Genomic DNA, 115,343 nt, shown 5'->3' with positions numbered 1-115,343 from the left:
CCGGCGCGGGCTTTCCGCATGGCGAGGGATACGTCCTCGACCAGTTCCTCGAGGTCGATGTCGAGATTGCCGGAGTCCGCGCGTCCTTGTTGCTTGGTAGTGACGGAAGCCGAAAGACCGGTCACTCCGAGACTGGCAGAGATATTGCCGATGCTGGCCATGGCGCCCTGAAGGAAGTTCCAAGCGGGTTTGCCGCGAAGTCTACGGGTGCCCATGTCCAGTTCGCGGGCGAGTTTTGCCCGGGTGGCCGTCTTGCCGGCCTCTCCGGGTTGGGCTTCGATCTGGATGACCAGCCAGTCGTTGCGACGGGCGTGTTCGGCGAAGACGTTGAGCAGTACGGTCTTTCCGACTCCCCGAAGGCCGGAAAGCACCATGCCCCTGTCCCCCACGGTGTTGGACTTTGAGCGGGCGACCAGCAGGTCGAAGGCATTGATTTCACCGTCGCGACCCACAAGCTCGGGCGGCCGGACACCGGAGCCCGGATTGAAGGGATTCATTGCTGGGTCCATGAAACCAAGAATAACCGTCTATAACGACTTATAACAATATCTGTTATAAGTCGTTATCTTTTGTTAGGATTCCTTGGGGTTTAGATGGCCGGGCGAATTGCACTGGCAGTTTTCGACGTAGCGGCAGCTTCCCGCTGGGTGAGCACTGCTCCGGGTTCACATCCGGTGTCTTTGAGCAGATCGGCGACGGCCTCGGCAACCATCTCCCGGCCTCTGAAGCGGCGGACGATCGCGCGGGCCAATTCGGCCGGCAGCCCGGCGATGACGTCCGATTTCGCTGCCCCGGTGCTAAAAGCCTACGGGTACCGTGGCCACACCAGCGTCGTCGAAAAGCATGGGGATCATCGAGCCCGGTCACAGCAAGCGGGAAACTGCCAAGGGAAATCCTTCGGGCCGGTCTGTAAGGAATCGGGTGTATCCGGAAACATGATCAGTATCCGGGGATTTCCGGGGAGATAGTCCGAGTGGGGCGGTCCCATGCTGTTGGAACGCGAGGCGGAGTTTGAGGCCCTGTACAGGGCACACTACCGCCGCGTCTACCACTACATACTGCGTCGAATCGGTGACCCCGAGACGGCCCAGGAACTGACGGACGACGTCTTCTGGATCGCATGGCGGAAGTTCAATGACCAGAACGACGCCGGGCTGCCGTGGCTTTGCGCAGTGGCGCACAATCTCCTGGGCAACGAATTCCGCGGAAGGAAGCGCCGTCGCGAACTGATGGTGAAGTTGAGAGAGTTCGCTCGTATGCGTGCAGCGGGCCAGGAAACGCCAGTGGATGGTTCCCGGCCGGGCGCAGAACCTGCCTCCGACCCTGTGATGGAAACCCTTGGCCGGCTTCCGGAACACCATCGTGAGGTGCTGATTCTTGTGTATTGGGACAACTTCACCACGGCGGAACTGGCACGCTGCCTTGGCTGCACTGAAGGAACGGCCGGAGTCCGTCTCCACAGGGCAAAAAAGGCGTTCGCAGAGGCCGCTGCCCGGACCGCACAGAGCGCAGGGAGCTGACATGGAACCCATCGAAAATCTTCTGAAGCGCGCGAACCCGGTCCCGGACGATACTGAACCGCCCCGGGCTCCAGTCGCAGATTTCAGGAAGCCGCAAGGGGAGCCTGCCATGGAACACCGATTGCGCCGTGACGGGTCGCGGTTTGACCAGCCCCAGCCTCGTCGGCCCTTTAGAAAACTGATGCCCGCCGTGGCCATCGTGGCGGCCACGCTGTTGCTGGTAGCCGCACCGCTGGTCGGTCTGCTGTCCTCGAACCTCACGCCTCCTCAGCCGGTGGCACCGTCGGAGACCGGAACGGCGGCCGCCGAAGACTGGAGGCTAGGGAGTGTCTCTGCGGACGTGCTCAGGAATCGTGAAACCGTTGTGCATGTCCGCATACCGCCGGGATGGCAGTTGGACCAAATGGACAATGACGTCGACAGTACCAATCCTGACTATCCGGCCGTGACCGCATGGCTGAATGCTCCATCCAGCCAGGACGGCTCACCCGGATCCCTCGCTGCTGCGGCGATGGTCTACTACGGACCGTTCGGAAACCGCTACGATCCTGCAGCCTGCGCGGGGACCCAAGAGTCTTACACCGAACTCGACAGTTCACCGGTGGATGTTCCTTATCAGCGGGGCATCGCGGGCACTGTTCCACCTCGGTTCGTGTACAGGGTGGTATCGGGCGCCGGCGGCGAACTCGTCCCGTCGTTCGGCATCACCACAAGGGCGCCCGGGAACGACACCGATCCGTGTAACCAGTACTTCCTGGTCCACGCCGAACGACCAGGCTTCTACTTCATGTTCTCCAGCTACGTCATGTTCTCAGGACAGCACCCCGGCTGGCTCGTGCCTGCCGTAAGTCCGCTCGCCCCAACCTTCTCCTCCAGTGAGGAAGCCGAGGCCTTCATGGAAACAACTGCGTACAAGGACGTCAAACGATTGTTCATCTCGGTGAGCATTACAGCCCCCTAACCCACCTGACGTTTCGCATTTTGGAGGGCACGGCATGGAATCAGCGGACGCCCGCGAACCGGCAACGGCAGATGCCGTCCTGCTGCGGACACTGACAGCGGTGGCACAGCGGACGGGCAATCTGCAGTATGCCCGTACGATCACTCTTGACATCTACCGGCGCGTTCTCTCGGAACAGGAAGGAGCTGGTCCCGAGTTTGGAAGCATGCTGTCCACGGCGCTGAAAGCCGCCACTCACATGTCCGACGACGTCGACCGGGCAGCTGCCGACGATACCTTGTCGGATTCAGGGGTGATTGCATCGTTGCGGCCCGCGGACCGGCAACTCCTGAGGCTGGTTTACTGGGACCACCTCAGCATGGCCGAGCTGGCCGACTACCTGGACTGTTCCATCGCCGAAGCGGGCCGGCGTCTGGACCGCGCTTACCGACGCGCTGAAAAGCGGCTCCGCAGGGCATCGCATCCTCCCAAAGAAGCTCCCGTCTCCACGGCCAGCCGTACGATGACTTGATACGCTCATGAATCCCATCGAACAGCGCATTCAGGGCACTGCTCCGGAAGTGGATCCTGCCGACCTGTCATCATCGCTTGCGGAAATTCAGACCCTGCTGACGTCCTCCGGTGAAGCCGAGCAGCTCACACCTGGCAGCGGAACGACCTACCGTTTAGCGGACGCCAGGCATACCCGTCGGCTCCGGGGCAGTGCGCGCCGGGTGCTGATCCTTGTCTCCTTGGCTGTGGTCCTGCTCAGCGGCATTCTGCAGATGATGCCAGCAGAGATCCAGGACCATGATGAACCCTCAGCGAACGCCGTGTATCCGGATCCTGAGTTTGCAACGAGAACGGTCGTGGTAACCCGCCCATGGGCGACGGGGGAGCAACTGTCTGCCAGTTTCGAGCTTCCGGTGGCATGGCAGGTCCGGCGCCACCTGCCGTCCGAAGAGTTCCCGGGATTGCATGCGACAGTCCGCGACCAGAATGGGCTGCTCGTAGCCATGTTGTACCTTGGTCCCGCACCCACCGGGACACTGGCCGGGATGTGCGGACAGGCCGCCACGGACAGTGCGGAACTGGATCGACAGGAGATTCATACCGGCATTGAGATCCTTGAAGCAGGCCTCACGTCCGTCTACCGGTATTCGCTCGTGGCGGGCCAGGAGACCCGGGGAACATTCGGCCTGTTCTCCCCCACCAGCCATGACTCAGCGTGTTCGGCCGGGCCGGAAGCTGTTCGTCCGGGGCAATTGATCGTCCTGTTCGGAGATGCACTCCAGATTCCCACGCTTGCCGCACCCGAGGTACCCCGGAGTAGTTATGCAAGAACCTTCGCTGACTCCGATCCCCACACTTACCTGGCATCCACGGAGTACGCCCGGATTCGCAAGATGATAACGTCCCTACGCGCAGAGCCCCCTGCCGATACCTCGCATCTCTGGGACGTAGCAACAGGAAAACCGCCCGGACACTGGTAGCCAGGCTAAAGGAAAACCCATGGGATCATACCGAGAACTGTTGGCCGCTCCGAAAAGCTCAAGTACCGGAAACCCACCTCTACTCGTCTCACCCACACGGAGGTAACGGTCGGGCTGGCCGGCTGGGATTGACTGGCAGAGCCCCCGGGCCGGAGTGACCCGGCCCCGGCACGTCTGCCATGGCCGCCTCCCAAACCCGGAACCAGAAACTCCGCGACAGTGACGGGAGTACAGCAGCTGTGGCCGACCGAACGGCCATTGCCCTTTGGTCGGCCACAACCAGAAGGATGAAAGGTATTCTCAAGGCCTGGACCTGAAGGAGCAGCCATGAACATGAATCAGGTACCTTCCGGGACACCCCGACGGTTAACCGCTCAGAGGGCCGCCCGCAGGGTTGGACTAAGCCTTGAAGCGTTCCAAGCAGCAGCTGACGCCCTGAACGATACTCCGGAAGACCTTCGGCTCCCGGGCGCACGCAAACGTGCCTCCTACGATCCGGAACGTCTTAACCGCTGGATTCAGGCTCGGCTATACCCCGGCCCCCGCATCATCCTGGTCACTGCCCAATGGTCCGAGGCAGGATGGCTGCTGTACGCTCCGGACTTCAAGGTGACGTCCAAGGCAGGAAGACTTGTCATGGCCAAACGCCGGATCATCAAGGACCTCGCCGTCAGGGCCGGCACGGAACCCGAGAACATTCACCTGGAAATCCGGTGCGATCCCAACCACCCGGCCCTGCGTGCCTGGTCGGAAGCCACGGAGCTTAAGGAACAAGCCACCCGCCTCCTGGCGGAGGCAACCCGGAAAAGGGAATCCGCGATAGAACTTCTCACCGTTGAAGGAATGACCAAGCCAGAGATTGGCGAGGCTCTTGGCCTCAGCTACCAGCGCATTCATCAACTTCAAACACGTGCACGGAAGCCACCGAGTCCTCAATAGAACCCTCTGAGCAGCACTGGGTTGCGAGGCGGTGATGCTTCAGCCGTTGGTGACGTGTTCTCGACGCCGTCACCGTCGCCTTGCCCGATTGCCTTAAAGGGGCCGCCACGGGAGTTTGTGGGTACCATCCCCCAAAGCCATGTATTTCTCTGGCCGTGTTTCACTCCTGATGCCGGGGAACGGTCCTCCCGCGGTCCTCTCCATCCCTTGGACATTCTTGCCGCTTCTGTTCTCCGAAACGCGTAGAGTGACATGCATGACTGCAGGGGGTGCGGCCATGGAGCCGCTCGTTCACATCAAAGACTTCCGGATGAATTTCGGCGAGACCACCGTCATCAAGGATTTGTCCTTCGACGTCCGGGCCGGGGAAACCTTCGGGTTCCTGGGCAGCAACGGCTCGGGCAAAACCACGACACTTAGAGCGTTGCTGGGCATCTACCAACCCACCTCCGGGACACTCCACATCGACGGGAAACCCTTCGAACCGCGCGACGGTGCACGGCTCGGATACCTGCCCGAAGAACGGGGCCTGTACAAAAAGGAACACGTCCTGGATGTAATGGTCTACTTCGGCCGGCTCAAAGGACTTACCAAGGCCGCGGCACGCGCCTGGTCCATGGACTACCTGGAAAGAGTGCAGCTGGCAGACAAGGCCAACCTGAACCTGGACAAGCTCTCCGGCGGCCAGCAGCAGAAAATCCAGCTGGGCGTGACGATCATGAACAACCCTGAGCTGCTGATTCTGGACGAACCGACCAAGGGCTTTGACCCGGTGAACCGTCGGCTGCTGATGGACATCATCGAAGAACAAAAACTCGCCGGCGCCACCGTCATCATGGTCACCCACCAGATGGAGGAAGTTGAACGGCTTTGCGACCGGGTCATCCTGCTCAAGGACGGCACCTCCAGGGCCTACGGCACCGTCTCGGATGTGCAGGACCAGTTCGGCGGCACCGTGTACCGGGTCACGTACGAGGGCACACTTCCAGCCTCTGACCTATACACTATCGCCTCCCACGGCGCAGGGACCGCTGACCTGGCACCCCAACAGGGCGCGACGGAAACCGCCGTCCTGCGCGAACTCATGGGTGCCGGCGTCGGGGTCCGCAGCTTCACCACCGAGCGCGTCTCGCTGGAGGAAATCTTCATCAGCGTCTACGGCGAACAGAACGAACTGGCGGAGGCATGAGATGACCACAACCACCAAGCCCTCCCCCACTACTGCTCCCTCCCCGGCCAAGCGGTCCCCGCTGAGCCGCCACAACCTGGGCACCGTCGTCGGATTCGAATTCGGCCGCACCGTCAAGAAGCCCCGGTTCTGGATCGCCACCCTTGCCATCCCCGTGGTCATGGCCATCATCTTCGTGCTGATCTTCGCCAGTAACACCTCCACCTCCGCGTCCGCCCAGGCCCAGAAAAACGCATCCCTGAACTTCACCTACACGGACGCCTCCGGCATCATCCCCGAAGCCACGGCCACAGCCATGGGCGGCAAGAAAGCCCCTGACCCGGACACCGCGCAGGCTGACGTGAGGGCCGGCACGTCTGACGCGTACTTCGACTACCCGGCCAACCCTGCCACCGACACCATCCAGGTCTACGGGGCGGACAAGGGCGTGTTCGCGAACAACACCTACGAAGCGGTCGCCAAGCAGCTCCTGGCCGTCGCAGCGCAAACCACCATCAACTCCCCCGAGCTCACGGCCGCCGCCAGCGGTGAAGTGAAGGTCCAGACCCAGACGTTCCGGGATGGGCAGGTTTCCGGCGGGTTCGGCTCCGCCCTGCCACCGTTGATGTTCCTGCTGCTCTTCTATGTGGTGATCCTCCTGCTCTCCAGCCAGATGCTGAACAGCACCCTTGAAGAGAAGGAAAACAGGGTTACCGAAATGATCCTGACCACCCTGAACCCGACGACGTTGATCGTTGGGAAGATCATCTCCCTGTTCCTCATCGGGCTGGTCCAGATTTCAGTGTTCCTGACCCCGGTCATCATCGGCTACGTTTTCTTCCGCGACCGGCTCTCCATGCCCGATTTCGACCTGTCGACCCTGACGTTCGAACCCGGCCCGCTGATCATCGGGGCCCTGCTGCTCCTGTCCGGATTCACGCTGTTCACCGCTGTGCTGGTCGCCATCGGCGCGGTCATGCCCACCGCCAAGGAAGCCGGCGTCATCTTCGGCCCGCTCATGGCCCTGATCTTCGTCCCGTTCTACGCGATCAGCCTGATCCTGTCCGACCCGAGCGCACCGATTGTGCAAGTGTTCACGTACTTCCCGCTTTCGGCCCCGGTCACGGCCATGCTCCGCAACGGCTTCGGAACCCTGGCAACCGGAGAAGCGATAGTCATCATCGCCATGCTCTTCGTTCTGGGGATCCTCATCCTGCGCCTTGCGGTCCACTTGTTCCGGTACGGCTCCATCCAATACTCCAGCAAACTCTCCATCACCGGAACACTCCGACGCCGGCCCCCCGAACTCACCGGCAAGTAGGGATTCCGGCTGGAGCATCGGGAAATGGTGCCAATGCGTTCACGTCTTTACCCGCCCCGCACCCTACAGCGTGTGGCGCGTCAGCACCTCGTCCCCCGGCAGCGGAGGATCCGCCACGCTTCGCCCTTTCAGCGTCCCGTCTGGTCACTCGCCGGGTGCCATTGGAAGTTGGATTCCAGAAGAAGCACCAGGGATCAGGCCAGGTAGCCCGGCCGGTGCAGCCCATGAGACGATCCTGTCCACCGGCTCGCGACCTGCGGCTGCAGGACCAATAGGTTCGTGTGCCGGTGGCCGATCTAAGGGCGGTCCACTCGAACGGATAGTGTCCGGGCGGCTCTACTCGTTTTTCCCTGCTCAGGGTGTGGCAATTTCGTGGTGAATACCTTGTGATTCCCTTGGCATTCCAAAGTTTTCGCTGCAGGGATTGCATAGTTTGCGGGTGCCCCTCATAAGTAGTCATCCAAGTAAGAGACAGGTAGCCATCGGGTGAATGCAAGTAGGTGCAGGTCGGAAGCGTACTGACTTTTCGAGTACTCCCGCGTAGACAGACCTGAAAGAGCCCCCGAAAGAGGGGTACCCGGTACTCGGGTGAGCGGGTCGAGGCCGTCGATAGCTTGAGGGAGCCGGAGATTACGTCCAGTCGAGAGAGAGCACCACCATGCACCTGCTTTCCAGCAGTCCCCCTCACCATCACACGGTATTCACACCGTGCTTCCTCCGGGATTCCCCGTGCTAGCGGCAAGTTTCGCTGGCCCGGTCGTAGCCTCCGTACAGCTTGTACCGGGAGACTTTTCACAGTGGACCAAGTTCATGCCGATCGCCTTGGCGGGGCTCGTGGTGTGGGCTCTTTGGCTCTACCGCGTCGTCCTGTCCAACCGTGCCCGCCCCACCGTCAACGACTTCTCCACCACCACATCGGTCGTGGTGCCCTCCTTCCACGAAGACCCGGACATCCTCCTGCGGTGCTTGGATTCGTGGCTGGACCAGGAACCCACAGAGATCATCATCGTCCTGGACGCCCGCGACACCGAAGCATATGAACGAATCCAGGCCCTCGGTGATCCGACCGTGAAACCGGTGCTGTTCCGCCACGCAGGGAAAAGATCCGCCCTGAGCAGGGGCATCCGCGAAGCAACGGGCGAAGTGCTCGTCCTGGTCGATTCGGACACGGCCTGGGAACCCGGGCTCCTGGCCGCGGTGCAGATGCCGTTCGCCGATCCAACGGTCGGCGGAGTCGGCACCCAACAGAATGTATACCAGCGCACCACCAGCGTCTGGCGCCGCATCGCTGACTGGATGATCAATTTGCGCTACTACAACTATGTCCCGGCCATGGGAGCCGCGGGCGCGGTGGCGTGCTTGTCCGGACGGACCGCCGCGTACCGGCGTTCCGTGGTCCTGCCGCTGCTGCCGAACCTGGAGGATGAGTTCTTCCTGGGCCGGCGCTGCATTGCCGGTGACGACGGCCGGTTGACGTGGCTGGTCCTCGCCGCCGGATTCAAGACGGTCCACCAGTCCAGTGCACGCGCGATGTCCATGTTCCCCAACACCCTCAGCGCCTTCATCAAGCAACGCGTCCGGTGGAGCAGAAATTCGTACCGCTGCTACCTCACGGCCGTGCAGAAGGGCTGGTTGTGGCGGGTCCCGTTCGTTACAAAGGTAACCGTACTGCAGATCCTACTCACACCGGTCACGATGGGAGTCACCATCGGATACCTGATTTTCAGCCGCCTGGAACTGACCGGCATCGGCATCGCCATGACCGTCGGCTGGCTGCTTTTGGGCCGCGGGATCCGGGGCTGGTCCCACCTCTCCCGTCACCCTTGGGAGATCTTCCTCCTGCCGCTGCTGGCACTTATGGTCATCGTTGTGGCCTTACCCATCAAGACCTATGCCTTCTTCACCATGAACAAACAAGGGTGGCTGACCCGGTCCGAGGATGCCACCGGCGGCGCAGGTCAGAACTCGTCCACCCTCACCACTGCGGAGGCACGATGAGGAACCTCACCAAAGCGATGGTCCTCGCCGTAGGATTGGTCATGGTCGGCGCTCCGATGGCCTCCGCTTCGCTACCCGCGGCACCCTCGGCAACCCCGTCAGGTGTTCCTGCGGGCGTGCCGGCAGGCACCGACGGCGACACGGATCTGACACCTCAGGTCACCGATGGCAGCAATTACTCGGGCGACCCGACCAGCGAAGCGGCACTGGTGGTCAGCGAGGACCAGCGGCTGGTCATGGTCAGGACGCAGGCCGCGATTGCGCGATGGACCGGCGCGAGCCTGAACGTTCCTTACAGGGTGGCCTCGGGGACCGGGTACACGCTGGTCCTGACGGCACGGGCCAAGGACTACACCCTTGATGACTTGTTGTCCCTTGCCCCCAAGACTTTCGTGAGGCAACCGGACGGCAGTTACCTCCTGAGCGAAAACATCGTCATCGAATCAGGTGCGACGCTGACCCTGAGCAGGCCCACACCGCTGACGATCAAGATGTTCAGCTCCGCGCAGAAATTCGTGTCCATCGTCAACTACGGCGGCCGCGTGAACGTCGTCGGCAGCCCCACCGCCCCGGTCACGGTCACCAGCTGGGACACGGACCACAGCAGCCCCCGCGGAATCACCGACAACGGGCGCGCCTATATCCGTTCCATCGGTGGCACCGTCGTGATCGATCACGCGTCCTTTGAATCCTTGGGATTCTGGAGCGGCCGGACCGGGGGGCTGTCCATGACAGGCTCCGACCGTCCCATCACCGGTGCCATCACCGGCACTGGGGCCGCGGTCATCAAGCACCACTCAAAGAACAGCAAGCACCCCCAGGTCACGGACGCAGCTCCTGCAGAACCCGTGCCGGGCGCCGTGCTTCCAAGCGACATCGTCCCGTCCTTGGAGGAGAACTCCACCCAGACCGACTTCAGCTACGTCACCGCCTCGGTGACCAATACGCAGATCACGGACAATGTCTACGGACTGTTCCTGGCCAATGCCATCGGCGTGAGCGTCCACAACGTCACCGCCGAGAAGAGCCGGATGGACGGGTTCGTACTGCACCGGAACGTCTCCAACGCCACCATCGTGGACTCCACAGCCAAGCACAGCGCCTTGGACGGTTTCCGGCTTTCACGCTCCATCCGTTCGGTCCGTTTGGACACGGACATCTCTGAATTCAACGGACGCAACGGTATCTACATCGACGGCAGGCCTTTGGCGACCGGTCCCTCCGCGACGGGAACGTCGATCAGTTCGTACGGCAATGACGTCGTGGTCATCAACAGCACGATGACCGGCAACAGCCACTATGGCCTGGAAATCCGCGGTGGGCGCAGCACCACGGTCCGTTCCAACACGATCTCCGACAGTGTGATGGGAATTGTCGCCCAGGATGCTGCCTCCGGGGTGACGGTCGATGACAACCGTCTCGACGGTCTGGCCATGCACGCCATTGCCCTTCGAGATGGCGTCACGGGAGGGAAGGTCACCAACAACACCGTCTCGGACAGCGTCGTGGGAGTCTACCTTCGCGATGCCGCCGCGGACGTTGAAAGCAACAACCTGACCGGCATCAGCAATCACGGGATCTCCGCGCTCGGCGCCGCCACCATCACGGTGCGCTCTAACATCATCTCCGGGAGCGGTCCGAGCGCCGTGGACCTCAAACGCGCCGAGAACGCCACCTCGTCGAACAACACCACCGCCGAATGGACGTTCACGAAATCGTTCTGGCAGATGCTGGCCTCCTTCTTCCAGCCCCTGACAATCCTGTGGACGGTGCTGGCCCTCATTCTGGTCTTCACCGCCCTGCGCGGGCGGCGGCTCAAGCGCACGATCCGGCATCCCTACGCCGATCAGGCACCGATGAGCGCCTTCACCGACCTGGACCCGATGCAGATCCGCCCGGATTCGCTGGGACCGGCCGACACTGTCCCACCGGCCGAACAACCCAGGACCGTGCCCAGGCGCCGGGCAGCACAAGACGCCCACGCCGATGGCGGGTCGTTCCGGCCGGCCGAGCGCGGCCACGTCGAAGCAGGACTAACGTGACCCGCCGTACCGCGGTCCCGTGGATCATCGCCGGTGCCATGACCGTCGTCGCACTCATCGCCATCGTCAGTGCCATCATCCTGGCCATTCCCAAACCACAACCGCTCACTGCCTCCACCTGGGCGGTTACACCAGCACCCGCCGAAACAGCGACACCGGCCGCCGGACCCACCAGCAGCACCTCAGCAACGGATACGGACGAGGACCAGGAACAGGCCGCGGATACGTCCACCGGGCCCAAGCCGAGCGGCTCGGCGACCGGGAAAGTGAACCGCGACGCCCCGATGAGCCAAGCGGCCCTGGCTGCCCGGCCGGGGCAAGGGCCGCTTCCCGCCGCCAAACCCGCGACGTGTCCGGCAGCAACGGTCAGAGTCAGCACGGCAACCCAGCTAAGCGATGCCCTCGCGGAAGCGGCCCCCGGCACCGTCATCCAGCTCGCCGACGGAGTCTACGAGGGACACTTCTCCGCCACGGTTTCCGGGACCGCCTCCCAACGGATCTACCTGTGCGGCGGCCGCAACGCCGTCCTGGACGGCGGAGGAACCAGCAAGGGCTATGTCTTCCACCTCGATGGCGCCAGCCACTGGGTTCTGTCCGGCTTCACCATCCGCAACGGCCAGAAGGGCCTCGTCGCTGACTCCAGCAACGGCTCCGTCATCCAGAACCTTTCCGTAACAGGCACCGGGGATGAGGCCATCCACCTGCGGACGAACTCCAGCAGCAACCTGGTCATCGGCAACGTCATCAGCGATACCGGCCACCGGAATGCCAAGTTCGGCGAAGGAATCTACATCGGCAGCGCCGTGAGCAACTGGTGCACCTACACCAACTGCACGGCGGACGAAAGCAACTACAACGTCATCACCAACAACGACATCTCCGCCACCACCTCCGAAAGCATCGACATCAAGGAAGGCACGATTGGAGGCGTCGTAAAGGGTAACCGCTTCGACGGCAGTTCCATGACGGACGCGACAGCCTGGATCAACGTCAAAGGCAACGCCTGGACCATTGAAGCGAACTACGGCCAGAACTCCCCGGAAAACGGCTACGAAACCCACCAAATCCTTCAAGACTGGGGCGACTACAACCACTTCGCCGGCAACACCGGAACCGTCAACGGATCCGGATACGGCATCGCGAGTTGGCCGCCACTGCACAACACCGTGTCCTGCACCAACGCGCTCACCGGATCCGCCAAGGGCCTGAGCAACATCCCCTGCACCCCCTGAAGCACCCCACGCACCCCACGCACCTCGAGAAAGGCCGACCATGTACCAGCCGACCAGCATCGCATCAGCCCACCCTTCCGTCATTGAAAACCCGAAAATCACCGTTGTCGGCACCGGCTACCTCGGTGCCACGCACGCCGTCTGCATGGCCCTGCTCGGCTACGACGTCATCGCCCTGGACGTCGACCAAGCCAAGATCGACCACCTCGCAGCCGGGAACCTGCCCATCTTCGAGCCAGGACTGGAGGACAAACTCCGCGAAGTCCTCGCCGCCGGGAAGCTCCGCTTCACCACCGACGTCAAACTGGCCGCCGGCCACGGCGACGTGCACTTCATCTGCGTCGGCACACCCCAAGCCAAAGGCTCCGACGCCGCCGACCTCACCTACGTCGACGCGGCCGTCACCGCCCTGGCAAGGGAACTGCACCGTAAGTGCCTCATCGTCGGCAAGTCCACCGTGCCCATCGGAACCGCTGCCCGGCTGACCGCACTCGTCCACGCCACCGCCCCGGCAGGTTCCCTCGTGGAACTGGCCTGGAACCCCGAATTCCTGCGCGAAGGCTTCGCCGTCATGGACACCCTCGAACCGGACCGGTTGGTCTTCGGCACCGCCTCGGCATGGGCAAGGGCGCAGCTGGCCGCCTGCTACACCTCGATCATTGCCGCCGGAACCCCCGTGGTCAGCACGGACCTGGCCACCGCAGAACTGGTCAAAGTTGCCGCGAACTCCTTCCTCGCCACCAAGATCTCCTACATCAACGCCATGGCCGAAGTCTGCGAGGCCACCGGTGCCGACGTCAGCCACCTCGCCGACGCCCTGTCCTACGACAACAGAATCGGCGGGCGGTTCCTCAAACCAGGACTGGGCTTCGGTGGCGGGTGCCTGCCGAAAGACATCCGAGCCTTCGCCCACCGGGCCCAGACGCTCGGAGTCGGCCAGGCCGTGGCATTCCTGCGCCAAGTCGATGGAATCAACAGGCGGCGCCGCCAGCGTACGGTGGACCTGGTAACAGAACTCGCCGGCGGCGACCTTCTTGGCGTGAAAGTCGCCTGCTTGGGGGCGGCCTTCAAACCGAACTCGGACGACATCCGGGACGCGCCCGCCCTGGACGTGGCACGCATGCTGCACGAGGCCGGTGCGCTCGTCACCGTCTACGACCCCGAGGCCATGACCAATGCCCGCCGCAGCTACCCGGACCTGTCCTACGCCGGGTCGCTCGAAGAAGCCGTCACCGGCGCAGGCGTGGTGGCCGTACTCACCGAATGGGATCTCTTCCGGGCAGCGGACCCGTATCACCTGGCTACGCTAGTGGACTCGCGGTGCATCGTCGATGGCCGGCACGCCCTCGACGCTGAGAGGTACCGGGCCGCCGGCTGGGACTACCGTGCCCTTGGCCGCCCCTCCCACACCGGCACGGTCACGTTCCTGGACTTCGAGAATAACGGGCTGCAAGCCCAAAACGCCGGATAACGCACCATCCTGTCTGATCCCCGGCCGCCGCCTCACGTGACGGCCGGGGATCCGCCACACAATCCAAGGGGGAAGCTCAAGAGCTCCGGCAGCGCCCGTTGCCCGAGCTCGTTCGATACAGAAAAAGGACAGATGAGATGAGCGCACCAGGATCAACGGAGATCGGAATCCTCGCCTACCGGGAGGCCATGGTCCTTGACGCAGCCGCCGTGATCAATGCCCTGTGTGGTCTGCTGGGTCAACGCCTGGTGGCCTACATCGGCTCAGTCAAGGAAACACGAGCCGTCAGGCAATGGATCGCCAAGGAACGCGCCCCGTCCCAGCACGTCGTCAAAGTCCTGCGCGACGCCTACCACATCGCCGTCCTGCTGAACGGAACAAATTCCCCCGAAGTGGTTCAGGCCTGGTTCCAAGGCATGAATCCTCTGCTGGATGACCAACCGCCCGCCAAACTGCTGCGTGAAGGCGAAACGGATGAGGCAGCCCACCGCGTCCTCGCTGCCGCCCGGGCCTTCTGCGCAGTGTGAACGAACCATCGCGGAACCTACCGTCAACGGCGGGGACGATGCGCCCGCCCCCCCGAACCTGTGCCGTGCCATCCGACCATCAGGCACGTCACGTCACCGCCCGGAAGGGAACAGGATCACCGGAACACGAAGGCGGCGTGATCATGACTGCCGGCCGGGCCGCGGCATCTGTCGCCGCTCCTTATCATGACGCGGACGTGCCTGCTGACGCGATATCCTCGGAGTCGTAGACCGTGACACCGAAGGGCGGGCGGACCCAAAGGGGGAAGAATGACAGGTGCGCATCACGAACCAGCAGGGAACACCCCCGCGCTGAGCCTGCGACGGGCGGCGCGGCAGGCGGCGTTGAGCATCGATGCGTTCAAACGAGCCGCAGACGCGCTCAACGACACCCCGAACGACCTACGTGCCGGCGGGCCGAGCACCCCTGTTCGCTACGACGCCGCCCGGCTGGCTCACTGGCTGCGCGCCCAAACCAGGCCCAACGACACGACGAGCACATCGTCACCCTCCGCGCCGATCCCTGTTGCTGCGCTGTGGACCAACTCGCAGTGGGAACTGACCGCCGCCGATTACGGTGTGTCCACTACGGGCGAACGACTGATCACCGCCAAACGACGGATAACCCAGCAGCTTGCCGCCGCCAGCGGCAAGAAACCGGCGGACTGTGAAATCGAAATCAGCTACAACATCGCCCATCCAGGCATGAAGGCCTGGCAGGAATCCGTCGATCTCAAGGACCAGGGAACCCGCCTCCTTGAAGCAGCCGCCCGGAAGCGACGCGAAGCCATCAGAACGCTGACCGCGCAGGGCATCACCGGACCGGAGCTGGCGGCGGCGTTCGGCCTCTCCCATCAGCGCGTCCAACAGCTTCAAACGCCAACCAAAGGCACTGCGTTCTCGGCGCTGCTCGACGCAGAGTAAATAGCCGACCCCGGCGCTGCTGCGGGGGCGGCAGCCCCGGCCCGTGCCAGCTCGCCCAGACGCGCCCACATCCCATCAAGCTGCCCTTGCCGGCGGACCGGGGCCGAATCATCCTCATGACCAGGCCATGTGCGGTAATGGGCCATCTTCATGCTGTCCAGGATCCTGTGCAGGCGAATGACCATGGGGCGGCGCGGTAGCTGCCGGACTCGAGCGCCGCGCACGGCCAAACCGCCACGAGACCCGAAGCCCCACTGGCACACAACTCAGCCCAACCGCTCCCAGGCGGGACCCTGGCCAGCCAGCAGATGCGCCTCACGGCATTCATTGCCTTGCGACCACGTTCGCATTCTCGACGTAGATTTATTCGCCGTAAAGACCGCTGATGCCTTGCGCGTATAAATTGCAAATTGCGCAAGGCCGCTGTTTGCGGTAAGTCCTCTTTGATCTTCCGGAACCGAAATCAATAACGAAAGTCAAGCGCCATCTAGAATCTTGATGAATTCTTGAGTCTACGGTCCGATACGGTTTTCTCATTTCCTATCTTTTCCACGATGCGCCACCACCGCCACGAGGAGAACGATCCAGGGCTGCCTTCCGGAACAGGCCACGGGTGGCCAGGAGTGGCACCCGGAACGCCGATAGCCTGCGGCATCCAGTCTCCTGCCACCAGCTACAGGCGCAGCGGTGGAGGCGCAGCGACCTTTGGATATCCACACCGGTCCGACACGTCCCAATTACCGGAGGGAAGGTCCTTGTTGCTTCTCCTCGCGCGCTGAAGTGGGCTTTCATTCAGAAATTTATGCCCGCTCGCCTCCCCTGCGACAGATTCTGACCGTGGGAGCAGCCCTGAAGTACTTGGACTACTCGGAAAACTGCCCTTGACAGCCCGTTACCACGGTGACGCCTGTGACTGGACAGCACTCAGGATGCTGATGATAAAGGTGCGATTAGTTGCCATTCCGGCCATCCTGCAGCCCGAAAGGGATTCTCGAGGGTCGACCTGTCCCGCCGGAGTCCCTCCAGCCCGGGTACTCACGTACACGCCTGAAACGCAACCGGGAACGCCCCGAAAACTGCTAAGACTACTTTTCTTTCCAAGTAGTGTCCGGCCGAGTACTCAGGGAAAACTGAGTACACCACAATTGCGGAGCAGGTACCCGGAGCGAAGGCGCCTGCGGAAAATTGAGTACCGCTACGCTGTTGCACTATTCCCGATTCAAGCAATTCTTGTTTCACGAACTCCACACCCGAAAAAAGCATCACGGGAGATCCGGAATTCGCAGCAGATCAACATGATGTGCTGAACACATACCTCGGTACTGCAAACAAAATTCTGGGAAGGATTTACAATGAACGCTCTTATGGTCAACATGATTGCTTTTGTCGCCGGCGTCAAGGAACGCTTCGCCTCCGAAAAGGGTGCAACCGCCGTCGAATACGGCATCATGGTCGCCCTGATCGCCGTCGTCATCATCGGCGCCGTCGGCATCCTCGGCGGACACCTGAACACCGCCTTCACCGACATCGCCGGCAAGGTCGCCCCCAAGGCAGTACCGGCCGGCTAAAGCAGGCTACCGCCAAACTCACTGCCGGCTGTCCGCCCCAACCTGGACGGCCGGCAGTGACGTTAACACGGAGCGAAACCGGACGTCTGGGCGGACCGGCGGACCTCCACGCTGTTGAGGGGTATCCAAGGTGAGGAAGTAATCATGAAATCGCGATTAATCGGCGGCATCGCCGCGCTCGTCCTGGCTGTTGTTGGGACTGTGCTGCTGGTGAACTATGTCTCCAACGCGGACCGGCGGGCACAGTCGTCCCTGGATCCGGTGGATGTTGTTGTCGTTGACAAGCCCGTTCCGGCCGGGACGAGCGTCCAGGAACTCAGTTCCCTGGTTCAGATCCGATCGGTTCCCAGTGCCGCGAAGGCGGACGGGGCGCTGACGACGCTTGATACCGCAAGCGGCCAGGTCACGTCCGTGGCTTTGGAACCCGGTGAGCAGCTTCTGGGAAGCCGGCTCATTGACCCGACCGAACGGATCATGCCCGGCGCCGTTCCGGTGCCGGAAGGAATGCAGGAAGTTACCATCTTGCTGCCACCGGAGAGCGTGGTCGGCGGCACCGTGCGCGCAGGGGATCTCGTCGGGCTGTTTGTGACGCAAACGGACCCGAACAACGCCCAGATGGCCAGCACCCAACTGGTGTTCGACAAGGTCCTGGTCACGGCAATCCAGCAGGCTCCCACCCCGCCGGACACGACAGTGGAAGGTACCTCCTCGGTGCCCAGCGGCGCATCGTTCGTGACGCTGGCACGCACCTCCACCGACGCCGCCAAAGTCATTCTGAGCGCCCGGGTCGGGAACATCTGGCTGACCAAGCAATCGGCCACGACCCCTGAGAGCCCGAAAACAACGGTCAGCACGGCAGGGATCTTCCAATGAGCCGCTTCCTCGCCCTGACAAGTTCGACCGGGTTCGAACAACGGCTCACCGTGTCCCTGGATTCCCGCCACGAAGTCCAGGTCCTCCACGGGCTGGCCGCCCATGAAACTCCCGCCGACGTTTTGAGTCGGAACGCCGGCGGGCCCACCGACGTCATCGTCTTCGGCCCGGACGTCCCCCTCGAGCGGTGGTTCGCCCTGGCGACCGCGTTCGACGTCGAGTATCCGGACATCGTCGTGGTCCTGGCAGCGCCCTCCACCGCCGAGGTGACTCTTGCAGCGCTCCGCTCCGGCATCCGCGACATCCTCGATCCGGGCCTTGATGACCATCTCCTGTCCGTGGCGTTGGAACGGGCAGCCCACACCGCCCTGAACCGCAAACAGACCGCCTTGACTGATGCCCCGGAAGGGAACCGGAGGGGCCGGATTGTTTCGGTAATGTCGCCCAAGGGCGGGGTCGGGAAGACCACCGTGTCCACGAACCTCGCAATCGGCTTGGCCCGGACAGCTCCGATGGGGGCCGTCATCGTAGACCTGGACCTGCAGTTCGGTGATGTCGCCTCCGGACTGGGGCTCGAACCTGCCCACACGATCACCGATGCGGTGCAGGGATCCGCAGCCACGGACGCGATGGTCCTCAAGGCCTTCCTGGCCCCTCACCCGAGCGGCGCCTACGCCCTGTGCGCACCGCTACGACCGGCCGAGGCTGACCTGATCGACCCGGCCCAGGTCGCAGCGCTGGTAAATCAACTGTCCCTGGAATTTCCCTTCGTGATCCTCGATACCTCACCAGGGTTGGGGGACGTCGTCCTGGCAGTTCTTGAACTGGCGACAGACGCTGTCTGGGTCTGCGGGATGGACATCCCCTCCATCCGCGGCCTCAACCACGGGCTCGAGGTCCTCCGCCAGCTCGATCTGATGCCACCGTCCAGCACCTTGGTGTTGAACTTCGCGGACAAACGCAGCGGCCTGACCGTCAAAGACATCGAGGCCACCGTCGGTTTCCCTGTGGACCTGGTTCTGCCCCATTCCCGCGCCGTCCCGTTCTCCACAAACGCCGGTGTGCCGATGCTCCAAAGCGGCCGCCGGGACCCCGTCAGCAAAGGTCTCGGCTCCCTCGTGGCCAAGATAGCCACCGGTGCGACGGGCGCCGGTGTCAGGAACTCACGGCGAAGGATGGCAGTGTCATGAGCATCATCACCCGGCTGGAAGCCACCCGAGTCCCCGGCGACACACCGGGCGCACCCGCTGGACCGGTAACCGAGACACCCATAGTTCCCCGCAGCGCCGGCAGTGACGCCGATGTGCGCCCAATGGAACAACTGGCACGAGCGTCGGTGAAGATCACTACCGACGCACTGGCCGGGATTAAGAAACGGGCGGCCGAAGAACTGACCAGCCGCCTGGGTGGCCGCATCACCGATTCCGGACTCGATGAGGGCGACGTCCGGCGCATGGTCCGTGAGGCCCTCAGCGAGTTCATCGATGACGAACAGGTGCCACTGACGCCCGACGAACGGCGCCGGCTGATCCGCGAAATCGTCGACGAAGTCCTGGGCCTGGGACCGTTGCAGAAACTGCTCGACGATCCTCTCGTCACCGAAATCATGGTCAACGGCGCCCACAGCATCTACGTCGAACGGGCCGGGCGGCTCCATCCGACCGGCACGACTTTCAGTTCCGACGCGCATCTGCGCCGCGTGATCGAGCGGATCGTCTCCAGGATCGGGCGGCGGATCGATGAATCCTCCCCCTTGGTCGATGCCAGGCTGGAGGACGGCTCGCGCGTCAACGCAGTGATCCCACCCCTGGCCGTGGACGGCCCATCGCTGACCATCCGCAAGTTCTCAGCAGTGCCCCTGACAGTGCAGGACCTGATCAGGTTCGATTCGATCTCCCCGGCCATGGCCCAGGTCCTCGACGCATGTGTCAAAGCGCGGCTGAACATCATCGTCTCCGGAGGCACCGGAACGGGAAAGACCACCCTCTTGAATGTGCTCTCTTCCTTCATTCCGGAAGAAGAACGCATCGTCACCATCGAGGACGCTGTGGAACTGCAGCTCCAACAGGCCCACGTGGTGCGTCTGGAAAGCCGGCAGGCGAACATCGAAGGCCGCGGCGCCATCACCATCCGCGATCTGGTCCGGAACTCCCTGCGCATGCGACCGGATCGGATCGTCGTCGGTGAGGTCCGCAGCGGAGAAGCCCTGGACATGCTCCAGGCCATGAACACCGGCCACGACGGCTCCATCTCCACGGTCCACTCCAACTCCCCCCGCGACGCCATCGCCCGGATGGAAACACTCGTGCTCATGGCCGGCATGGAACTGCCCTTGCGCGCCATCCGTGAGCAGATCGCCTCCGCAGTGCATGTGATCGTGCAGCTGAGCCGGCTCAGGGACGGCACCCGGCGCGTCACCCACATCACCGAAGTCCTGGGCATGGAAGGCGACGTTGTCACCCTGCAAGACGCATTCACCTTCGACTTCGCGGCCGGAGTCAACGCCGAGGGACGGTTCATCGGCAAAACAGTAGCCACCGGTGTTCGCCCGCGCTTCGTCGAAAAGCTCGCAGACATGGGCATCTACCTACCGGCAGAGGCCTTCATGCCGCAACATCAGATGGGCCGGTGAGAACCATGGCCCCGGACCTGACCCTGCTCGGCGGCACAGTTGCCATCCTCGTGGCTTTGTCGCTCCTGTTGTTCGTCACGCTTCGGCCCCGCTACCAGGACATCGCCGTTACCAGGCGCAGGCCAACGACGAACGCTGAGATCGAGGCATCCGTCATCACGAGGATGGCCGACGCCACGGTCGCCACCGTTGAACGAGGCGTCGGCCAGCGCCGCCGCGGCCTGTTCGGCAAAGACGCCCTGCAGGAAGCGGGCCTGGCCATCAAACCATCCGAGTTCCTCGTCCTGATCTTCACCGGCTGCTTCGTCCTGGGCATCTGCGGCTTCCTCGTCGGAGGAATCTTCCTCTGTGTCCTGTTCGCTGCCCTGTCCCCCGTGTTGGCGTGGCTGTTCCTCTCCACCCGGTCCGGAAAACGACGCAGACGATTCAGCGAACAACTCACTGACATGCTCCGGGCCATCTCCGGCAGCCTGCGCTCCGGACACAGCATCACCCAAAGCATGCACAGCGCCAGCCTGGAAATGCCCGCCCCCATGTCGGAAGAACTCGCCCGCATCGTCAACGAGAACCGGGTAGGCCGGCCGGTTTCCGATGCCATGGCCGAGGTCGGCCGACGGATGAAGTGCGAAGACTTCGAATGGTTGAGCCAGGCCATTGAGATCAACCGTGAAGTCGGTGGCGACCTGGCCGGTGTCCTGGACCACGCGGCCGAGACAGTCCGGGAACGTTCGCAGATCAAGGGGCAGGTCCGTGCGCTGGCCGCGGAAGGGAAGTTCTCCGCCTTCATCCTGATCGGGTTGCCGTTCGTCGTTGCCATCTTCATCAACGTCGTGAACCCCGGATACATGGCAACGCTCTTTCAGTCGTTGCTTGGCTGGATCTTCATTATCGTCGGCGTGATCATGATGGCCATCGGCTCCTTCTGGATCAGCCGCATGGTCAAGATCGAATTCTAAGGAGAGGACATCATGCCTGCCCCCGTATGGTTGATGATCGCCGCGGTCGTCCTGCCCGCGTCCTACTTCGCCTGGTCGCTGATATCGGTGGATCGGGCCTCCGGCAGACTGATCCGCACCAGACTCCAAGCCGCCGCCCCACGACAAAGCACCGACACGCCCGCCGGACCGACCCTGGTGACTCGGATTGTCCGCAGGCTGACACCGAACTCCTACATCCTCCGGCTCGACCAGACCCTCGCGAAGGCGGGACGGCCAGCCTCCATGCCGTTGGAACGGTTGCTGACCCTCAAGCCCCTCGCCGCCCTCGGTGGAGGCCTGCTGGCCCTCCTCCTCGGCGGCGGCCGTTCAGCACCCGGGATGTTCCTGACACTGGCCCTGGCGGCAGGCTGCTACTTCCTGCCGGATCTGCTGGTCTACAACAACGGCACCAAACGTCAGGCCCGTATCGAGAACGACCTGCCCAACGTCCTGGACCAACTGCTGATCTCGGTCGAAGCAGGGCTCGGGTTCGAAGCCGCCGTCGCACGGGTCGGTGCCAGCGGCAGCGGACCGCTGGCAGATGAACTCGTCCGCACCCTCCAGGACATCCAAGCGGGACGCTCACGCCGCGAGGCCTACCGGGCCCTCGCCGAACGGTCCACCGTTCCGGACCTTCGCAGTTTCGTCGGCGCCGTGGTTCAGGCGGACATCCAAGGGCTGGCCATCGCCCGGATCCTCAAACCCCAAGCCGAGCAAATGCGCATCAAGAGAAAGCAGCGGGCCGAAGAGAAAGCCATGAAACTTCCCGTCGCGGTGATCTTTCCCCTGCTCCTGTTCATCTTCCCGCCGCTGTTCATCATCATTCTTGGCCCGGCAATACTCAACGCAATCGCCACGTTCGCTGGCCGCTGAAGGTCTGGAGGAAGTCATGTTCACGTCACCGAAACGGTGCCACCACCCGGCCGATGAGCCGCAGCGTGGAGCCTCCGTCGTCGAGTTCGCGATCATCGTACCGTTACTGCTGTCCATGCTGCTGGGCGTCATCGACTTCGGCGTCGCCTACAGCGAAAACATCAGCCTGCAGGCGGCAGCACGCGAAGGCGCCCGCCAGGGTGTCACCAACGGTGACGTCATCGCTTCTGTCACCGGCGCCAAAGGAAACCTCGAGGCAGCAAAGATTCAATCCAAGTTCGTTGTCGACACCGCCGGCGGCGCCCCGGGCAAGCTCGTGGTGTGCCTCCGATACCCGCAGCGCTCCGTGAGCGGCTTCTTCTCCTGGATGCTCAACGGCTACTTCGACACCAAATACGTCATGAAAATGGAGGGCACCGCAACGAAAACCTCCGATGCCAAGAACTGGACCGGTGGCACATGCGCGGCATAACAACAGCCACAGCATCTGCCTGGGCGAGGAAGAGCGCCGAAGCGGAACCCCCTGAACGCGGTGGCTCCATTGTCATCTTCGCCCTGCTGGTCCCGCTCCTGTTCGCGGCGCTGGCCCTGGCCTTGGATTTCGGAAAGCTCGCCTACGAACGACAGGATCTGAGCAACGCCCTGGACGCCGCAGCCCTGGCCGGCGCCGGTTCGCTTCCCAACGATCCCACCACGGCGAAGACCGCGGCCATATCCTACGCAAAAAGCAACGACCCGCAGGCCGACCCGACCATCGCCTTCCGCTGCCTCGTCGCGTCCACCGGGGCATCGAAAACCGTGGCCTCCGGGCAGGTCCCCAACGTCTGCGACCCGGGCGCCACCGCCGGCGCGATATGCAACGAAACCCTGTGCTCCATCCCCTGCGTTCCGGGCGGCACGAAAACCTGCAACACCATCATCGTCACCGCCACCAAAGATGTCCCGTTCGCCTTCGCCCCGGTGATCGGCGTCAACACCGGCAACACCGGAGCGCTGTCCGCGATCGCGTGCAAAGGATCATGCGGAACCCAAATCCCCAACCCCATGGATATCGTCATGGTCGCCGACCGCACGGGCAGTATGAGCGACGCCGACCGGAACCTGATGGTTGCCGGGATCAAGAGCACCCTGCAGACCATGACCAAGGAGCAGCAATACGTTGCCCTGGGCACTATCGGCCGGAGCGCGACCACCCCTGGCAGTTGCATCACCAAGCCATCCACCTCGCAGACGACCGGCCCGTGGCTCCCGGTACCCTTCACCAACAACTACACCAACACCCCGGCCACACCAGGCGGGGTGCCTCCGTTGAACACCAGCAGCCCCCTGGTCAGCGGATTGACCTGCCTGAATTCATCAAGCACTGGAACATACCTCGCGGCCCCGCTGAAATCCGCGGCCCGATACGTCCTCGGCCTGACCCCCAACAATCTGGGGACTCTGCCGGTCCGGTCCACCCCGGCCCGCAAAGCCATCATCCTGGAAACGGACGGCCAACCAAATGAGGAGAACATCTCCGGCTCAACCGATTTGGGCACGGCAACGGATATCGGCAACACAAACGGCACCGTGGCCTGCAACAACCTGATCGACGTTGCAAAAAAGGCCAAGGAGCACGGCCTTCTGATCATCACCGTGTCCTTCGGAGAGGCCAACCTCGCCCGGTGCAACGGAGGAAGCACGTCTTTTGTCCGCGACGTTCTGGCCGCCGCGGCCTCACCAAAAGCACCCGGAGTGCCGAGCACCGCATCGAACGACTGCCAATCCACGGCCTCACGGGCTGCAGAGAACGGCGACGGGGACATGTTCTTCTGCGCAGCGACGGGCGCGGAGATGGGCCCGATTTTCGCTTCCGCCGTCAACGCCATCAGCACCAACTCCCGCCTGATCAGACTCCCCGAATGATCCGCGACCTTTAGCGCGCGGCCTCAAGACCGGTCGTTCGTGGATCCCAGACCATGGCGGCCGATAGGGCCCCCTTCCGGTACCCAGAGCCGGGAGGGGGTCTGCCCCCAAAGAGAGCCAACCTCCCCGGCCTGTAACCTCTCTACAGCGAACGATGACTGTCGTGTTTGAAACGGCCGCGATCGGGTACAAACAGGACGTGGCGTAAGCCTCGAAACAGGGTGTATTCACGAAGGAAGCCCGCTGGAGCCCCACCGGCGGGCTTCCCGGCCGACCGCTCCCCACAGCGTGACCGCCAAGCAAATAGGCCCAGCCGTGCGTTCACGTCCGGGTGCCGGACCCCCACCCTACGGCCTCGTAGCGTTTTGAACGCCCGCCCGCGTTAGTTCCTAGGGCCCACTCTCGGTTTCCTGAACCCTCCACGGATACTCCCTGAGGCTCTCAATACTCTCCAGAGCGGCAGCCATGCGCTCGGCGGGCACGGTAAACGTCACGTCAATGCCGACTTTCGCCCACGTCAAGTGAAGCTGGGCATCCTTGGGCTGGGGTTCGTGGATAAACCAGTAAGTAAGCGACCAGAAACCTCCACGCTCATCGAAGCCGAGCACGGTGGCGTAAGCGTTGATGAATCCAGGCTGCTTTAGAACCAGCCGCGGACCAGACAGCGGAGATTTCTGAAGTGCGGCCCCGATATCCCGCGTCGCCCTCTCGTGCCGATTCCTGTCATGGACTCCCCGCATGCGAATGCTGACGTGCGCCAATACGCCCTTTGGATACACCTCGGCATAATCCAATGAGCACACTGCCCCGTTGATCGGACGATGCTCACCGGACACAAGTCCCGGAAGCCAATCATAGGGTGGCGTGTCGCTCCTCACCGGTGCGCTCAGCCCAACGGTGAATCGTCCGGACCACGACGGTGCATGTCCTCTGCATCCGGGGCGCTTGGATCATCATCTGCGTCGGGCCCCAGAGGCATCTCGGGTCTCAGTAAAGGATCCGCCTCAGGAGCCTGTTGAGGTTCCTCAGCCTGTAGTCGTTCCTCCCCGGATGCTGGGACTTCCTTGCCGTCCGGCGTGCCGCTCATGATGCCACGTTAAACCTGTAGGCATTCTGCTGTCGAGGGGACCGACGCGCCCAAAACTCCAGCGCGCAAGGCTGATACGCCTGACAACAGCACTGCGATGGCCGCCGTATTCCTCCACGTCACCTCGCGTCCACAGCTGTGGCACGAGGGTTCACCTGAGTGCGGGAGTCTTGAGGGTTTCCTGAGGAACTGTTGACCGAACACAGGATGGGTTCTTGATTCTGCCCCGGCAGAGTAGTTCTTGTCAGCCAGAGAGGCCGACATGAAACGGCCGGCCGGTCTCACGGTGGCCACCTGAAAGGAAACCTGATCCCCATGGCCATCAGCCTCAAGACCACCTCCGGCAAGATCCTCGCTTCCGTCGCACTGGTCGGCACCGCAGCCGCCGTCGCCGGCATGGGCACCTACGGCGCGTTCACCTCCTCCACCTCCGCCTCCCAGGCCGTCACCGCAGGCACCGTCACCATCGCCCTGGGCGCTCCCGGCCCCGCCAACACCCTCAACGTCCCCGTCACCGGCCTGCTGCCCGGCGACAAAGTCGAAAAGCTCGTCACCCTGGCCAACACCGGCAACTCCGACCTGAACAACGTCACCCTCACCACCTCCGCCGGCGCCACCGGCTCCCTGCTCACCACCGACGCCGCCAACGGCCTGCAGCTGACCATCGAAAACTGCAGTGTCGCTTGGACCGGTTCCGCAGCTCCTTACAACTGCACCGGAACCAAAACCACCGTCCTGGCCTCCGGACCGGTCATCGCGGCGAACAAGGTCCTGAACAACCTGACCTCCCTGACCTCGGCCAAAACCGACAACCTCAAGGTCACCACCGCGTTGCCGGCGACCGCGAACAACGACTTCCAAGGCGCCGCGTCAACCGTCGCGTTCGCCTTCACCGGCACCCAGCGCACCGAAACCACCAAATAGCCAGCATTGCGCGACGGTCCCCGGACCGCCACCCATGCAAGACCCCGGAGGCCCCGCCCGTGTTGCCCTTACCCGGGCCGGGCCTCCGGCCAGACCCGCCGCCGGGTCTGATCGGATTCTCCACCCCAGCCCGATCAGATCCGGCGGTCCTTTGTATTGAGCAAAGCTTGATGCTTTCCCGCCTCCAGCCTTGAGCCCGGCCGGCCAGACTCTTAACCAGAACGTCAACGAACAACCTCGGAAGGAGCGCCAGGACCATGAGCGCACTGAGCACTATCACCACTCCCGCCCTCCACGGCCGACGTTCCGCCAATGCGAAATCCGCGCAGACCATCAAGACCGCCGCGGTGAAGCAGCCCTCAGCGGCCACTGATACATTTCGTCGTTTCGCAGGGAAGGCCTTCCGGGGTCTCGGCGTCGGAATGCTGATCCTTGCGGCGCTGGCGTTCTTGATGCTGGCCATCGGCCCGCGCGTCCTTGGCTACCAAACCTCAACCATGCTGACCGGCTCCATGGCGCCGCTGATCAACCCAGGCGACGTCGTCGTGACCGTCCCGACTCCGATCACGGACATCAAAGTGGGCGACGTCATCACCTACCACATCCCTGTGGAGGACCACCGGGTGGAAACCCACCGCATCATCGAGATCACCACCACCGCCGACGGCGGCGTCGCCGTACAAACCAAGGGAGATGCGAACAACGGCATCGACCCCTGGATCGCCACCCTCCAAGGCACCACCGTGGACAAGCAGGTCGCCACCATCCCTTACGTCGGCAACGCCATCCGCACCCTCCGCGAACCCATCGTCATGAACACCCTCATGTACGGCGCCCCGGCCATCCTGGTCATCGGAATGCTCGCCTCCATCTGGACCAAAGACCCCAACGAAGCCTCCACCGAGGAAGACGCAGGGGGACAGGCGGCCAGTGGTGTCTAACCATGGCGCGGACCTGGACTCTGGGAGGCTCCGGGCTCTCGCCGAAGAACTCGGAAACCCGGAACCAGCACGGCAGTTCCTCACCAAGTACCTGGCCATGCTCACCGGCCGCACCGACCGGATCGCCCACGCCCTTGAAGACCAGGACACGGACGAGACGGCAACTGCGGTGCTCAGCCTGAAGATCAGCTCAGCATGGTCGGCGCCCTGGAAATAGAGCAGCAGTGCCTTGCGATCGAAACCCTGATCCGTCACCACCGCCACGACGCCGCCGCCCAAACTCTCCCGACACTGCGGCAGGCCGGATCCCGGTGCGTGGCAGCACAGGCCGAACTCCTCGACGCGGCCCATACCGCCCTGAGCCGACGGGCAATTCCTGGTTCTTGAGCGGACCTTGAGTGTTCACCGGGGTCATTCCTGAGACCGCTTGTGCACACTTGGAAGCAGACCATCACGCTACGGAAACGGGACCACGCGCATGCAGGGCAAGGGCATCATCTGGCGAGTACCGGCCATCATCATGGCCGCGGTACTCCTGCTGATGGGCGTCCAGACTTCACCGGCCCACGCGAAGTTCAACGACACCGAGACAGGTTCCATGGCCGTTACAGCGGCCCGGATTCCTGCGCCGGCAGCCAACACGGTTGCCGTGACGAAGTCCTGTGATTCCCTTCTTTGGTGGGGCCAGGCAAAGATCAGCGTTGGCACCTTCACCCCTGTGGGACATGCGAACTACCACGAGTTGAAAGTCATCGACCCCGACGGCGTCGTCCAGTTCACCGGAGACTTGAGCAAAACAGCCGGGAAGTCCTACAACTCGGGCATCCAAAGCGTCAGCAACCTCTCCGGGACGTGGACCTACCAAATCCGCGGCTACTACAAAGTCCCCAACTCCACGAACACTTGGGCCGGCCAACCGCTTACCGGCACCCTGAACTGCTCCTGATCACAGACCCCGACTTGATCCGACAAGATCGCAACGATCGCATCGTTTGCGCTCTCACCGTCTGCACACCCGCAACGCCGCAGGCCAGGAACAACCGCCAGTAGCGCTCCTGAAACCCTGCCAACTTAAGGCAGGTTGAAGATGAGACGCCAGCGGGTATCGCAGGCCGGGACTGTTGGCCGATACCTTCAGGCGGTCGCCGCGGCCAGCACTCCGTCATTTTCCGGCCGGGGTGGGGCATCTAGAATGGGCGCGTTGATATGCGTCCGGTCGTAAACGACAAGTGCGTTGTTCTCGATAATCGGTTCCTTGGATGTCACTAATCCTGTGCGCTTATCGCGGGTCAGGCGCATCACTTTGTTGTGGCGATAGACGTGCCCGTCTACTTCGTGGAAGTACGCGTCTTCTTCACGGATGTGAAACTTCACTTCGGGGGCACGCTCTGCACGGAGTTCACCGCGCAAATGCTCATCTGAGGTTGTGACCAGGAATTGATAGGCCTGGTCGGTGTCGTTCCGGACCCGATAGTCCAGGTAGTTGTAGATGATGGAAGTGCCTGAGCCGAAGGGGATCTGACGGTTGTAGTCAGGAAACAAGTCCAAGTCGCCGTGGTGGTGATGCTCGACAACGGTCAGTTCACTGTGCAGGACCATCCAATGCAACAGGTTAGTGAACTGACACAGCCCTCCCCCGATGCCAGAATCTGCCCGGCCATGATTGATGACCAGCCCCTCCCGGTACCCCTTCGCTTCGGTGCAACTGCCGACGAGCTTCCAGAAGGAGAACGTCTCTCCAGGGCGGATAACCACCGAATTCACCAACGGTGCCGCGATTCCGAGGCTGATCGCCTTGTTCTCCTGCAGGTGCAGGTCAACATTGCCGAGCTTCCGTCGGATCAACGAATTGTGGCGATAAACCACCTCCGGTAACACTTCATCGGGTCGTAGCCGGGCGAAGGCAGTGAAGGAGAAGAGATCCCGGACCTTCCGCGTGATGATCATGCGCTGAACCGAGAGACGGTATGTGAAAGGCGATATTTCGCAGAACAACTTTCGTGGCAATGTTTCCCCAATAACGAGCCCAAAAACGGGCGGCCCGACGCCCACAAATATCGGCATCGGACACATCTTTACAGACGCTGGAGAAAACGGGAAATCCGAGTCTCGAACGTCCTGAAACCCGCCGATTGGAAGCGACGAAAGCCAAGCAGCAGGTGACTTGTCCCTCACGGCCAGTACGTCTAGCCCACTCTGGATTAGCCGCAAGCTTTGCACCAAGGCCTGCGCCAATAGTTACGGAAGGGTGCTTATCGGCGTTGGCAGCCTTGGCTCTGATGCCGCGCCGTCTTCAGGAAGTCAGCAGGTACGAAATACGTGCTTTCAATAGGTTGTGTCATGTAGGTCTCGAAGCCTTCGCCGAATTCGACGACCAAGACGAGCTGATGCCAACTATTCTTCCGTTCATCAGGGATGAAGGTCCGGTGTTCTGGTTCATGGGCCAGGACCGGTTTTACCGGATCTTCATCCTCAAGGCTGTTGCCTGTGCCACAGGTACGTCCGCGCCACGGGTTAGCATCAGGGAAAAGGCCAGAGGGTGGCCTTCCGAGAGCCCGGGAGTAGGTCTGATGGCAGAGGAACGCATCTCGTATGGTTTCCCACTTCCCGAAGGGGAAGTGTGCCCCACAGGATCTTTCAGCCTGTTCTTGGAAACGGGGCTGAGTACATGGTCCGAGGGACTGTTCCGCATCCACGGCTATACCCGGGGTGAGGTCGTTCCTACAGCCGAGCTCGTTGTCGCTCACAAACACCCGGAGGACCGCGACGCTACCCGGCAACTCATCAACACCCTCGCCCGTGATGGCGGGCAAGGCTCGAATTTCCACCGCATTATCGACAGCCAAGGAAAAGAACACCGGGTCCTGACCGTGGCTGAAGCAGACCGGGACGAGGCAGGGAAGGTCATCTCCATTCACGGTCTTACGATCGACCTGACCCGGGCCATCGCGATCGAAAGCGGCCATGCCGCAACCTCTGCCCTGGTCAACGCATACGCGTCCCGCGGTGTCATTGAGCAGGCCAAAGGCATCCTGATGGGGTACTTCAACATCCGCCCTGCCGAAGCCTTCGAACGCATCTCACAGGTCAGCCAAAACACCAACACTAAAGTCACAGTCGTTGCAGCGGGACTGGTCGCGGCAGCCGAGGAAGGCCGCATCCACGCCGTCCTGCGACGCTGGACCCGACCGGCAACAAGCGCCAACGCCGCCGCCCGCCCTCCGCAGTGATGCCGCCCGGCCTCCGGAGCCGATTGCGCCGCCACTGACAGCTCGGGTGAGAACGGCACGTCATATAGTCGTTGCTCCGTAAGTGGCTGCGGCAGTCGCTCAGCCTTCTGTGGCTTAGGAGGCTGCGCCGGCCCGGGGCTCCTGAAGGAGCCATTCCATGGCCTCGGCACGGGAGTTAAAGAACCTGGTGGGGCACGGCATGGTTCGTCGCGCCATGGCGAAGTTGGCGATGACGCGGCTGACCGGGCCGGAACCGATCAGCGCGATCCGTGAAGCGGCGCACTTGGTGCTGAAAACGGACTTGGCCCGACGGGTCACCTCCCTGGTGTGCGTGATGTCGATCAACATCGGGTACTCGCCCCCGCCGGCCACCCTATTGATTGACGCCATCGCATCCTGGACATCAGCCGCTTCCAGAACAGTGCCCGGATTCCACACCAGGTGAAGAACACCCGCATCCCCGAGCTCCAAGGTGCCCTTGCCCCCACCAACCACGACCTGATCCATCGTCCGCCCCCAATGTTTAGTGAGGCCCAGACTAGCCACCGCTGCGCGCAGGCGATAGAACGACATGCCACAGAACGGGAACTTGGCCGCGGCGGAAGAAGCCTGGGACTCGGGGCCTCATCACGGCTCGCGCAGGCGCTCTTCCGTTGCAGGTGTCGGCGTCATGGGCATAGCCGGTCGGCGAGGGCGCGTAACTCCCCCGGCCTGAAGGGCTTGATCAGATGGACGATCGCTCCGGCGGCCATGCCTTCGAGCTCCATATCAACTCCGGCGTGCGCGGTGATCATGATGATCGGGGCGGTGCAGACGATGAGAAGTCCGCGCGCCACATCTCGACCGTCCATGTCAGGCAGGCCCACGTCCAGGGTAATCAGGTCCGGTTGCAGAACAGCAGCGGTCCGTAGTCCTTCGACGCCACTGGCAACAGGCTCCACCTCGAATCCGGCGCCGCTCAGGATCAGCGCAATCAACTCACTGATGTCCTGATCGTCTTCGATAACCAGGGACAACCCCCGCGACGACAAGAGCTCCTCCTCAAGCCCCGAGTACCGTGTACTCAACTCTCACGGACGGCGCCGAGTAGTAGAGTATTCAGGGCCTCTTGAGATACCCAGCCGAACCCGACCATGGGAATCTGGGGGCCCGCACGCTGCAGAACAGGCCACCCAGCCCGCCCATGCTTTATGCGAGACCCCTCCACGATGCCAGCTGCTCCTCAAGATTTCATCAAGGGCCATGTACAAGCGGTCACGACGGCCTTAACAGGCGGTCTGCCTGCCGTAGAAACTAAGCAAACAAGCAGCCTCAACCGCACGGGCCGACTTCCTCGCCGGCTCACCAATGCGTGTCCTGCAACTTCATGAAGGGCCCTTGCCGGCGGTAGGGTCCCTAGTGCCCAGTTAGTCTTGCCAGCATGACGATCGGCACTGTGAGCAGTATGCCCAGCACCCATGCCCCGCGTATTGCCCGGGACTGATTGATGCTTTTTTGAAGGGCCGAGAATCTGTTGCGCACGAGGACCGGGTCCGTAGCTGGTTGTGGTTTGCGGTGCCAGGTGTTTGGCTTTTCGGCGGCTGCGACGAGGAGTTCGACCTGCCTGGGACTGAGGAAGACCGGGCGGGATTTGAGCCAAGGGATCAATTGCTGATCGGTGAGGACTGCTGCGCCGAAGGGTTGATCCCTTGTTGTCAAGGACTTGGGATTCCGGATGACGATGACGGCGGCGACCGGAACCGTCGCGCGTACCTGACGTCCGAGCAGGTTCGCTGCCCGGGTGGCCTCGTACTGGGCGTTGCGGAGGTGGCGTTGTTTCCTGCCTGCCACCATCATCACGTGTCCTGCAACCCAGACACCCTGGCCACTATGGTTTTTGGTGTTGATGGTAAACACACCTGAAGGGCCGATGAGGACATGGTCGATATCGGCGGTTTCGGCGCCGACGGGAACGGCATGCAGCACGGTCCAGTCCGGGCCCAGGGCCGTGAGGAGGTAGCCAATGGCGATCTCGCCCAGAGCGCCTTTGTACCAAGAGTGACTCCCGATTGCCAATGGATCTACCCCGAGGATCCTGTGTACGAAGAGCCGGGGCCGCTGTTGTGCTTGCAGCGCCAACAAATGCTCGATCACACCCTGTCCTGGCATCCGTTGTTTCAGACTCCAACACGCAGTCGACATCGGGTCCGGGTGATCTTGCCCGGTTCCGGGTTCAGCCACAGTCGCCTCCCTGCCTTGAATCCGTTCGCATGCTTGAGCGAAATGATGGCAGAACGGCTGTGCCGAACTAGGCCCAAAGGCTGCCGGTGCTTTGGCCCAGCCGGGAAATTTGCGCAGCAAGCCGCTGCTCAAACCCGGTGCGCCGCTCTAGCCACAAGCTCCAGCAGCCGCACGCCCCTCAGCGATGGTGTAAGAGCTGCTGCGAAATTGTGGCTGGTTAGGACTCGCCGAACAACCCATCCAGATAGATGGGCTTGCCGGGTCAGGGGCTTACTTGCCGAGAAAGTGTCTGGACATTTGCTCCGCTGGACACGTCTGGCTCAAGAGTCCTAGCTTCTTTGGACTCTGAGGGCCCGGGTGGGCTATTCGGGGTTGGTCTCATCGTCCGGTTCGGCCCAGTCGAGGGCCGCAACGAGGTGTCCTTCGGTGGGGAGAGCTTCTTGTTCGGCAGCGGGGAGTTTGTCGTAGGTGTAGGCGGCGACCGCCATCGGCGAGGTCGAGCGGCCGAGGCTGTAGCGGACGCTGCGGTCGTTCTTCGTGCCGCAGATGAGGATGCCGATGGTTTCGTTGTGGTGCTCGCGGCGGAGCATGTCATCGACGAGGGCGACGTAGAAATTAAGTTTGCCGGCGAACTCCGGCTGAAACTTCCCTGTCTTGAGCTCGATGACCACGTATCTGTTCTGGTCCATGTGGAAGAAGAGCATGTCGACGTAGTAATCGTCGCCGTCGACGTCGAAGTGGACTTGCCGCCCGACGAAAGCGAATCCTGGGCCGAGCTCTCGGAGGGTTTCGGTGATTCGACTGGTCAGGGCCAGTTCCAGTTCGCGTTCAGCGACTTCTCCGGACAAGCCCAGGAATTCGAAGTTGTAGGGGTCTTTTGCTATTTGTTGGGCAAGCTCGGAGTCTTGCGCAACAAGCTGTTGCGTGAAGTTGGACGGAGCTGCGCCGGTCCTTTCAAGGGTTCGGTTCATGATCATGTTCAGCATTACGTTTCTGGACCACCCGTATTGGACGGCGGCTGCAGCGTAGGAGGTTCGTTTTTCGTGGGTGTCCAACTTGTCCAGCAGGACGGTTACGTGACCCCACGGCAATTGCGCAACAGCTTGTTGCGCAATTGGACCGTCCTGCCAGGCTCCGGCGAATGTCGTCATGTATTGGATGTTGCGCGGGGAAAGGCCCTTCAGTTCAGGGAACTCGGCACGCAAGTCCGAGGACAGGCGCTTGATCACCCCGCTCCCCCAGCCGTGCTGTTCCTGCTGGAGTCTCACGCCCTGCCCGATAGTCCAATACAGCTCGATCAACTGGGTATTAACAGTCCGTAGAACTTTGATCCGTGCATTCCGGACGGTGCTCTTTAGGCCGTCAAGCAGTTCAGCGTAGCCACTGGGTAGGTCAACAGTGCGTAGATCAGTCACGCCTTCCACCCTAGTTGGTCCATTGTCCAGGATTCCTGACATGGGCGGCCGGTCCGTCGGATTGGTGTCTCTGTCATGGTGCCCAACCTGCCGGGACGGCTTCTGTTGCCAATCGTGGCATGTATGTGTGCTGGCGGTTGAAGAAGTGGTGGCCTTCCCGGCACAGCTCGAACGGGCCGGTGGCAGAAAAGAGCGTCCTGGCGTGGGCATCCCAGTGGTATACGAACCAGCCGGAGAGCGTGTTTTCGTCCTCGGCCCGGACGTACTCCTCGTGCAGAGCCCGGAGCCGGGTGACGGCTTCGGGGTGGTTCCACCACTGTGGGCACCAGTACCGGGTGTTCTCGTCGTCGGTGACGGCTTCGATGTCGTGGATGAAGGCCTCCACCCAATCCACGAAGTTATCGATCAACTCCTGCTCGCTCAGCTCCGGGACTTCGCCAGTTGCTTCGCTCATGCTGCGACCTGCTTATCAGGAACGGGATTAGCGGTCGGCTGCGGTTCGCCGGTGGCCATGGCGGTAGCGGCCTCCATGCCGGCCTCAATGGTTTTGCTCAGTTCCTTGTTCTTGTGCCAAGGAGTGAGTCGCAACAGGGTTGCCGGGGCAGCGCTGCTGCTGAGGATCCCGGAGAATTTTGGCAGGTCGGCGAAGTCCTGCACGCTGACCTTCGGCAGACGCTCCTTCCTGTCGGAGCCTTGCTCCTTGCGCTGGTAGGTGCCGATCGCCTTGGACAGGCCTTCAGTCCAGTCGGTTTCCTCGTTGCTGCCCACGAACCGGGTACCGGACATTTGCCACAGCGTCTGCATGCCTTTGGTGCCCCATTCACCACAGCCTTGGGACCAACCCTGGAGGTAAAGGGTAAAGCAGAGGCCGCGAGAGCCGTAGTGACTGAAATCCTGAGGCAGCGTAGGCCAGGGAACGATGTTGGCCACTTCGTCCAGCTCACCGACCAACGGCACCGCCAAACGTGCTTCGCCCGGGGTTTTCCGGACCGCGGCGTTGCAGATGGCTTTGATCATCGCCGTAAGAACGGCGCCGGCACCGCCGGGGCCTCGTTCGGACAGAAGGATCATGGTCTGCCGACCCTCCATGAACTTTGCCGGATCGAAATTGCGGATGCCCGGCGTGGGAGTGGTCCACGCCAGAATGGCGTCGTGCACCAGGTCGCGGCACATGCGTTGCGTGGTCGCCACCAAGGACCCGCGCGTACGGTCAGGCCACTTGTCGAAGCCCCTCATCTCGGCAGCGGGGCGAGGGTACTGGTCGGCAAGGATGTTGCTGACCTTTTCGAACGATCCTTTGGAGATCCATTCGTGGACATCGCCGAGGGCCTTCCCAATCAGGGCTGCGGCCAGCAGTGTCCACGCCAGGCACGACTCACCCGCTGGCCCGAACTGGGCGTCCTCGGCCGCTTCGCTGTCGGTACGGGGGTTGTTTTTCATCGACGCTGTGATGATCCAGGAAGCCAGGCGCATGGCATCCTCGGTGCCCTTCACTTCCCACAGGGGGCTGAAAATGAAGTCCGGCCTGTCGGACTGCCGGTAAATCTTGCCGGTATCCCACAACCACACCGTTCCCAGATGGTGGCGGGCAGCAATCACCTGGGCTACGCCGTCAACCTTGTTGGACGTCATCAATGCCGCACCCGGAGCTGCCGCTAGACGAGGAACAACAAAACAGGACGTCTTACCGGACCCAGGGCCCATGATGCATACCCCCAAATCCCGCCAGCCCTGATAGAGAACGGCAGGTTTCCCGGCGGCGGTCTGGCCCAGCACTTGTCCAGGAGGCAGACCCACGGCTTTCGGGTGCAGCTGCGCGGCATCCTTCTTCCGCTCTTTCTCCATCAAGGGTGCAAGCTTGGCGCCGGTTGCGAGCCGGCTCCCCAGCTCACGCTGCGCTGCACTGCCCGCACCGCCACGGCCGGCAGCGAGCAATGCAGCGCCAAACATGAGACCCACCGCCAACACAATGGCGATCCACGTCGCGGCCCCCGGCCAGAGAAAGGTGCCCTCCTTGAACCGCGCCACCAGCTCCGTGAAGTTGGTCCACGGCATTCCCGTGGGAGTCAGGAACTCACCGAGGGTAGCCGCGACCCAGGCGATAGCCACCAGGCCGACAATGAGGCCTGCCAGGCCCAGCTTCATCAGGGTGTCTGTTGACGTTTGCTTGCTCATGCCGGGATAACCTCCATGGCTTCATCGGTGATGGATTCTTCGGTGAACGCAATAGTGGAAGTGGACTTCATGGCACCGTCCGTGTCCGTCAGCTCCACCTCCAGAGGGCTGCGGACATGGATGGCCTCGAAAGGATCGTACTGGTCAATTTTGAACAGGCACGTGCCCTTGACCAGCTTCGTGATCACCTCGGCCGTCCCCACGGGGAGGGTGAACATCTCTTCACAAGCCAACGCGTCGGCGCTCTTCTGCTGCTTGTAGAGCAGGACCGTGCCGCATTCCTTGAGCATGGAAATGGCCGGGCTGTCGGCCGGGATGTCGGAGATATGGTGGAACGCGAACTGGCACGACAGGGACAGTGCACGGGAGAGCTTGGTATTGCGCCGGGTCACCGTGGCCACCGACCCCTGAACGGTGTGCCAAGCCTCTTCAATCAGCAGGACCGTGGGGACTGCTGCTTCTTGACGGTAGAGGGTGTTAGCCAACCAGGTGTTGATGATCGTCATGACGATCGGCAACGCCGGACCGTCTTCGGGAAGCAGCGACACATCGAACACCGTCAGGCCGGCGTTGAGCTGGATATCCGCGCTGGTCTCCCCGTCGATCAGACCGGCCAGGTCATCCTCGATCATGCGTTCAAGCTCGAACGCCGGATCCTGACCCCATTCGCGCAGCTCTTCCACGGTCAGGTTCGTAGCCTTCGCCGCGTCTTCGTTGGGCGCGTACAGGGCTTTGAGGACGTGCCCGATGTGCGCGACTTCCCCGGCCTTCTTCGCATCCGTCAAGGCCTGCCGGTGCGCCATCCGGACGGCTTTGCCTTCCTTGGGCGTCATCGGCCGGCGAAGGGCTTCTTCCATGACGGCACGGACCAGCATGGACTGGCCGGCCGGGGTGCGGAACGCTTCGGCGCTGTCGTGGGTTTCCTCGTTCAACCGGGCAGCGATGCGGGGATCCAGGATGTTGATCCGGGATCCGCCGCCACCGATATTGAACCGGACCGGAGCGACGCCGAGCTTCCGGGCAAGGGGTGTGTACTCGCCTCCGCCGACGTCCTTCTGATACTTCTTATCGATCACCACGACACGGCGGCCGAGGATCAGCTGACGCAGCACGCCCCAGGTCTTCATGGCCGAGGACTTCCCCTGCCCGAGGTCACCGATGTAGCAGACATTCGGGGATTCGAGGGTGTCACCGTAAGCGGTGAACGGGTCATGGACGATCATCCACCCCGAACCGGCGTCCACGCCGAACACCAGACCGCGGTGCGACGTCGGCGGGGAAGCAATCGCCATATGGGAGAACTCCATCTGCCGCGTGGACGATGCAATACCCGGAGCAGCCGGGTCATAGAACCCCAGTTTCGACGCGAAAGCCCACTTCCGCTCGTGGTGCCAGCGTGTCTTGGCGTTCGCTTGGGCCTCTTCCAGCTCCCGGTCCCTGGTTTCCTTCTTCTCAGCCTTCTTCACCGCACGCTTGCTCAGCGGTTTGTTCCGCCGGAGACCCTCGGCCGCGGTATCGGCTGCAGCTGCTTCGAGCTCCAGCCTCCCGGCGCGGGCCTGGGCCCTGGTGGTTCGCTTGGATTTGCTGGCCAGAGCCCACGGCAGGCTCAAACGCTTGACGTCGTTCGTGGTGCTCATCGGATTCCCCTCGTGAACGGCATGGTGGCGATCAGGGCAAGGTCGTTGCGGTGGTCCAACCAGTCAATGAACTCGATACCGGCATCGGAGGCAGCTGCCTCAACAATGTCGGTGGTGGCGAGAATCTCGTTCGCGTCCTCCACCGCGAAGGAGATATACAGGCCGTAGGCCGCGCCGTGGTGGCCCGAACCGGGCTTCAGATCCAGGAGCCGCTGGTGGGAGGCCCCCAACAACACTTCTTCGGTGCCATCGGTGACGACACCGGACTTGGCCACCTTATTGCTCGTTGCCCTGTCCATCGCGGCGTCCGAGCGGGCCTTGGACCGGGCACTGCGCGCGTCTTCAAGTTCCATGACCATGGACACCGAATGCACCACAGCGGGCTGGATGCCGCTAATGATCGCTTCCAACGCTTCAACCGGGATCGGTGCAGGACTGAACGCCGAGGCCGGCACGTAGCCGGTGCGGATGTGCCAGTGATCATTGACCACCAGCGAAATGGGAGACGCTGCGCCGTCAAGGTGCTGCCAGCAGTCCATCAGGTCCGCGCCGTCGTAGTCGTCAATGTCGAAGTCCGGGTCCTGTTGGTGACGCAAGAGCGCGGCCATGGCTAGAGGGCCGAGCGGCCGGGAATTGGTGATCGACCCCATCATCGACGCCTGGGCCATGGCGGAGCGGATTTCCTGATAAATCGCCTGACCAATAGCTTCGTCCCCTGCCCCGTACGCTTCCGCGCGACGGTACAGTGCCGGGGAGCCGGGGATCCGGAACGTCTCATAGGTGCGGTGCTGTTCGGACCGCGAACGGGTCGTCTCGCACAACTCGCCGTAGGACTCCAACAGGATCCGCGGAACGTTCTGCGCGACCCGCCGTTTGACCCACAACAGGTGATCGGCCGAATCCATCGGCACCGCCCGGGCCAACGTCTGGACATGGGTGACCAGGGATTGCCGGCGGGCCAACCGGGCAAGGTACTGGCCACGGGCGACATGACCGGATTCCTTCCGGTATTCCTCCCGGATCCCCGAGGACGAACCCATGACTTCCATCGTGGCCGTGTAGTAGGACTTCTTGACCTTGCCCTGATGCCGGAAGATGACCAGCGGCCCTTCCGGGGTATCGATGGAGAAATGGCGGACGGTGCCCACCATAAGAGGGGCGTTGTCCTTGTGCCCGATAGGCACTTCGATCATGCCGTTCTCGTCGGCCCGTTCCCGGTCCTTCTTCCCGGCCTTGATCATCCGCGTCTGCGGGCGGTCCTTCACCGGAACATAGACCAAGGACTTGTTCTTGGCGCGGACCTTCTTGTGCCGAACCTCCACGAAAATGGCACCCAAGGAGCGGTGACCGGAGAACTTGTTGGGCGTGGTCAGGATGACCCCAGCCAGAACCAGCACCGCGGCGATGATCAGGGCAACGAGCTGGCTGCCGCCTGCCAGGACGATCAGCAGTGCGGCACCGACGGAGATCGACAGGCCGATCCACTCCGGTGCTGTCCGGTTTCCCCCGAACAGGCCACGGCTCTGGACCTCACCGCCGACAACAACCATTCTTCCCATGACTACCTACTCCTTGTACTTCTCTTACCGGCCACTGATGTGGTCAGTATCCGGCGCCATCGACCGTGCCGAGCGCTGGCCGCGCATGGAGGCCTGACGTGCGGCTTCCCGGCCCGCCAGCAGGAACGCCGTCGCACCACCGGCTGCGACCTTCACCGATCCCCGGCCCACTGCCCCGGCACCCGTCTTCAGAGCCTGTGCTGCCTTCGCCCCGCCGGTTCCGGCGCGGTCAGCCTTCTGCAGCTCCCCGATCGTGCGGGTTTCCGGCTGTCCCTGTCCTTGTGCCTGGCCGCCTTGGTCGTCCTGGCCTGAGGGTGCACCCTGCTCGTTCGGAACCCTGGAGGCTGCACTCCGGCGGCCTGAGAGTCCCGAACCGTTCGATCCCAACCCTGAACCGCCCTGGCCATCTGATTGCGTAGTCATCGACGAGGGACCGTTCGTGGCGGCCCTACCGCCGTAAGGACTCCCGCTCCGTCCGCCCGTAGCGCCGGACTGTACTTGGGCGGTCCGCTTCTGCCGGATCGATGAAGAGATCGCCGCGCCCGCGCCGGCGACCATGGCCGGTCCGACGACGGACTGGCGGCCCTCACCCATGCTGGTCGAAGAAGCAGAAAGGATGGGGACATACTTGTAGAGCAGCGGCAAGGCGAAAACCAGAACACACATCGCGGCCGCCGCCAGGAACACCGACGTCGCGTTCACCATGCCATCGTCCACACCCTCACCGCTAAACGCCGGACGCGAAGCGATGTAACTGAACACAGCCCCCATGAGCAGAAGCAGCAACGGCTTCGACAAGGAAATCCCGAGCCACAGAGCACTGACTTTGCCCACGCGTTCACGGTACTTCGGGTGAATCATGAACCCGACCATCAGTGCGATGCCCAACCCCAACAGGTACAGGGCCAACGGCTGCAACGCGAGCAACCCGAGCATGGCCCACGCAACAAGGAACAATAAACCGAACAGCAGCACCGCCGCCAAAGGCCCGAACGCGCCACTGGACTCGTAAGATGCGAACCGGGAAATAGCAACGCCAAAATCTGTGACCCTGCTGGAAGTCCAGAACGTGACCCCTTCAGTGACACCGCTCATCCATCCGTTGAACACATAGCCGATAGCCGGTCCGAACAGCACCAAGACCATGGACAACGGCCCATACCAAAGCAAAGACGTCCGCGCAGAGTCCATATCGATCTCTTCGTTCGCAACGTCCTTCCAGAGCTTGAAATACATCAAACCCATGACGATGATCCCGATCCCGGCGAACACAGCCCACGTGGCACGGAAGGCGTCATCAATCTCAAACACGGAGACCTTCAACAGGTTGTTCAACACCTCATTGGTGGACTTCACACCCTCGGCCTTCACGGTGTTTGCAAACTTCTCAAACCCGTCGTTCGCGTTAGCAATGAACGCCACAGTATCCACGGTGCCCAGGACAACCTGACCGCCCGGCATCGTGGAGATGACCGTCCGCATCACCACCCCAGCAATCGGGAGAAACTTCTTAACAGCAGAACCCTGGACGCACCAAGCGGTAGCTGGGGAGGGCGCACCCGCACCTGGCAATGCAGTACAGAAGGGGACGGTGTTCGTACCGTCGTAGTCCAGCGCCTTTTCCGGTGTTGTCAGGAATGACCCAAATGCTTTGGCAGAAACACTCTCGCAATTGACACCCGACATCGCCGTCGAAAAGGCAAAATCACCACATGCGTTCTTGGCCAATTCTTGGTTTAGCCGGTCTCGGATTTTGTCACGCTGGTCTGCTGGGAGCCCGGCCAGACGCTTGAGCTGGTCTGCGTTTAACTTCTCAGACTTGCTTATGTCGTCCGCTGCCTGTGCAGGACCGGCAGTGATCACCCCGAAGCTGAGGAACAACGCCAGAAAGACTGCGACGAGGCGGATCGTCCTATTAGCGCTTAGCGTTTGCATACTCGACCCACCCTTCCCGGCTCTTGTCTTTGAAGAAGGCATCTACCAGGTCGCTCTGGAGCATCGGAGTGGGATCATCAAAGCTTGTACCTACGCTCATTGGTCCGCCGTCCTTAACCCGGCCACCAAAGTCCTGCCCTGCTTGGACGATGGCGAAGTCAGAGATCTTCCAGTCGCCTGCCCAACTCAGTTCGAAGGTGACAGTCTGGAAGAAGGCGCTGGGCGCCTTATTTACCGCTGCCGCAACGCCTCCTGTGAAGACCTGTACGACTGCCTTCTTTTTCTCTTCACAGCTGGCAATCCGGTACAGGCCACCTGCAGCGACGTCGGAGCGGTAGTACCACTGACCATCAAATGCTCCCGGGGGCAGGTCCTTGGCGTTGGCCAGCAGATCCCCGTTGAAGGTGGCTCGCTCCACCCATGGGCCCTGCTCGCCTACCTCCTTCAGGGTCTTTTTCTGTTGTGCCCAGGTGGAAGTGTTTACGTCTTCGATGAGGGGTGTGTAGTTAGCGGCTGCTTGGGCGGCTGAGTCGCAGCTGCCGTCGTAGCCGGCGATGGTTTTGCCGTCACTGGCGGTTTTGGTGCCGCCGTCGCCGATCTTGATCCCGGAGACTGGGAACCCGAACTTCCCGGACGCCTGCAGGGGGCTGGGGTCATCCTGCTTGGCCGCCGGTGTTGGCGGGTTCAGCAGGACGACGGCAACGGCGATGACCAGGATCACCGCCCCCAAGGCTGTGAGGAGTTTCCAGTGCTTCCGCATGGGCTAGGCTCCTGCTGCCGTGGCGAGAGCCAGAATGCCACCGATGATGACACTGGCCCCGGCGGCCATACCGAAGGCCATACCGGTCTTCTTGGCCCCTGCTGCTCCTTCTTCGATGTCATCGGAGTGGCCGCGGTTGCGGGCCACGCCCCACTTCATGAGGTTCCAAATGAAGTAACCAGCCAGGATGAGCAAGGCAAGAGCCCAGAGGGCACCGAGGACCATTTGGACGGCTCCTTCGAACTTCACGCCGAGGACGCTGATGCTGGGTGTCACGCCGTCCAGCGGGTTGTCGATCATGGGCACGGCGGATCGGATGATGATTTCGTTGCTGATGGTGCTGAACATCGTTTTTGATTTCCTTATCGGTTGGTGGTTTTGGTGGCGGTGGCACGGTCAACGGCCAGAAGGCCTTCAGCGATTTCCGCTGCGGCACGTTCGAAGGCGCGACGGGCCGGGTCGCCGACGAGCTGCCAGTCGATGATCGACCCGGTATCCAGCGCCCCGTCATACGGGATGTCGATCATCACCCGCACGGCGGAGGACAGGTTCTCGCGAAGCTCAGCCTGCTCAGCTGCGGAGACCTTCGCCCCGCCGCCCTGGGTGACCAGTACGACAGCATTGGACACCAGGTCTTTGTAGTGCGGGTTGCCGGTGCGCTCGGACATGGACTCAAGCTGTTCGATCATCCGCAAAGCGGAGACGACAGCGTTGCGCTTGAGCGTCGTGGGAATCACCAACTGATCGGTGACCTCGATGGAGGCAAGCCAGTTCGCTGAGCGGGTGTTGTTCCCGGTGTCCACGATGATGGTGTCGTAGAAACGGCTCACCACCGTGTGGATGCGGTTAAACTCGTCGGCACCAATGGACTTCATCCGGTCCGCGTCCTCGTCCGCGACCAAGACGGAGAACTGGTTGTTCCCCTGATGGCGGGTGTAGTAAGACAGCTCGCCCTTACGGGCGGTAACGGTCTCGAAGGACTCCAGAACGTTCAACAGATCCCAGACCGTCCGGGTGGAGTCGTTAGCGTTGGTCCGTACACCGGCGGTGCCCATCATCTCGTTGTTGTCCCACACCAACGTCTGCTGCCCGGAGTGAATCCCAAACGTGGAACCCAGACCGACGCTGCACATCGTCTTACCCACACCTCCCAGGGGCTGAGCGACCATGATCTGCATCGGACGGGAGTAGACCCGCTGGATCGCCGACAGATCCGCCCTGCGTGCCAGCTCCGCTGGGCCCACCTTGGGGCTGATCAGACCGAAGCTGACCGCCCGCAGGAACGCCTGCCAGCCCGTGGCGGGCGGCAGCTGGTCATTCACGTTCTCCTTACGCAGCACAGCGGCGCTGCGGCGGCCACTGACCAGCGGCACCTCGCGGTGATCCACAACCGTCTCGGCCTTCTCTTCGGCCGCGGACGGTTCAGCATCCGGTACGGCGTGGATGATCGTGGACGGATCCGCTGCGATTGATTCGGGTTCAGTGTCGGTCAGGCTAATGGGTGCGCGGCTCTTCCGTTCGCTCCCTTGCCAGTTCGTGCTCATCGGATGGTTCCTCTCGCTCGTTCCAGGTTCTGTCGTTGGGGTCATGAGGTCGGGTCTTGCGGGGATATGGCTGTCACCAGCCAGGACTGCTGCTGACCGGAACGGTGCAGGAGCATCGTCCAGCGGCCCGCATCGGTGGAGAACGATGCCGTCACCGTCAGCGGGTTGCCGGCGTCCCTGCTGATAACGGGCCCGTCCGTGACTTTCCGGATGGGCACCCGCGCCGGGTCGATGTACTTCGCATCCTCGGCGTATTCCGGTGCCAGATGCGGGGCCAGGTCAGCGAACCAGGTTGTCTCCGGAACATCGGGACGGGCGAACAGGCCCATAACCTTGGCAGCGGTGTCCTTGACCGACTTCTCAGCGGCAGCGTCCCACGTCACCTCGGGAACGCCGTAATGCTCATCGGCGCCGTGGTCGTGTCCGTCCTCGGCGTGGCGGCTCTCCTGCCCTGCCTGTCCGGTATTCACCGTAGGGGGCGAACCGGCTGCTGGTTCGGTGCCCGCGTTTCCGGTACAGGCACTCAGCGAGAGCGCAACGGCCAGCGCGGCGGTGAGTGCGAGGTGCTTGCGCATCAGAGAATGCCTTTCTCTCTCAGGATCGGTGCCGGGTCGATGGTGGGATTGATCGGAACCATGGGGTTGGGCAGGGCACCGGCGAAGAACTCCATGTGCAGGTGACGACCGGTGACGTTGCCCGTCGCGCCTTCGGTGCCCAGGGATGTTCCGGCGGCCACGGTGTCGCCTTCCTTGACCTTCACCGAGCCGGCCTCCATGTGGTACATGCCGATAGTGAGCTTCCCGTCCACGGTCTGGCCGGTCACCCCGGTGCCGAACAGGCCATCGAGGTTGCGGACCTTGACGATCTTCATGTCCGTCAGGGCAACGATCGTTCCCGGCCCTCCGGGGTGAACGAAGTCGATACCGTAGTGGAAGTTCGCCAGCACTCCCCCGGCAGTGCCGGGAGGTGCAGGGCGGGGACCGTAGCCGCTGCTGTTGATCGCCCCTTCCATGGGAGCGACCCACTTACCGGCCAATTCCCCGACAACCTGGTTGCCTTCAGCCGGGCAGACACCGGACGGGTCCACGGCGGCGGCGGATTCCCCGCCCAGGGCTTTGAAGACTTCAGTGGCTTGGGCGCGGAACTTCGTGTAGTGGTTCGGGTCCGCGTTCCGCTGCGTCCGGTGGATGGCGACGGTCGGTTCGAGGGTTTCCCAATCCTCCACCTTCTGAAGTGCTTTGAAGAAGTTCGTCGCCGAAATGGTGGGGTCCATCCGGTCCGCATACGATCCCCACGCTCCGTTGGCACGCTGTTGGAACAAACCACGCGAGTCCGGTCCCGCCCCGTCGCCGTAGTCGACGACATGAAGCGTGGACTCGCCGATCGCGGCCTGGATCCCGATCAGCTGCGCGGCGACCGGCAACTTGAGGGACTTGGCCGCGTTCATGATCACCTGGGCGTTCTTCATCTGCTCGGCATCAAACCCTGCCACTCCCCCGGCCGGGGCAGGACCCTCGGATACACCGGCAGGGGCGGCGCACGATGATGCTGCCTGCGCCGGATCGCTGTCGTCCAGGACAACAGTCACCAAGCCAACCGTCAGCAGCGCAACGATCGACCCACTGGTGATGGCTTTCCGGGCGATCATTGCTTTGCCCCAGCACGGTGATTGTGACAGGTAGGCACTGATGCGTTCATCGGCCGTTGCGTGCCGAACCGCAGCATGTTGTTCAAAACCTGTCCCTCCCCCATGGGCTTCTCGGTGGTTTCATGGACCCCAACAGCAAGACCATCGCTAGGAACGCTCCGAGCAATAGGGCTGGAAAAGTGTGGGCGCTAGGACAACCTGTGACCGACTCGCGGGTACGAAAGCATCTTTGACGAAGAAATTCCATCAGCCAGTGACCCACTCTATTGATTACTAATAGAGTGGGTTAACGACCAAGCGGCAGTTCGGCGCAAAGTCCGGCAAGATGGACCCATGCCGCGACTGATCCGCCCCAATCTGCCCTCCACTGTTGAGGCTGCAATAAGTTTCATGGGCAGTCGGGCACAGGCGGACGTTTTGCGTCAGTTGGCCATACTGGGTCCTTCGACAATCGGCCAGTTGCAATATGTGTTGGAGATCAGTCGACCTAGCCTGAACCGACACCTGGAAGCCCTTGCTGCAACGGGATTGATCAAGACTGATCCGCCGCGAGGCATGCGCCAAGGTCGAGATGTCACTTACGAGCTGCAGCCCGCGAGAATTCAAGAACTGTGGCGGGCGTATGTTGATTACATTGAAGGCCGATGACGACGGTATGCGGGCGGCGATCCTAATGGGCATGGCTCAACCCTAACAGGAATGAAACATGTTTCGAACATGAATCAGTCCGCTTCGGTCTCGTTTCTTTCGAACTTTTCTACGTCGTCCAGTAGGGCGTTGATTGCATCGAGCGTCTTGATATCGATATCGCCAAGAGTTCGGGCGGCTATGTTCTTCAGCTTGTTTCGCCGCATCGTCTTAAGAAGCTGTAGCTCTTTCTCGATGCGTTCCGGAAGGTCACCAGTTTCTTCAGTGAGGTAGACAGGGTCAATTTCAAAGAACTTGGCCAGTGCAACCAATGCTTCCACCGGGACCACCTCGGGCGATTCCCCACTTCTGATACGCCACCAGCGGGTCCTGGACAGCTCGTATCCGTGCTGACGGACGCCGATCTGTATATCAGCGAACTCGTAGGATTTGCCGCCCTCCGCCACTACGACGTCCAACAACAAATTAACCTTGCGTGCAAGGGTCTCCGCCCGTGCAAGCCGGTCTCGGGCAGTATCACCGCCAGCCATTATTCAACCCCATCTAAATGTCACCAGCCGTTTTCTCGGCTTTGCCCACAGTTGCGTTTGGCTGGAACAACCTTCCATACCAACGACGAACTGCCAAATCCCACCCTACCGGGTCCGAATTCCACTCCTGAGTGTGGCCCGAGCACTCAAACTCAACGAGTTCCACCTGTGGCGCATGGGTTTCAGCAAATCGGGCTGAGGTCTCGAAGGGTACAGACCAATCATTTCTATTATGAAGAATCAGGATAGGTGTCTTGAGCGGACCGCCTAGCCTGGAGGCGTCTGCTTGCCTGATCTTCAGGGGCGTGCTGATCCCGGCCAGCCGGCTTAGCTCTTTAGATCCCAGCAGCGATACGACTTGCGACCCCAAATTAGGAGGCCAACCCTGGTGCCTTGCGTTAGCTCGGAGGACTGCCTCCCAGCTAAGTACAGGCGAGACCATCACAATGCCGCTGATCATGCTTGCGAGTCTGGAACGCTGAAGGGTGTTCATGGCGATGGTGGCACCGAGTGACCACCCGAATACGATGCATGTGGTCCCTCCTCGATCGGAAACGAACTGCAGCGCATCTTCCAAGTCGCGCCATTCCGACTCTCCGAGGTGGGATCGGCGGTCGGCTGATGCTGGAGCGTCACCATCGTTGCGATACGAAACGATTAGGGAGTTCAGGCCCATGGTCGTTGCACTGGCAACGCCACGCAAGGGCTGACGGCGGTCACTCCCCTGGCCATGCACATGGATCGCCCAGACATCGCTGCCCTTGTCCACAACCCATGCTGGGGCCAGCCCTACCGATGTAGGCAACTGGATTTCACTGAACGGGCGTTCGGGAGTGGCAGCCACTATGCCACTCCACCTGCATCGTGAATCTGTTGATAGCGAGACTGGCCTGCGGATGAGGCTGCGCCTGACAGTATCGTCCGCCTTCGCAATAACGGGTCCGACAGCAGCCGGTTCATCCTCTCCGAAGATGTCGAGTCCGAAAATGCCCGGTAGATCCGTCCTTCTCGTGGCCCGGAGCTCAATGTCATCATCAGTTACCGATAGAGGAACGATGTCGTATCGTTTCCGGGACGCGGGAGACAATGACTGCCTAGCAGCAGCGGCCGTAATAGCTGCTGCTCCACAACTGGCAACTGCCACAAGTGATGCGGCGACGCTAATTACCTTGAGCGCCACGGTCGGGTCTCCAGATGGCCTGTGGCCCGGGCCAGTTTAGACAGTCCGTCATGACCGATTCGTTCGCGAGCTTTAGGATCTCTAACTAGAGAATCCTGAATCTCGACAATCATGCGATGCAACTCGCGGCGGGGTCTGTGATCCCGGTAAGTCACTACTCGTGTATCCAGAGTTATACCTGAGTTTCCGATGACAGCCCTGCTCCATACGGGCTTTAAATCTGACAGCACGGCGTTCGTCCTATTGGAATCAAGGACTGTCAAGACCCTGCGGCTCGCGCGCGGCAGCGCGAGCCCAGTGCAGAGGAGAATGAAGGTCATAGAATTCAGCACAGCGTAGATGCCGCCGAGCGACGTCATGACTTCCTCATTGCCAAGAACATTCAGCAGATCCAGCAGTAGAACGTTGACCACCAACAGGACCGCGGACGCACATCCCAAGCCCACCAAACCGAATGCCAATGTGAAGACGCCTGTACTCCAGGAACTGCGAAACCGCAAGCATGTCCAACCCGCCGTGGCCATAACAGCACCGATGTACGCGTACTGTACCGCCGAATATAGGGCTGCAGCAGGCTGGCCCCCGTATTCTCGCATGAACATCGTAGATGTGTTTGGCGCGTCAATGAACGCAAACAAGGCGGTGGCTGCTGAGGCGGCGATCATGACGCCGGACTTACCCAGGACTCGTGGTGACGCCACCCTTTCTGAAGCGGGGCTGGCTGCTCGGTGGATCGCGCGCGCCAGGAAGTAGACGCCAACCAACAACAGGAGATTGGCTCCCAAATCGACGTAGTTTCGTCCAGCTAACAGTCCATCTACGAACGTATATGCAGCGTTGATGTTCAGGGCCAATGAAATGCAAATAAGCACCGCCGCCCAGAGAATACTTGTGTCCTTTCCTGGGCGTCGGGTTGCTAGGACGATCAAAGTCAAGGCGGCCATCAGCGTTGCCGCAAGGATTTCCACTAGCCGAATACCTCCTCAAATGCACCCGGCTCATCGGGGATCTCCCTGATGGCCTCAGCCATGAGATCTGCAAGGTACTCGGCTGTTGCTTCCTCGACGCTTCCGAACTCCGTCCGCATGAGCGCTCTCCGCACCAGATCCGGGGGAAGATTCTGCAGCCCGTCATGAAGTAGGGCCCCTGCCCCGGGATGCGCGTCGTGCCCAAGGATCATATGCGCAAGCTCGTGGAGGATGAACTGCTGCCGCTGAAGTTCCCAAGGCGTAGGTGGGTGGAACACCCACTCCTGTCGCTTTCCAGGCAACCAAAGGCCACAAATGGAAGTGCCTATGAGGCGGTCTGTTGAACGGATTCGGATTCGGCGGCCACGGATTTCTTCGACGGCCCCGACAAGCAGTTCAAGGGTGATCCTGGTCGGTAACTTCAGCGCCGAGAAAGCTTCGGACGCGTCCCGGAACGCTCGTTCTGATGTGGTTATCGAAAGAGTAGGCAGACCTTGTGCCACCACTAATCTCCCCTTGCTAGCTATTGGGTTCGGCTAAGCTATGCTGAAACATGTTTCAGACATGTTCAGGCGGCGGGTTTCTACCAGCGCCTTGCCAAGCGACTGGGCCCCACCATACCAAGGGGGCCTCATAGAACGCTTGTCACAAGTAGGAAAGGATGGCGTAGCGTGGATTCAATTGACAGCTGCCCCAGGCGCGCGAGCACGGTTGTAATGAGCCTTACCGCTTGCCCAGCCCCGCCTCGCCCAGGCTGGCTAACCATCGAGCGCCTGGGCGCGAATGGACGATGCAGGCGTCTAGCAGACTCAACGACGGAGCCGGCCCTACGCTTCACGAGCGATGGGAGACGACACGCGGGGCCGTTTTCTGTAAACAAATCCCCTGATCAGACTCTGCGCAGTGCTAGGTTCGATTCAGTCGATAGCTGTAAACGGAACCCCGATCGACCGCATGTGGCACCAACAATGAACCAGCTACAACCCCTGGTTGTGCGAGATTCAAAGGACCTGACAATGAGCGCAGTAATCAATCGTGGAGGCGGGCGGCCCAGCAAGGGCCTCCGCAAATACATTGGCTTCCGCACGCCGGCCAAGACCGCGGAGGACGTTCACATGATCGCCGCCGCAAAAGGCATGACTGTCACCGACTATGTTGCCTCTGCAGTCGACCGGTCGTTGCGCGAAGATTTGGCCTTGCTGGATCAGTTCACTCAGCAGGATGAACTCCCGATTCGTATGGCCTCATAGATACAAGGAAGGCCCGCCATTAGCGGGCCTTCGAAGCTGAAGATTCACGATCCGGATAGCTTGCCGGCAGACAGATCGTAAATCGTATGGAAGTCCTTAACAGGCCTTCATTTGTGTTGCAAAACCGATCTGGCAGGATCGGCCCTTTCTCATTCCCTGAACAGGAACAAAATCATCGTACAACAGCACGCTCTCGTGCTGCCAGCAGCCGACGCTGCTGGCGTGTCTCAAGAGCCATCCCAGACTTCCAACGCCGCTCAGGTGTGGGCTGCCCTTACGCCTCTTCTCGCAGGTCAACCCCGGATCCGCCTCTCCCGGGACGGCGGTAAGACCTATCCTCAGAAGCACGAACGCGCCCTGACTGAGACCCTCCCCACTTATCCGGCGGCCGCCCGGATCTTCGGCAAGGATGGCAGCTGCTCGGCCATCTTCCTTGACTTCGACTCCTCGATTGCAGGCGTCGACTGGGTCGAGGCCGATGTGAAGTCCCTACAAACGTGGCTGCACCGCTGTGGGGCTCGGTGGATTGAAGACCACTCGCCCAATGGCGGTCGACATGTCTACATACCACTGGAAAAACGGATTGGCTTTACTGAAGCACGAGATGTTGTCGAGGCATTAGGCACTCGATACCGCACATTGGACAAGACGCCGCACCAGAACATGCGTCATGGTTGCATGCGTACTCCGGGATCTCCGCACAAGCGTGGCGGCTACCAGGAACTCTCCATGAGTCTCAGCATGGCATACGACGTTGTGAGACGCCCAAACAAGGAACAGATATGGGCAACAATTCGCGCAGATCTCAAAGAGGAAATCGCTGGCGTACGAGCGCTGAGACTGGAGCAGCCACTGTCGGCGGACGACGAAGCCTATGAATCACCGCAAGTGGCTGGGCGAATGTCCAGGTCCATGCAGCAGATGGCGCTATCAGGCCTGTACGACGCGAACCGGTACTCCTCCGATTCAGAAGCCCGTCAGGCGATCCTGACGGCGGCGGCCGCCGCTGGTATGAGTCTCGTTGATATAGAACGACGAGTCCTCCAAGGTACTTGGCCTGGACTCGCATCGTTCTATGCCCGCTATGCCTCCCATCACAGGATTCCCTCCTTGAAGCGGGACTGGAAAAACGCGGTCGCTTACCTGCGAAAACGCAGGGCCGTTGAGGCAGGAAATAACAATGCACGCAAATCCCCCACAAGCCAGCCCAATACACAGCCCCCACTTGGAACTGGACTCACGCCTGATGCGAGCAGCGAGCACCGCTACCTGCGGACCTGGCGGAATGCTCTATCTCTGAGAGAGCCTACGTACGCCAGCTCACGCACGGGTCTGGCGCGACGTATGGTACTCAGGGCACTCGGAGCAGCGGCCCACATGACCGCGTCTCGTTTCGTCGAGTTTGGTGATAGGTCAATTGCCGTGGCGACAGGACTTGACCACACAACTGTGGGCTCTCATTTGAGAGCCTTGCGTTCGGAAAAGGATCCTCTGGTGACTCTGGTTGAGCGTGGACGAGGGACTAAAGGGGATCTGTACATGCTCACTGTTCCTGAAGGCCTCCGTGAAGGGGCCGAGGAATTGTTATGGAAAGCAGGCAAGATTCACGCGCTCAGACCCGTTTTCCGGGAACTGGGCTTGCCGGCAGCGTTTGTTTACGAAGCTCTGGAACAAACTCCGGGTTTGACGACCACGGAATTGGTCGTCCGGACAAAGCTGTCCAGGACTGCTGTGAGCGAAAGTCTTGAGATCTTGGCCGCCTGGAACATGGTGTCGAGGAACCGTGGGCGATTTTGGATGGTCGTCAGTTCGACCTCCCTCCAAGAACTTGCAGAATACTTTGGAGTGTTGGAGTCTGTAGTCGGCCAAATACAGAGGTACCGCATTGAACGAACTATCTGGCGTGAATGGCTTTCGAGAAACGTGAACACAGTAGCGGAACTCCTATCCCCCACGGACGACTACCCTTGGGAAGCCTATGAGGGGCCACCAGATGAATGGTCGCTCGCTGACTTGGCGTTTACCCGGGCGAGGTGACCCATGCGCAGGTCTAGCATCTGCGTCCGTGATCGAATTCGTCGGCAGCAATGGGGTCCTTTGGCATAGGCATGTGAGTATGCGGTTTGTTTCAAGAAGATCGCTCGCTCCCCAGTGACGGCTATTCTGGCTGGTTCCAACGCTGATGAGCCGCTTGTCGTGTCATTCCTGTCTCTGCACCTATGGCGGTCCAAGTCAGTCCAGAGCCACGTGCTGCGCTAACTGCCTCGTTTAGACGTACAGCGGCTCGCTCGTAACTGCGTGCGGCCATCTGCAGGAGCCAAGCTTTTACATGCCTCTGCCATTCGTTCAGGATCGTCTCTTCGACTGCTACGGGAGGTGTAGCTGGGGATCCTATTAGTGCTTTTGCTCGGTACCTGGCCATGTCGGTTTTCCCCGGGCCTTGGACGCGCTGCCACTGTCTACCAGTCCAACCGCAGTTGCAGCTACCTTGCCAGCCAGTTGCCTCACTTTCCGGCACGAGTTCATAGCCAGGCAGCCGCGGGTCTCGTTTCCTTCTGCCGGTGATTCCGGCGACGCGGATCACCTCGTTATCTTCATGGTGCGAACCTAGCCGGCCATCGTTCAGAAGGATCCCAAGTCGTCCGAGGTGGAATCCGTCTCCAAGATCCCATTCCATGAAGTGTCCTATCTGTCAGGTCTTCTTGACGTTCCTCCACTTTACGTGAGGCTGCTCGACTGGACTCCCCTGGTTGAGCAGAGCAGCTCTGAGGCATTCCTTGACGATGGCGGAAGTAGAAGTTAAATAATTATGTCATGACAGAAATATTGATTGATTATCGTTATTGGTCCCATATCTGTCTTGGCCCCCCACGGAAGTGATGGTGGGGGCGGCCATGCCTCCCAAAGGCTCAGGAGGCGTTGTGCGCTCCTCCCGGAGCCCCGGATCTACCATAGGACGCGGATCTAGCACGGACGAATAAATAATTATGTCATGACAGAAAGATTGATGGGTGGCTTGAAAGATGGACAGACTGAAAGATAGATGCAAATAATGATTGAAAGATGGCCTGACGTATTGATTGATGGCTAGATTGACTGATAGATTGATGGCTAGATTGAAAGACTGATGTATTGATGGGCATATCCCCATCGGTACCTAGCTAATCCGGAGGATATCGATGAGAGTCACGGCCATAGGCAATCGCAAAGGTGGTGTCGGCAAGACTTCAGTTACGCTTGGCCTGGCTACCGGTTTGCGTCTAATCGGTAAGCGAGTGTTGATAATCGACCTCGACCCACAAGCCAATGTAACGGAAGCGCTTGAAGGGGCCGGAGAGTTCGACGTCTTCGATGTGTTGTATGGGGGAGAAGCCGGAACCCTCGGCCAAGCCATAACTCAGACGACATGGCCGGGGATCGATCTGATCCCCAGTTCTGAGTCTCTTGCGCGACTCGAGTCGGAAGCCCTACTAACACCCGAAATGCGACTCAAGACCGCAGCATGGGGCGCAGATGAGCTTGAGCAATACGACCACATACTCATCGATCTTCCGCCGGCACTGGGACGACTGACACTGAACGGACTGATTTGGGCCGATCGGGTACTTGCGGTTACTGAACCAGCGGCCTTTTCAGTAAAGGGCGTAACGGAGTTCCTCGACACAGTGAAGAAGGTTAGATCGCTTCCGCACCTAAACCCTCAGCTGGAATTTTTGGGCATCATCATCAATAAGACGAGCTCACCTCTCACATCCGAACACTCCTTCCAAATCGGAGAGCTGGAGAGCACGTACGGGCCCGAAGTAAGAGAGCCTCATCTTCCGCTGAGGACAGCAATGCAGGACTCCGTCAGCACACGCTCGCCGCTTACCAAGCTCTCCGGCAGGGGAGCCGCAATCATGACTGAAAAATTCGTTGCGCATGCGCGATACTTAGATGAGGTGAACTAGCAATGGCTTTGGAACGCAAGTCGTCAATACGCAAAGCACCAGCTGCCGATGTCGTGGATGCTTTGACTTCCGCGGAGAAGCGAACGGAGGTACCGAAACACGAGGAGGCTCCTCAGGTCGCCACGGTTCACACGGAGTCTGCGCCACCCGCCGACCTCGAACCCCAGCGTCCTGGGCCGGGAAGGCCGAGAGGAAAGCGCCGGATGGAACCCTTCTCATCCAAGATTGAGATAAGCCTTCGCGACGAGTTGGATGCGTACGCGATGAAATACGGAATCACTATTACGGATCTTCTGGATGAGGCCTTACGGGAGAGGCTCAGGCGCTAATAAATCTATCTGGACATAATTATTCTTTGAGATCTGAACTGAGCTCGCGCCTGCAAACCTGGCGACTGATTTCTGCGGCAGATTATGCCGGGAATCACCGCTTGCGTGAGCTTCGATGCAGAAGACGCGCCATGGGGGAGAGGTCCACGGTAGGCCGCAAGAGGCAGATTGATGCCCAGACGTCGCCACGGACAGGACCTGCCTCTGATCCACGATGCGGCGGACGGGACCGTGCGACACAGATGACTCTAAATGCACCATCCGGTGGTCAGATCTTCGACAACAGTCATGATGCTACGGAAGCCCTTCGCGCATAGGCCGCACGGCAGGGGATACCCGTTGCCTTATGTGCTGGGCAGCGTGTCTCTGAATCCTAATACTTCACGAGACAGCCTTACTCAGCGATTTCGACGTGAGCGTGCGGCCGTCAAAGCTCCACAAACGGCGGGAGCTAACGCGCAGGAGGAGACTCATTTAGTCGCCTCGCCGTGATGGGTCTCAGCAAAGCTGGGGGAGGGCTTTCGAGGCAGAGGGAGTCCGTGTCCTGAGGATGCTCGTAAGAGGATCGGTTTACCGGCACGAGCGAGTGGCCTCAGTGGTTGTCCGTTCCAGCTATGTCGAGGAACGGCCGGCGCTCCAACGTTGTTGCCACCGCTCGACGGTTGACTCTGCTAAGTATGGATCCCGCTGAATCCACTAAGGAAGTTGCCGCCAGCCACGGGGTATCGCACTGTACCGCTGGGGCCCAGCGACGAAGCCTGAAGCAGTCAGTGCCGTAGCTCAGCCTTTGGTGCCGACGGCTAGTGGTCCTCGGGACGGTTCTCACGTCATTGAGTTCGCCCTGATGGCGGCCGCGTATTGGAGCGCCCATTCGCCGTGACCCTCTGCGGTGGGGTGCATTGTTCCGTCGAAGTTCCCCTGAATGTCGCAGCTGCGGCTGGCTCCCCGCCAGAGCGATTGCGTTGCCGCATAGCCACGGCCGCGGAATGCCTGGCTAGGTTCTACATAGATCCAAGTAAACTCGCCTGCCTTGCGCTCTATCAGGTCGTTCAGATCCTGACCGTGGGCGAGGATGGCCTTGTAGTCCGCGCCGGTCACGTCCATGTCGGGTCCGCTGAAGACCCCGTCCGCTTTAAAGCCCAACGTTCCGTTGGCATCCCTGGTATCGAACAACCAGATCGGATAGCCGGTGATATAGACCTTCCCGGTGACCGGAGTGATGAGTTCGTTCACTTTGTCCCTCAGGTCGTCGAATGCTTGTTCGATTGGTCCTCCGCGTGCGATTGCTACCGAAAGGCGATCGCGGATTTTCTGACGCTCTGCAGCATCGTTGCCCCCGATAGGCAGTCTGAGCAGCCCCATTAGGATCAGTTCGCTGAGCGACGGCTTCAAGATGCTGTCCTCGGCAACCATGTTGGCGAGCACGGTTGAGAACCCGGCGTCATTGCCACCGATGTTGATCATCATCACATCTACGGTTCGCCCATTGGCTGTTTGCTTCAGTTCGTCGATTTGCCCGATTCCTTTGAAATCGCTGGCACCTCCCTGCGGCTGGAGCAGCCCGGTCTCGATCTTCGCCCCACTCCTCGCTACCGTCACGAAGGTAATCACGTCCAGCTTATGGATACGTCCGCTGAGAGTCCTCGCGGACCGATTCTCTAGACGCCTTGCGGCCAAGGCGGGCCCGCTGGTGAGGGATCTATGCGCTTCCTTCTCGAGCCATTCCGGTTGGTCACTCATCGATATGGTCACCGGCAGGCCGACCACACCGCCCACCGTGTTGACTATGTTTGCGAAAGTTGCTGCTTGACACAAGGGCCAGCCGCGGAGACTGTGGTCGTCCGAGTCCCCATCGACCATCGGGTTACCTTCGCCGGATGCGCTGGAATCACCCATCGACGCGAAAAACCAAGACCGAAAGGTGATCCGCATGGTGCGCTCAAAGTATCTGTTGTCGTCTGTAACAATACGAAGTTCGATGTCGTATGTGCCCGGCTCGGGGACGTCGATTGTTGCCAACTCCATCGGGCTAATGGGTCTACGTACGATCCTTCGGGAGTTGAACCCACCCCCGATTTGATTTACCGTCCATACGTAAGCGTTGAGCCATTCTGGACTGCGCGCTCCCTCAATTGGTGCGCGGTCATGGTCTCGACGGTCAAGCCAATCGCCGAGTTGCGATCCATTCCTTGGCTGCGGTCGTTGACGTGCAATTGTTCGGTTGGCGAAGGCATTGATCCCGTCCCTCGCACTCAAGAAGAACGTGTACTTCGTTGGGTTAACGAAGTTGTCCTTATATCGATGGGTCCGCTGGTTGTACGCGGCTCTGGTGCCGTTAAAGACGCTTGCTCCGATGTCAAGTGTGAAGTGCGCCAGCTTTTCGAGGCCTGGGTCCAGGACGGACGGCCGCGGCGGCGCCACGACGCCCCCTGGCGCGCCATGGGTACCACCCCTGCCTTGGAGTTGCGGCCGCCGTCGTGGGGTGCTGGCTTGTGCGTTCATCGCGATCTCACCTTGGTTGTCGATGCGGAGGGTAGTGCCAACGCTCCTCCTGGAAGTAGAGGAGTGTCAACAGGATTTCAAGCGTTCCTCGGCTCCATGGTGTGAGTCCGGATGCCTCGAGTGCTGACGTGGGAATCCGCGCTCATTCCCGCCCCAAAGAAGTCCCATCGAGGAATCGACTCCCTTGTCGGTAGACGCGCCTAGGCGTGGTCTGCTTCGTTCCGCCATGAAGGCGGTCCCCAGTAGGGGACCTTGCCATGGACGAAGCGGCGCGCCCGTTGACATGGAGTCATCCCTGCACGTTGACAAATGCGGCTGACGACTCATGTGACCTGCCGCAGCTGCAAAGTCCGCCGCGATTTTGTCCCGCCCGTATAGCATTCGACCATGTGGCTTGGAATTGGCCCGGAATCATGGGCCCAGTTGTGGAGCGGAGCAATAGGCTCCTTCGTAGCCGCTGTGATCGGCGGTCTCGTTGCTCTCATGGTTGTTCACATGGCCAATAGTCATAACCAAAAACTTGCCTCGGATGCTAGGGAATTGGCCGCCCTCGCAGACCTTATAGCTGGGTCAGAGGAGCTAACGTGGCGACAGCGGAGGGTGATTCCCTAATCGCAGACGGTATCTTTTATCGGCTCCGAGGAGCCCTTGCCCGTCTGAGGATAGCCTCCGGGGGGACGAGCCCAATCGCGAACGTCCTGGACACCTGGCCGGTCGTGCTGTCCAGATTAGTCATCCTTACAGACACCGCTCGTGACTCAGGGGCGCCCGAGGCCTTGGAGAGTCACATTTTCGACCTCATGAACCACAATACGAAGGTGATGTCGGCTTTGATCGCAGAGTGGCCGAAAGCTGGGAAGAAACGTCGTCACAAATTGATTGACCTTCTTCACGCCGAAGTCGCTGAACTAGCGACCGCGTTGAGTGATCTAACGGGTGTCGTCGAGGGGACGGACGACCACGGCACCGTGATCTGGGCGAAGGATGGGTCGTAGGCAGAGTTTCCGAATGGAGCCATAGATCGCTCTCACGAAGGCCTGTTCCCAAGCACCCCGGGCGTAGAAGCCCGGCATCGCAATAGGTTTATCAAACCCGCTCCAAGTTATCCCCCTTAACATGACAGTCGTGCCTCGCGTGTTCACACGACTGGAGTGCGTAAGCCGGTCCTCCGTGCCAGCAAAACCTCATTCTGGAACCCCGCTGTCGCGGCCATGACATGCACGTAAGAGCCGCACGATGAAATCCACGATGGCCGGGGAGTTCTTCAACTCGTCCGGCCCGACAGTCTGCCGTCATCTCATCAATGGATCCTTTGACGGGAACCCCAGAGCTGGGTCTGGTTGAGGATTCGGGATGGCGTATTTCCAGCAGGTCGCTTGTCCCAACAATGTGTCTCACTAAGGCATTCTCAACATCACTCGTATTTGGCCTTTAACAAGACGGAGAAGTGATGGCACGCCTTGGATACGCCCGCGTCAGCCTGGCGGACCAAAACACCGATTTGCAGATCCGGGAACTGGAAGCAGCGGGGTGCGACCGAATCTACAAAGACCAGGGGATTAGCGGGACGCGGGTAAGTCGTCCGGAGCTGGACCGGATGCTGGACCGTCTCGGCGCAGGGGATGAAGTCATCGTGTGGAAGCTGGACCGGTTGGGACGCAACACCCGCCACCTGCTCGAGCTCTTGGATGACTTCAAATCCCGAGGCATCAAATTCCGTTCCCTAAGGGATGGAATCGCCACTGACCCGGCCAGCGAGGTCGGGGGAGCGATGGCCCAGGCGATGGTCACCATCATTTCCGCGTTCGCACAGCTTGAACGAGACCAGCTTTCCGAGCGCACCAAGGCCGGCATGACGGCTGCAGCTGCTAACGGACGCAAAGCAGGCCGCCGGGAAATCACGACGGAGCACGAGAAGGTCAAGCGGGTACATGAACTGAAAGCTCGCGGTCTCAAGCCGACGGACATCGGAAAAATCATCGGGGCCAGCCGAGCCACCGTCTATCGATACCTCGGCATGGACTCCTGATCCACAGAGGTAACTGTCCCGGAAGTTGTCTTTGTTACTGCTGTCCACGGCAGAGGATTTGGGACAACATCCGGGACGTAAATATGACGCGGAGGTCGGGCTGCGGATGGCACGGCAAATCGCCACCATATGGCGATCAAATCCACAGGGGTCTCGGTTCTAAGGAAATAGGACGCCGCGATGGTTGCTGTGGTTAGCTTCAATCGTGACGAGAGCGGCGAGCACCCCAGAGACGCGGCGCAAGCGCCGGCAGGTAACATTCCGGGTCCTGCTTGGACTGGTGTTTTTGGTCGTTGCGGGGCTACCTCTTGCTGTGCCTTCCCTGACGTTCGCTGTGACTGTACCCGTTGCTGCAGGATTGGTTAGCGCTGTGGTGGCTATACAAAAAGCGGACGCCAGCACCGAGGCCGCGGCGCGGGCGGAGGCGGCCCAGGACACGGCGCAGCGGGCATCAAGGGCGGCTCACTTCGGCCTCGCTTTCCAAGGTAAGCCGAAGGTCGGTGTGTGGTGGTTTCGGCCCATGGAAGGTTTTACGCACTGGGATCTGCAAATAACCTCAGACCGACCGGCAAAGGACATCGACGCGGAATGGCATTTCGCTGACGGCCGGCCTCCCGTAAAAGCGAGCTTTCCTGAAATCACCCCGGAATCAGGGGATCCCTTCAACCGCTCAGCGGTACGGCTGGTGGTGCCGTTGGGTCTTCCAGCCTCTGTGGAGCTTGGAGACATCCATAAACACCTTGTCAGAGGCACTCTTGAATATACAGATGCGGTTGGGATGGCCCGGTGGAGAGCCACCTGGAGGTACCTCCCATTAAGCCCTGAAGAGGAAACGAAGAGGACATTCCTCAACGCACCCAAAGCGGCCTACAAAGCGGAGCTTGTGGACCTCTTGAAGCTGCCCGACGACCTGTGAGCCCAAGAATCACCTCGGATATCACGCCTCGCGAGGGATGATCCCCTACATCTCGTATCCCAAGGGTTACGAGACGTGAGCTACCGCCAGGTCTCATTGGCTGGTTAGACTCGGGCGGTGAAAGCTGCCGCAATTTTGGCGTTTCCTCGCCGCTGCTTCAGGGCGCTCCTGTCATTGCGGGGGTTGCATGAGTCGAAACTCATTTCCATCCAACTCTCATTGTCACGGGTTCTCTACCGGAGGAGACTGGGGCGACGGCATCCCATCTCGGACCGCCTGCGAGGCCACCCGGCTGCGGGGCCTCACAGTAGCTTGTAGTGGCCTGGTGGATCAATGAGTTCTATGACACCCATCGAAAAGTCCGCTCAGCGGTCACGCCATCTCTTGCCCTTGCTGACTATTGCACTGATTGGATGTCTCGGCGGGTGCGAGTATGAGTCCGACGACGCATCCCTGCCGTCTGCCAGTTCTCCGATGACGGAGGCTCGCACGGTCCCACCGCTGCCTGAGAGCCGCGACCCTCGCACGGTCCCGCCGCTGCCGAAGAGTGGCGATATCGACGCCGGCACATATCTAGTCCCCGTCGACGGCTACAAGGAGCCTTTCGAGATCACCGTTCCAGGCGGCTGGTCTGCTCTCGACGGCAACAGCCTGGGCAAGGATGACCCGGATCACCCGGCCGAATGGGCCGTCCACCTGACCCTTGGGTCCGCGTTCTATGTGTCGATGGACGCATGCAACTGGAGGGGCGCCCTTGCCGATGTCGGTCCTGCGGACTGGGCCTTCACTAGGGCTATGGCGGCGCAATCGTCAACGGCAAGCACTCCTCCTGCCAAGATCATGGTGGGCGATTACACCGGCTTCGAGTTCGACCACTCCGTCGAGGGCGACGTGGACATCCCGGCCTGCGACAGCGGCAAGTTCTGCATCCACTCAGAAATGCAGTACCACTGCACACACTGGTACTCGACTCAGAATGAACACGAGACCTACCGGGTGGTCGACTTGGAGGGCCGGCGGGCTGTCGTTGCGGTGGGCTATATCGAGGAATCGATCAATCCGGAGCTGATGAGAGAGGCGCGCGCGGTTTTCGACTCGATCGTGTTCAGGTCCTTCAAGTGACCAGCTGATCCGATAGGCGATCCCGCCCGCGGTCTCCGACTCCTTCTCTGAACTCACCGGGGTGTCTCATAGCCTCTGTGTCTCGAAAAGCTGGGGTTTCGAGGCGAGTTCGAGCGGGCGCCGGAGGAGGTTGCATGCTGGCCCCGCACTAGCCCTGGGTGAGTGATGCGAGGCGACACGGAGCGGCGCAAGAAAAGCGCCATTTATCGCCAACATTCACATTCTCGCGACTCCTGACTGACGGGGGAGTGTCCCGCTAATGGTGTCCCACTTCTAAGGAAATGGGACACGTACCCTGACCGAGGAATGTGTGATGAATGGGGTCCTCGGAACGTGGTTCACAGCGCGCACCGCACCGTTTCACCCGATGGTGGTCGGATCTAGGTCTGTAGCCTTACATAGTCGCTCGAAGTGCTCTTTGTCTGCCGACTTCATGAACTCCATGCATCGGCGGATTTGCCCATGAACCACCCGGCTATCGAGCACATCGAGGCTTTCGTTGCCTTCGCCGTGGGAGAAGCGGTTACAGAAGTCGTAAACATCACGGTATGGGTTAGATGAGGTGTCGCCCATCAACGCCCCAAGTCGCTGGTCGAAGTTGCCAAGGTGTGGTGCCTTGTAACTTGTGAATACTTCCAAAACGCGGCGAGCCGCGTTTGGCAGTAGGAAGAGACGGTCGTGATTATTGCCGTCGGCGACACCGCTCATCACCTTGCTGAACAGGTAGGCGTACTCCGTCGTGTGCTTCGAGAGCATAGGGGAAAGAGCTGCTACTTTGGTGCGGCGCACCCCGTTATCGGTGGCCGAGTACATCTCAAGGAACGTAGCCTTCGGGAAACGCTCTTCGTCGGCGTTGCCATCGCGAATTTTCTTGCGTGAGTCGTCCCAGGCGTTCTTCTGCGACTTGAGGAAAAGGCGGAGAAGGCCAAAATCATGAGTGAGCACAATGAACTGGCCAAAGCCCTTGAGCGAGTCCACTAGCCACTGATGTGTTGCGAAGAGGGCCTCACGGTCAAGTGAACTGGACGGATCATCGATGACCACGATGCGTGCTCTCTTGTCGCCACTCACAGTCTCGTCCTCGAGCTTGCGGAGGAAGTAGAGCAGCGACAGGGTGGTGCGTTCGCCGTCGCTCAGATGAGTAGCAGGTGCATCACCACGGCGGCATGCATAGGATTTGCCGTCGTCGGTCACTGCAACGCTCAGGTGGTTCTTCCCGTAGACACGGGCCAAGTCATTGGTGAGCGTCTCCGCCATCTCGCTGTTGGAGAACTGCTGCTGGCGGAGGGCTACGAGGGTGCGCTGGGCGAGATCGGCTCCGTCATTTGCAGCCTTGGCTTCTCCCTGCTCGGTCTGAGTCTGGGCTTCCAGTTTACGGAAGGCGTCACTGCGCGAGCCGATGATGTGGTTGAGAATCGTCTCGTAACGACTTTCGGCCACGATGCTGTGCTCATCGGCCTGCGTGTTGTGCTCCGTCACGACCTGCTGAAGCGGGGCCACTGAGAAGCTCACCTTGAGCACTGCCCAGTCGGGTTCCTGGAGGGTGGTGCTTGGATCCTCGGCCTTCGTGCGTAGTGCGGTCTCGATGTTCCCGAGCACCTTGAGCCGTGCCGCCACTTCCTCACTGGCTCTATTCACATGCAAGGCGTACCCATCCCGCAGTTCGCTGACCACGTCCTTCGGGCTTGGGAGGCCGCTAAACCAATCCGACAGTGCCGACCTTTCCGTCTGGACGCCCTGTAGAAGCGACTGTGTACGTTCACGGATCTGGAGCCAGCTTTGGTCGAAGTGTTTAGCAAGTTCCTCACGCCGTTTCTCCGTGATGGGGCTGGCGCAGAAGAGGCACTCATCCAAGTGCTCATGTAGTTGTAGGCCCTGCTCGACCCAGGCCTGGCGACCGTGGTCCGCCGAAAGCGATTCAAGAGCGACGCGAGTAGGCGTCTCCGCAAGTAGCGTCCCGAGGCTGTCAAGAGTGTCTGTGAGGCCATCGGGCGGCAGAGAGACGGCTGCCACTCGCTCGGCAGCACCCTCACCAAGGCGTTTGAGGGCCTCAGCGTGTTCATTTTCGTCGGGAAACTCGCCGTTGTAGTCGCGGAGCTTTCCCTCAACGATGGGGACGGAGTAACGGTTCTTCGTGAAGCGCTGGTAGTCGAACTCGCGCAACTGATCGGCGATGGCGTTTTGTGCTGTGATTGCCAGTTTCTTGGCCTTGGCGTGATGGTCCTGCCGCTTCTTGTCGGCCTCCTTCGCCTTGGCACGCAGTTCCTCGATCTGTCGAGCGAGGTCCTGCTCCTGTTCCTTGGCTTCGATGGCCTCTTGGCCGAGTGTCACGATAGGGGACGCGGTGGCGCCGTCAAGGAACTGGGACAAATTCCGCCGCACCCACTCTTTGGTGAAGACAGCCATGGCAGGGGAGGGTCCGCCTTGCCCTGCCCTCAAAATATGACTCTGCCCGTTTTCGTCTTCCCACAGCACCTCGGTGGAAGCATCGTCCGAAGCAATCTCAAGCAGAAGCGATGCGAACGATGACTTGCCGCTGCCATTGTGGCCATAGATGACCGAGCGCTTGGCCAAGGGCAATGTGTTCAACCAGAAGCCCTTGCTTAGGGAACGGTACGATTGGGTCGGTTCGAGGCGGCGGAGCATTGGACAACTGTAACGAGGGGTGTCGACATAATTCGCGACGCTTCCTGAGCCCGGCGCGTCTCAGGGTGTTCCTGAAAGGAACGGGACTCCAAGAGCGTGCATCCGCTAAACCAGCAGAAATTCCTGCCTGACAGATAGCTGAAGCGCCTGCGCTTCAGCGTCAGGTATTCAAACAGCTTCCGAACCTGCCCTGCGCGCGATTTTGGCACTCGCTGGAATCTCGCGGCACAGTTCAGCCAGGTCGCATTTCGCGCACTGCTCACTCCAGAGGGGCAGTCGGGGAAGGTCATTATTTCGCAACGATGTACCGGCAACTTTGATTCGTCCGCGTACGGCCGCCAGCAATGGATCCTCGACTTTCTCACGAATTGTCTTGCCGTCCTCGTCGAGGTTGAGAACCTCGATGAGGTCGGCGCGTTCGCCAGTGAGTTCTTGATAGCCGACCGCGTACACGTGCAGCTGGTCTCGAGTTACATCCTCGTCTTGGGCGCGTGCGGTGGACTTGAAGTCGACGATGGCCAGCTCGTCGGTGTCCAAACGGCGCACCAGGTCGATGCGGCCATCCACTATGACCCCCGGGGCAACGTGAACCTGGATCTGCTTCTCACTGTGGACAGTGCGTTCGAGGTCGGCTGCATGGTCCCCCAGGTAGCGGCCAACTGCCTTGATAGCAGCCGATCGCAAGGCGCTCTTCAATTCGGGATATGCGTACGGCGCATGCAGGTGGCGGTCAACAAGTTCCTCGGCCGCTGCTGCTGGCAGTACGTCACCGTCCAGAGCGCGTTTGTGTGCCTCAGCGAGTGCATCGTGCAGGCCCTTGCCGTAGCCGAGCGCCTCGTGCAATGGGGGGTTGAAGCCGTAGAGGAAGCGGAGCTTGAACTGGTAGGGGCACTCAAAGAGGTACTTGAGCTCGGAGAAGGAGAGTGTGACATTCGGGACCTCTCGTTTCGCATGGGGTGCGAGCGAAGAAGCCGGAGCTCCAGGGTCCCGGGTCAGGAACCAGGCCTGACGAGCACAGTGGTCGAAAAACGCGGATCGTCGGCCGTACAGACGATTGCCGGGCACAGGTGAGTAAGACACGAAGAGGTATTTCTGAGCGCGGGTCACGGCGACATAAAACAGTCGAGTTTCGTCCTCGATCGTCCCGCGGTATCGATCGGACCTCGCGATGGCATTGTCAGGGATGACGTGGAAGAGTCCAAGACCGCCCGGCCGCTTCGCGGGAAACCGGTTGTTGCGAAGGCACGGGACGAAGACGGCCGGCCACTGCATGCCCTTGGCCTGGTGGACGGTCGAAATCACTACTGCGTCAGGTGCGGCGTAGCCAACGTCGGCATCAGCGTCCGCGTAGTAGTCGGGCGCCTGGAACGCCAGCCAATCGGTGAAAGCCTTGTACTTCTGGGCGGGGCCAGTGTTGAAGTAGATCGTCTCGAAGTCCGAGATCGCCTGGCTGAATTTCCCGAGCTGATAGAAAACGAGTTCTGCTCGGGCAGGGTCTCCGGGAATCGTGTCTTCGCGGAGCGTCAGCGCTTCCAGGAACTCGAGGTAGAGGCGCTGAATGTTGTAAACCCCCCATCTTTCGCCGCGGTCAAAGTCGCGACCCTCGTCTAGCACCTTCATAACTGCCGCCCAATTACAGCCGTCCGGCACGAGCGAGGCGTCATCAAACAGCGCGCGCAGCATCGACCCGTCGATCTCGGCCACGATGTAGCGGAAGATGCCGACGATAGCCTGGATCTCTGGGCTGTCGAAGAGGCGGTTCAGCCCCTTGATCACGTAGGGGATGCCACGACGTCTCATCTCGTCGACGAGTGGTCCAGCATCGCGCGCGACCGACCGATAGAGCACGGCAAAGTCGGACCACGACATCCCCCGTGGTACTGCACCCGGCCCATCGGTAAACGCAACGCCGCGCATGGCCTGAATGCGGTCACAGATCCATGCCGCTTCCGCGTCAGGGTCGACGAAGTCCACGGCAAGCAGGTCGCCGCGCTCAAACGTCTGGCGTCCAGATGCAGCCATCGCCTTAGGTAGTCGAGCCCCGGACGGGATCAGCTCTGCAACCGAGCGACCGAGCTCGACGATGCCCTTGCTAGATCGGAAGTTGTCATCCAATGTGACCTGGCGGACGCCGGTGTAACGCTCCTTGAAGTTCACGATGTTGTTGACCTCGCTGCCTCGCCATTGGTAAATGGTCTGGTCATCATCACCGACCACGCAGACGTTAGCGCCGAACTGGACGAGCCCGCGGATGAGACGCTCTTGGAGCGGGTTGACGTCCTGATACTCGTCAACGACGACGTAGCGGATGTCGTCACGAATGTGCCGCTGTACGAGCGCAGCCTCGGCATCCTCGGTGGGGTCGCCCTCGAGGAACTGGACCGCGAGGTTGATCATCTCGGTGAAGTCGAAATAGCGGTGCTCGTAGAGGAGACCCAAATAGTTCCAATGCGCTTTGAGCACGCCGTTCGGCACCAGTTCCTCGTTGACAGTATCTTCGCGAAGGATGCTCGTCACCTGCATGTAGAGCTTGGAGTGCAAAAAGCGCCTCAGTTTGGGCGTGCCCACAGACGACGTCGGGCAGTCGGTCAGTCCAGACCGCCGGCTGTTCCGGTCAACGAAGAGGCGGCCTGTGATGTCTGTGAGTGCGGAGAATTTGAACGTCTCCGGCACGAGCCGCTGCAGCAGATCCAAGGTATAGCCGTGCATTGTGCCGATATACATCTCGGCTATTCCCTGGGTGCTGACACCCTCGGTCGCGAGAACTGTATGGATGCGCTCCTTTAGCTCGGCCGCGGCCTTCTCCGTGAAGGTGAACGCGATGACGTTCCGGGGCACAATACCCGGCTGCTTGAGAATCTCAGCGACTCGCTGCGAGATCACCTGAGTCTTCCCTGAACCAGCGCACGCGATGATCTGAAGGGGCTCGTCAAGGCAGGCAATCGCTGCAGCCTGCGCACGAGTATAAGCATTCACGCCGTCACCTCCACGGCTCTTCGTCGGCGACTATCCTCGACGGCGACCCACGCCTCCTCACTCAGGGAAAGATCCACGTAGCGCACGCCCAAAGCGTCTGTGAGGCTGCGAGGCAACGCGCCCGTTGCTTCGGCATCTGATAGGTACACATCCCAGGTGACCGCTGCCGCTTCGCCTTCAACGAGCCCGGCAAGGTATTTCTCAGCCTGTGACCTTCCACTCACGTCTTTGGGATGCAGCAGCACAAGCAAGGATGCTGATTCGTCGGCGGCAGCCCCATCCAACAACTGAACTGACTGCGCTAAGGCGTGACAGCGAGTCAATTGTCGAGTCACATTGCTCTCGAGACTCGCTGCCAGGTCACGCCAGATTTGCAACCCGTCGCTCAAACGCTGATAGCTAAGACCGCCCATCGCGTCCGTACGACGGGTCGAGAACCGGTCCGCAAGTTTCGTCTCGACGGCCACCACCTGTAATCCGCCATCCTGCCTCCGAAAGCGAAACAAAGCGTCGATGAACGTACGATCCCCGAGCCAATAAGGAGACTGGACCCCCGAAAACTCGAAGTCCACGGACTCCACTGTCAACAGATCGGACCTTCCCAGCAACCGCCCAAACAACCGAGCAGCCGCATCCGGATGACGTTGCAGATCCGACAGCATGTTGAACGTCAGAGTCTGGCTGGACGTCATATAGCTGGTGCATCGAACCGGGTCGACCCCCCAGCCTTTCGCGCGCCGTTCCTCGTACGAGGCGAGTGCGTCTGAACTGGTGAAATTCAAACCTTCACATGCGTCGGCATCCGCGAGAACCGAGCCGCATAGCGAACCCGATCCAGTGAGCCGACCAAACATCTCGCGACCGAGGACGTGCACTCGATACCACGCTTGATGCGCGCGCACGCGGCGCATGAACTTAGAATCCGACTCGGGCATCGGACCGAGGGCCACGACATGTGCGGGAGAGAATGTCCCAAGAGCGTTACTCAACGTCGAAGACCTTCATGACCTCGTCGCCGTAGTCGTTGATCACCTTCACCGCGATCCTGTTCCCCTCGGCTGGAGCAGGGAAGGGGCGCGAGGCGGTCTGGTACATCGACTCCCAGGCGTCGGGATCGATGTCCGCCTTCAACGCCCGCTTCAGGCGCATGTACGGGTCGTTGCCGCCAGTGAAGTAGCAGTGCCGGACGAAGAACGACTCGCCGTCGTAGTCCGTGTCGATCATCCAGAGCGCGATCTGGCTGGTGTCGTTGCTCCGGACCTCTCCGGTTGTCGGGTCGTAGATATCAACGCCCTTCAGATCAACCACATAGCCGGCGGCCGTCTTCAAGATGTCGATGTCAGGCTCGCCGAAGACCGTGAAGAGATTGCCGGCCCCGGTTTTCTTGAGTTCCTCCCCCATCAGCAGGTCCGCGTTCATGCGGACCATCAGAACGGGGAGCTTACCGAGTAGCCGTGCGCCTTCGACCTGGGCGAAGCCCTCGTCGGTCGCCTCGATAGTCACGCCGTCGGTGTCCGTTACGTTAGTGACGTTGGGATCGAAGGCGAATCCAAGAATGCAGAGCAGGTCGACGTTGTCGGCCTGGATCGCCTCCTTGGCGGCGTTCTTCACGTACGACGCGCTCACCGTTCCGTACTGCGGGCCCACGGCGATGCCGATGCGTGACGGCTTGGCGGGGTCGCCGCTCGTCACCTGCTCGCCGATCGCCTGAATATAGGAACCCGCGTATGTCTCGAACGCTGCGAATTTGATGCGCTCTGCCTTGGTGCCGTTCTGAATGCCCGCCTTTGAGAGGTTGTCCAGAATCGACTGCTCAAAGTTAGGTGAGTCGGCATCCTTTGCTGACTCGGTCTCGGACTTCGGCTCCTCCCAGTTGCCGAAGGAGAGCGCGCGGTGAGGGCTTAGAGACTCGACTGTGAACGGCCCGGCAACACGGACCCGCTTGGTGTCCTCGTAAGGCTTGTCATAGAGGAGTTCGAACTCGGCATGCCTCTTGATGGCGGCCGTCACCTGTTCGCGACTCATGCCCTCCACGATGTCGGGGTTATTCGCGATCGACTTGAGGGTCACCCGCTGAATGCGATCACACACAAAGCCATGTCTAATATCGCCCGAGAACGACGCCGGCCGGTGACTCAATGCCGTGAGGGCGGACTCCTTTGCGAAACCTTCTGGAGTATCAGAGAGGACATACCACGGGAACCGACTTCCCATAAGCCGCTGGCGCGTTATCGCGAGGGCGACGCGCGAGCTGTCTACGGTGATCCATCGTCGACCCCATTGCTCTGCAACGAACGCGCTCGTGCCAGATCCGCAGGTGGGATCTAGGATGAGGTCACCCGGATCGGAACACATCAACATGCACCGCTCGACAACCTTCGTGTTCGTCTGAACCACGTACACACGATCGTTTGCGCCACCGACATCGGTCCATGCGTTTGTACGAGCGAACGCAGGAAAGTCATCGATGTAGCGAACGTACGCCGGCGTCGAGCCGAGCGCCTCGAGCCGACCGGCCCACAGGAGGCGGGCTGTTCCCTCCCGGTTGGTCTTCCACTCTCCTTTGTTAGGAAGAAACGTCCGACCCCCAACTTCGAACTCGTAGTAGCCGGAGCGACTCGCGCGCACACGAGGTGACGTGAAGTCAGAGAGTCGGTAAGGACGCGCTCCCTCCGGAAGGCTTGCTCCCGCCTTCTCTGCAGGCGTCATTCGGCGGCGGCTGCCATCGGAGAGTTCGACGAACTGGTACATGTCTGCACCGCGCCCGCCAAGCGCCTTCGTTTCGTACAACTGGTGGTACTTCACACTCGCGCGGTCCTTGGCGTACCAGAGAATTATGTCAAGGACCGGTGGCAGGAACTCCGCCGTCGCGCCAGTTGTCTTCGTAAAGACAATCTGGCTGATGAAGTTCTCCGCCCCAAATACCTCATCGAGAAGCGAACGGACCAGATGAACGTTCTCGTCGCCGATCTGAATGAAGCAGGATCCGCTTTCCGTCAGCAGTTCCCGCGCGGCAATTAGCCGGTCCCTCAGATACCCAAGGTACGAGTGGATCCCGAGCTCCCAAGTGTCACGGAAAGCCTTGATCTGTTCGACCTCGCGCGCTGCGTCCTCAAGCTTTCCGTCCTTTACATCACGACGCCGCGCAGACACCTGCCAGTTCGACCCGAACTTGATGCCATACGGGGGGTCGATGTAGACCATCTGGACCTTGCCTCGGAGCTTCTCCCGCTCGGCAAGTGACGCCATTACTTGGAGGCTGTCGCCTAGGATCATGCGGTTAGACCAGTTGGCTTCGTGTTGGTAGAACTCGACCTGCTGGAGGTCATCGAGCCCGTCAAAGGAGTCGAAGAGGGTGAGTTCCGGCTCATCCTCCGGCCGCACCGCCGTACGGCGCAGGTTTTCGATCAGGACACGGGGATCGATCTTCTCCTGGATGTAGATCGGGGGCGCATCGGTAACCAGGTCGTCATCGTATCCTTGGAGACGGTCGACCGGCGGGTACTTGCCGCGCCACACGAGTTGAGGGTCGAGTGCTTCATCCCGGTCGTAGCGGACCTGACGGATCTCTTCCAGGACGGGGCTGTTAAGGAAGTCAATCGCGTCTGCTGTGGGAAGGTTCGTCCGCTTCTCGTCATAGGTTATCGAGTCGACCGAAGTCGCTGATTTGGGGGTGCTACGCGCCACGGACGCTCCTATCGCTGCCGGTTTCGGTGAAATCAAGAAATTCAGGGGCGCCGATGATCCGCGCATCACCATACAAGGCCTGGATCGCCTCGGCGATCCGCACCTTGAAGCTGTTAGGGTCCGTCATCTCGATGTAGCCCCAGCGGCCGAAGCCACCGTGGTTGTTGACCGCGGTGCACCAGGAGTCACGGGCGGTTGTCGCCTTTTGCTGTGTTGGTCCGGGGCTTTTTTGACTGCCGGAGACCTCGATGATCAGCGTCCGCTCGATATCAGATTCGTCCTGCTTCACGAGCCGGACGAGGAAGTCGGGGAGGTAGGAGTGGCTGCGACCCTTGTGGACATACGGGACGGAGAAACCCAAGTGATCGTTCTTGACGTAGGCGTGGACGTTCTTGTTCAGCTCGAGCTCGCTTGCCAGAAGTTGTTCCCAGGTGTTGCCGTCTTTGCCGTCCAGGGTGACATGCGAGACTTCGGACTTCTCGGTGGTGACGACGCGCTTGCGGGTGACAAAGGCGACCTCCCCAGTGGATCCTTCGGGGTCAAAGCGGTTGATCATCGGCCGTAGCCGCTCGCGTCGGCTGCCGACGTGCTTGGTGATGGCGTTCCAGACCTGCTCAGCCGCGAGGACACGTGCTTCTGTGATGGTCATGAGGTAACCCAAGTTGTAGCCACCTTTGATGGTGACTCGATGCTCGATCCAGTCCTGGCAGATCTTGACTAGCTTGGGGAAAAGCCAGGGGCGCCTGTCATCCGCAGTGTTGAACTGTTCCTCGAGGATTCGCTTGGCGAGTGCGAACGCGACTTGCTGAGGTCGGTACTGATTCGGGTCGCCCTCCTCAAGTTCGCGCCTGCCGACGACGCCACCCATCTCGACCCAGGTTGGCACGGTGTTGGGGCCGATCTCGAAGACCGGCGCGGTGTCGAGGTCGAGCCAGATGTCCTCATCGGGTAGCTCGACGCGATACCCGTCGAGCTTCGGGAAGGTGATGCCAAGGTGCTGGCGAGCTTCGAGGGCTCGGACCTCGATAGACGGTTTGGGCGGAGCCGGGTCGACAACTGGCCTGTCGCTGGAGATGAACTGGAACGGGATGCCGTAGACGTTGGCATACTCCGGCTCGAAGTACCCCTCGTCGTTGGTGGCGTAGTTGCGTCTGCGCAGGCCCCGACCGACGACCTGCTCACACAACAGCTGGCTGCCGAATGCGCGTACGCCGAGGATGTGGGTGATGGTGTTGGCGTCCCAGCCCTCGGTGAGCATCGAAACGCTGACGACGCAGCGGACGTCGGCACCAAGCTTGCCCTTCTTACCGACGGTGTTCATCACCTCGCGCAGGAGGTCTTCATCGCTGAGCTTGTCTACGTCCGCACCGGGATTGCGCTGACGGTACTCCGCCTTGAATTTGGCGATCTCCAGGCCAGCGGCTTTCTTGAAGTCGTCCTTGAGCGCCTCACCGGATTCAAGCTGGGCGGAGTCCACTAGGATGCTATACGGTCGGGCGACCGGCTGGCCTTCTACGACATTACTGAACAGGGGCAGATTGCCCGCCTTGTGCGCAATGACCTGGCCGTCTTCGACAAGGGCTTCCCCGGCGATCCAGTCGTAGACGAGTTTGCTGACCACGGTGTTGGGGCAGACGACGATGAAGACCGGTGGGGTCTCGCCATGAGGCTTGAGAGCGGTCTCCCAGTGCACAAATGCCTTCTCGTAACTGCGGTAGAGGCTCCGTAGGGCGCCTTCGAGCTCTTTGGGCGGGAGCCAGTCCGTTACGGCGCCCTTTGCGGCGCGCTTTGGTAGATACTGGCCGACGTGGTCCCACAGCCGCAGGTAGGTGACGAGGTCGTCCTCGGCATCGTCGTCGACGGGCGTGCGGGGAACCTTGACGATACCGGCTTCGATGGCGTCCATAAGGGAGAAGTCGCTGACTGTCCAAGGGAAGATGTAGCCCTCGTTGTAGCCGCTGCCGGAGAGATAGAACGGGGTGGCGGAGAGGTCCCAGATCTGCTTGATGCCACCGTGCTTGGCGATGGCTTGGAGGCCGGAGAACCAGACGCCCGCCTCCTCGTTCTCCTCGTTCTGCTCCTTGGCCCGTTTCTCTCCGGTCTGGATCGGCCGCGCCTGGTAGCAGTGATGTGCCTCGTCGTTGAGCACCATGATCTGCTGCTTGTCGGCACCGAGGTCCCGCAATACCCGGCTGACCATCGCCTGCTGGGTCTCCTTGAACGGGTCTTCTTTGCGATTGCCCTTCAGTAGCAGACGAGTGTTCTTCGCGACGCCCTTGATCTCCTTCGCATCCTTGAGCAGGAACGAGTGATAATTCGTGATGACGATGCGGGCGCTGTCTAGTCCTTCCTTAAGGTCCGTAGGCAGCAGATCGCGAAGGTCGTAGTAGTTCTCCGAGTCTCCCGGCAGGAGGACCCGCAACCGGTCGCGGATGGTGATCCCTGGCGCCACGATGAGGAAGCGATTAGTGAATCGCGTGTCCCGCGGAGCGTACTGCTTGTTGAGTGTCTGCCAAGCGATGAGCATCGCCATAACTACAGTCTTACCCGAGCCAGTAGCCATCTTGAGGGCGGCCCGCGGCAGACCGTTGTTGTGCGCTTCGTTCTCAGGCTCGAGCCGCTTGCGCCAGTCAGCGTAGCCGAGGCTCCTTCCAGCGACTTCGGTGAGGAATATGGCCGTCTCGGCAGCCTCCCTCTGTGCGAAGATCACACGGTTCTCGCGACTCGAGTCCGCCCAGTGCTGGAGCAGCTTGCGGGAGATCGGAGTGACGCCAGCGTACTTGCCGTCCCGGCGCCATTTCTCAACATCGCGGCGGATGTCGTTGATGAGATTGTTCTTCTCACGGCGCTCACGGGTGAGATCGAAGTCGAACCCTTCCTGAACGGATCCGTCCTTCGCCCGCTTTCCCTTGTTTGTTGCTGCAATCGGAATGAAAGACTCGCTAGGGCGCCTTCCAACGAGGATCTCCCCAGTTGGACCTTGCGGTCCAACCTTGTAATGCCGATCGGGCTGCTCGTACGGCGAGTTGAGAATCGGATTGTCGATCGTCGCCGTCACTGCGATGCTGCCTTGGTGTGCCCCATGACGTAAAGACTATTCCCTAGTGGCGGTTGCGTGTAATTCTCTGGCACGAGTCTCGATGCGCCCTGATGCCCGGCCTCCTGCTGCTCCTCGGCCAATTGGGAGCGGATCCCCTGTTCGCGTCCCCGTGCCAGCTGTTCGCCCGAAAGCCGCCGAGCGACGCCAATCTCAGCCGGGATGGGGATGCAACGGCCGTGGCCAGTGTCAGAGGCACGGACGTGCGCAGGGTCAGGGCACGTCGTCCGTCCGTCCACGCTACAACTGGCGACTGCGCGTCGCAAGTGGCCGCCACGACTCCCATCCCTATGGGGGTCAAATATCAGATACCTGGGCATTTGACTGCGCCATCTGGCCTCCAGGAGCCATTGCCTCGATGGATACCAGGGCAACGCCAACCGGTGGTTGCAGTGCCGGCGGGATGGGCTCGTCCATGCGCCCAGCCTGGAGGAACACGACCAGAAGGGGGCGTCCGCTCCGCGGCCGACTGCAAAAGCTTGGTTTTGCTGGCGATTCGTAGTGGATGAAATCACGTTTTATGCTGATCGTGCCAACCGCGAAGTACGCGGGTGGGAACCAAATGGTGGCAAGTCTCCATTAGACCCAGGCACTTTTCTTAGGGTTGGGGAGCCGCATGTCGGACGACATCAAGTACGAATATAGATCTGTTCAGGCCGTGCGGGGTATGGAGAGCCGCTCCATTGCTAAGGCGCAGAGGGAGGGCGGCTGGGAACTTTGCGATCAGACCCAAGGCACGATTCGAACCACACTGAAATTCCGGCGTGTAAAGCCAGAGACATCTTTGTCGAGGGCGTGGCGCGTATTCCGGGGACTTTCACCCGTAAAACAGCGAGTTGTCGGGGCAGGATTGACCGTTCTCGTCGTACTCGCGGCTGTAGGCATCGGAACCTCCGCAGCACAGGAGAAGAGCGGTGAGTCGGCGGCCGTGAACAAGAATTCTGTGCAGTCGCCGGCCCCAACAGTTTCCGAGGAAACTGAGCACGCGATCACTTCCGAGGGCAGTGCTAATAAGTCGACAGAGTCGGCGGCTGTGAACGAGAAGCCCGCGCCGTCGCCTACTCCTGCCGTGGCCGAGGAACCTGAACAGGTTATTACCGTCGAGAACAATCCAGAGTTTGCAGCGCTCTTGGCGGCCACCGACTACTGTGACCCCTCGATGGCCCAGTTTGCGGGCAAATATAAAGGACGGGATATTGCGTTCGACGGCTCGATCACGAACATGAAGCGCCATGAAAACTACACCACCCGATACGACATCCTTGTGGGTCCCGGTAATGCAGGGCCAAAGACTACCGCGGGGCCCGCGTTCAAGTACGAGGACGTGAACATGTTCGACCTCAAATTGACCGGGAGCAGCACTCCGTCCTACGTGGGTGAAGGCGACGCCTTCCTATTCACCGCGGAAGTGGGCGAGTTCAAGCCCAACCAGGGCTGTCTCTTCTTCCTCACCCCAATTTCCACCGCAGTTCGGTAGTGCCGTGGCTCCTCGGGTTCCTTTTTTCGCGGTGTGGTTCCAACGATTCCCGTACACTGCTGGCATGAACCCAGGCGAGATGGACCCAGCTGTTGAAGCTATGACTGCTCTCGCAGGTCCCGGTCATAAGATTTCAGATGCCGCGGCGCGTATTCCCAGTGCCCCGGCCTGTATGCGGTGCATGCGGAAGGCTTGCCCACTACAGGTCAGAAACGGTCTTTATTGACGCAGTCCCCAATCGGCATCTGGGCAGCGGCAAACCGGTCCTGCCTCATCCGCTCCTCCGGCTGCACCCCCATCTGAGAGTTAACGTCGCCGGCTGGAGACGGTTGGCGGAGCGGGATGCGCTTCTAGAACCTCTTCAGCTCGCCGGTTCCCCTGATGAGCACGGTCGAGGTTTCCTGGCTTCCACGGATGCCGTCTCCTTCCGGGACCAGATACCTTCCCGCGACGGTCCGGGGCCACTTGGCATTGGGTTCGGAGGCAAGTATCACGTTGTAGGTCGGTCTCGTCATTGGCGCCACCAGTACCACCGTAGCGGCGTCCCCTGCCCTGGCTACCGGCTCGACTCCCTCCAGGTCAGGGTAGTCGAGGGCGAACTCGAATCGGTCTCCTTTGGTGAAAGCAGGGGCGTCGTGGATGGTGTCGCGGCTGCCGCTGAATATGGTTGTACAGCCGTCTGCGTTGGGCGATGATGGTGCGTCCGGAAAATCCATGTCCACTGAGTCCCAGTCCTATGGCATAGCTGATTTGATGATCATGCCCTAGTTAGAGGAAGCAATTCGCGCTTAGCACCCGGCTTGCGAGTGGTCGCTTTACCCGAGGCGTAGGCGTCCTAGAACCTCCGCAATCCTAAGGGGACCCTTCGTCTCTGCTGATTGTAGAGCCGGTACAGAGAGCCGCCTGCCTTCTTTCATGCTTAACGTTCGTTTTCGTGCACGTGCGGACCTTGCCTCAGCCGGACCAAGATGCTCCTATGGGATTGATGGATGGAAAAGACGGTGAAGCAGATACGGCCGAGACGGTACTTAGCCTGACTCGAAAGGTGATTGCCGGAGAGTTGGATGCCACCACGGCGGGCCAGAAGATCCGCAAGCTGGTAAGCAACCTGGAACCGGCGACCACGGACGAGGAACGCCGGGAGCGGTACCATGAGGCCGCGATTGAAACGGACCCCAACTCCTTCAACCACGTGGAGGGCCTGAAGCTCGCCGGTGCCCTCAGTCAGAAAGACTACAGAGCGATTCGCAACGCGATGTACGACGACGAGGCAATATCCGACACGGACCTTAAACTGGAACGCCATCCTCAACCCGAGGAAGCCTGGGAATGGCATGCGGAGCTGGACGGAGTTGTTACCGGCTGGCGGGACGTGGAATCACCAGAGCATCTCTTGCAGATCGCACGGTCAATCACCCATGAGAATGACTGGTTCACGGTGGAAACGAAGTACGTGGACAATCGTCCCTATGGACGGTTCGCACAGGCCGCAAATGTTGGCAACGGGTATCTGGTGGAGGTTGCCAAAGTCGAAGGCGGAACCACGCTCAGTTGGCGCATCGGTCTCGGGGTGGCCGCGGACGATGCCGGAAACGAGCCGAACGTGGGTCCCGTGGCGCTTCAGATACTCAGCCTTGCTGCGATGATCGAGGTCGTCCTCGCTTGGTTTCGGGGCAAGGAACTGCCGCAGGGATACGGGGCGGCGTTGCACGTCTATCATGGCGGATGACGAGAACAGCCGCACGCTCGGGCAGAAGAAATTAGGGACAGATCTGACCATGGACCCGGTCCCAGCGCTCCTGACAGTGGGCTGCTGAACACGCCGGACACGGGCGGCTGAAGCGTGTGCCTTTCTGCTTTGCAGCCGCGATTCCGGTGGTGACCGCTCGAAGATCGAATTCGCGTTGGGTTGTGTCAACCTGTCCGGGACCCACCAGGACGGCTTGATTGGTACCCACCTTTGGTCCTTGATCCACAGGTCATCTAAGAAGGCCGGTTTAGTTCGCAGGAAGAAGGAACGCGCCTTCCTGCTTGGCAAACTGATCGATGAGCAGGAACGCGTGCCCGAGTTGGTTAAGAGTGATCTCCAACCTCCACCAGGCAACCTCGCCGTTGTCATCATAGGGTCTTAGACTTTCGGTTTCTTTTCCTGCGTTCCAGTCCTCGAAGGACTCAGTGAAGTACTTTTCTTCATCCCAGATGACGCATTCCCTCTCATACTGTTCGTACTGGGCGGCATCGTAGGTTTCCTCGTGAACCATGACGTCAGCCCAAGGGAACAACGCTGGCAGCACATCCTCGTAACTCCGAAACGGGAACATGTACTGCCACTCGCCAAGGTCCTGGGAATCTTCGTTATCTTGGTCGATGGATCGAAGCATAAACGAACCCCTCCCGGATGACTTATTCATCCACTCTTCAACATCGAAGACGATCCGCCTTCCCGCCTGAAGGAGTTCCATCCACGGTGCGGCGAGTCGTAAGCGTCGAAGACGGAGAACATAGGGATCACCCTCAGCCAACTTGGACAGCGAAGCTCGTGCACTTTCGTCGAGCACCTGGGTGGAAGGAACGAATATCTTCCACTTCCCCTTCCTCTTAACAAGAGTTTTTTCAGTCACCGCCTGCCAGTAGGCGGTGCTGGAGTCTCGGTCATAGAGGACGAGGGCGACTGGAAGGGCATGGTCCAGCCAATAATTGACGTGGGTCTCTTTTGGGGAGAACCACCAACCGTCGTTTCTTTTTGGTCGCTTGAAGTGCTTCCTGCTGCTCTTAATTTGCAGAGCGAGAAGCTTGCCGGTTACTGACTCGTTCTCTACGACCTCAAGGTGAGCATCTATGCCGTAGTCGTTGTCCGGCTGCTCCCGAAAGATCCAGTCCAGCCCACGTTCTACGGCGAGTCCCACGGCGTGCACGCCAGATCGGCCCGTTCCAGCTGAATCCAATCTCTTTGGTTTAGGTTTTTGGCTAACGCTCATGGCCCTTACTTTCAATTTTTGGGTGGCATGTGAAGAAACGGCTCGCTGGCACGCCCGGCTCCGTGGAAGAGGAAGCCTGGTTCACGGGTGACCAGGCTTCCTCTCTCCGGTCGTTAGCCGTGGCAGTTGACTTCGCCAAATGCGGCCTTGGGGGCTTTTGTTGCCCCGGTGATTGCGAAGACGCCACGGTCGCCTTCGCGCATCGCTGGCGTTAGCTCGTTTGAGCGACCTACGACGTTGCCACTCGAATCCTTGAGCTTTAGTTCGATATAGATACCGCCGGAGCAACTCCCGTTCATCTCCACGGTCACGATGAAGCAGGACAGGCCGGAGAGGCAGTTCGAACGAGCAGTCTTCTTCTCGGCTTCTGTCGCCCAACGGATTAGTACACCGTCGCCCGCGTGCACGAACCCCTCCGCTTTCTGTGCCTCTGTAGGTCCGAGGATCTCTTCGACTGCTTCGTCCACGGCTGCTTCATTGGCTGCCTCCTTGGCTCGCTGCTCCGCGGCCGACGAGCACCCAGCAATAGGCACGCATAAGAGAGCCAGGATGACGCTGAGAGCATATGACTTCCTGCTCAGCCGAAAACGCATGTAAACCCCATTCTTTAGTTGTTCGGCCCCATCCTAAGTGGCCGCACCGTTGGCTCTCATTTGCGTCATTCCGGGCACGAAATAAGTCTCCCCCTTGTATGGGATTAGAGGTTTAGTGCTGTCCGTGAGGCGGCGAGTTCGGGAGGGGATCACCTGGAAAATCGGCTGGCTGGGCAACCGTAATCACCTGACCCAGGCACAAGAACCCAACGCCAAGGGCAGCTGCTAAAGAAGCCTAGGGAGTCACACTGGACTAATACCGGCAACACCAAAGCTGTCGTTTTCAAAGCTAACTGCACTGAAATCATTGTGGTTGTGGGAGTAGTGCAGTCGGCTATGGACATCCTGATGTCCGAAGTCCTATCCCTTACCGTGCATAGGAGTATTCCTTGATTTCATCTTCGCGGCCTGTAGCCACGGCCCTCTTTCGGAGCGCGCGCACGCCGAGAATGCCGGCGAGGAACGCTGGCATTAGGGCAGTGGCTGAAACTGCGATGATTAGTACTCCGATGAGGTGTACTGCCAGTACGGCCAGCATCACTGCAGCGTGGACGTCGGCAGACTCCATGGGTCACTTCTCGTTCTGTGAGTAGGGGTGTTCACGGGGTGTTGGTTCCTGTAGGAGCTGTGGGTCCGGGGCCGACAAGCTGGGTTCTTAGGCGGACGGGGATGCCCTTGGTGGCGAATTCGTTGTCCATGCCCTCTTGCACGGTGGCGTATTTGCCGTTCTGGACGTCATAGGCGAGGAATTCCCAGTTGTAGATGCTGGAGTAAATTTGTTGGTTGTCATCGAGGTATCGTCCGTTGCTTTGGAGTGTGGCGACTCCGTACCAGGCGTTGCCGCCGTCGAGGCCGATAGCCCTGATGCCCTCGTCTGAGATGGCGTACGCGAGCCAGCCTTCGGCGCAGCCGAGAACGGTGTAGTACTGCTGCTCAGTGCTTGGGATGGGCTTGATCGCCCGGACCGTGTCGTTCCGCCGGATGTCGATATTCGCCGGGGTGCATGCGCCTGCGGCGGGGCCGGCAGGAACTGTTGCTGGCGGGGCTGCCGGTGCAGTGGCCGCCGGCGGAGGCGGGGTGATGACCGTGGTCGGGGTTGGTTCAGCGCTCCATACCGGGGTTTCCGTCGGGGTGGAAGTGGGGGTGGTGCTGGGCGTCGCTGAAGGGGATACCGTTGGTGACGCGGTCGGCGTTGGGGTGGGTGTGGCCGTGATGCTGGGGGTATCGGTGGTGGCTGGTGCCGGTGCCGATTGGGGGACCAGGTTGTCTGCGACGACGATTGCGCCGACGACTGCTGCGGCGGCAAGCACGACCCCCGTTGTTGCTGCCCAACCGGTCCGCTTGGATTTGCGCTCAGCCAGGGAAATGATGTTGGGATCTTCGGAGAAGACGTGGGACCGGCCGGGCAGGACACCGGGGGTGGTGCCGGGTTCGGGGACGTTTGGTTTTGCGTTTTTCATGAGTTGTTCGATGCGGTCCATGGTTAGACTTCCCGTTCTGTCATGAGGTGTTGTGGTGCGGCTTTCGCGAAGGCTTTACGTGCCCGGTGGAGCCTGACCGCTGCAGCGGATGGTGTGCAGCCAAGGCTTTCGGCCAGTTCGGCGGTGGTGAGGTCGTCCCAGTAGGTGAGCATCAGGATTTCCCGGTCGCGGTCCTTGAGCTTGGAGAGGATCTCCGCCACGCTGGCCTGCTGTTCGTCATCGTTGGTGGAGGCGGACTGAATCCGGGCTTCTTCAGCCAGGCGCTGCATGAGTTGATCGCGGCGGTTCCGGCCTTTGTACTCGTTGCCGAGCACGTTCCTGGCTGTAGCTATCAGCCAGCCGACGCCGGGCGGCTCGGGCGGTTGTTTTTCCCACACGATCCGGAACACGTCGTTGGCGAGTTCCTCGGCCCGTTCGCGGTCGTTGATACGGTACGCGATGTACTGGTAGATGCGGCTGAAGTGTTCAGCGTGAAGAGCAATCAGTTCCTGCTCTCTGGTAGCCAACATCCTTGTTCTGTTCCCCCGGGCTAGTGCGATGTGATGTGTCAACTCTTTAGTGTCCCGGGAATCGGTGTTTCTTACATAACCGGAGAAAAAGTTTAAGCTTCTGTTCCGATCACCCCTGTGAAGACGTCGATACCCGGCAAACTCCCCCAATGAGCGTGCCGGGTATCTGTTGTGTTTGGTGTCAGGCAGCGTAGCGAAGACTCGTCAGCAACGCCCGAAGCTTGACGTATTGATCAGTTTTCATCCAGGCTTCAGCGGTTTCAGGCGTCATGGACGCGTCGATCTGGGCTACCGCGGTTGCTGCCCCGTTCGGCATGATCATGAAGCTGTTCACGGAGGTGCTGTCGGGACCTTCTGTCATGAAGTAATCAGCCACAACCCCCATGTAGTAGCGGACCGGAAATTCAGGGAAGGGATAATCATCCCTCACGAAGGCGAAGTGTGAGGCGCCATCACGGCTGTCGAACGCGCTGAGTTCCTGGGAGTCGAGGATGGTGCGGTTGACCGGCCCTCCAACCAGACCGCCGGTTCCTCCGCTGGTGATACGAGCAACCTTGCCACCGGTTTCGTCAAAGATATTGGCGGCCAGCGAGTTCTCCTTGCCGCCGGGGTTGTCAGCATTCTCGTTGTAGTCGTCCTGCTCGATCTTTGCGCTCCAACCCGTCGGTAGATCAAACGAAATGTGCCCGTCAGGGAAGGTGTACGTGCCGGTCACCGGATAACCAAGCGAGGTGTGAGGGATGGAAGGAGCCACCGGGGTTACCGGAACAACCTCAGGCGCGAGTGGTGTGGTCGGAAAGGTCGCGGTGGAAGTTGTCTGGGGAACGGGGACCGGTATGGGTTCAATCGCCGGCACGGTGGCCGCGTTCTCCTGTGCAGGCGTGCCCCCAATGGTGGGCGAAGGTACCGCGAGCAGGATGGGGGCACCTGTTTCCTCAGCGGAACTAGATTCAGGCGTTGGCAGTACCTGCATCGGATCGCCCACTGTTGTCGGGGGCTGGGCGCTGGCTTCTGCCGCTTGGGTGATGGAAGTACTGGCCTGCGGCGTTGGGGTTGTGCAGGCTGTGAGTGTCAGTGCCAGCGCAAGCGATGCGAGAGTGGCGGTCTTGGCGTAGCCGGATCGGTGATACTTCATTGGTCTGGGTCCTTCCCCCATGGAGTGACTGAGCAGATCGGACTGCTCACACATGTTGTTTCCATGGAGGGGCGAATGATTACACCCAGCGCCAAAATATTCTGCAGAACACCTTCGTCGTATTCCTCGATGAAGTAGCTCGAGATGCCCGTAAGCCGGTCCCTCACCGTACATCCCAAACCGAACAATTGCTCCTGCCCGATTATTAGTTGTGGCTGTGACTTTCAGCGGTGAATGGCGGCGTTTTTACAGCGCTATTGGGCGCAGGGGTGGCACGAAAGGGATCGACCCGTCACCGTACGTGCGTAGGGCCCGAGCTATTACCTGCCTTGATCAAGTGCTGTACTGTGCTGCGAGTCCCCGGGGAAAGCTGCTGGCCCCGCAACTCTTTATTGTCACGGATTCTGCGCCGGAGGAGACTTGAGGCGACGGCATCCAATCTTGGGCCGCCCGCGGGGCCACCCGGCTGCGGAGCCTCACAGCACCCCGTCGCGGCCTGGTGGATCAATGAGTTCCATGACACCCCCCGAAAAGGCCGCTCAACGGTCGCGCCATCTCTTGCCCTTGGTGACTATCGCCCTGATTGGATGCCTCGGCGGGTGCGAATATGCATCTAAAGACGCCTCCCTGCCATCTGCCAGTTCTCCGATTACGGAGGCTCGCACGGACCCACCGCTGCCGGAGAGTCGCGACAATCGCAAGGTCCACCCGCTGCCCGAGAGTGGCGATATCGATGCCGGCACCTACCTGGTCCCCGTCGCCGGCTACAAGGAGCCTTTCGAGATCACCGTCCCAGACGGCTGGTTTGCTCTCGACGGCCACAGCCTGGGCAAGGACGACCCGGATCACCCGGCTGAATGGGCCGTCTACCTGACTCTTTCGCGCGCGTACTATGTGGCGATGGACGCATGCACCTGGCGGGGCGCCCTTGCCGATTCCGGTCCGTCGGCCAAGGCCTTCGTTGACGCGATGGCGGCGCAGTCGTCAACGGCAAGCACCCCTCCCGCCAAGGTCATGGTAGGCAATTACTCCGGCTTCGAGTTCGACCACTCCATCGAGGACAACGTGGACATCACAGCCCGCAACGGCGATCAGTTATGCATCCACTCAGAAGATACACAACGCTGCTCACGCTGGTACTTGACTCAGAATGAACACGAAACCTACCGGGTGGTCGACCTGAACGGCGCGCGGGCTGTCGCCGCGGTGGGCCATATCGACGGATCGATCGATCCGGAGCTGATGAGAGAGGCACGCGCCGTATTCGACTCGATCGTGTTCCAGTCCGACAAATGACCAGTTGAACCGATGGGCTATCCCGCCGCAAGGCACCGACTCCTTCTCGGAACCCACCTGAGCGCCTCATAGCCGCAATGTCTCGAAACGCTTGGGATACGAGACGCCTCGTCCCGAAGTGCGCGAGCAGTCTTGGTAGGTCTTGATTTTCGCGCAACTGCGCAACTTTCCTGCGCCCCGACAATTCTCATAACTATGTCTCGAAACCTTCGGCGAGCATCGGCATACTAGGCATTAGTTACGAGACACCTCGGAGGGATGAATGTCGAAACTCATTGGATACGCACGAGTCTCGACACGGCAGCAATCCACAGATCGGCAGCAGGTGGATCTACTGGCTGCAGGAGTTCGACGCGATGACCTCTACACCGACCACGGTGTCTCCGGAGCACGAGCCTCACGACCGCAGCTCGATCAGGCACTCGATGCCCTTCTCGAGGGCGATACCCTCGTCATCACGACTTTGGATCGGCTCGGTCGATCCACTCAAAACATGCTCGCCTTCGCAGAGGAGCTCCGCAGCAAGGGAGCCGGCCTCCGGGTCCTGAACCTGGGCGGAGGCAACGTCGACACCTCAACACCGATGGGTTCGATGTTGTTCACGATCATGGCTGCCCTGGCCCAGATGGAACACGAAATAAAGCGCGAACGCATCACGGATTCCATCATCAAACGAAGAGAAGCGGGCAAGGCCCTCGGCGGCCGACCCCGCCGGGTTACCGATAGCCAGATGAGAAGCGCTGTCCGCCTTGTCCAGAGTGGCGAGCCGGCAGCGCAGGTAGCCCGCGATCTTGGCATGTCCCGAGCGACCTTCTATCGGCGATCACGAGCACTTAACGGCCAGCAGGGCGACATCTAGGGCCTACCAGGACGGCCACCTAACGGCAAACATTCAAAGACCCGAAATGCGCCCAACTTTGCGAGGCAGTGGCGGGCGTACCTCGGAGGCTCACAGCGCCGGGCGCTGTGTAATGGACCTCGCTCCGCTCGGGCTGCGAAAGCCCTTTTCTTGTTTTGGCTGCTGTCCTTCGGATTGTACGTGCCCGCTCCACCCCGTCTAGCCCCTCCGCAAGCTCCGGGGCCTGCGGTGCAGGAAATGTCCCTGCGGCGCTCCTGCGTCGCTGATTTCCTCCGGGAATTTCCCGCACCTTGCCCAAGGGTAGACAGGCCTCCGTCGGGCACAGCTCCGCAAGCTTCGCCAGCAGCCAAAACAACGGTGGGGGAGGGGAAGCTGGCCACTCACCACGAGCGCCCCACCCACCGGATCCTCAGCAAAGGACACAGAACATGAATGACCGCATCGCACGCGCAGCATTGACCCGTCTGTTCGACCCGCAAGAGGCCACCGGCCGTGCCCTCGTTGGCACCCTCGGCGCCTATGCTGCCCTGCGCATGGTCACGGGGGACCAACCTGCCCACACGTTCCGGCACATCACCGACACCGACTTGGCCACAGCGCTGCAGCGTTGGGCACCTCGACTGCCCGACGTCGACCCCGAGCGGGATCTGGCCACCATTGAGCGCCTCGGGGGCGGTTTCCTGATCCCCGGGGACGAGCACTGGCCGGCCGGTCTCGACGACCTGCCCGATGCCCCGTACGGGCTTTGGTACCGGGGAAACATCGCCAACGGGATCCCGGCCCCGCAGCTGTGCGTGGCAGTGACCGGTTCCCGGGACTCCACCAGCTACGGCGCCGCCGTGACCGGCGACGTCGCCCACCATCTGGCCCAGCGGGGCATCTGCGTCATTTCCGGTCTGGCCTACGGGATCGACGCCCACGCGCACCGGGCCGCGCTCTCGGGCTTTACCGGTGAGGGCCCGGCGACAATCGCCGTCGCCGCTGGTGGCCTCGACCGGGACTACCCGGCAGGGAACGCCGATCTCGCGGCCGCGATCCGCGCGAACGGGCTGGTCGTCTCCGAACAGCCACCAAACTCCGCCCCGACACGCCTTCGTTTCCTGGCCAGGGGCAGAATCATTGCCGGCCTCGCCGGGGTTACCTGCGTTGTGGAGGCCCGGTGGCGTTCCGGCGCCCTGCACACCGCACACCAGGCCGAGACCATCGCTCGTCATGTCGCCGCCATTCCCGGCAGCGTGCACAGTGCGAATTCCGACGGTTGCCACCGCCTTATCAGGGACGGCGGCGCGGTGTTGGTGACAGAGGCCCAGGAACTGGCAGACCTGCTCGCCAGCTAGCCGAAACGGTGGGCGGGACCCCGAAAACGTCCCGGCCACCCCTGTCATGGAGGACAGAGGCGATGACGAACTTTTGGAACGAGGACGGCGACTTCGACTACGAAGCCCAGGTCGAGTCAATCGATCGTGAGAAGGCGGCCGTTACCGCCGAACGGGCCGAGTACCCAGGCATGACCGACGCTTTCCATCGCTTCGGACTGTACGGCGGCGTGGCCGATGAGGTGATCACCGCCGAGCTCCTGGACGCGATGGACCGATGGCAGGTCCTGCTCGAAAAGGCTGAAAACACCGAGGACGACGTTGACCGCAAGAAACTGGAGCGCGAACACGAAACACTCGAACGCGCTATCCACGACATGATCGGCGACTAGAACACCCAGAGTGGGCCGTTCGCCTTTGGTGGGCGGGCGGTCCGCCGCGGGGTGCTGGCTTCCGAGGGTGGTTGCCGGCGGCGGACCGCCATTGCCGCATCAGGACCGTCCCGAGCCCCGGGCGCGTGCGGCGAGCCCCGCGCTGTTCCAGACGTTGGATCCCCCGTGGGAACCAGGGGAGAGTGCTCGCCGGGCGAACACTGAAGGGCGTCCACTTCGTGGCCGGCTGTTTGGGTGCCGCCGGTCCGTCGCAGAGCTCCTGCCCGTCATCACCTTGTGCTGTCTACGACGTTTTGGCTGCTGTCCTTCGGATTGTACGTGCCCGCTCCACCCCGTCTAGCCCCTCCGCAAGCTCCGGGGCCCGCGGTGCAGGAGATGTCCCTGCGGCGCTCCTGCGTCGCTTATTTCCTCCGGGAATTTCCCACACCTTGCCCAAGGGTAGACAGGCCTCCGTCGGGCACAGCTCCGCAAGCTTCGCCAGCAGCCAAAACAACGGTGGGGGAGGGGAAGCTGGCTACTCACCACGAGCGCCCCACCCCCGGATCCTCAGCAAAGGACACAGAATTTCCATGAACAACGAATTGCGCATCTCCAGCCCCGCCGACATTCTCGGTTTCATCCCGCACACTCTCGGTTTCGTGCCGAGCGAGTCCTTCGTGTTCGTCTCGATGCGCGGCAACACGCTCGGTGCGACCCTGCGGGTCAACGCCCCCGCTCACAGAGACCCAGCGGGGTTCGCGGCGTCCATGCTCAATTACCTCGCCCTCGACGAACTTGCCAGCTCCGTCCTGCTGACCGTCTACAGCGACGCCGCCCCAGAGACAGGAACGCCCCGGCCCTTCCACCACCACGTAGAGGCCATCATTGAAGCGCTCGAACGGGCAGGGACGCCGCTGCGGGACGCGTGGCTTATCACCTCCGACCGCTGGAAGAACCTGCTCTGCGATGACACCCTGTGCTGCCAGCCTCAACCCTTGGAGACCATCACCGACGGGCACCTGAACGCCGAAATGGTGTTCCGCGGCAGCACGTACCAGAAGCAGCCGGGCACCACCTACCCGCCGTTCAACGGGCCGGAGGACACCGCCGAACGCATCGACCACGCAGGCCACGTCCTGCAATACAGCGGAGCGATCAACGGCCGCGAACTCTGGTCACAGGCGATAAGGGCAACCGGTAGCATCAGCCCGGACACGACAGTCCAGCTGCTGGCCTGCTTCCAATACCCCAGCCTGCGGGACACTTTGATGTGCAATGTGATCGACCCCGACCGCACAGACGCCGACGGGTGCGGAAACCTCCTCATGGGGCACGGCATCGCCCCGGACTGGGACCGGGTAGACCGGGCCGAAGAAGCCGCACGCGCCCTGATTACGGGAGCCCCGAGAACTTATCGTGCCCCTCTGCTGACCCTGATCGGCTGGCTGGCCTACCTCAAAGGCCAATCCACGGTCGCGGCCGAGCACTTCACCGCAGCCATGAAAGACACGCCCGGCTACCGTCTTGCTGAACTGCTCGACGAAGTCGTCAATCAGGGCACCATAGCCCCGGTCGCAGCAGACGAGGCCACGGCCTATAAGAAACACCACTAACAGCGTGGGGCCGGGACCAGCAACGGTTCCGGCCCCATTGGTGCGTCGGCGGCGCCCCACACCAGGCACAACCCTGACCCGGGCTACAGTGGAAGAACAAGCGATTCCACCGACGCCAGGGAGAGCCCCATGAGCCACGACTTCGTCCTCACCGAGGACGACGCCCCCTCCGGCAACACCCACGCCGAAGACATCCTCGAATTAAGTCTGCTCACCACCGACCAAAACACCGCCGTCGTGGACATCTCCTGGGAGAAAACCCCACAAGACTTCTGACCCCCGGGCAGCAAAGACGCTGCACCCAAAGATTTCCTTTTGCTGAGGGAAAACAGGAAGAGCCGACACCAGTGGTGCCGGCTCTTCCGCTAAATAGAAGGCCATTCGCCTTGGTGGGTGGTTGCCGGCGGCGGACCGCCGTTGCCGCATCAGGACACGCCCGATCAACTGGTGTGCGCGGCCCGACTTCGCCGGATTGCCGGGGTGGGCGTTATTCGTGGGAATCCTGGAAAGGGTGCTCGCAGGGCGAGCACTGAAGGGCGTCCACTTCGTGGCCGACTGTTGGGTGCTGCCGGTCCGTCGCAGAACTCCTGTCCGTCATCACCTGTTCTGTCCACGACGTTTTGGCTGCTGTCCCAAGGGATTTTACGTTCCCGTTCCAGCCCGTCTAGCCCCTCCGTGAACTCCGGGGCCTGCGTGCCGAAATTTCTTTGGCCGGGATCCTCGCTAGCTCGGACCCCGCAAGATTTTTCGGCCCTTGCCCAAGGGTAGACAGGCTTCCACGGGAACAGCTCGCAAGCTTCGCCAGCAGCCAGAACAACGGGGGGAGAGTGGCAAGCTGGTTGGCCACTTCCCGAAGCCCTCTCCTACCGCTTGACAAGACATAGAAGCATCGGGGGAGCGGGGAAGCTGGCCGGTCACCATTGGTCGCCCCACCCACCCAACTTCTCGGACAAGAAGGAGCAACACTATGAACGACGAAAACCGCACTGCACGCGCAGCCCTTACCCGCATGTTCACCCCGGATGACTACGTAGCCCGGCAGCTGGTAGCCCGTCACGGCGCACACCCCGCCTACCGGATGGCCCTCCGTGCCCGGCCCCTGTTCCCCTTCTGGAACCTCACCTCTGAGGAATTGGGCGACGGGCTGGACCGCTGGGCACCGGCACCCCGCGAACTCGACACCCCGATCATCGAGGCCCAGCTCGAAGCTATCGAACGCCTTGGAGGCGGGTTCCTGGTTCCGGGAGATGAGCGCTGGCCCGTTGGTCTGGATGACCTGCCCAACGCTCCGTATGGGCTCTGGTACGTCGGGGACATCGCCCAGGGCATCCCTACCCCGCGCCGCGCAGCTGCGGTGACCGGATCACGTGACTGCACCAGCTACGGCGCTTCTGTGGCGTCGGAGATGGCCCACGGCCTGGCACAGCGTGGGATCTGCGTCATCTCCGGTCTGGCCTACGGCATCGCCGCCCACGCCCACCGCGGCGCGCTCTTGCAGGCGGGACCGCCAAGGGACCGGCGACGATCGCCGTCGCAGCTGGCGGGCTTGACCGGGTATTCCCGGCCGCTAACGCTGACCTCGCGGCCGAGATCAAAGGCAACGGTCTGATCATCTCCGAACAGCCCATGGGAACCGCCCCCACACGGCAGCGAGTCGCTGACCGGAACCGCATCATTGCCGCCCTGGCCGGAGTGACCTGTGTTGTCGAAGCCCGGACGCGCTCAACTGCATTGAACACCGCCCACCACGCCGAAACCCTTGGACGTCAGGTAGCGGCAGTACCGGGCAGTGTGTACAGCGCCAACTCCGCAGGTTGCCACAGAATCCTTCGAGAAAATGGCGCGTTCTTGGTGAGCGATGCCGAAGACGTAGCCGAAGTACTCGCGGACTAATCCAACCGGTGGCCGGGACGAACCTCCCGGCCACCGCCCAACATGTGAAGGAGGCAGGATCATGACGGACTTTTGGGACGCCAACGGCGATTTCGACTATGAAGCCCACCACGAAGCAGGCCAACGCGACAAAGCAGCCGCAACCGCTGGCCGGATCGGGTATCCGGGAATGACGGATGCATTCCGCTACTTCGGCCTGCATGACTGGACGAGTCCTATGTTCACGCTCGAACTTCTGGCGGCCATGGACACGTGGCAAGTCTTGACCGAACGGATCGAGGCCGCTCCGGCTGACCAGGACATCAAGGAGCTGCAGCGACAGGCAGAGGAAACCGCCCGCACAATTCAGACCATGACTGACAGTGCCGCCTAAGCACAGTGGGCCGTTCGCCTGGTGTGGGCGGGCGGTCCGCCGCAGCGGGCTGGCTCTCGTGGGTGGTTGCGGCGACGGACCGCCGTTTCCGCAACAGTGCCGGCGGCGCTGACCTGGTGCGGGCGGCAAGCCCGGGTTGTAATCGGCTTGAGCGGTTCGGCGGGACCAGAAGGCCCCAGCGCCGGGATCGAACTCGAGCCGCCCGTTCTGTCTGTGCCCGCATGTACGTTGGTGCTAGACCCCGAATCCCGTACGGACTGCTTCACAAGGAGAACAGCAAATGTTTACAACAGTCTTTCTGATATGTATAGGTGCCTATCTTGCAGTGGCTTTGATGAGCAGGCAGCACAATGCTGACCTCAAGTTTGGGCGGTCACCAGCCATTCTGGGGCTCGCAGCTGCAACCGGTGCGTTACTTTGCGCGGTAGGAAACATTGTTCACTACCTCACAGCTGGAGGTCTCGGATATGTGCTGGCGTTCCTCTTCGCAGCAGTCGCGTTGATTCTGGCGCGTGTAATCCTTCGGACCTATGAAGCGCTAACCCGCACTAACTAGTTGCGGCTTACCCGATAGTCCAGACAAAATGCGGCGAGGAGAATTCTCCTTGCCGCGTTTCTCATAGCTCCTAGTGTTTGCTTGAGTCAAGCCATGTTGTGTATCTGTGAGAACCAGGATGAATTACATGCTTGCAGGGCTCGCACCCCTTTGGGCGTCCACTCCGTAAGCTCCGTGGCCGGCTGTTGGGTCCAGGGCGCGCCGTCGCAGAGCTCTGGACACCCTGGCCTTTATGTCTACGACGATGCTCCTATAGGCGTCAAATCAATCATTTGCGCCGGTGACGGACCTTCACTCTTCGTGGCAGGCCCGCGCTCTATGGGGGTGGTCTATTGGCAGAGCCGGTCCAGGGTCTCCAGCAGGGCCGATTGTATTTGGTCGCTCCATAGGTCCCGCGTGTTTTCAGCTTCTGGGTCCTCAAGGGGTGATGGAAGGGGCGCGGGCACCATGGTAACTGTTGCCTGATAACGGCCGTCAGCGCTGCTCGTTGCAATGGTGCGGTAGTTCAAGTACCCGCCCCTGCCGCCGTACCTGTGAGCCCCGGTACAGTCCTGCGACCATTTCCACATGCCTAACCCAAAGGAGGGCACACGGCTGGTCTTCTTCATTTCCTCTAGCGAACTGTGCGACACTAACTGGCCCCGGAAAAGTGCTCCAAGGAAACTATTGACGTCCGACATCGTGGACACCACACCATGGGCCGGTGAACCAAGCTGGTCCGGTGTCGGTCCCCCGCCCACACGCTGACCCCTGATCGTGATGTACCCCTGGATCATGTCCGGAGCCCCATGGAGGGGATCATCGACAGTGGTGTGGGACAGCCCCAGCGGCTTGACGATGTCGTCGCGGAGCACTTCAGAATAGGGCTTACCTCGCAGCTTCTCCAGAAGCTGGCCAAGAGCCAGGTAGTTTGAGTCCGAATAGCGGAAATTCCCAACGTACTCCCACGGCAGCGTGCCAGTGATTTCAAGACCCCGCTGCAGGCTCAGCCTCTGTTCTGCCGCGGGAAGGATGTCGTCGACGGTCCTGAACATTGCCTCCTGATACGAGGGCATCCCGGACGTGTGGCCGAGGAGCTGACGAACCGTGATCGGACCCGGGGGCTTCAGCACTGTCGTGAAGCTGTCCAGCATGCCGTTGACAGGGTCATCAAGTCCAATCAGGCCATCCTCGACCAGTTTCATGACCGACACCGCCGTCATTGTTTTGGTGACACTGGCTATAGACACCCTGTCCCCGGGCTGTGCGGGGCGCTTGGAATCCAGGTCGCGGACGCCATAGGCCTTGGACCATTCCCCTTCAGGCCACCGGACCTGGGCAACGACAGCAGTTGCGCCTTTATCGAGGACGGACCGCATGGCGAAGTCAAGTGAGTCAGTGGCCGCCGGCGGAGTAGCTGACGGCGACGGGGACGGGCTGGGACCCGTGCACGCGGGCAGCGCGCCGGCGAGAACCAAGGCGGTTGCCGTGATGATTGTGGGGAAAAAGCGTGTCTTGGACTGCATGGCAACCACCGCGGATCGGCTCGAACAGGAACGGATTGCGAGGACGCCGTCCCGGCCAAGGTTTGCCCGGTGCCAGACTCCCAGCACGATAATCGTAGAATTCGTAGCCGCCCTGGTCGAGGGTAAATACGAACAGGCGGCACGATCGGTCAGGAACCGTGACACGGCAACGAGAAGGTTTCCTCCCCCAATCCATGCCAGGCAGAATATGGCGAGCCATGTGAACTCCTTAAACCGTTCCGTGAGCCTACCGTCAGCTGTCGCTGAGGAGTGGTCAGAGCGGATCCTGTCGAGGCCGCCACCACGGACGCCGGGGCCATGCTTCGCGATGGCACCACCTATGCCCCGGCCTGTCATTTTCAGAAGCTGACGGCACAAACTTCCTTGTGATCTCGGGACTAGTGCACTGGGCTCTTGACCACTAGCTGCTCGATAGTCCCGTGCATTATGGTGCTTTGTTCGGTACTCCTGTTCCCTAAAAGGAGGCAGCATGGATACTGACCCGAGTCGTGTTGCTGCCGATGGGCAACTGATGATGTCGGACGCCGCTTGGGAACAGGCCAGGAATCGTGCCTCGGTTATCGGTGCCTTGGCGGAGCGCCGCAGCCCCAGCGCTGCTGCTGTTGATCAAGCGGCTGCAGAGCTTGGTGTCTCCCGACGCCGGGTCTACGTGTTGCTCGCTCGGTATCGACAAGGTTCGGGTCTCGTAACGGACCTTGCGGTCCGTCATTCCACCGGAGGTAAGGGCCGAAGCCGGCTGCCCGAACCGGTCGAGGAAATCATGCGCGACCTGATTCGCAGGCGGTTCCTGACTCGACAAAGACTGAGCGTTGCGGCGCTCCACCGGGAGATGACTTCTGACATTTGTGCCGCCAGCTTCTGAAAATGACATGTCGTTTTCAGAAGCTGACTGCACTGACATCCCTGCGGTTGCGGGAGTAGTGCAGTCGGGTGTGGACATTCTGGTGTCCAAAGTCCCCTGCACAAAGCGTCATTTTGGTCGGTAGTCGTCTGCGCGAAAGTGCTGAGACCGAAGGACCAAGGTTCACGATGTGCGCTCTCGCTGGCTGGAGGTCAGGCGGTTGGTGCTGCACGTTGAAGGGCTCGGTAGACGGTGGAACGGGCGACGCCGAAGAGTTCCGCGATTTCGGTGGTGGTGTGCACCCCGCCCCGGTACAGGTTCACGAGGTGGGTTTCCTGGGCCTTGGAGAGTTTCGGTTGCTTTCCGCGAAGCCGGCCTTTGGACTTGGCCACCGCCATGCCTTCCCGTGTTCTGGCGCGGATGAGGTCGGCTTCGAACTCGGCCACCATGCCCAAGACGTTGAACAGCAGCTTTCCTACCGGATCGTGGGGATCGTAGATGCTGCCGCCGAGGTTCAAGGCGACACCCTTGCGGGTGAGTTCATCAGCGATGTCCCTGGCGTCCGGCAAAGACCGGGCGAGGCGATCAAGCTTGGTCACCACCAAAGTGTCACCCTTCCGGCACGCCGCGAGGGCTTTCCCCAGCCCGGGACGTTCACGCTGCGTGCCGGTGAACCCGTGATCGACGTAGATCGCATCCGGGTCCACGCCGGCGGCCGCGAGAGCGTCCCGCTGCGCGGTCAGATCCTGGGCGTTGGTCGAAACCCGGGCATATCCGATGAGCATGCCAACGAGTGTAGCGTTTAGGGCACCTTCACCGGGCAGTTTTGCGGGCGGGTCATACGGGAATCTGGAAGTCCCGGAACTCCGGGAATTTCGACACATGCAAAATTCCGCGATTCCGCGGCCGGTGAAGGACCGGCTTACGGGCAGATAGGTGGGACGTCCGTGCCTCTGCTGATCGGGGACAATATCTCCATGTCGCAAAATGCTGAGATGCACCGAGAGATGCCGTGGCCGTTTCCGGATGACCGCTTTCCCGAAGGTCTAGGTGCCGTGGTCATGAAGTCGGTCCTTTCTGGTGAACGACCTGTTCTTCAAGTTCTTTACGACCTTGACAACGGGTGGGGCTTTGCCGATGGAGTGGATGACCCAAACACCCCTGATGGAGCAGTTGCTGCACACATCACTCACCTCACACGGCTTGACCCGACGCTTGCTGAAATGGCGAAGCTGCCTCCTGGAACGCTGGCTGACCGTTTGGAAGTCGGCGGAGAGTGGCACATTCGAAGCTTCGCGTGGGAAGAGGAATAGGGGGCAGAGTCCGGGTTCACCAGGAAGATAGCCTCTAGGTGAATGACTCAAGATCGAGGAGACGGTATGGGCGAGTTCGAGCACATCAGCATCAAGCTCAGCGGGGACGAAGCTTTAGTGCTCTTCGACTGGCTGGCTCGGTTCAACAAGAACAACAACACTGATCTCACTGACCAGGCCGAGCAACGCGTCCTGTGGGACATCGAAAGCTCTCTGGAATCAGCATTGGTTCAAGTGTTCTCAGAGGATTACACATCGTTGCTGGACGAGGCGCGGAGCCGTCTTCAATACCCCGCCCCTTAACGGCTACTCGCCAGCGGTCCGGTGACTGGCCAAAGAGCGGGCAGGCTGGTAAACGATGATGCCCGTGGAGGGATCGGCATACGGTCCTAGCAGTTTGTCTCTATATCAGGACGGATAGGGTGGGACTGGCCAGTGCACTCCAACAAGAGGACGCTCATGCCCAGCGCAGTTACCCTCGTTCGTTCGAACACCCTCAGCGCCACCGCACAGTATGCATATGGGGCCACCGTTCCCGCCAGCGCACGCCTCATTTTTCTAGCCGGATCATGCCCTCTGAATAAGGACGGTACGACCGCAGGCATCGGGGACTACGCGGCACAGGCCGCAAAGGCGATTGAGAACATGTGCATTGCCCTGGAAGCCGCCGGTGCCGGCATTAGAGATGTTATCTCCACCCGCATTCTGGTGGCATCGACCGAACGGGCCGACCTGGTCACGGCTTGGGACGTGGTTCGGGAAGCCTTCGGCGAGCACGACGTGCCCAGCACGCTGATGGGAGTCACGGTGCTCGGCTACGAAGACCAGTTGGTGGAGATCGAAGCAACCGCTGCAATTATTGACTGAACGAGAGCCGGGACTGCAACGGCCCAACGCCCGGTAAGGATCCCGTTCGGGCGGTCTACCGCCTCTCACTTTTCTGACTACGCAGAGTGTTGATCGCCCTAACGAAGATGTAAATCGAACCGCCCAGAAGTAGGGCGTACGCTACCGTTCGCCAAGAAGCGCCGTTGTCAGTTATATCGGTTCCCGCCAGCACCAACCACAGCATGATCCCCAACCCGGCGTAGACGGCCGAAAAGCGGGGTGCTTCCATTCTTTTCACGTTGACCACCAAATGCCTTGTAATGGCTATATCAATTTGCCCAGTCGGTTTTGGTTCAAAGCCTATTCCTGGGAGTCAAGGAGCAGGCGGCGCGCCTCAGGCTCTCTGCATTGTTGGGCTGCATCGCGCGGCCCGGTAAAGGATCCTCTATCGGACAAGTTCTCAGTGCAGACGACTGCTGACATTCAGTGCAGTCAGCTTCTGAAAATGACATGACACCCGCCATGGCCCGCCGTGGAAATCACCAAAAATCTACCCAAATAGGGCCAAAAATCCCTAGAATACGCGGAAAAACCTTAGTTATTCAGGTGAATAAACGGTAGAATATAAGTATCAAGTCAAGCAGACGAACCACACCACAACTGATACGAAACCGAGGACTGAAAATGACTACTTCCACCACCGAAACCGCCGCCCGGGACTTCTCCTTCGCAGAATTCTTCCTCAGTCTCGCCGCCGTAGCGCAGATCGCGGTAGCCGCTCTCGTCATCCCCACCGTCGCCATTACCGTCACCGCCGCTCTGGCAGGTGCCGCCGGCTTCGTGATCTTCCTGGGGCGGAAGTAATGACCACCGCATACACCGCATACACGGTCTACACCAAGCCCGACTGCCCGAACTGCGACCGCACCAAGGAGCACTTCGACTCCAAAGGCATCACCTACACGCCCGTGGACATCACCGAAGTACCCGCCGCTTTGGAGTACATCTCCGCCGAGCTTGGCTACTCCCAGGCGCCCGTTGTCGTGAACAACTCCGATGACCAGGACCACTGGTCCGGCCTGCGCCAAGACAAGCTCGTCCAAGCAGCCATGACCCACAAGGCAGCGTGAGGACCATGACCACCCCGCACCCGGTGGACGGGTTCACGATCAGCCCACGGATCCCGCTGGACGTGGACCTGTTCCGACAGACCAACCCCAGCGGCACGATCCACCCCGACCCGATAGAACCCGAAGAAGTTATCGACCTGTACGACGGCTTCTACGCCGTCCCCTACAAGGGAGGGGATGACCGGTACCTTGAAGCGATCAGCCGCGCCCCTCTTGGTCCCGGCGGTCTCTGGGATCAACACACCGCGGACCAGTACCAGCCCAACGACCTCACCCACGACCAACCGGGTGGGACCGAACCTCAGAACGAAACCAGCACAGACACCGAGAACACCACCAGCACACGAGGAAAAGGAACCATCATGGCCGTCGAAACCACCATCACAGTCATCGGAAACCTGACATCGGACCCAGAGCTGCGTTTCACGCCCAGCGGGTCGGCGGTAGCGAACTTCACCATCGCTTCAACACCCAGGACCTTCGATCGTCAGTCCAACGAGTGGAAGGACGGGGAGACGCTTTTCCTCCGGGCCAGTGTGTGGCGGGAGGCAGCCGAGAACGTCGCTGAGTCCCTTACCAAGGGCACGCGTGTCATCGTCTCGGGCCGGCTGAAGTCCCGGTCCTACGAGACCAAGGAAGGCGAGAAGCGCACCGTGATCGAACTCGAGGTAGACGAGATCGGCCCGTCCCTGCGGTACGCAAGCGCGAAGGTCAACCGCACCCAGCGCAACAACAACCAGGGCACAGGAACCGGGGGGGTCGGCAGCCAGGGCAATACCGGCCAGCCCGCCCAGCAGGACGACCCATGGGCGGCGAACCAGCCGGCCAACGCTGGGTCCTGGGGCAACGGTCCCGACTCTGAACCACCGTTCTAACCCGCGCCGTGCAGGGTCGGTCGAGAGGCCGGCCCTGCACGTTAGCGCTATCGGAAAGCTGTGAAGGACGATGACCAGCCATGACTAGGCCCAGGGGTAGGGAAAAGGGCTCCTACTTCACCGAGGACGACCTGAAGCAGATCCGCGCCGCCGTCGCAGCCGTTGGCCAGCAAGAGGGTTACGTCTCCATCGCTGACTTCGTTGAAGCAGCTGCCCGCAGGGAGCTGCGACGGCTCCAACGCAAATACAACGACGGACGGAAATGGCCAGGTGTCGACCTGGCGAGCTTCGCCCAGGCCGACGAACCCGCGCCGAAACCGCAGCAAAGGAGGATCGCCGATGAGCAACCAACGCCGAATCAAGACCATGGCTTTAGCAGCTGGCATTCTCCTGCTTCTTACCGGCTGCACGTCCGAAGGCGGACCGCAGGCCGTCCCCGCCGGCGGCCGGGCACCGCTGCAGGAAGTACCCTGTGACGCGACCGGCACAGCGGCACGGCCGCCGGAACTCCGGTCCCTGCCAGCGGTCCGTACACCGTGGAGAGTGTTGTCGATGGGGACACGATCCGGATCAGCTGCAACGGCACCAGCAGCCGCGTCAGGCTCGTTGGCATCAACGCACCGGAAAGCGTCAAAGACAATGCACCGGTGGAGTGCGGCGGACCGGAAGCGTCCACCTACCTGCACTCACTCCTGGACGGACAACAAGTGTTCCTCTCGGCCGATCCCGGACAGGGTGTGCGGGACAGGTACGACCGGTTACTGGCGTATGTCTGGATCGCCGATGGCACTCTGGCCAACCGGGCGATCCTTGACCACGGCCACGCCGAAGCTACCGGCTATGGCAAGTCCTTCGCCTACAGCGGCGACTTCACCGCGGCCGCTGATCAAGCCAAGGACAGCAAGGCGGGCCGATGGAGTTGCTGAACCCACCGACCACCCAACACCGAATCGTTAGGGGAACACCATGGTCGTCGTTCTGATCTTCTTCGCAGCGTTCGCCGCCGTCGCCTTGGGCGGCTGGATCATCTACGCACTCACGCACCCGGTAGCCGCCGGCCAAGGCATTCTCATCTTCCTCTGCAAGGCCGCCGGCGTGATTGCGTTGATCACCGCCGTGGTGGCCTGGCTCGGCCAGAGCCTGCTCCAGGTAGTGCCACCGGCCCTGTTCATGGTCGCTTTCTTCTTCGCCGCGAACCGGCTCGAACGCCGCTGGCGTCGCTGGTAATCCGGTCATGCCCACGACGCCTGACGAGGCCCGCTTCTGGTCCAAGGTCATCAAAGGACCACGTGAAAATGACTGCTGGCTCTGGACCGGTGCGGTCGGTGATGACGGCTACGGGCGGTACTGGATCAAGACGCCGACAGGTCAACAGGCTGTCCGGCCTCAACGCTTCGCATACCTGCTGTTGACTGGCGAGCAGCTGGACCCCGACACCAAGCTGATGCATTCCTGTGATATCCCACTCTGTGTCCGTGCCACCGGTGGAATGGACAGCCACCTGTTCCCTGGCACGCAAGCGGAGAACCTTATTGACCGTTCACAAAAGAGACGCCACGCCAACGCCCATTCGTGGCGATGGCGTGGCGTCGGCCGCGCAAACTTCACCGCTCAATCGCGGCAGCTCCGTGATGCACTCAAAGAGCACGGATGGGACGAATCAGTGATCCGCCCCCTCATGTCCGGACACGACCCCGACGCTCCCACTCTCTTCTGACTCCGGGGCTCCGGCCGCCTCATTATCGGTGCCGGTCTTGGTCTTCTTCGGTGTGGCCACGTCGATGCTGCGGACGTAAGAGACGCTGACGTCCAGCAGCTCTGCAATGCCCTGGCGGGTCTCGCCGGTGGCGAGCATCTTGCGAACAGTTTCCTTCGCATCATCAATCGCCGCGGCCGCGTTCCTCTTCGCCGCGGCGATCAGTTCTGCTGCCTGCCGTTCGGCCTCTTCAACCCCGGCTTCGGCCATCATCGTTGCGGCGTGGTAGTCGGTGGCCAGCGACTGAAGCGTCGCTTCGCGTTCGCGCCGTTTCGCGGCCAACTCCTCGGTCTTCCGGCGTGCCTGAACGATCATCGTGTTGCGTGTCTTTCCAGCCATCACGGCCCCCTTTGGTGTGGTCGGTTTTCTGTCTCCGGTCCCCATTCTTACAGAAGGCCCACGGCGAACCGGAAACCTAACGGTTAGAAGCCCACGCGTGTTCAGTCCGGAAGAGCCGGCGAGGGCGTCGCGGCCGGTTTGCGGGCGCTGGCAGGGGTTAGACACAACTTGCCCTGGGCAGGCTTGGAGCCTCATGTGTTCATCGAGCTGTGCATAACCCCTGCCAGCGAGTATCAACAATCAAAGCTGCCGCTTTTCATATGGATACTCGCATCAGAATGATGGACTCAATCCGACGTTTTTCGAACCGATACTCGCTAGCTCGCATCACGCTCAAAACGCCGAATTCAGTCACACCTCTTGCATTTCGAATAAACGAGGCCGATTCCTCTAGAATCGGGTCATGATGTCGCTGCACGTTCTCAGTGCTGGCACCGGTTACCTGTACTACACACAGGAGACCGCCAGCGGTGATGAACTGCGCGCAGGCGACCGCCACCTGGGCGACTACTACACCGCCCAAGGCTTGCCCCCGGGGCAGTGGCTTGGACGCGGAGCTGAAACAATGGGTGTGTCCGGGCACGTCACCGAAGCCCACATGGCGAACCTCTTCGGACAGGGCCGGCACCCCGAATACGAGGCCATCCTCGCCGCGAAACTTGCCGACGGACTGCCAGCCAAAAAGGCCGAGAAAGCCGCCCAAGCAGAGGCGAAACTAGGCCGCCGTTACTACGACTACGCCCCCAAGGACAACGCCCTGGCCAAGGCTATCCGCGTCCGCGAGAGCGACTTCGAACGCATGCAGGGCCGCAAACCCACCGCTGCCGAACGGCACCGGATACGGGCCACCGCAGCGGCTGTGATGTTCCGTGAAGGGCACGGACGACCGCCCGCGTCCAAGGAAGAACTGGGCAAGTACATCACCGCGCAGCTGCGACCCCAGCAGAACGCAGTAGCCGGGTACGACCTGACCTTTACCCCGGTCAAAAGCATCTCCGTGCTGTGGGCCCTCGGCGATGCCGACACCCGCCGTCTCGTCGAAGAAGCCCACCAAGCCGCGCTGAAGCAGTCCGTGGAGTATCTGGAAACCCACGCCCTGGCCACCCGCTTGGGCACCAACGGCATCGCCCAAACCTCCGTCAAAGGCGGACTCACGGCCACGGCTTTCCGTCACCACGATTCCCGCCTGGGCGACCCGAACCTGCACACCCACCTTGTGGTATCCAACAAGGTCCAGGACCTGCAAGGGAACTGGAAGACCATCGACGGCAAGCTCCTGCACCGCTCAGCCGTGGCCGTCTCGGAGCACTACAACACCCGGATCCAGGCCTACCTCGAAGAGCACGGGGTTCAGTTCGAAGCCCGCACCGTCCACGGATCCAAGCAGCCCGTCATGGAAGTAGCCTCCGTCCCCCGGGAACTGAACACCCTGTTCTCGAAGCGCAGCGCAGGCATCCGTTCTAGCCTGACCGAACTACGTCAGGCGTACGAAGAGCAGCACGGCCACAGCCCCGACCAAGCCGCCCTGATCAAACTCGCACAAGCCGCAACATTGGACACGAGGCCCGACAAAGAGAAACCCAAGACCCTCGCCGAACAGGCCAAAGCATGGCGGCAGGAAGCCGGAACCCTCTACACGGAACAGGACCTGAAACGGATCACCGGTACCCGTGCCCGGACAGTCCGCCCCGCTGAGACCGGGATCGACATTGACGCCGTCGCGCGTCAGGTTGTCACCGCTGTTTCGGACAAGCGCTCCACCTGGACAGCGCAGAATGTCATGGCCGAAGCCAACCGTTGGGCACGCGAATACGCCGTCGAACACGTCCCGGTCCCGGCAGGCACCGTGGAGCAGGTGGTTTCCCACAGCCTCGGCACCGTATCCGTGCGCATCACCCCGGACCAGGTTCACGGCCGGTTCGAAGCACTCACCCGGAACGCCGGAACAGCTGACTTCAACCACCGCACCGATACCCGGTACACCTCCACGAAGATCCTCGAAGACGAGAACCTGCTGCTGCGCGCCGGGAAGAAAGACGTCATCCCGGCAGCCTCCATGCAGGACTTCAACGCCGCCGTGGACGCCTACAACCTCGCCGTAGCCACCGGGGAAAAATCCCACCCGCTGGACGCCGGCCAGATCGAACTGGCCCGAGAATTCGCCACCTCATCGAAGCTCCTGGCTGTCGGCATCGGTGCCGCCGGTACCGGCAAATCCAGTTCCATGGGCTTGGTCCGGGCCGCCATCACGCACGCGGGAGGCAGGGTCATCGGCCTCGCACCATCAGCCGTGGCCGCAGCGAACCTGGGCGAACAACTCGGCATCACTGCTGCGACAACAGACAAGTTCCTGCTCAGCCCCAACGAGGCTTTCAAGGTCACACCGGGCACCCTCGTAATCGTCGATGAAGCCGGTATGCAGGGCACCGGCAAACTCGCCGACGTCGTCAGGGCAGTCGAGGCCGGCGGCGGACTTGTCCGCCTCATCGGCGATGACCGGCAGCTCTCCGCCGTCCAAGCCGGTGGCGCGCTGCGGCTGCTGATCAACGAGGTCGGCGCGACCGAGCTGGAGACCATTCACCGGTTCCACAGCCCCGAAGAAGCAGAAGCCTCCCTGCTCCTTCGCACCCCCACCGAGCACGAAGCTGACCCTTTCGCCTGGTACAAAGACAACGGACGCGTTCAGGCCGGAAGCATCGAAACCGTTGAAGGCCTGGCATTCGGTTTGTGGCAGAGCCGCCTGAACCAGGGCGATGCCGCGGTGATGATGGCACCGACCAACGAAAGCTCACAACGGCTCTCCGAACGCGCCCAGGCCTACCGGATCGAAACCGGAGAAGTCTCCGGCGCCGGGGCATCCGTGCAGCTGCGCGACGGATCCCACGCCTGGGCCGGGGACCACATCGTGACACGCCTGAACGACTCCCAGCTCAAGGTCAAGCGAGGCCGGGACGTCGTGAAGAACGGCGACCTCTGGACCGTCGAACAAGCCCACGAGGACGGGTCCCTGTCGGTGGCCCACCTCGAGCACGGCGGGACGATCCGGCTCCCCGCCGAGTACGTTCCAGAGCACGTCCACCTCGGCTACGCCCTGACTACCCACCGCGCCCAGGGCATGACCAAAGACGCCGGTATCCCGATCCTTGACGCCTCCACCACGCGGGAGAACGCCTACGTCGCCGCCACGCGTGGCCGGGATGAGAACGTGTTGTTCGTCGCCGTCGAGGAAGGCCAGGACAGGGACAGTGTTCTGGCCGCGATCGCCGGGAACCACAGCCAGGACTCCTCGGCGCACGAGGCCATGGCCACCGAATACGAACGCATCAACTCGCCCCTGACTCTGGCCGATCAGTACCGCTACGTTACCGAAGAAGCCAACACCCTGCGCATGGCCGCCATGGCACGGCAGATTCTTGGACCGGACGCTGAGAAGTTCATCAACGCCGAATCCTGGGGAGCTGTGGCCACGCACCTGGCCAAGGCCGAACAGGGCGGCTGGGACACTGCCGGGTTGCTGCGCACGGCAGCCGGTGAACGCGAATTCGAGACCGCCGATGACCTCTCCGCCGTGCTCGCCTGGCGCGTGGAGAAGATCATGGACAAAGCTCCCGAACTGATTGCCCAAGCAGGGGAACGCCCCCTGCAGGGACTAACCGACGAGCAACTGGCGAGCGTCCGTGCTGAAGCCGAAGCTGGTGCCCGGGCCGCGCGTGAAGCAGCCGCAGCCCCCGGGTCGAAACCAGCTGAGCACTGGACCAACCGCCGGCACGGCAACCTCACGGACGCCGAACTTGAACGCCGGATCTTCACGACCCGGTTCACCGCGCGTGAAACCTCGTCCATCAACGACCCCGCGGTTGCCCGGCGTGCCCACCAGCAGCTGCGCGCGCTCCAGGAAGAACACCGGATCCGCAACCAGCAGCTCAAAGAATCACAGCGCATAGCCGAAACCACCGAACGCGCCGCCCGCACCGTCTACGGGCAGAACCCCGCCGCCGGCGCCAACATCCAGCGCGCATGGGGACACGAAACCATCGCCGCCCGCGCCCGGGCTGAGGAACGCCTCCGCACCCTCACGCCACGCCCCGTCACAGCTGTTCAGGCACCGGACAGGCTGCTGGAATGGCTCGCCCCGGCCCGCGCGGCGTCAAGCCCTTACCTGCCCCAGCCCTGGAAGGAAGAACTCGCAGCCCGACGCGAAGTCCTCGCCGCAAGGTTCGACGAACGCGGCCACCTCCTGGCGGCCACCCCACCGGAATGGGCACAGAAACTCGGGCCCGTCCCGGCACGCCCCGACGCCGCCCAGCAATGGCGCGACACAGCGGCCAGCATCGAAATGTTCCGCGCCCGCTACAACGTTCCCGAAATGGAGGCCACACCAGTTCCAGAGCGGCTCAGAAACGAAGAGATCGGCCAGCAACTCCACGACCAGGCAGTGACCATCTCCAAGCGCTCACATGCCCTGCCCGAACACACCACCGAACAAGACAGGACCCTGAATGCTCTACGTGCCGTAGATCGAAGCAAGGAAACTCATGCCCCCGAGTCGCCCGCGCAACTCGCCACCGACGCGGACCGGGAAGCCAACGCCCAGGAGCCGACGGCCATCACACCCGCCCAGACGGAAAAACCCCGCCTCCGCAGCCGCCTGGAGAAGATCACAGCCGAACGAAACGCCACACGGCTCGCGGCCCAGCAGCAGGCACAGCCGCAAACCGAGCAAACGGCCGAACAGAAAGAAGCTGCCAAGCAGCAAGCCGAACGCGCAGCAGCCCAGGCCCGCCAAAACCACCAAGACCAGGACCACGAGCTCTAGCCGCCGGCTCTGCATAAGCTGTGTGCTAGGTCTCCAACCGGTAGCCGAACCAGAGGTGCAGGGCAGCCATTACCTCGACTACGTGGCATAACGTCCGCTATTGGGGCGACATTGTGTGGCGATACATTCCACACATGCGGGCGCTGAATTAGCGGAATGAAGTTTTGATGGTCATTGGCAGAATTTTGCCCAAGGAGACATCCCCAGCCTGCATAGCAACTCCCTTGGTGGTTCCACGCCGAAGCCTATTCCGGTCCAGTCTATGTACATGGGGGTGTCGTCCACCCGAAAGGCACCTGAGGGGTTACAGGCTAAGCCATGAGTTGCGCCAGCTTCCGCCCTAGCAGGAGATAGTCGGTCGGACCGTAGGAGGTATGCACTGCGAAATCGATGCCAGGAGGAATGAGAGTGAACGCGCACACTGGATCTTGATGATCACAGATACTGATCGTTGGCCCAGAAAAAGACCCAGGGTATCCGCCCAATGACATCTTCACAGCTTCCAGATCCGACAGTTCTGGATACATCTTCTTGACAACCCCGTTCATCCAGTCATGCATACCAACTGTAACGTTGCCGATTTTCAAGTTCACGACTCCCGTTGCGTCAGTAGTGGCAGTTCCAAAGTGATGCATGAAATCAGATGACTTTCTCAGCGGGTCTGCTAGTAGCGACACGCCCTTTACATGTTGAAGCCTCGGTGATTGTGCGGCCGCCATGTAGTTGACTGCAGCATGGATGACCCAGGCGCCTTGCGAATAACCGGCCAAGACAATCTTTTGGTCTGGGCATCGTTCGGCTGCCTGCTCGATTTCCCAGATCAGCGACAGGGAACCCTGCCAGGCGCCGGGGACGTATTGGGCGATTCCTTGCAGCGATTTTTCTTCGACAATGGGCACGGGAAAGGCTGGATAGTCCAGTCCCAGCGTGGCGATTTTGTCGGCTCCTACTTCCTCGGAGAATTGCTTCTGAATAGCACGCACTTGTGAACCCAGGAGATCTGTATTATTCGCCTCCCCTCTTTGCCCTGAACCCATGACACCGATAAATAGGTATTGCTTGCAAACGTTGGCCGCCTGGGCTGCCGGTAGTGTCGTGGGCTTCGGCGGCAGAACGACTCCTACCCAGGGGTAAACGCTGACCGCTGAGCCACCCATCGAGGGGTTTCCGTTTTCAGGGCCCGGACCGCGTCCGCCACCCCATTCAACGTTCGTGGCATCAAAGGGATCACGCGACTCCACGCCGGTGGCGCAATTAGCGACAGCGCCATGGAAGTGACCTCTCACGTCGTTGCCCGTAGTCAGACAGGTGACGGCCGATTCGAGCCGAACATGGTCCAACTCCAGTAGGGGCGGCGGCGGGTTTCCGTTGCTATAGTCTGGCTGACCGGTAACTGACTGCGAGGCGTACTTTACTACCAAGTGCTGTGCTTTGAGGGCCCCGGTAACTGTCAGGCCGGACCAGTCGTTGATGGCGGGTTTGGTTGCGCCGGCGTCACCGTTGGTGTCACCTCCTGCGGTGTCGTCCTGGAAGGAGGTGAAGGTCACCGGGGCGGCGGCGGTGCCGTTGACCACCAAGGAGCCATCAACGGACAGGCTGCTGGTGTAGTGGAATTTCACCACGGTGCCGGGCTGAATAGTCAACGTCACACCGTCTGTGATTCGCAGCGATGAGTAGGTCCATGAGGAAACCAGGTAGGGGAGCCCGGTGGTGGGCATTGTCCAGTTCTCGATGAGTTTGCCGGCAATTTGGATTGCGTTGATTTTGTTGCCTGAGCCGGTGTTGCCTGTCAGGTTTGAGGGACGCAATCGAACGTCGCGGATGAAGTACGGCCCGGCACTAGCGCCGGTGACGGTGTTGTCCTTGATTTGGACGGGAACGGTTTCTTCTTCGTCGTTTTCTGATCGGATGCTGATGCTTCCTGACCGGGTCAAGGTATTGCCGTTGATGACCATGGACCGCAAGCGGTGTTCATAGCCCGAACGGCGGTTCACCTCGATGCCGATGCCGCAGTCCGTGAACATGGACTTCAAGATGCTGACCTTCTGGGGGCCATTCCCATTTAGAACGGATGCCGCATACCGCATGGACAATCCGGTCACGCTCACCGAACCTGTGTCAGATGCCGTCAGGCCGGACCAGTCGTTGATGGCGGGTTTGGTTGCGCCGGCGTCACCGTTGGTGTCACCTCCTGCGGTGTCGTCCTGGAAGGAGGTGAAGGTCACCGGGGCGGCGGCGGTGCCGTTGACCACCAAGGAGCCATCAACGGACAGGCTGCTGGTGTAGTGGAATTTCACCACGGTGCCGGGCTGAATAGTCAACGTCACACCGTCTGTGATTCGCAGCGATGAGTAGGTCCATGAGGAAACCAGGTAGGGGAGCCCGGTGGTGGGCATTGTCCAGTTCTCGATGAGTTTGCCGGCAATTTGGATTGCGTTGATTTTGTTGCCTGAGCCGGTGTTGCCTGTCAGGTTTGAGGGACGCAATCGAACGTCGCGGATGAAGTACGGCCCGGCACTAGCGCCGGTGACGGTGTTGTCCTTGATTTGGACGGGAACGGTTTCTTCTTCGTCGTTTTCTGATCGGATGCTGATGCTTCCTGACCGGGTCAAGGTATTGCCGTTGATGACCATGGACCGCAAGCGGTGTTCATAGCCCGAACGGCGGTTCACCTCGATGCCGATGCCGCAGTCCGTGAACATGGACTTCAAGATGCTGACCTTCTGGGGGCCATTCCCATTTAGAACGGATGCCGCATACCGCATGGACAATCCGGTCACGCTCACCGAACCTGTGTCAGATGCCGTCAGGCCGGACCAGTCGTTGATGGCGGGTTTGGTTGCGCCGGCGTCACCGTTGGTGTCACCTCCTGCGGTGTCGTCCTGGAAGGAGGTGAAGGTCACCGGGGCGGCGGCGGTGCCGTTGACCACCAAGGAGCCATCAACGGACAGGCTGCTGGTGTAGTGGAATTTCACCACGGTGCCGGGCTGAATAGTCAACGTCACACCGTCTGTGATTCGCAGCGATGAGTAGGTCCATGAGGAAACCAGGTAGGGGAGCCCGGTGGTGGGCATTGTCCAGTTCTCGATGAGTTTGCCGGCAATTTGGATTGCGTTGATTTTGTTGCCTGAGCCGGTGTTGCCTGTCAGGTTTGAGGGACGCAATCGAACGTCGCGGATGAAGTACGGCCCGGCACTAGCGCCGGTGACGGTGTTGTCCTTGATTTGGACGGGAACGGTTTCTTCTTCGTCGTTTTCTGATCGGATGCTGATGCTTCCTGACCGGGTCAAGGTATTGCCGTTGATGACCATGGACCGCAAGCGGTGTTCATAGCCCGAACGGCGGTTCACCTCGATGCCGATGCCGCAGTCCGTGAACATGGACTTCAAGATGCTGACCTTCTGGGGGCCATTCCCATTTAGAACGGATGCCGCATACCGCATGGACAATCCGGTCACGCTCACCGAACCTGTGTCAGATGCCGTCAGGCCGGACCAGTCGTTGATGGCGGGTTTGGTTGCGCCGGCGTCACCGTTGGTGTCACCTCCTGCGGTGTCGTCCTGGAAGGAGGTGAAGGTCACCGGGGCGGCGGCGGTGCCGTTGACCACCAAGGAGCCATCAACGGACAGGCTGCTGGTGTAGTGGAATTTCACCACGGTGCCGGGCTGAATAGTCAACGTCACACCGTCTGTGATTCGCAGCGATGAGTAGGTCCATGAGGAAACCAGGTAGGGGAGCCCGGTGGTGGGCATTGTCCAGTTCTCGATGAGTTTGCCGGCAATTTGGATTGCGTTGATTTTGTTGCCTGAGCCGGTGTTGCCTGTCAGGTTTGAGGGACGCAATCGAACGTCGCGGATGAAGTACGGCCCGGCACTAGCGCCGGTGACGGTGTTGTCCTTGATTTGGACGGGAACGGTTTCTTCTTCGTCGTTTTCTGATCGGATGCTGATGCTTCCTGACCGGGTCAAGGTATTGCCGTTGATGACCATGGACCGCAAGCGGTGTTCATAGCCCGAACGGCGGTTCACCTCGATGCCGATGCCGCAGTCCGTGAACATGGACTTCAAGATGCTGACCTTCTGGGGGCCATTCCCATTTAGAACGGATGCCGCATACCGCATGGACAATCCGGTCACGCTCACCGAACCTGTGTCAGATGCCGTCAGGCCGGACCAGTCGTTGATGGCGGGTTTGGTTGCGCCGGCGTCACCGTTGGTGTCACCTCCTGCGGTGTCGTCCTGGAAGGAGGTGAAGGTCACCGGGGCGGCGGCGGTGCCGTTGACCACCAAGGAGCCATCAACGGACAGGCTGCTGGTGTAGTGGAATTTCACCACGGTGCCGGGCTGAATAGTCAACGTCACACCTGGGGAAACCTTTCGCATCCCTTTGACGAGCACGACTTCTGGGCAGCTTGCCCCCCAGACTGTATCTTGTGAAATATCGGCAACCACCTGGCGGGGCACGGAGCAGTTGTCGGGGGCGGCGATGGTGGTGACGGTTGCTTTGGCGGGTGCGGCGTACTTGCCTTGGATGTCTTTGGCGAACACGGAGTAGGAGTATGTGGTCGAGGCGGTCAGGCCGGTGTTCGTGTAGGTGGTGGTAGTACCTGGCAGTTCGGTGACGAGCGTGCCATCCGTGATGCCGGCCGGTGCTGTGTTTCCGGCGGTTCGGCGGATCATGACCCCGGCGTGCCCGGCTGAAGAGGGGTTCGTCCAGGAAAGGACGGCGGCCGTGGGACCGGAGGCTACGGCGGTAACACCCGGCACCGGCGGAACGACAACGGGGGCGGCGATGGTGGTGACGGTTGCTTTGGCGGGTGCGGCGTACTTGCCTTGGGTGTCTTTGGCGAACACGGAGTAGGAGTATGTGGTCGAGGCGGTCAGGCCGGTGTTCGTGTAGGTGGTGGTAGTACCTGGCAGTTCGGTGACGAGCGTGCCATCCGTGATGCCGGCCGGTGCTGTGTTTCCGGCGGTTCGGCGGATCATGACCCCGGCGTGCCCGGCTGAAGAGGGGTTCGTCCAGGAAAGGACGGCGGCCGTGGGACCGGAGGCTACGGCGGTAACACCCGACACCGGCGGGACCGGAGCCGAACCCAAGGACCCGTTGAACCGATACATGAAGGCTGCCATGGCATCTCGATTGACCGTCGTCAGCGCCCTATACGACCTGGATCCATTCGCTTCTGTCCATCCGGTGCTGATCCCCATGGATGCCAGCCAGGCCATCTCTTTGTAGAACTGTTGTGTTGTAGTCACGTCGCCGAAGGGGGATGTCGCAGGCGCCGTGAAGGTTGGGCTTCCTGCTAAGCGGAATAGAAACGCTGCCATCGCGTCTCGGCTGACTGGCAGAAAAGAGCGGTACGTCTTGGAGCCGTTACTTTCTGTCCATCCCGTGCTGATCCCCATGGATGCCAGCCAGGCCATCTCCTTATAAAACTGCTGTGTAGTGGAGACGTCGGAAAAGGGCGAGCTGGAGGGAGGTGTGAACTCCGGGCTACCTTTCAACCGGTACATGAAAGCGGCCATCGCATCGCGATTTACCGGTTGCACTGGCCGATAGGTTCGCGTGCCATCCGCCTCTACCCAACCAGAGCTGATACCGCGCTCTGCAAGCCACTGAATTTCGCTGTGAAATTGGCTTTCTGCCGGCACATCCGCGAATGAAAAGTTCGATACGAACGGCTCGATGGGAGAGCTTTGAACCGCCGCTGTCCAGGCTGCTTGGCTGGACAATGCCTGCACAGGTAGAGCTGTTGTAAGAACCAAGAGTGTCACGGTCAAGAAGCCCGCAAACGCCACAGCTATCCGCCTAAATTTACATAACAAAACCACAGTGGTTTCCTCCCCCAGGGAGACCATTTACAGGCCTCCACCATGCACGCTATTGCGGATAACCACAGTGTAGGTACTAATTCAAGTCAAGAGAACTTTGTGGTGTAACATTTCGCACGGAGCCGACCTAGTTCTTTCACCTACGGAAGAAGGGGAGCACCGTGACGGCGAGTCGAGCTGTTTTAACGTGGTTTTATGGGTGCGGCTAACAGAGTCATCCTCGCACGGACGGAAGCAAGCTAAGGAGGTTTCCATTGTCGAGGAGACCGGCCGCAAATTTCATATGCGTTGTTATCGGCGTTCGGCCTACTCGGCAGCCGAGGCTTCCTCTTCTGCGGTGACGGTGAGATTTGAACTTTCCCAGAAGCACCGGCGGCAAAACAAAATCGTTGATCTGACGCGCTTTTTGGGTATCTGGGGATGATTGAGAATGTCTGCTGATAGCAATGAAATGCGCTCAAACGTGCTCACCTGGCATGGCCTCGCGGGGCTTATGGATGTTGCGCAGACGGAAGCTCGTGACCGTCGGGGCAGGTGCCCTGCCAGTCGTCGATCATCACTTCTCCGTTCGCGTTCTTTTCCCAGATGTGGCCCCAAGTAATCGTGCGTACACCTCCACACCGATTGCATTGTTGGTCCGCCCGTATCTCTGATTTCATGCCTGTACCGTAGCTTCAGGACGGGTACTTGTCACCGTCGGCGGCTCGCTGAAACCCGTGTATTAGGGATGCAGCGGGTTCGTTTCCGGCTTAAACCAAGGTTGAAATCCGCTGAGACTGATTCAGCGGGTTTCGGACCAGTAATTGCAAGGTGGCAGAGTGAACCCGTGTAACCCATATCACGGGACGAGCGTCAGACGAGTAACGCTTTCGTGGTTGAAGGCGAAGTAGCCTTCAAGGGTGGCCTGCGGCGTGGTGATGAATGTTGTCCCATCATCGTCGATGTCGAGATCAGGACCAGGGCCGAAGGACGCGAGTACGAAGTTGGTGGCGGCGCGGCCATTTGGCCGTCGGTCATGCAGCCGCAGCCGCAACAGCACACTCGCGGCGGTCCACGGCGCGAGCCTTCTTGCCCTCCGCGCCTGACTCTGCGTGGGTGCAATTCCCGTGAAACGTGGGTGCCGGTTCCTTTTTGGCGGCAGGCTTGGCTGGTGCTTTCTTGGGTGCCTTGCTGGTGCCGTTCGCTTCTGCCCCAAGCTCGGCGACGGCAGGTGCTTGGACATCCTTTGCAATCGATACAGCGGCTGCAGCTTCGTTAGCAAGTTCCTCGGACGGCACCTGGACCACTTCACCGGAGAGCTTGACGGGGGCCGCGGTGGTGGCCTTCCGGTCGGCGGGTGTGCGGCGTGCGGTCATGTTGTTCAGTCCTTAGTTTGTCGTTTCGTCGTTATGGTGGATGGACGAGATGACCAGTAAGAGACTCTTTCGCAGCAGTCCGAAGGAGGAAACGTGACCCGGAATGCCGGGAGGAAGGTTTTGCGAACCGTAGGCTAAGGTGCAGGTGGCGCGTGCGACCTGCTATCTCAGGAACCAACAGGGGGAACGCCTTGCCGCTAGCGGATGAACTGCACAACCATCTTTCTACCTTTGAGACGGCTCCTTTCCTCTTCGTTGGTAGCGGCATGTCACGGAGGTATATCCAGTCAGAGACCTGGGCCGGACTGCTTTCGCGGTTTGCTGCAAAGCTGGATAAGCCGTATGCCCAATATGCCTCTGCTGCTAATGGCGACTTCCCCGCCATCGCCACCGCCCTTGCAAATGATTTCCACCCACATTGGTTCGCGTCGGACGACTACGCTCCCATGAGAATCATCCATTCGGAGCCCCAGTATGTAAGTACGCCGCTGAAGATCGAGATTTCCGAGTACGTCAAGGATCTTATGCGCAACCTTCCCGGGGAAGGCCAGGAGTTTGACGAGCTTGAGTTGTTCAAGAAGTCAGTTATCCAGGGGATCATCACCACGAACTACGATCCGCTACTGGAGCACCTGTTCCCTGAGTTGGAAGTTTACGTGGGACAGGAAGATCTTCTTTTCAGTAACCCGGAAGGGGTTGGGGAGATCTACAAGATTCACGGTAGTTACACCAATCCTGACTCGCTGGTGCTGACACAACAGGACTACGAGAATTTTGGTGATCGCAATGCTTACTTGGCCGCGAAGCTTCTCACTATATTCGTGGAGCACCCGGTCGTCTTTCTCGGCTACTCTCTCTCCGACAAGAACGTTCGTGAGATCCTGATGAGCATTGCCAAGGTACTGACGAAGGACAACATCGGGCTTCTTCAGAACCGTCTTATCTTCGTTCAGTGGGAGGAGAACGCCACGGATGCACGGATAAACAAGACTGTTATCCCCATGGATACCCTGTCACTGCCCATCCTGGAAATCACCGTGTCTCAGTATGAGGACATTTTTATGGCTCTCTCCACGCTGAAGGAGCGGCTTCCCCTCAACCTCCTGCGCAGGGTCAAGAAGCAGGTGACCGAGCTGGTCCTGACGAGCGCTCCAAAAAACAAGACCTACGTGATGTCAATTGATGAGGCCTTCAAGAGCGACGAAGTCGACGTTGTGATCGGCATCGGTGTTCACGACAAACTGACCATGACAGGCCAAGGGATCGTAGGTCGGGATCGATACGATCTCCTCCGCGACATCATCAATCCGACTCTCCCTAGCGACGCTGAGTCGATGAAGCTAGTTGTCTCCCATGTCTTGCCAAAGAATCTCCCCGGGAAGACGAACACGCCCATCTACAAGTACTTGAGGTTATCCGGGTACCTAAAACCCGATGGAACACTAGCGTCCGAAAACGTTCCAACAAGGGTTCGATTACGGGTAAGCCAAGGCATGAAGTTCTTCGAGGTCACCCAACCACGGGAGCGGAGGCACTTTCAGGCGTGGGCGGACAGAGTCTCGAATTTTTCGGTCTTCCTGCAAGGAAACCATTGGTATGACGTGGCCCGGGTCCTGCCCTTCATGGACGTATCCAAGATAGACATGCAGGTGCTTCACGCCGCCCTGAAGAAAGAGTTAGATGCCCCGGGCTTCGTGATGTACACGGGGATAGCCAAAGCCATCTGCATCTACGACCTCCTGCTTCACAAAAAGGAAGTCGCCGCTTAGCGACGAGCTTGTGACCAACGCCCTGTTATCTGTGGACTCATCCTCACGAGGTTCGGGTCCGGAGGGCGATAGGGTAGTAGCTCTATCCGAACTGGATATCTGCAGTGTGTATTGGGCCACCCAACCTTGGGTCGTCCTGTAACGGCGCGGACTTCAGCATCCAGGCAACCGAGGCCGGGGAGTACGTATCAGCTGGTCCTAATCTGCAAAATCTGCAATCGGATCACTTCAACCTTACATAAGCTTCGTTATCGGCGTTTGAGAATGGCTGGGGGAGCAGCGTGAAAGGGGCGGTTTTACCGGCCGAACCGGCAGTCAGCAATTTCCTGTTCACCACCGTTGAAGGCGGCCGGATCCCGTACCGGCATTCCGGCAGTACACTCAGCCACTTCGACGGTGACCAGCAATAGCAGCACCACAGGCCCTGCCAGCCCCTCACCGGCGAGGTCGCGCCAACGTCCCTTCAACGGGACAGTTGACACTCCTCCTTGCGATGGACCTTGTCCTAGACCAGGGCGCAGCAGCAAAACCGGCTTCTCGACATTTGCTGCGGATTGCTGATCATCCTTGCCCCCGGGGCCGCCCCCCGATCCGTGTTCACTACGGCTCCTGCCGCCGGACTGATATCCCGCACTAACAGGGGCCCCTGCGGAGAGCGCGATTTTGATCGAGCCACGGTTCTGCGTGCCTGCTGTCACCGCCGATCGTGGTGCTGGAGCGCCCTGGTCGCTGCGCTACCCTCGTTCCAGAAATGTCCGCGCGGCATCCAGGGCGATTCTCCACCCCTCACTTGTCTCGAGTTGCTCCTCCAACGCTTCATGCGCGGGAAGCAGACCAAGTTGCCTTTCACGGACATACAGGGTGACGGAACCGGCGGCCTCATCGTCTATCCGGAATTCCACCAAAGCGGCACCCCGAAGCGGGCACCCGTCGGCGGCCAAGGGTTCCTAGCGGTAGACAGCACGGCGGCCCTCGACCGCGGAGACCTGACGCAGAAGGAATGAACCAAAGTTCACACCGTCCACAGCCCACAGGCGCGAGCTCCTCGACTCAGTCCTGGGCGGGTCCTTCGCAACTAGGTCTATAAACAGGGTTGGTTCGCGGATCAGTTGCCACACCCGGTCAGCACCTGCATCAATGGACACACAGGCATCCAGTGGGCCATTGTCGGTGCGCCGCGGCGACCGTATGGCCAGAACGGACGTCGATGCGTGGTCGGCGGCGGGAAGGAAGCGCAGGGAGCCGGGCCCAACGGTTTCGTCATGGCCGTCGCAGCTGATTCTTGGCCGGGAAAACGCTCGCGTGGAGCCTTCAGTAGTGCCTGATAACACAGGAACTCTCATCGCCGTCACGATGGCCGCTTACTCAACCACGGTACCGAAGAGATACCCGCACGGTGACGACCCCAAACCATCGGGAAAGCGGGCTGACCGGGCCTCCAGCGCCAACAACGAAGAATACGGTGCAGGCATGACCCCCGAACAGCATGGAACAGAAGCACCTGGGGAGCAGGAAGCTGCCCCCAGCTCAATCGTGGTCTGCCCGGACGGGCCCCTGATTGTTCGGGGTGACTTTGCGATCCTCACTCCATCCGGCGGCGCCGTGCCGCGGGACCGGAAAACAGTTGCGCTGAGCCGATGCGGAGCTTCGGCCATCAAGCCGTACTGCGACGGCACGCACAAGCTCATCAGGGTTCCGCACCGAACGCCCTGCCGGATAGCTCCACGGCCAGGCCATGCAGGCACTGTCGGAGGCCGACGCAGGCCATTGGCGGTGACAGTGGACAATAATTCGTCCGTTTCAGCACACGGGGTGAATGTGTCAATCTGATTCAGGACCAGCCTAACGTGAAAATGAAGTCTGTTTGCTTTGCTTTCAGGCTGCTGTCCGGGGTTCGAGGGTTACGGTATAGCCGAGGGCTTCGAGTTGGTGGATGGCACGGATCTGTGTTTGGGCGGGCCGTTGGCGGATGAAGTAGTCCGGTCCGGGATCGGTGTAGATTTCGCCGTTGGTCAGCATGTGCCAGATGGTCGTGAGCATCGAGTGTTGGATGGCGACAAGTGCTTTCATCGGACCGCGCCGTGATTTGATGCGCCGGTATTTCGCCCCGAGGTAGGTGCTTTGGGAGCGGGAGACCGATAGTGCGGCGGTGCCCAGGGCACGTTTGAGGTAACGGTTACCGGGTCTGGTGCCGGTGGGCTTGGCCTTTCCAGCGGATTCGTTGGCCCCGGGGGCGGTGCCGGCCCAGGAGACCAGGTGCCCGGAGGTGGCGAAAACGGCCATGTCGGCTCCTGTTTCGGCGATGATGACCTCGGCGATCCGGTTGCTGATGCCTGGGATGCCCGAGAGCAGTTCCCGGGCCGGAGCGTAAGGCGTCATGAGGGCTTCCAGTCTGGCTTCGACGCGTTCCAAGTCTGCGGTTTGGGCATCGATTCGGTCCAGAAAGAGCTTGGCCATGAAGGCGTGGTGGTCGTTGAATCGTCCGGTGAGTGCTTCGATTAGTTGGGGGATCTTGGTGCGCATCCTTGCCTTGGCCAGTGAGGCGAGCGTTTCCGGATCGTCTTCACCGCGGATCAGCGCCTCCAGCATGGCCCGGCCGGAAGCCCCGGTGATGTCGGTTGCGACTGAGGAGAGTTTGATGCCTGAGCCCTCCAGCATCTTCTCCAACCGCTGGATCTCCCGGGATCGTTCATCAGTGATCGCTGTTCGGGCACGGGTCAGATCACGGATCCGGCGGATATCGGCCGGCGGAACGAAACAGCTTCTTACCAGTCCGTGGGCGCCGAGCTGGGCCAGCCATGCGGCATCAGAGACGTCGGTCTTGCGTCCGGGCAGGTTTCTGGCATCGCGGGCATTGACCAGTTGCACGTTGAGCCCGGCTTCTTCAAGGATGAAGTAGAACTGACGCCAATAGTCGCCGGTGGCTTCGATCACGATCAGGCCGACCCGTTCTGTGAGGAGGTATTGGGCCAGTTCGTGCACCTGGTTGGTCATCGAGGTCCACGTCGTGGTCGTTTGTGTGATCTTCCCGCCGGTGGCAACACGCACACAGGCTTTGGCATCGCGCTTGGAGACATCAAGACCGGCGCATCGTTCGTAGAGGACATCCATGATTCGGCCCTTCCTGCCGCGATCGGATCGTTCGAACGTGTTCCGGACGAGAGGGCATGAAAGGCAGAAATCTAACGTTCGTGCTCAAAGGCAAC

At 60.9% G+C, this 115,343-nt stretch carries 104 protein-coding genes and 1 pseudogene (1 of these 105 only partly in view); 62 read left to right on the top strand and 43 right to left on the bottom strand.

Annotated elements, in window-relative coordinates; all coding sequences use genetic code 11:
• Positions 1-497, bottom strand: partial view of an ATP-binding protein gene (locus J3A64_RS23495; protein WP_307807242.1) — the 5' portion only. It extends 670 nt beyond the left edge of the window; the window shows 497 of its 1,167 coding nt (coding positions 1-497); its start codon is at positions 495-497; its stop codon lies off the left edge, out of view.
• Between the two features lie 489 nt (positions 498-986).
• Here J3A64_RS23495 and J3A64_RS23490 point away from each other — a divergent pair, with 489 nt between their 5' ends.
• The 21 genes from J3A64_RS23490 (at position 987) to J3A64_RS23390 (ending at position 24,403) form a co-directional block, all read left to right on the top strand.
• Positions 987-1,520 carry an RNA polymerase sigma factor gene (locus J3A64_RS23490; RefSeq protein WP_210066505.1) on the top strand — a complete coding sequence of 178 codons (534 nt, stop codon included), beginning with the start codon at positions 987-989 and terminating at the stop codon, positions 1,518-1,520.
• A 181-nt stretch (positions 1,521-1,701) separates the two neighbouring features.
• On the top strand, positions 1,702-2,481 hold the full coding sequence (locus J3A64_RS23485; protein WP_210066504.1) for a hypothetical protein: 780 nt from the start codon (positions 1,702-1,704) through the stop codon (positions 2,479-2,481).
• 34 nt (positions 2,482-2,515) lie between these two features.
• On the top strand, positions 2,516-2,992 hold the full coding sequence (locus J3A64_RS23480) for an RNA polymerase sigma factor (RefSeq protein WP_210066503.1): 477 nt from the start codon (positions 2,516-2,518) through the stop codon (positions 2,990-2,992).
• A 7-nt stretch (positions 2,993-2,999) separates the two neighbouring features.
• Positions 3,000-3,953: a hypothetical protein gene (locus J3A64_RS23475; protein WP_210066502.1), complete on the top strand. Its 954-nt coding sequence runs from the start codon at positions 3,000-3,002 to the stop codon at positions 3,951-3,953.
• Positions 3,954-4,280: 327 nt separating this feature from the next.
• Positions 4,281-4,892, top strand: a complete 612-nt coding sequence (locus tag J3A64_RS23470) for a sigma-70 family RNA polymerase sigma factor (RefSeq protein ID WP_210066501.1) — start codon at positions 4,281-4,283, stop codon at positions 4,890-4,892.
• A 256-nt stretch (positions 4,893-5,148) separates the two neighbouring features.
• Positions 5,149-6,081, top strand: coding sequence for an ABC transporter ATP-binding protein (locus J3A64_RS23465; protein WP_286363965.1), 933 nt, complete (start codon positions 5,149-5,151; stop codon positions 6,079-6,081).
• Position 6,082: 1 nt separating this feature from the next.
• Complete coding sequence (locus J3A64_RS23460) at positions 6,083-7,381, top strand: ABC transporter permease (RefSeq protein ID WP_210066500.1); 1,299 nt, start codon at positions 6,083-6,085, stop codon at positions 7,379-7,381.
• Between the two features lie 810 nt (positions 7,382-8,191).
• Positions 8,192-9,379, top strand: coding sequence for a glycosyltransferase (locus tag J3A64_RS23455; protein ID WP_210066499.1), 1,188 nt, complete (start codon positions 8,192-8,194; stop codon positions 9,377-9,379).
• Entirely contained in the window at positions 9,376-11,421 is a 2,046-nt protein-coding gene (locus J3A64_RS23450) for a right-handed parallel beta-helix repeat-containing protein (protein ID WP_210066498.1), read from the top strand. Before J3A64_RS23455 ends, J3A64_RS23450 begins: the two co-directional genes overlap by 4 nt.
• Complete coding sequence (locus J3A64_RS23445; RefSeq protein WP_210066497.1) at positions 11,418-12,653, top strand: nitrous oxide reductase family maturation protein NosD; 1,236 nt, start codon at positions 11,418-11,420, stop codon at positions 12,651-12,653. Before J3A64_RS23450 ends, J3A64_RS23445 begins: the two co-directional genes overlap by 4 nt.
• Before the next feature lie 40 nt (positions 12,654-12,693).
• Positions 12,694-14,124, top strand: a complete 1,431-nt coding sequence (locus J3A64_RS23440; protein ID WP_210066496.1) for a UDP-glucose/GDP-mannose dehydrogenase family protein — start codon at positions 12,694-12,696, stop codon at positions 14,122-14,124.
• 137 nt (positions 14,125-14,261) lie between these two features.
• Complete coding sequence (locus J3A64_RS23435; RefSeq protein WP_210066495.1) at positions 14,262-14,651, top strand: hypothetical protein; 390 nt, start codon at positions 14,262-14,264, stop codon at positions 14,649-14,651.
• Positions 14,652-14,921: 270 nt separating this feature from the next.
• Positions 14,922-15,575: a hypothetical protein gene (locus J3A64_RS23430; RefSeq protein ID WP_210066494.1), complete on the top strand. Its 654-nt coding sequence runs from the start codon at positions 14,922-14,924 to the stop codon at positions 15,573-15,575.
• Between the two features lie 1,352 nt (positions 15,576-16,927).
• Complete coding sequence (locus J3A64_RS23425) at positions 16,928-17,143, top strand: Flp family type IVb pilin (RefSeq protein ID WP_210066493.1); 216 nt, start codon at positions 16,928-16,930, stop codon at positions 17,141-17,143.
• A gap of 144 nt (positions 17,144-17,287) precedes the next feature.
• Positions 17,288-18,016: a Flp pilus assembly protein CpaB gene (gene cpaB / locus J3A64_RS23420; RefSeq protein ID WP_210066492.1), complete on the top strand. Its 729-nt coding sequence runs from the start codon at positions 17,288-17,290 to the stop codon at positions 18,014-18,016.
• On the top strand, positions 18,013-19,206 hold the full coding sequence (locus J3A64_RS23415) for an AAA family ATPase (protein ID WP_210066491.1): 1,194 nt from the start codon (positions 18,013-18,015) through the stop codon (positions 19,204-19,206). Before cpaB ends, J3A64_RS23415 begins: the two co-directional genes overlap by 4 nt.
• Entirely contained in the window at positions 19,203-20,648 is a 1,446-nt protein-coding gene (locus tag J3A64_RS23410) for a CpaF family protein (RefSeq protein ID WP_210066490.1), read from the top strand. The genes J3A64_RS23415 and J3A64_RS23410 overlap by 4 nt, the downstream gene beginning before the upstream one ends.
• 5 nt (positions 20,649-20,653) lie before the next feature.
• Positions 20,654-21,604, top strand: coding sequence for a type II secretion system F family protein (locus J3A64_RS23405; RefSeq protein ID WP_286363974.1), 951 nt, complete (start codon positions 20,654-20,656; stop codon positions 21,602-21,604).
• A gap of 12 nt (positions 21,605-21,616) precedes the next feature.
• Positions 21,617-22,498, top strand: a complete 882-nt coding sequence (locus J3A64_RS23400; protein ID WP_210066488.1) for a type II secretion system F family protein — start codon at positions 21,617-21,619, stop codon at positions 22,496-22,498.
• A gap of 16 nt (positions 22,499-22,514) precedes the next feature.
• Positions 22,515-22,970: a TadE/TadG family type IV pilus assembly protein gene (locus tag J3A64_RS23395; protein WP_210066487.1), complete on the top strand. Its 456-nt coding sequence runs from the start codon at positions 22,515-22,517 to the stop codon at positions 22,968-22,970.
• Positions 22,958-24,403 carry a pilus assembly protein TadG-related protein gene (locus J3A64_RS23390; protein WP_210066486.1) on the top strand — a complete coding sequence of 482 codons (1,446 nt, stop codon included), beginning with the start codon at positions 22,958-22,960 and terminating at the stop codon, positions 24,401-24,403. Before J3A64_RS23395 ends, J3A64_RS23390 begins: the two co-directional genes overlap by 13 nt.
• A gap of 389 nt (positions 24,404-24,792) precedes the next feature.
• Here J3A64_RS23390 and J3A64_RS23385 read toward each other — a convergent pair whose 3' ends face one another.
• Complete coding sequence (locus J3A64_RS23385) at positions 24,793-25,206, bottom strand: hypothetical protein (protein ID WP_210066485.1); 414 nt, start codon at positions 25,204-25,206, stop codon at positions 24,793-24,795.
• Between the two features lie 83 nt (positions 25,207-25,289).
• On the bottom strand, positions 25,290-25,490 hold the full coding sequence (locus J3A64_RS23380) for a hypothetical protein (RefSeq protein WP_210066484.1): 201 nt from the start codon (positions 25,488-25,490) through the stop codon (positions 25,290-25,292).
• Between the two features lie 315 nt (positions 25,491-25,805).
• Here J3A64_RS23380 and J3A64_RS23375 point away from each other — a divergent pair, with 315 nt between their 5' ends.
• The 4 genes from J3A64_RS23375 to J3A64_RS23360 all read left to right on the top strand — a co-directional run bounded on the left by J3A64_RS23375 (position 25,806) and on the right by J3A64_RS23360 (position 28,301).
• Positions 25,806-26,414: a TasA family protein gene (locus J3A64_RS23375; protein ID WP_210066483.1), complete on the top strand. Its 609-nt coding sequence runs from the start codon at positions 25,806-25,808 to the stop codon at positions 26,412-26,414.
• 257 nt (positions 26,415-26,671) lie between these two features.
• Positions 26,672-27,355 (top strand): signal peptidase I, encoded by a 684-nt coding sequence (locus tag J3A64_RS23370; RefSeq protein WP_210066482.1) that lies wholly within the window; start codon positions 26,672-26,674, stop codon positions 27,353-27,355.
• Complete coding sequence (locus J3A64_RS23920; protein ID WP_286363964.1) at positions 27,348-27,572, top strand: hypothetical protein; 225 nt, start codon at positions 27,348-27,350, stop codon at positions 27,570-27,572. Before J3A64_RS23370 ends, J3A64_RS23920 begins: the two co-directional genes overlap by 8 nt.
• Positions 27,573-27,833: 261 nt before the next feature.
• Positions 27,834-28,301, top strand: a complete 468-nt coding sequence (locus tag J3A64_RS23360; RefSeq protein WP_210066481.1) for a hypothetical protein — start codon at positions 27,834-27,836, stop codon at positions 28,299-28,301.
• A gap of 188 nt (positions 28,302-28,489) precedes the next feature.
• Here the strand turns inward: J3A64_RS23360 and J3A64_RS23355 are convergent, their stop codons facing one another.
• Positions 28,490-29,530: a VanW family protein gene (locus J3A64_RS23355; protein ID WP_307807241.1), complete on the bottom strand. Its 1,041-nt coding sequence runs from the start codon at positions 29,528-29,530 to the stop codon at positions 28,490-28,492.
• A 212-nt stretch (positions 29,531-29,742) separates the two neighbouring features.
• On the opposite strand from J3A64_RS23355, the gene J3A64_RS23350 reads away from it, so the two are divergent.
• On the top strand, positions 29,743-30,585 hold the full coding sequence (locus J3A64_RS23350; RefSeq protein ID WP_210066480.1) for a PAS and ANTAR domain-containing protein: 843 nt from the start codon (positions 29,743-29,745) through the stop codon (positions 30,583-30,585).
• Between the two features lie 114 nt (positions 30,586-30,699).
• On the opposite strand, the gene J3A64_RS23345 is transcribed toward J3A64_RS23350, so the two are convergent.
• From J3A64_RS23345 to J3A64_RS23280, 14 genes are all read right to left on the bottom strand, one after another.
• Positions 30,700-31,092, bottom strand: coding sequence for an STAS/SEC14 domain-containing protein (locus J3A64_RS23345; RefSeq protein WP_210066479.1), 393 nt, complete (start codon positions 31,090-31,092; stop codon positions 30,700-30,702).
• Positions 31,093-31,253: 161 nt separating this feature from the next.
• Entirely contained in the window at positions 31,254-31,616 is a 363-nt protein-coding gene (locus tag J3A64_RS23340) for a response regulator transcription factor (protein ID WP_210066478.1), read from the bottom strand.
• A 364-nt stretch (positions 31,617-31,980) separates the two neighbouring features.
• Entirely contained in the window at positions 31,981-32,718 is a 738-nt protein-coding gene (locus J3A64_RS23335) for a nuclease-related domain-containing protein (protein ID WP_307807240.1), read from the bottom strand.
• A 449-nt stretch (positions 32,719-33,167) separates the two neighbouring features.
• Positions 33,168-34,220: a PDDEXK nuclease domain-containing protein gene (locus J3A64_RS23330; RefSeq protein WP_210066477.1), complete on the bottom strand. Its 1,053-nt coding sequence runs from the start codon at positions 34,218-34,220 to the stop codon at positions 33,168-33,170.
• Between the two features lie 73 nt (positions 34,221-34,293).
• Positions 34,294-34,674, bottom strand: a complete 381-nt coding sequence (locus J3A64_RS23325) for a DUF4913 domain-containing protein (protein ID WP_210066476.1) — start codon at positions 34,672-34,674, stop codon at positions 34,294-34,296.
• Complete coding sequence (locus J3A64_RS23320) at positions 34,671-36,395, bottom strand: type IV secretory system conjugative DNA transfer family protein (protein WP_210066475.1); 1,725 nt, start codon at positions 36,393-36,395, stop codon at positions 34,671-34,673. The genes J3A64_RS23325 and J3A64_RS23320 overlap by 4 nt, the downstream gene beginning before the upstream one ends.
• A complete protein-coding gene (locus J3A64_RS23315) occupies positions 36,392-38,032 on the bottom strand; it encodes an ATP-binding protein (RefSeq protein ID WP_210066474.1) in 1,641 nt (546 codons plus the stop codon). The genes J3A64_RS23320 and J3A64_RS23315 overlap by 4 nt, the downstream gene beginning before the upstream one ends.
• Positions 38,029-39,591: a hypothetical protein gene (locus J3A64_RS23310; RefSeq protein WP_210066473.1), complete on the bottom strand. Its 1,563-nt coding sequence runs from the start codon at positions 39,589-39,591 to the stop codon at positions 38,029-38,031. Before J3A64_RS23310 ends, J3A64_RS23315 begins: the two co-directional genes overlap by 4 nt.
• 24 nt (positions 39,592-39,615) lie before the next feature.
• Positions 39,616-41,073 (bottom strand): hypothetical protein, encoded by a 1,458-nt coding sequence (locus tag J3A64_RS23305; RefSeq protein ID WP_286363962.1) that lies wholly within the window; start codon positions 41,071-41,073, stop codon positions 39,616-39,618.
• A gap of 433 nt (positions 41,074-41,506) precedes the next feature.
• Positions 41,507-42,286: a hypothetical protein gene (locus J3A64_RS23300; RefSeq protein WP_210066472.1), complete on the bottom strand. Its 780-nt coding sequence runs from the start codon at positions 42,284-42,286 to the stop codon at positions 41,507-41,509.
• Positions 42,287-42,289: 3 nt separating this feature from the next.
• On the bottom strand, positions 42,290-42,634 hold the full coding sequence (locus J3A64_RS23295) for a hypothetical protein (protein ID WP_210066471.1): 345 nt from the start codon (positions 42,632-42,634) through the stop codon (positions 42,290-42,292).
• Between the two features lie 14 nt (positions 42,635-42,648).
• A complete protein-coding gene (locus tag J3A64_RS23290; protein ID WP_210066470.1) occupies positions 42,649-43,830 on the bottom strand; it encodes an AAA family ATPase in 1,182 nt (393 codons plus the stop codon).
• 41 nt (positions 43,831-43,871) lie between these two features.
• On the bottom strand, positions 43,872-44,405 hold the full coding sequence (locus J3A64_RS23285; protein WP_210066469.1) for a hypothetical protein: 534 nt from the start codon (positions 44,403-44,405) through the stop codon (positions 43,872-43,874).
• Positions 44,405-45,478, bottom strand: coding sequence for a M23 family metallopeptidase (locus J3A64_RS23280; RefSeq protein ID WP_210066468.1), 1,074 nt, complete (start codon positions 45,476-45,478; stop codon positions 44,405-44,407). Before J3A64_RS23280 ends, J3A64_RS23285 begins: the two co-directional genes overlap by 1 nt.
• 333 nt (positions 45,479-45,811) lie before the next feature.
• Here J3A64_RS23280 and J3A64_RS23275 point away from each other — a divergent pair, with 333 nt between their 5' ends.
• Positions 45,812-46,126: a helix-turn-helix transcriptional regulator gene (locus tag J3A64_RS23275; protein WP_210066467.1), complete on the top strand. Its 315-nt coding sequence runs from the start codon at positions 45,812-45,814 to the stop codon at positions 46,124-46,126.
• 74 nt (positions 46,127-46,200) lie between these two features.
• Here J3A64_RS23275 and J3A64_RS23915 read toward each other — a convergent pair whose 3' ends face one another.
• The 4 genes from J3A64_RS23915 to J3A64_RS23255 form a co-directional block, all read right to left on the bottom strand.
• On the bottom strand, positions 46,201-46,656 hold the full coding sequence (locus J3A64_RS23915) for a hypothetical protein (protein ID WP_243836902.1): 456 nt from the start codon (positions 46,654-46,656) through the stop codon (positions 46,201-46,203).
• 13 nt (positions 46,657-46,669) lie between these two features.
• Positions 46,670-47,332: an alpha/beta hydrolase family protein gene (locus tag J3A64_RS24165; protein ID WP_374100570.1), complete on the bottom strand. Its 663-nt coding sequence runs from the start codon at positions 47,330-47,332 to the stop codon at positions 46,670-46,672.
• A 488-nt stretch (positions 47,333-47,820) separates the two neighbouring features.
• A complete protein-coding gene (locus J3A64_RS23260) occupies positions 47,821-48,804 on the bottom strand; it encodes a hypothetical protein (RefSeq protein ID WP_210066465.1) in 984 nt (327 codons plus the stop codon).
• Positions 48,804-49,082 (bottom strand): hypothetical protein, encoded by a 279-nt coding sequence (locus tag J3A64_RS23255; protein ID WP_210066463.1) that lies wholly within the window; start codon positions 49,080-49,082, stop codon positions 48,804-48,806. Before J3A64_RS23255 ends, J3A64_RS23260 begins: the two co-directional genes overlap by 1 nt.
• A 738-nt stretch (positions 49,083-49,820) precedes the next feature.
• On the opposite strand from J3A64_RS23255, the gene J3A64_RS23250 reads away from it, so the two are divergent.
• The 4 genes from J3A64_RS23250 (at position 49,821) to J3A64_RS23910 (ending at position 54,333) form a co-directional block, all read left to right on the top strand.
• Positions 49,821-50,054, top strand: a complete 234-nt coding sequence (locus tag J3A64_RS23250; RefSeq protein ID WP_017197895.1) for a hypothetical protein — start codon at positions 49,821-49,823, stop codon at positions 50,052-50,054.
• 222 nt (positions 50,055-50,276) lie between these two features.
• On the top strand, positions 50,277-52,091 hold the full coding sequence (locus tag J3A64_RS23245) for a MarR family transcriptional regulator (protein WP_307807239.1): 1,815 nt from the start codon (positions 50,277-50,279) through the stop codon (positions 52,089-52,091).
• 1,142 nt (positions 52,092-53,233) lie between these two features.
• Positions 53,234-54,004 (top strand): ParA family protein, encoded by a 771-nt coding sequence (locus tag J3A64_RS23240; RefSeq protein ID WP_017197898.1) that lies wholly within the window; start codon positions 53,234-53,236, stop codon positions 54,002-54,004.
• 203 nt (positions 54,005-54,207) lie between these two features.
• Positions 54,208-54,333 (top strand): hypothetical protein, encoded by a 126-nt coding sequence (locus tag J3A64_RS23910; protein WP_279586750.1) that lies wholly within the window; start codon positions 54,208-54,210, stop codon positions 54,331-54,333.
• Between the two features lie 822 nt (positions 54,334-55,155).
• Here J3A64_RS23910 and J3A64_RS23230 read toward each other — a convergent pair.
• Positions 55,156-56,352 (bottom strand): GDSL-type esterase/lipase family protein, encoded by a 1,197-nt coding sequence (locus tag J3A64_RS23230; protein ID WP_210066457.1) that lies wholly within the window; start codon positions 56,350-56,352, stop codon positions 55,156-55,158.
• A 62-nt stretch (positions 56,353-56,414) separates the two neighbouring features.
• Entirely contained in the window at positions 56,415-56,567 is a 153-nt protein-coding gene (locus J3A64_RS23225; RefSeq protein ID WP_210066456.1) for a hypothetical protein, read from the bottom strand.
• 852 nt (positions 56,568-57,419) lie between these two features.
• Between J3A64_RS23225 and J3A64_RS23220 the strand changes: the two genes are divergently transcribed.
• The 4 genes from J3A64_RS23220 (at position 57,420) to J3A64_RS23205 (ending at position 60,902) form a co-directional block, all read left to right on the top strand.
• A complete protein-coding gene (locus J3A64_RS23220; protein WP_210066454.1) occupies positions 57,420-57,830 on the top strand; it encodes a hypothetical protein in 411 nt (136 codons plus the stop codon).
• 455 nt (positions 57,831-58,285) lie between these two features.
• Positions 58,286-58,864 (top strand): recombinase family protein, encoded by a 579-nt coding sequence (locus tag J3A64_RS23215; protein ID WP_210066451.1) that lies wholly within the window; start codon positions 58,286-58,288, stop codon positions 58,862-58,864.
• Between the two features lie 334 nt (positions 58,865-59,198).
• Positions 59,199-59,780: a hypothetical protein gene (locus J3A64_RS23210; protein WP_210066449.1), complete on the top strand. Its 582-nt coding sequence runs from the start codon at positions 59,199-59,201 to the stop codon at positions 59,778-59,780.
• 333 nt (positions 59,781-60,113) lie between these two features.
• Positions 60,114-60,902, top strand: coding sequence for a hypothetical protein (locus tag J3A64_RS23205; RefSeq protein WP_210066447.1), 789 nt, complete (start codon positions 60,114-60,116; stop codon positions 60,900-60,902).
• A 360-nt stretch (positions 60,903-61,262) separates the two neighbouring features.
• On the opposite strand, the gene J3A64_RS23200 is transcribed toward J3A64_RS23205, so the two are convergent.
• From J3A64_RS23200 to J3A64_RS23180, 5 genes are all read right to left on the bottom strand, one after another.
• Positions 61,263-63,548, bottom strand: coding sequence for an AAA family ATPase (locus J3A64_RS23200; protein WP_210066445.1), 2,286 nt, complete (start codon positions 63,546-63,548; stop codon positions 61,263-61,265).
• A 168-nt stretch (positions 63,549-63,716) separates the two neighbouring features.
• Positions 63,717-66,524: an ATP-dependent DNA helicase gene (locus J3A64_RS24030; protein ID WP_210066443.1), complete on the bottom strand. Its 2,808-nt coding sequence runs from the start codon at positions 66,522-66,524 to the stop codon at positions 63,717-63,719.
• On the bottom strand, positions 66,521-67,459 hold the full coding sequence (locus J3A64_RS23190; RefSeq protein WP_374100569.1) for a hypothetical protein: 939 nt from the start codon (positions 67,457-67,459) through the stop codon (positions 66,521-66,523). The genes J3A64_RS24030 and J3A64_RS23190 overlap by 4 nt, the downstream gene beginning before the upstream one ends.
• A gap of 46 nt (positions 67,460-67,505) precedes the next feature.
• A complete protein-coding gene (locus tag J3A64_RS23185; protein ID WP_307807238.1) occupies positions 67,506-70,211 on the bottom strand; it encodes a site-specific DNA-methyltransferase in 2,706 nt (901 codons plus the stop codon).
• A complete protein-coding gene (locus tag J3A64_RS23180) occupies positions 70,201-73,269 on the bottom strand; it encodes a BPTD_3080 family restriction endonuclease (protein WP_307807237.1) in 3,069 nt (1,022 codons plus the stop codon). Before J3A64_RS23180 ends, J3A64_RS23185 begins: the two co-directional genes overlap by 11 nt.
• A 655-nt stretch (positions 73,270-73,924) precedes the next feature.
• Here J3A64_RS23180 and J3A64_RS23175 point away from each other — a divergent pair.
• Positions 73,925-74,785, top strand: a complete 861-nt coding sequence (locus tag J3A64_RS23175; RefSeq protein WP_210066439.1) for a DUF4839 domain-containing protein — start codon at positions 73,925-73,927, stop codon at positions 74,783-74,785.
• 350 nt (positions 74,786-75,135) lie between these two features.
• On the opposite strand, the gene J3A64_RS23170 is transcribed toward J3A64_RS23175, so the two are convergent.
• Entirely contained in the window at positions 75,136-75,507 is a 372-nt protein-coding gene (locus tag J3A64_RS23170) for a hypothetical protein (protein ID WP_210066435.1), read from the bottom strand.
• A 254-nt stretch (positions 75,508-75,761) separates the two neighbouring features.
• On the opposite strand from J3A64_RS23170, the gene J3A64_RS23165 reads away from it, so the two are divergent.
• The gene (locus J3A64_RS23165; RefSeq protein ID WP_210066434.1) at positions 75,762-76,514 is read left to right on the top strand and encodes a hypothetical protein; all 753 of its coding nucleotides are present in this window, start codon (positions 75,762-75,764) and stop codon (positions 76,512-76,514) included.
• Positions 76,515-76,782: 268 nt separating this feature from the next.
• Here J3A64_RS23165 and J3A64_RS23160 read toward each other — a convergent pair whose 3' ends face one another.
• From J3A64_RS23160 to J3A64_RS23135, 6 genes are all read right to left on the bottom strand, one after another.
• Positions 76,783-77,763, bottom strand: coding sequence for a DUF4365 domain-containing protein (locus J3A64_RS23160; RefSeq protein ID WP_210066433.1), 981 nt, complete (start codon positions 77,761-77,763; stop codon positions 76,783-76,785).
• 113 nt (positions 77,764-77,876) lie between these two features.
• Positions 77,877-78,230 (bottom strand): hypothetical protein, encoded by a 354-nt coding sequence (locus J3A64_RS23155; protein ID WP_210066431.1) that lies wholly within the window; start codon positions 78,228-78,230, stop codon positions 77,877-77,879.
• A gap of 493 nt (positions 78,231-78,723) precedes the next feature.
• Positions 78,724-78,924 carry a hypothetical protein gene (locus J3A64_RS23150; protein ID WP_091470834.1) on the bottom strand — a complete coding sequence of 67 codons (201 nt, stop codon included), beginning with the start codon at positions 78,922-78,924 and terminating at the stop codon, positions 78,724-78,726.
• A 31-nt stretch (positions 78,925-78,955) separates the two neighbouring features.
• A complete protein-coding gene (locus J3A64_RS23145; RefSeq protein WP_210066430.1) occupies positions 78,956-79,837 on the bottom strand; it encodes a hypothetical protein in 882 nt (293 codons plus the stop codon).
• A 2-nt stretch (positions 79,838-79,839) separates the two neighbouring features.
• Positions 79,840-80,346 (bottom strand): RNA polymerase sigma factor, encoded by a 507-nt coding sequence (locus J3A64_RS23140; protein ID WP_210066428.1) that lies wholly within the window; start codon positions 80,344-80,346, stop codon positions 79,840-79,842.
• Between the two features lie 181 nt (positions 80,347-80,527).
• On the bottom strand, positions 80,528-81,481 hold the full coding sequence (locus J3A64_RS23135) for a hypothetical protein (RefSeq protein ID WP_210066426.1): 954 nt from the start codon (positions 81,479-81,481) through the stop codon (positions 80,528-80,530).
• A gap of 516 nt (positions 81,482-81,997) precedes the next feature.
• Here J3A64_RS23135 and J3A64_RS23130 point away from each other — a divergent pair.
• From J3A64_RS23130 to J3A64_RS23090, 10 genes are all read left to right on the top strand, one after another.
• Positions 81,998-82,777: a hypothetical protein gene (locus J3A64_RS23130; RefSeq protein ID WP_286363961.1), complete on the top strand. Its 780-nt coding sequence runs from the start codon at positions 81,998-82,000 to the stop codon at positions 82,775-82,777.
• Between the two features lie 262 nt (positions 82,778-83,039).
• Positions 83,040-83,636, top strand: a complete 597-nt coding sequence (locus tag J3A64_RS23125) for a recombinase family protein (RefSeq protein WP_091470824.1) — start codon at positions 83,040-83,042, stop codon at positions 83,634-83,636.
• Positions 83,637-84,064: 428 nt separating this feature from the next.
• On the top strand, positions 84,065-84,973 hold the full coding sequence (gene dprA, locus J3A64_RS23120; RefSeq protein WP_210066421.1) for a DNA-processing protein DprA: 909 nt from the start codon (positions 84,065-84,067) through the stop codon (positions 84,971-84,973).
• Between the two features lie 62 nt (positions 84,974-85,035).
• Positions 85,036-85,344, top strand: a complete 309-nt coding sequence (locus tag J3A64_RS23115; protein WP_210066419.1) for a hypothetical protein — start codon at positions 85,036-85,038, stop codon at positions 85,342-85,344.
• A 569-nt stretch (positions 85,345-85,913) separates the two neighbouring features.
• On the top strand, positions 85,914-86,936 hold the full coding sequence (locus tag J3A64_RS23110) for a DUF4192 domain-containing protein (protein ID WP_210066417.1): 1,023 nt from the start codon (positions 85,914-85,916) through the stop codon (positions 86,934-86,936).
• 129 nt (positions 86,937-87,065) lie between these two features.
• Positions 87,066-87,212, top strand: coding sequence for a hypothetical protein (locus tag J3A64_RS23105; RefSeq protein ID WP_210066415.1), 147 nt, complete (start codon positions 87,066-87,068; stop codon positions 87,210-87,212).
• 691 nt (positions 87,213-87,903) lie between these two features.
• Positions 87,904-88,545 (top strand): DNA-processing protein DprA, encoded by a 642-nt coding sequence (locus tag J3A64_RS24025; RefSeq protein WP_307807236.1) that lies wholly within the window; start codon positions 87,904-87,906, stop codon positions 88,543-88,545.
• A complete protein-coding gene (locus J3A64_RS23890) occupies positions 88,461-88,829 on the top strand; it encodes a DNA-processing protein DprA (RefSeq protein ID WP_307807244.1) in 369 nt (122 codons plus the stop codon). The genes J3A64_RS24025 and J3A64_RS23890 overlap by 85 nt, the downstream gene beginning before the upstream one ends.
• A 61-nt stretch (positions 88,830-88,890) precedes the next feature.
• Entirely contained in the window at positions 88,891-89,202 is a 312-nt protein-coding gene (locus tag J3A64_RS23095) for a hypothetical protein (protein WP_210066413.1), read from the top strand.
• A gap of 334 nt (positions 89,203-89,536) precedes the next feature.
• Positions 89,537-89,758: a hypothetical protein gene (locus J3A64_RS23090; RefSeq protein ID WP_210066412.1), complete on the top strand. Its 222-nt coding sequence runs from the start codon at positions 89,537-89,539 to the stop codon at positions 89,756-89,758.
• A 329-nt stretch (positions 89,759-90,087) separates the two neighbouring features.
• Here the strand turns inward: J3A64_RS23090 and J3A64_RS23085 are convergent, their stop codons facing one another.
• A complete protein-coding gene (locus J3A64_RS23085) occupies positions 90,088-91,263 on the bottom strand; it encodes a serine hydrolase (protein ID WP_210066410.1) in 1,176 nt (391 codons plus the stop codon).
• Between the two features lie 490 nt (positions 91,264-91,753).
• Here J3A64_RS23085 and J3A64_RS23080 point away from each other — a divergent pair, with 490 nt between their 5' ends.
• On the top strand, positions 91,754-92,146 hold the full coding sequence (locus J3A64_RS23080; RefSeq protein ID WP_286363960.1) for a helix-turn-helix domain-containing protein: 393 nt from the start codon (positions 91,754-91,756) through the stop codon (positions 92,144-92,146).
• Between the two features lie 191 nt (positions 92,147-92,337).
• Here J3A64_RS23080 and J3A64_RS23075 read toward each other — a convergent pair whose 3' ends face one another.
• The gene (locus J3A64_RS23075) at positions 92,338-92,910 is read right to left on the bottom strand and encodes a recombinase family protein (RefSeq protein ID WP_210066408.1); all 573 of its coding nucleotides are present in this window, start codon (positions 92,908-92,910) and stop codon (positions 92,338-92,340) included.
• 162 nt (positions 92,911-93,072) lie between these two features.
• Here J3A64_RS23075 and J3A64_RS23070 point away from each other — a divergent pair, with 162 nt between their 5' ends.
• From J3A64_RS23070 to J3A64_RS23025, 10 genes are all read left to right on the top strand, one after another.
• Positions 93,073-93,438: a hypothetical protein gene (locus J3A64_RS23070; RefSeq protein ID WP_210066405.1), complete on the top strand. Its 366-nt coding sequence runs from the start codon at positions 93,073-93,075 to the stop codon at positions 93,436-93,438.
• 42 nt (positions 93,439-93,480) lie between these two features.
• Positions 93,481-93,741, top strand: a complete 261-nt coding sequence (locus tag J3A64_RS23065) for a hypothetical protein (protein ID WP_210066404.1) — start codon at positions 93,481-93,483, stop codon at positions 93,739-93,741.
• 156 nt (positions 93,742-93,897) lie between these two features.
• Positions 93,898-94,305, top strand: coding sequence for a RidA family protein (locus tag J3A64_RS23060; protein ID WP_210066402.1), 408 nt, complete (start codon positions 93,898-93,900; stop codon positions 94,303-94,305).
• 645 nt (positions 94,306-94,950) lie between these two features.
• A complete protein-coding gene (locus tag J3A64_RS23055; protein WP_210066400.1) occupies positions 94,951-95,130 on the top strand; it encodes a hypothetical protein in 180 nt (59 codons plus the stop codon).
• Positions 95,130-95,396: a glutaredoxin family protein gene (locus tag J3A64_RS23050; RefSeq protein WP_210066398.1), complete on the top strand. Its 267-nt coding sequence runs from the start codon at positions 95,130-95,132 to the stop codon at positions 95,394-95,396. The genes J3A64_RS23055 and J3A64_RS23050 overlap by 1 nt, the downstream gene beginning before the upstream one ends.
• 5 nt (positions 95,397-95,401) lie before the next feature.
• Positions 95,402-96,271, top strand: coding sequence for a single-stranded DNA-binding protein (locus J3A64_RS23045; protein WP_210066395.1), 870 nt, complete (start codon positions 95,402-95,404; stop codon positions 96,269-96,271).
• 80 nt (positions 96,272-96,351) lie between these two features.
• Complete coding sequence (locus tag J3A64_RS23040; RefSeq protein ID WP_374100568.1) at positions 96,352-96,747, top strand: hypothetical protein; 396 nt, start codon at positions 96,352-96,354, stop codon at positions 96,745-96,747.
• Between the two features lie 60 nt (positions 96,748-96,807).
• Complete coding sequence (locus tag J3A64_RS23885) at positions 96,808-97,197, top strand: thermonuclease family protein (RefSeq protein ID WP_307807235.1); 390 nt, start codon at positions 96,808-96,810, stop codon at positions 97,195-97,197.
• Positions 97,198-97,237: 40 nt separating this feature from the next.
• The gene (locus tag J3A64_RS23030; RefSeq protein ID WP_210066394.1) at positions 97,238-97,498 is read left to right on the top strand and encodes a chemotaxis protein; all 261 of its coding nucleotides are present in this window, start codon (positions 97,238-97,240) and stop codon (positions 97,496-97,498) included.
• 7 nt (positions 97,499-97,505) lie between these two features.
• Positions 97,506-97,988 (top strand): hypothetical protein, encoded by a 483-nt coding sequence (locus tag J3A64_RS23025; protein ID WP_210066392.1) that lies wholly within the window; start codon positions 97,506-97,508, stop codon positions 97,986-97,988.
• On the opposite strand, the gene J3A64_RS23020 is transcribed toward J3A64_RS23025, so the two are convergent.
• Positions 97,932-98,366: a hypothetical protein gene (locus tag J3A64_RS23020; protein ID WP_210066390.1), complete on the bottom strand. Its 435-nt coding sequence runs from the start codon at positions 98,364-98,366 to the stop codon at positions 97,932-97,934. The genes J3A64_RS23025 and J3A64_RS23020 overlap by 57 nt on opposite strands.
• Before the next feature lie 403 nt (positions 98,367-98,769).
• Here J3A64_RS23020 and mobF point away from each other — a divergent pair, with 403 nt between their 5' ends.
• Positions 98,770-103,182, top strand: coding sequence for a MobF family relaxase (gene mobF, locus J3A64_RS23015; protein WP_210066389.1), 4,413 nt, complete (start codon positions 98,770-98,772; stop codon positions 103,180-103,182).
• Between the two features lie 311 nt (positions 103,183-103,493).
• On the opposite strand, the pseudogene J3A64_RS23010 reads toward mobF, so the two are convergent.
• Positions 103,494-108,845, bottom strand: a pseudogene (locus tag J3A64_RS23010) (cutinase family protein); the annotation flags it as partial.
• Between the two features lie 1,181 nt (positions 108,846-110,026).
• Entirely contained in the window at positions 110,027-110,368 is a 342-nt protein-coding gene (locus J3A64_RS23005; protein WP_210066384.1) for a hypothetical protein, read from the bottom strand.
• A 152-nt stretch (positions 110,369-110,520) separates the two neighbouring features.
• Here J3A64_RS23005 and J3A64_RS23000 point away from each other — a divergent pair, with 152 nt between their 5' ends.
• The gene (locus J3A64_RS23000) at positions 110,521-112,137 is read left to right on the top strand and encodes an SIR2 family protein (RefSeq protein WP_210066382.1); all 1,617 of its coding nucleotides are present in this window, start codon (positions 110,521-110,523) and stop codon (positions 112,135-112,137) included.
• A 296-nt stretch (positions 112,138-112,433) separates the two neighbouring features.
• Here J3A64_RS23000 and J3A64_RS22995 read toward each other — a convergent pair whose 3' ends face one another.
• A complete protein-coding gene (locus J3A64_RS22995) occupies positions 112,434-112,619 on the bottom strand; it encodes a hypothetical protein (RefSeq protein ID WP_210066380.1) in 186 nt (61 codons plus the stop codon).
• A gap of 336 nt (positions 112,620-112,955) precedes the next feature.
• Between J3A64_RS22995 and J3A64_RS22990 the strand changes: the two genes are divergently transcribed.
• A complete protein-coding gene (locus J3A64_RS22990; protein ID WP_210066378.1) occupies positions 112,956-113,141 on the top strand; it encodes a hypothetical protein in 186 nt (61 codons plus the stop codon).
• Between the two features lie 313 nt (positions 113,142-113,454).
• Entirely contained in the window at positions 113,455-113,967 is a 513-nt protein-coding gene (locus J3A64_RS22985) for a CDGSH iron-sulfur domain-containing protein (RefSeq protein ID WP_307807234.1), read from the top strand.
• A 45-nt stretch (positions 113,968-114,012) separates the two neighbouring features.
• On the opposite strand, the gene J3A64_RS22980 is transcribed toward J3A64_RS22985, so the two are convergent.
• Complete coding sequence (locus J3A64_RS22980; protein WP_210066376.1) at positions 114,013-115,248, bottom strand: IS110 family transposase; 1,236 nt, start codon at positions 115,246-115,248, stop codon at positions 114,013-114,015.
• Positions 115,249-115,343 lie beyond the last annotated feature (95 nt).

The organism is Pseudarthrobacter sp. PvP004 (assembly GCF_017876035.1).
In the GTDB taxonomy this organism is placed as follows: Bacteria; Actinomycetota; Actinomycetes; order Actinomycetales; family Micrococcaceae; genus Arthrobacter; species Arthrobacter aurescens_A.
Note: the sequence above shows the minus strand (reverse complement) of the source record. Positions and strands in the feature narration are given on the sequence as shown.

What these genes read in the sequence shown, in the direction of transcription:
- J3A64_RS23490 (WP_210066505.1), top strand. Translation starts at nt 987, where the DNA reads ATGCTGTTGGAACGCGAGGCGGAGTTTGAGGCCCTGTACAGGGCACAC.
- J3A64_RS23485 (WP_210066504.1), top strand. Translation starts at nt 1,702, where the DNA reads ATGCCCGCCGTGGCCATCGTGGCGGCCACGCTGTTGCTGGTAGCCGCA.
- J3A64_RS23480 (WP_210066503.1), top strand. Translation starts at nt 2,516, where the DNA reads ATGGAATCAGCGGACGCCCGCGAACCGGCAACGGCAGATGCCGTCCTG.
- J3A64_RS23475 (WP_210066502.1), top strand. Translation starts at nt 3,000, where the DNA reads ATGAATCCCATCGAACAGCGCATTCAGGGCACTGCTCCGGAAGTGGAT.
- J3A64_RS23470 (WP_210066501.1), top strand. Translation starts at nt 4,281, where the DNA reads ATGAACATGAATCAGGTACCTTCCGGGACACCCCGACGGTTAACCGCT.
- J3A64_RS23465 (WP_286363965.1), top strand. Translation starts at nt 5,149, where the DNA reads ATGACTGCAGGGGGTGCGGCCATGGAGCCGCTCGTTCACATCAAAGAC.
- J3A64_RS23460 (WP_210066500.1), top strand. Translation starts at nt 6,083, where the DNA reads ATGACCACAACCACCAAGCCCTCCCCCACTACTGCTCCCTCCCCGGCC.
- J3A64_RS23455 (WP_210066499.1), top strand. Translation starts at nt 8,192, where the DNA reads ATGCCGATCGCCTTGGCGGGGCTCGTGGTGTGGGCTCTTTGGCTCTAC.
- J3A64_RS23450 (WP_210066498.1), top strand. Translation starts at nt 9,376, where the DNA reads ATGAGGAACCTCACCAAAGCGATGGTCCTCGCCGTAGGATTGGTCATG.
- J3A64_RS23440 (WP_210066496.1), top strand. Translation starts at nt 12,694, where the DNA reads ATGTACCAGCCGACCAGCATCGCATCAGCCCACCCTTCCGTCATTGAA.
- J3A64_RS23435 (WP_210066495.1), top strand. Translation starts at nt 14,262, where the DNA reads ATGAGCGCACCAGGATCAACGGAGATCGGAATCCTCGCCTACCGGGAG.
- J3A64_RS23430 (WP_210066494.1), top strand. Translation starts at nt 14,922, where the DNA reads ATGACAGGTGCGCATCACGAACCAGCAGGGAACACCCCCGCGCTGAGC.
- J3A64_RS23425 (WP_210066493.1), top strand. Translation starts at nt 16,928, where the DNA reads ATGAACGCTCTTATGGTCAACATGATTGCTTTTGTCGCCGGCGTCAAG.
- cpaB (WP_210066492.1), top strand. Translation starts at nt 17,288, where the DNA reads ATGAAATCGCGATTAATCGGCGGCATCGCCGCGCTCGTCCTGGCTGTT.
- J3A64_RS23415 (WP_210066491.1), top strand. Translation starts at nt 18,013, where the DNA reads ATGAGCCGCTTCCTCGCCCTGACAAGTTCGACCGGGTTCGAACAACGG.
- J3A64_RS23410 (WP_210066490.1), top strand. Translation starts at nt 19,203, where the DNA reads ATGAGCATCATCACCCGGCTGGAAGCCACCCGAGTCCCCGGCGACACA.
- J3A64_RS23405 (WP_286363974.1), top strand. Translation starts at nt 20,654, where the DNA reads ATGGCCCCGGACCTGACCCTGCTCGGCGGCACAGTTGCCATCCTCGTG.
- J3A64_RS23400 (WP_210066488.1), top strand. Translation starts at nt 21,617, where the DNA reads ATGCCTGCCCCCGTATGGTTGATGATCGCCGCGGTCGTCCTGCCCGCG.
- J3A64_RS23395 (WP_210066487.1), top strand. Translation starts at nt 22,515, where the DNA reads ATGTTCACGTCACCGAAACGGTGCCACCACCCGGCCGATGAGCCGCAG.
- J3A64_RS23390 (WP_210066486.1), top strand. Translation starts at nt 22,958, where the DNA reads ATGCGCGGCATAACAACAGCCACAGCATCTGCCTGGGCGAGGAAGAGC.
- J3A64_RS23380 (WP_210066484.1), bottom strand. Translation starts at nt 25,490, where the DNA reads ATGAGCGGCACGCCGGACGGCAAGGAAGTCCCAGCATCCGGGGAGGAA.
- J3A64_RS23375 (WP_210066483.1), top strand. Translation starts at nt 25,806, where the DNA reads ATGGCCATCAGCCTCAAGACCACCTCCGGCAAGATCCTCGCTTCCGTC.
- J3A64_RS23370 (WP_210066482.1), top strand. Translation starts at nt 26,672, where the DNA reads ATGAGCGCACTGAGCACTATCACCACTCCCGCCCTCCACGGCCGACGT.
- J3A64_RS23360 (WP_210066481.1), top strand. Translation starts at nt 27,834, where the DNA reads ATGCAGGGCAAGGGCATCATCTGGCGAGTACCGGCCATCATCATGGCC.
- J3A64_RS23350 (WP_210066480.1), top strand. Translation starts at nt 29,743, where the DNA reads ATGCCAACTATTCTTCCGTTCATCAGGGATGAAGGTCCGGTGTTCTGG.
- J3A64_RS23345 (WP_210066479.1), bottom strand. Translation starts at nt 31,092, where the DNA reads ATGGATCAGGTCGTGGTTGGTGGGGGCAAGGGCACCTTGGAGCTCGGG.
- J3A64_RS23325 (WP_210066476.1), bottom strand. Translation starts at nt 34,674, where the DNA reads ATGAGCGAAGCAACTGGCGAAGTCCCGGAGCTGAGCGAGCAGGAGTTG.
- J3A64_RS23320 (WP_210066475.1), bottom strand. Translation starts at nt 36,395, where the DNA reads ATGAGCAAGCAAACGTCAACAGACACCCTGATGAAGCTGGGCCTGGCA.
- J3A64_RS23315 (WP_210066474.1), bottom strand. Translation starts at nt 38,032, where the DNA reads ATGAGCACCACGAACGACGTCAAGCGTTTGAGCCTGCCGTGGGCTCTG.
- J3A64_RS23310 (WP_210066473.1), bottom strand. Translation starts at nt 39,591, where the DNA reads ATGGGAAGAATGGTTGTTGTCGGCGGTGAGGTCCAGAGCCGTGGCCTG.
- J3A64_RS23305 (WP_286363962.1), bottom strand. Translation starts at nt 41,073, where the DNA reads ATGCGGACGGTCATCTCCACGATGCCGGGCGGTCAGGTTGTCCTGGGC.
- J3A64_RS23300 (WP_210066472.1), bottom strand. Translation starts at nt 42,286, where the DNA reads ATGCGGAAGCACTGGAAACTCCTCACAGCCTTGGGGGCGGTGATCCTG.
- J3A64_RS23295 (WP_210066471.1), bottom strand. Translation starts at nt 42,634, where the DNA reads ATGTTCAGCACCATCAGCAACGAAATCATCATCCGATCCGCCGTGCCC.
- J3A64_RS23290 (WP_210066470.1), bottom strand. Translation starts at nt 43,830, where the DNA reads ATGAGCACGAACTGGCAAGGGAGCGAACGGAAGAGCCGCGCACCCATT.
- J3A64_RS23285 (WP_210066469.1), bottom strand. Translation starts at nt 44,405, where the DNA reads ATGCGCAAGCACCTCGCACTCACCGCCGCGCTGGCCGTTGCGCTCTCG.
- J3A64_RS23280 (WP_210066468.1), bottom strand. Translation starts at nt 45,478, where the DNA reads ATGATCGCCCGGAAAGCCATCACCAGTGGGTCGATCGTTGCGCTGCTG.
- J3A64_RS23275 (WP_210066467.1), top strand. Translation starts at nt 45,812, where the DNA reads ATGCCGCGACTGATCCGCCCCAATCTGCCCTCCACTGTTGAGGCTGCA.
- J3A64_RS23915 (WP_243836902.1), bottom strand. Translation starts at nt 46,656, where the DNA reads ATGGCTGGCGGTGATACTGCCCGAGACCGGCTTGCACGGGCGGAGACC.
- J3A64_RS24165 (WP_374100570.1), bottom strand. Translation starts at nt 47,332, where the DNA reads ATGGGCCTGAACTCCCTAATCGTTTCGTATCGCAACGATGGTGACGCT.
- J3A64_RS23250 (WP_017197895.1), top strand. Translation starts at nt 49,821, where the DNA reads ATGAGCGCAGTAATCAATCGTGGAGGCGGGCGGCCCAGCAAGGGCCTC.
- J3A64_RS23240 (WP_017197898.1), top strand. Translation starts at nt 53,234, where the DNA reads ATGAGAGTCACGGCCATAGGCAATCGCAAAGGTGGTGTCGGCAAGACT.
- J3A64_RS23910 (WP_279586750.1), top strand. Translation starts at nt 54,208, where the DNA reads ATGGAACCCTTCTCATCCAAGATTGAGATAAGCCTTCGCGACGAGTTG.
- J3A64_RS23225 (WP_210066456.1), bottom strand. Translation starts at nt 56,567, where the DNA reads ATGCCTTCGCCAACCGAACAATTGCACGTCAACGACCGCAGCCAAGGA.
- J3A64_RS23215 (WP_210066451.1), top strand. Translation starts at nt 58,286, where the DNA reads ATGGCACGCCTTGGATACGCCCGCGTCAGCCTGGCGGACCAAAACACC.
- J3A64_RS23205 (WP_210066447.1), top strand. Translation starts at nt 60,114, where the DNA reads ATGAGTTCTATGACACCCATCGAAAAGTCCGCTCAGCGGTCACGCCAT.
- J3A64_RS23200 (WP_210066445.1), bottom strand. Translation starts at nt 63,548, where the DNA reads ATGCTCCGCCGCCTCGAACCGACCCAATCGTACCGTTCCCTAAGCAAG.
- J3A64_RS23190 (WP_374100569.1), bottom strand. Translation starts at nt 67,459, where the DNA reads ATGCCCGAGTCGGATTCTAAGTTCATGCGCCGCGTGCGCGCGCATCAA.
- J3A64_RS23175 (WP_210066439.1), top strand. Translation starts at nt 73,925, where the DNA reads ATGTCGGACGACATCAAGTACGAATATAGATCTGTTCAGGCCGTGCGG.
- J3A64_RS23165 (WP_210066434.1), top strand. Translation starts at nt 75,762, where the DNA reads ATGGGATTGATGGATGGAAAAGACGGTGAAGCAGATACGGCCGAGACG.
- J3A64_RS23160 (WP_210066433.1), bottom strand. Translation starts at nt 77,763, where the DNA reads ATGAGCGTTAGCCAAAAACCTAAACCAAAGAGATTGGATTCAGCTGGA.
- J3A64_RS23150 (WP_091470834.1), bottom strand. Translation starts at nt 78,924, where the DNA reads ATGGAGTCTGCCGACGTCCACGCTGCAGTGATGCTGGCCGTACTGGCA.
- J3A64_RS23145 (WP_210066430.1), bottom strand. Translation starts at nt 79,837, where the DNA reads ATGGACCGCATCGAACAACTCATGAAAAACGCAAAACCAAACGTCCCC.
- J3A64_RS23140 (WP_210066428.1), bottom strand. Translation starts at nt 80,346, where the DNA reads ATGTTGGCTACCAGAGAGCAGGAACTGATTGCTCTTCACGCTGAACAC.
- J3A64_RS23135 (WP_210066426.1), bottom strand. Translation starts at nt 81,481, where the DNA reads ATGAAGTATCACCGATCCGGCTACGCCAAGACCGCCACTCTCGCATCG.
- J3A64_RS23130 (WP_286363961.1), top strand. Translation starts at nt 81,998, where the DNA reads ATGACACCCCCCGAAAAGGCCGCTCAACGGTCGCGCCATCTCTTGCCC.
- J3A64_RS23125 (WP_091470824.1), top strand. Translation starts at nt 83,040, where the DNA reads ATGTCGAAACTCATTGGATACGCACGAGTCTCGACACGGCAGCAATCC.
- dprA (WP_210066421.1), top strand. Translation starts at nt 84,065, where the DNA reads ATGAATGACCGCATCGCACGCGCAGCATTGACCCGTCTGTTCGACCCG.
- J3A64_RS23115 (WP_210066419.1), top strand. Translation starts at nt 85,036, where the DNA reads ATGACGAACTTTTGGAACGAGGACGGCGACTTCGACTACGAAGCCCAG.
- J3A64_RS23110 (WP_210066417.1), top strand. Translation starts at nt 85,914, where the DNA reads ATGAACAACGAATTGCGCATCTCCAGCCCCGCCGACATTCTCGGTTTC.
- J3A64_RS23105 (WP_210066415.1), top strand. Translation starts at nt 87,066, where the DNA reads ATGAGCCACGACTTCGTCCTCACCGAGGACGACGCCCCCTCCGGCAAC.
- J3A64_RS24025 (WP_307807236.1), top strand. Translation starts at nt 87,904, where the DNA reads ATGAACGACGAAAACCGCACTGCACGCGCAGCCCTTACCCGCATGTTC.
- J3A64_RS23095 (WP_210066413.1), top strand. Translation starts at nt 88,891, where the DNA reads ATGACGGACTTTTGGGACGCCAACGGCGATTTCGACTATGAAGCCCAC.
- J3A64_RS23090 (WP_210066412.1), top strand. Translation starts at nt 89,537, where the DNA reads ATGAGCAGGCAGCACAATGCTGACCTCAAGTTTGGGCGGTCACCAGCC.
- J3A64_RS23085 (WP_210066410.1), bottom strand. Translation starts at nt 91,263, where the DNA reads ATGCAGTCCAAGACACGCTTTTTCCCCACAATCATCACGGCAACCGCC.
- J3A64_RS23080 (WP_286363960.1), top strand. Translation starts at nt 91,754, where the DNA reads ATGGATACTGACCCGAGTCGTGTTGCTGCCGATGGGCAACTGATGATG.
- J3A64_RS23075 (WP_210066408.1), bottom strand. Translation starts at nt 92,910, where the DNA reads ATGCTCATCGGATATGCCCGGGTTTCGACCAACGCCCAGGATCTGACC.
- J3A64_RS23065 (WP_210066404.1), top strand. Translation starts at nt 93,481, where the DNA reads ATGACTCAAGATCGAGGAGACGGTATGGGCGAGTTCGAGCACATCAGC.
- J3A64_RS23060 (WP_210066402.1), top strand. Translation starts at nt 93,898, where the DNA reads ATGCCCAGCGCAGTTACCCTCGTTCGTTCGAACACCCTCAGCGCCACC.
- J3A64_RS23055 (WP_210066400.1), top strand. Translation starts at nt 94,951, where the DNA reads ATGACTACTTCCACCACCGAAACCGCCGCCCGGGACTTCTCCTTCGCA.
- J3A64_RS23050 (WP_210066398.1), top strand. Translation starts at nt 95,130, where the DNA reads ATGACCACCGCATACACCGCATACACGGTCTACACCAAGCCCGACTGC.
- J3A64_RS23045 (WP_210066395.1), top strand. Translation starts at nt 95,402, where the DNA reads ATGACCACCCCGCACCCGGTGGACGGGTTCACGATCAGCCCACGGATC.
- J3A64_RS23040 (WP_374100568.1), top strand. Translation starts at nt 96,352, where the DNA reads ATGACTAGGCCCAGGGGTAGGGAAAAGGGCTCCTACTTCACCGAGGAC.
- J3A64_RS23030 (WP_210066394.1), top strand. Translation starts at nt 97,238, where the DNA reads ATGGTCGTCGTTCTGATCTTCTTCGCAGCGTTCGCCGCCGTCGCCTTG.
- J3A64_RS23025 (WP_210066392.1), top strand. Translation starts at nt 97,506, where the DNA reads ATGCCCACGACGCCTGACGAGGCCCGCTTCTGGTCCAAGGTCATCAAA.
- J3A64_RS23020 (WP_210066390.1), bottom strand. Translation starts at nt 98,366, where the DNA reads ATGGCTGGAAAGACACGCAACACGATGATCGTTCAGGCACGCCGGAAG.
- mobF (WP_210066389.1), top strand. Translation starts at nt 98,770, where the DNA reads ATGATGTCGCTGCACGTTCTCAGTGCTGGCACCGGTTACCTGTACTAC.
- J3A64_RS23005 (WP_210066384.1), bottom strand. Translation starts at nt 110,368, where the DNA reads ATGACCGCACGCCGCACACCCGCCGACCGGAAGGCCACCACCGCGGCC.
- J3A64_RS22990 (WP_210066378.1), top strand. Translation starts at nt 112,956, where the DNA reads ATGCGCGGGAAGCAGACCAAGTTGCCTTTCACGGACATACAGGGTGAC.
- J3A64_RS22980 (WP_210066376.1), bottom strand. Translation starts at nt 115,248, where the DNA reads ATGGATGTCCTCTACGAACGATGCGCCGGTCTTGATGTCTCCAAGCGC.